Origin of the sequence: Vibrio sp. D54, from assembly GCF_021728075.1 — a bacterium.
Taxonomy (GTDB): domain Bacteria; phylum Pseudomonadota; class Gammaproteobacteria; order Enterobacterales; family Vibrionaceae; genus Vibrio; species Vibrio alginolyticus.
The window spans coordinates 1-115,343 of record NZ_JAKKCS010000011.1; the positions used below are offsets into that span (position 1 = coordinate 1).

General features: G+C 43.8%; 95 protein-coding genes and 1 pseudogene (1 of these 96 running past the window's edge). 53 read left to right on the forward strand and 43 right to left on the reverse strand.

The window, feature by feature from the left end; genetic code table 11:
• The 10 genes from L3V37_RS14925 to L3V37_RS14970 all read left to right on the forward strand — a co-directional run.
• Positions 1-7,507, forward strand: a 7,507-nt coding sequence (locus L3V37_RS14925) for an Ig-like domain-containing protein (RefSeq protein ID WP_237306521.1), incomplete at its 5' end; no start/stop codon positions are given.
• A complete protein-coding gene (locus L3V37_RS14930; RefSeq protein ID WP_130544899.1) occupies positions 7,504-9,675 on the forward strand; it encodes a type I secretion system permease/ATPase in 2,172 nt (723 codons plus the stop codon). The genes L3V37_RS14925 and L3V37_RS14930, both read left to right, overlap by 4 nt.
• On the forward strand, positions 9,672-10,985 hold the full coding sequence (locus L3V37_RS14935) for an HlyD family type I secretion periplasmic adaptor subunit (protein WP_047102180.1): 1,314 nt from the start codon (positions 9,672-9,674) through the stop codon (positions 10,983-10,985). Before L3V37_RS14930 ends, L3V37_RS14935 begins: the two co-directional genes overlap by 4 nt.
• 15 nt (positions 10,986-11,000) lie before the next feature.
• Complete coding sequence (locus tag L3V37_RS14940) at positions 11,001-12,314, forward strand: TolC family outer membrane protein (protein ID WP_064368370.1); 1,314 nt, start codon at positions 11,001-11,003, stop codon at positions 12,312-12,314.
• Positions 12,307-12,927 (forward strand): OmpA family protein, encoded by a 621-nt coding sequence (locus L3V37_RS14945; protein ID WP_137281949.1) that lies wholly within the window; start codon positions 12,307-12,309, stop codon positions 12,925-12,927. The genes L3V37_RS14940 and L3V37_RS14945 overlap by 8 nt, the downstream gene beginning before the upstream one ends.
• On the forward strand, positions 12,917-13,759 hold the full coding sequence (locus L3V37_RS14950) for a phosphate ABC transporter substrate-binding protein (protein ID WP_237306522.1): 843 nt from the start codon (positions 12,917-12,919) through the stop codon (positions 13,757-13,759). Before L3V37_RS14945 ends, L3V37_RS14950 begins: the two co-directional genes overlap by 11 nt.
• A gap of 178 nt (positions 13,760-13,937) precedes the next feature.
• On the forward strand, positions 13,938-14,711 hold the full coding sequence (locus L3V37_RS14955; RefSeq protein WP_130544903.1) for a DeoR/GlpR family DNA-binding transcription regulator: 774 nt from the start codon (positions 13,938-13,940) through the stop codon (positions 14,709-14,711).
• An 11-nt stretch (positions 14,712-14,722) separates the two neighbouring features.
• Positions 14,723-15,763, forward strand: coding sequence for an oxidoreductase (locus L3V37_RS14960; RefSeq protein ID WP_130544904.1), 1,041 nt, complete (start codon positions 14,723-14,725; stop codon positions 15,761-15,763).
• Entirely contained in the window at positions 15,760-16,230 is a 471-nt protein-coding gene (locus tag L3V37_RS14965; RefSeq protein ID WP_053306491.1) for a heme-degrading domain-containing protein, read from the forward strand. The genes L3V37_RS14960 and L3V37_RS14965 overlap by 4 nt, the downstream gene beginning before the upstream one ends.
• 185 nt (positions 16,231-16,415) lie before the next feature.
• Entirely contained in the window at positions 16,416-17,993 is a 1,578-nt protein-coding gene (locus tag L3V37_RS14970) for a sensor domain-containing diguanylate cyclase (RefSeq protein WP_130544905.1), read from the forward strand.
• Positions 17,994-18,044: 51 nt separating this feature from the next.
• Here the strand turns inward: L3V37_RS14970 and L3V37_RS14975 are convergent, their stop codons facing one another.
• Complete coding sequence (locus L3V37_RS14975) at positions 18,045-18,602, reverse strand: DUF3750 domain-containing protein (protein ID WP_042522865.1); 558 nt, start codon at positions 18,600-18,602, stop codon at positions 18,045-18,047.
• Positions 18,603-19,082: 480 nt separating this feature from the next.
• Here L3V37_RS14975 and L3V37_RS14980 point away from each other — a divergent pair, with 480 nt between their 5' ends.
• The 5 genes from L3V37_RS14980 (at position 19,083) to L3V37_RS15000 (ending at position 23,413) form a co-directional block, all read left to right on the forward strand.
• Positions 19,083-19,445 carry a hypothetical protein gene (locus tag L3V37_RS14980; RefSeq protein ID WP_005377748.1) on the forward strand — a complete coding sequence of 121 codons (363 nt, stop codon included), beginning with the start codon at positions 19,083-19,085 and terminating at the stop codon, positions 19,443-19,445.
• A 35-nt stretch (positions 19,446-19,480) separates the two neighbouring features.
• Positions 19,481-19,945 carry a GNAT family N-acetyltransferase gene (locus tag L3V37_RS14985; RefSeq protein ID WP_017820619.1) on the forward strand — a complete coding sequence of 155 codons (465 nt, stop codon included), beginning with the start codon at positions 19,481-19,483 and terminating at the stop codon, positions 19,943-19,945.
• Positions 19,946-20,193: 248 nt separating this feature from the next.
• Positions 20,194-21,612: a DASS family sodium-coupled anion symporter gene (locus L3V37_RS14990; protein ID WP_017634015.1), complete on the forward strand. Its 1,419-nt coding sequence runs from the start codon at positions 20,194-20,196 to the stop codon at positions 21,610-21,612.
• Between the two features lie 3 nt (positions 21,613-21,615).
• Positions 21,616-22,953 (forward strand): ATP-binding protein, encoded by a 1,338-nt coding sequence (locus L3V37_RS14995; protein WP_005389108.1) that lies wholly within the window; start codon positions 21,616-21,618, stop codon positions 22,951-22,953.
• Positions 22,940-23,413: a response regulator gene (locus L3V37_RS15000; protein ID WP_005377744.1), complete on the forward strand. Its 474-nt coding sequence runs from the start codon at positions 22,940-22,942 to the stop codon at positions 23,411-23,413. Before L3V37_RS14995 ends, L3V37_RS15000 begins: the two co-directional genes overlap by 14 nt.
• Positions 23,414-23,520: 107 nt before the next feature.
• Here the strand turns inward: L3V37_RS15000 and L3V37_RS15005 are convergent, their stop codons facing one another.
• Positions 23,521-25,224 carry a bifunctional diguanylate cyclase/phosphodiesterase gene (locus tag L3V37_RS15005; RefSeq protein ID WP_005377743.1) on the reverse strand — a complete coding sequence of 568 codons (1,704 nt, stop codon included), beginning with the start codon at positions 25,222-25,224 and terminating at the stop codon, positions 23,521-23,523.
• A gap of 487 nt (positions 25,225-25,711) precedes the next feature.
• On the opposite strand from L3V37_RS15005, the gene L3V37_RS15010 reads away from it, so the two are divergent.
• The 4 genes from L3V37_RS15010 (at position 25,712) to L3V37_RS15025 (ending at position 30,416) form a co-directional block, all read left to right on the forward strand.
• Positions 25,712-26,929 carry an HD-GYP domain-containing protein gene (locus tag L3V37_RS15010; protein WP_130544907.1) on the forward strand — a complete coding sequence of 406 codons (1,218 nt, stop codon included), beginning with the start codon at positions 25,712-25,714 and terminating at the stop codon, positions 26,927-26,929.
• Between the two features lie 202 nt (positions 26,930-27,131).
• Positions 27,132-27,755, forward strand: a complete 624-nt coding sequence (locus tag L3V37_RS15015; protein ID WP_130544908.1) for a LysE family translocator — start codon at positions 27,132-27,134, stop codon at positions 27,753-27,755.
• 212 nt (positions 27,756-27,967) lie between these two features.
• Positions 27,968-29,512: a YjjI family glycine radical enzyme gene (locus tag L3V37_RS15020; protein ID WP_130544909.1), complete on the forward strand. Its 1,545-nt coding sequence runs from the start codon at positions 27,968-27,970 to the stop codon at positions 29,510-29,512.
• 22 nt (positions 29,513-29,534) lie between these two features.
• Positions 29,535-30,416, forward strand: coding sequence for a YjjW family glycine radical enzyme activase (locus L3V37_RS15025; protein WP_130544910.1), 882 nt, complete (start codon positions 29,535-29,537; stop codon positions 30,414-30,416).
• Positions 30,417-30,435: 19 nt separating this feature from the next.
• On the opposite strand, the gene L3V37_RS15030 is transcribed toward L3V37_RS15025, so the two are convergent.
• Entirely contained in the window at positions 30,436-31,374 is a 939-nt protein-coding gene (locus tag L3V37_RS15030) for a LysR family transcriptional regulator (protein WP_005377737.1), read from the reverse strand.
• A gap of 411 nt (positions 31,375-31,785) precedes the next feature.
• Here L3V37_RS15030 and L3V37_RS15035 point away from each other — a divergent pair, with 411 nt between their 5' ends.
• Positions 31,786-32,556: a TerC family protein gene (locus L3V37_RS15035; RefSeq protein WP_104979134.1), complete on the forward strand. Its 771-nt coding sequence runs from the start codon at positions 31,786-31,788 to the stop codon at positions 32,554-32,556.
• A gap of 160 nt (positions 32,557-32,716) precedes the next feature.
• Positions 32,717-33,319 carry a 2OG-Fe(II) oxygenase gene (locus tag L3V37_RS15040; RefSeq protein ID WP_005377733.1) on the forward strand — a complete coding sequence of 201 codons (603 nt, stop codon included), beginning with the start codon at positions 32,717-32,719 and terminating at the stop codon, positions 33,317-33,319.
• Between the two features lie 54 nt (positions 33,320-33,373).
• Here L3V37_RS15040 and L3V37_RS15045 read toward each other — a convergent pair whose 3' ends face one another.
• Positions 33,374-34,639 carry an HD domain-containing phosphohydrolase gene (locus L3V37_RS15045; RefSeq protein WP_237306523.1) on the reverse strand — a complete coding sequence of 422 codons (1,266 nt, stop codon included), beginning with the start codon at positions 34,637-34,639 and terminating at the stop codon, positions 33,374-33,376.
• Positions 34,640-35,268: 629 nt separating this feature from the next.
• Here L3V37_RS15045 and L3V37_RS15050 point away from each other — a divergent pair.
• The 8 genes from L3V37_RS15050 (at position 35,269) to L3V37_RS15085 (ending at position 45,915) form a co-directional block, all read left to right on the forward strand.
• Positions 35,269-36,462: an iron-containing alcohol dehydrogenase gene (locus L3V37_RS15050; RefSeq protein ID WP_237306524.1), complete on the forward strand. Its 1,194-nt coding sequence runs from the start codon at positions 35,269-35,271 to the stop codon at positions 36,460-36,462.
• 161 nt (positions 36,463-36,623) lie between these two features.
• Positions 36,624-37,829 (forward strand): aromatic amino acid transport family protein, encoded by a 1,206-nt coding sequence (locus L3V37_RS15055; protein ID WP_237306525.1) that lies wholly within the window; start codon positions 36,624-36,626, stop codon positions 37,827-37,829.
• Between the two features lie 274 nt (positions 37,830-38,103).
• Entirely contained in the window at positions 38,104-39,228 is a 1,125-nt protein-coding gene (locus tag L3V37_RS15060; RefSeq protein ID WP_237306526.1) for an HD-GYP domain-containing protein, read from the forward strand.
• A gap of 87 nt (positions 39,229-39,315) precedes the next feature.
• Positions 39,316-39,534 (forward strand): hypothetical protein, encoded by a 219-nt coding sequence (locus L3V37_RS15065; protein ID WP_005377723.1) that lies wholly within the window; start codon positions 39,316-39,318, stop codon positions 39,532-39,534.
• Positions 39,535-39,858: 324 nt separating this feature from the next.
• Complete coding sequence (locus L3V37_RS15070) at positions 39,859-40,623, forward strand: ABC transporter ATP-binding protein (protein WP_237306527.1); 765 nt, start codon at positions 39,859-39,861, stop codon at positions 40,621-40,623.
• 11 nt (positions 40,624-40,634) lie between these two features.
• Positions 40,635-41,519, forward strand: a complete 885-nt coding sequence (locus tag L3V37_RS15075) for an ABC transporter substrate-binding protein (protein ID WP_237306528.1) — start codon at positions 40,635-40,637, stop codon at positions 41,517-41,519.
• Entirely contained in the window at positions 41,516-43,492 is a 1,977-nt protein-coding gene (gene fhuB, locus L3V37_RS15080) for a Fe(3+)-hydroxamate ABC transporter permease FhuB (RefSeq protein WP_237306529.1), read from the forward strand. The genes L3V37_RS15075 and fhuB overlap by 4 nt, the downstream gene beginning before the upstream one ends.
• A 200-nt stretch (positions 43,493-43,692) precedes the next feature.
• Positions 43,693-45,915 carry a TonB-dependent siderophore receptor gene (locus L3V37_RS15085; protein ID WP_237306530.1) on the forward strand — a complete coding sequence of 741 codons (2,223 nt, stop codon included), beginning with the start codon at positions 43,693-43,695 and terminating at the stop codon, positions 45,913-45,915.
• Between the two features lie 42 nt (positions 45,916-45,957).
• On the opposite strand, the gene L3V37_RS15090 is transcribed toward L3V37_RS15085, so the two are convergent.
• From L3V37_RS15090 to L3V37_RS15115, 6 genes are all read right to left on the reverse strand, one after another.
• Positions 45,958-46,506: a hypothetical protein gene (locus tag L3V37_RS15090; protein WP_005377712.1), complete on the reverse strand. Its 549-nt coding sequence runs from the start codon at positions 46,504-46,506 to the stop codon at positions 45,958-45,960.
• A 251-nt stretch (positions 46,507-46,757) separates the two neighbouring features.
• Positions 46,758-48,533, reverse strand: a complete 1,776-nt coding sequence (locus L3V37_RS15095) for an ABC transporter transmembrane domain-containing protein (protein ID WP_237306531.1) — start codon at positions 48,531-48,533, stop codon at positions 46,758-46,760.
• Positions 48,534-48,536: 3 nt separating this feature from the next.
• Entirely contained in the window at positions 48,537-50,276 is a 1,740-nt protein-coding gene (locus L3V37_RS15100; RefSeq protein WP_065274505.1) for an ABC transporter transmembrane domain-containing protein, read from the reverse strand.
• A 271-nt stretch (positions 50,277-50,547) separates the two neighbouring features.
• Complete coding sequence (locus tag L3V37_RS15105) at positions 50,548-51,039, reverse strand: type II secretion system protein (protein WP_237306532.1); 492 nt, start codon at positions 51,037-51,039, stop codon at positions 50,548-50,550.
• A gap of 203 nt (positions 51,040-51,242) precedes the next feature.
• Entirely contained in the window at positions 51,243-52,586 is a 1,344-nt protein-coding gene (locus L3V37_RS15110) for a sodium/glutamate symporter (RefSeq protein ID WP_237306533.1), read from the reverse strand.
• Positions 52,587-53,013: 427 nt separating this feature from the next.
• Positions 53,014-53,892, reverse strand: a complete 879-nt coding sequence (locus tag L3V37_RS15115; protein ID WP_237306534.1) for a LysR family transcriptional regulator — start codon at positions 53,890-53,892, stop codon at positions 53,014-53,016.
• 103 nt (positions 53,893-53,995) lie between these two features.
• Here L3V37_RS15115 and L3V37_RS15120 point away from each other — a divergent pair, with 103 nt between their 5' ends.
• Positions 53,996-54,283 (forward strand): putative quinol monooxygenase, encoded by a 288-nt coding sequence (locus tag L3V37_RS15120; RefSeq protein ID WP_115385959.1) that lies wholly within the window; start codon positions 53,996-53,998, stop codon positions 54,281-54,283.
• A gap of 11 nt (positions 54,284-54,294) precedes the next feature.
• Positions 54,295-55,272, forward strand: a complete 978-nt coding sequence (locus L3V37_RS15125) for a Gfo/Idh/MocA family protein (RefSeq protein ID WP_237306535.1) — start codon at positions 54,295-54,297, stop codon at positions 55,270-55,272.
• A gap of 84 nt (positions 55,273-55,356) precedes the next feature.
• Here L3V37_RS15125 and L3V37_RS15130 read toward each other — a convergent pair whose 3' ends face one another.
• Positions 55,357-56,043: a DNA-3-methyladenine glycosylase I gene (locus tag L3V37_RS15130; protein WP_237306536.1), complete on the reverse strand. Its 687-nt coding sequence runs from the start codon at positions 56,041-56,043 to the stop codon at positions 55,357-55,359.
• An 86-nt stretch (positions 56,044-56,129) separates the two neighbouring features.
• Between L3V37_RS15130 and L3V37_RS15135 the strand changes: the two genes are divergently transcribed.
• Entirely contained in the window at positions 56,130-56,324 is a 195-nt protein-coding gene (locus tag L3V37_RS15135) for a hypothetical protein (RefSeq protein WP_005377692.1), read from the forward strand.
• A gap of 85 nt (positions 56,325-56,409) precedes the next feature.
• Here the strand turns inward: L3V37_RS15135 and L3V37_RS15140 are convergent, their stop codons facing one another.
• The 3 genes from L3V37_RS15140 to L3V37_RS15150 are packed head-to-tail and all read right to left on the reverse strand — an operon-like array spanning position 56,410 to position 61,869.
• Positions 56,410-59,220: an Hsp70 family protein gene (locus tag L3V37_RS15140; protein WP_237306537.1), complete on the reverse strand. Its 2,811-nt coding sequence runs from the start codon at positions 59,218-59,220 to the stop codon at positions 56,410-56,412.
• 55 nt (positions 59,221-59,275) lie between these two features.
• Positions 59,276-61,237, reverse strand: coding sequence for an Hsp70 family protein (locus L3V37_RS15145; RefSeq protein WP_237306538.1), 1,962 nt, complete (start codon positions 61,235-61,237; stop codon positions 59,276-59,278).
• Positions 61,237-61,869, reverse strand: a complete 633-nt coding sequence (locus L3V37_RS15150; protein WP_005389474.1) for a DUF2760 domain-containing protein — start codon at positions 61,867-61,869, stop codon at positions 61,237-61,239. The genes L3V37_RS15145 and L3V37_RS15150 overlap by 1 nt, the downstream gene beginning before the upstream one ends.
• Positions 61,870-62,160: 291 nt before the next feature.
• Between L3V37_RS15150 and L3V37_RS15155 the strand changes: the two genes are divergently transcribed.
• Both L3V37_RS15155 and L3V37_RS15160 read left to right on the forward strand, forming a co-directional pair.
• Positions 62,161-63,702 (forward strand): sensor domain-containing diguanylate cyclase, encoded by a 1,542-nt coding sequence (locus tag L3V37_RS15155; protein WP_005377686.1) that lies wholly within the window; start codon positions 62,161-62,163, stop codon positions 63,700-63,702.
• 83 nt (positions 63,703-63,785) lie between these two features.
• On the forward strand, positions 63,786-64,316 hold the full coding sequence (locus L3V37_RS15160) for a 3'-5' exonuclease (protein WP_005377684.1): 531 nt from the start codon (positions 63,786-63,788) through the stop codon (positions 64,314-64,316).
• Positions 64,317-64,558: 242 nt separating this feature from the next.
• On the opposite strand, the gene L3V37_RS15165 is transcribed toward L3V37_RS15160, so the two are convergent.
• The 3 genes from L3V37_RS15165 to L3V37_RS15175 all read right to left on the reverse strand — a co-directional run bounded on the left by L3V37_RS15165 (position 64,559) and on the right by L3V37_RS15175 (position 67,489).
• Positions 64,559-64,999, reverse strand: coding sequence for a TerB family tellurite resistance protein (locus L3V37_RS15165; protein ID WP_017820644.1), 441 nt, complete (start codon positions 64,997-64,999; stop codon positions 64,559-64,561).
• Between the two features lie 189 nt (positions 65,000-65,188).
• Positions 65,189-67,129: an alkaline phosphatase D family protein gene (locus tag L3V37_RS15170; RefSeq protein WP_237306539.1), complete on the reverse strand. Its 1,941-nt coding sequence runs from the start codon at positions 67,127-67,129 to the stop codon at positions 65,189-65,191.
• A gap of 9 nt (positions 67,130-67,138) precedes the next feature.
• A complete protein-coding gene (locus tag L3V37_RS15175; RefSeq protein WP_017634942.1) occupies positions 67,139-67,489 on the reverse strand; it encodes a hypothetical protein in 351 nt (116 codons plus the stop codon).
• A gap of 235 nt (positions 67,490-67,724) precedes the next feature.
• Between L3V37_RS15175 and L3V37_RS15180 the strand changes: the two genes are divergently transcribed.
• Together L3V37_RS15180 and L3V37_RS15185 are read left to right on the forward strand one after the other, a co-directional pair.
• Positions 67,725-69,029, forward strand: coding sequence for a MipA/OmpV family protein (locus L3V37_RS15180; RefSeq protein ID WP_237306540.1), 1,305 nt, complete (start codon positions 67,725-67,727; stop codon positions 69,027-69,029).
• A gap of 65 nt (positions 69,030-69,094) precedes the next feature.
• Entirely contained in the window at positions 69,095-69,481 is a 387-nt protein-coding gene (locus L3V37_RS15185; RefSeq protein WP_080960090.1) for a hypothetical protein, read from the forward strand.
• A 94-nt stretch (positions 69,482-69,575) separates the two neighbouring features.
• Here the strand turns inward: L3V37_RS15185 and L3V37_RS15190 are convergent, their stop codons facing one another.
• Positions 69,576-70,160, reverse strand: coding sequence for an FMN-dependent NADH-azoreductase (locus L3V37_RS15190; protein WP_005486828.1), 585 nt, complete (start codon positions 70,158-70,160; stop codon positions 69,576-69,578).
• A 185-nt stretch (positions 70,161-70,345) separates the two neighbouring features.
• On the opposite strand from L3V37_RS15190, the gene hrpA reads away from it, so the two are divergent.
• The 5 genes from hrpA to L3V37_RS15215 all read left to right on the forward strand — a co-directional run bounded on the left by hrpA (position 70,346) and on the right by L3V37_RS15215 (position 78,168).
• Entirely contained in the window at positions 70,346-74,332 is a 3,987-nt protein-coding gene (hrpA, locus tag L3V37_RS15195) for an ATP-dependent RNA helicase HrpA (RefSeq protein ID WP_237306541.1), read from the forward strand.
• Between the two features lie 182 nt (positions 74,333-74,514).
• Positions 74,515-74,994, forward strand: a complete 480-nt coding sequence (locus tag L3V37_RS15200) for an outer membrane beta-barrel protein (protein ID WP_130544968.1) — start codon at positions 74,515-74,517, stop codon at positions 74,992-74,994.
• A gap of 199 nt (positions 74,995-75,193) precedes the next feature.
• Positions 75,194-75,709 (forward strand): outer membrane beta-barrel protein, encoded by a 516-nt coding sequence (locus L3V37_RS15205; protein ID WP_065274512.1) that lies wholly within the window; start codon positions 75,194-75,196, stop codon positions 75,707-75,709.
• 362 nt (positions 75,710-76,071) lie between these two features.
• On the forward strand, positions 76,072-77,652 hold the full coding sequence (locus tag L3V37_RS15210) for a BCCT family transporter (protein ID WP_237306542.1): 1,581 nt from the start codon (positions 76,072-76,074) through the stop codon (positions 77,650-77,652).
• Positions 77,653-77,778: 126 nt separating this feature from the next.
• Positions 77,779-78,168: an AAA family ATPase gene (locus tag L3V37_RS15215; protein WP_237306543.1), complete on the forward strand. Its 390-nt coding sequence runs from the start codon at positions 77,779-77,781 to the stop codon at positions 78,166-78,168.
• 19 nt (positions 78,169-78,187) lie between these two features.
• Here the strand turns inward: L3V37_RS15215 and L3V37_RS15220 are convergent, their stop codons facing one another.
• The 16 genes from L3V37_RS15220 to L3V37_RS15295 all read right to left on the reverse strand — a co-directional run bounded on the left by L3V37_RS15220 (position 78,188) and on the right by L3V37_RS15295 (position 96,597).
• Positions 78,188-78,826, reverse strand: coding sequence for a sugar transferase (locus tag L3V37_RS15220; RefSeq protein ID WP_005377654.1), 639 nt, complete (start codon positions 78,824-78,826; stop codon positions 78,188-78,190).
• A gap of 10 nt (positions 78,827-78,836) precedes the next feature.
• Positions 78,837-80,027 (reverse strand): glycosyltransferase family 2 protein, encoded by a 1,191-nt coding sequence (locus L3V37_RS15225; protein WP_237306544.1) that lies wholly within the window; start codon positions 80,025-80,027, stop codon positions 78,837-78,839.
• Entirely contained in the window at positions 80,020-81,138 is a 1,119-nt protein-coding gene (locus L3V37_RS15230) for a glycosyltransferase (RefSeq protein ID WP_165401617.1), read from the reverse strand. The genes L3V37_RS15225 and L3V37_RS15230 overlap by 8 nt, the downstream gene beginning before the upstream one ends.
• Positions 81,139-81,359: 221 nt before the next feature.
• Positions 81,360-82,793: a chain-length determining protein gene (locus L3V37_RS15235; protein ID WP_130544927.1), complete on the reverse strand. Its 1,434-nt coding sequence runs from the start codon at positions 82,791-82,793 to the stop codon at positions 81,360-81,362.
• Positions 82,790-83,914, reverse strand: coding sequence for a glycosyltransferase (locus L3V37_RS15240; protein WP_237306545.1), 1,125 nt, complete (start codon positions 83,912-83,914; stop codon positions 82,790-82,792). Before L3V37_RS15240 ends, L3V37_RS15235 begins: the two co-directional genes overlap by 4 nt.
• Positions 83,915-84,029: 115 nt before the next feature.
• Complete coding sequence (locus L3V37_RS15245) at positions 84,030-85,394, reverse strand: O-antigen ligase (protein ID WP_165401618.1); 1,365 nt, start codon at positions 85,392-85,394, stop codon at positions 84,030-84,032.
• Entirely contained in the window at positions 85,391-86,821 is a 1,431-nt protein-coding gene (locus L3V37_RS15250; RefSeq protein ID WP_237306546.1) for a lipopolysaccharide biosynthesis protein, read from the reverse strand. Before L3V37_RS15250 ends, L3V37_RS15245 begins: the two co-directional genes overlap by 4 nt.
• A complete protein-coding gene (locus tag L3V37_RS15255; RefSeq protein WP_206954077.1) occupies positions 86,814-87,986 on the reverse strand; it encodes a glycosyltransferase in 1,173 nt (390 codons plus the stop codon). Before L3V37_RS15255 ends, L3V37_RS15250 begins: the two co-directional genes overlap by 8 nt.
• A gap of 11 nt (positions 87,987-87,997) precedes the next feature.
• Positions 87,998-89,182 carry a glycosyltransferase gene (locus tag L3V37_RS15260; RefSeq protein WP_086046751.1) on the reverse strand — a complete coding sequence of 395 codons (1,185 nt, stop codon included), beginning with the start codon at positions 89,180-89,182 and terminating at the stop codon, positions 87,998-88,000.
• A gap of 144 nt (positions 89,183-89,326) precedes the next feature.
• Complete coding sequence (locus L3V37_RS15265) at positions 89,327-90,397, reverse strand: glycosyltransferase family 4 protein (protein WP_237306547.1); 1,071 nt, start codon at positions 90,395-90,397, stop codon at positions 89,327-89,329.
• Complete coding sequence (locus tag L3V37_RS15270; protein ID WP_237306548.1) at positions 90,372-91,898, reverse strand: sigma-54 dependent transcriptional regulator; 1,527 nt, start codon at positions 91,896-91,898, stop codon at positions 90,372-90,374. Before L3V37_RS15270 ends, L3V37_RS15265 begins: the two co-directional genes overlap by 26 nt.
• 308 nt (positions 91,899-92,206) lie before the next feature.
• Positions 92,207-92,587, reverse strand: a complete 381-nt coding sequence (locus tag L3V37_RS15275; protein WP_005377636.1) for an Hpt domain-containing protein — start codon at positions 92,585-92,587, stop codon at positions 92,207-92,209.
• Positions 92,588-92,598: 11 nt separating this feature from the next.
• Positions 92,599-93,285 carry an AAA family ATPase gene (locus L3V37_RS15280; protein ID WP_005377635.1) on the reverse strand — a complete coding sequence of 229 codons (687 nt, stop codon included), beginning with the start codon at positions 93,283-93,285 and terminating at the stop codon, positions 92,599-92,601.
• The gene (locus tag L3V37_RS15285) at positions 93,285-95,387 is read right to left on the reverse strand and encodes an SLBB domain-containing protein (RefSeq protein ID WP_017820662.1); all 2,103 of its coding nucleotides are present in this window, start codon (positions 95,385-95,387) and stop codon (positions 93,285-93,287) included. The genes L3V37_RS15280 and L3V37_RS15285 overlap by 1 nt, the downstream gene beginning before the upstream one ends.
• A complete protein-coding gene (locus L3V37_RS15290) occupies positions 95,384-96,250 on the reverse strand; it encodes an OmpA family protein (RefSeq protein WP_005377631.1) in 867 nt (288 codons plus the stop codon). Before L3V37_RS15290 ends, L3V37_RS15285 begins: the two co-directional genes overlap by 4 nt.
• Before the next feature lie 26 nt (positions 96,251-96,276).
• Positions 96,277-96,597: an STAS domain-containing protein gene (locus L3V37_RS15295; RefSeq protein WP_017634929.1), complete on the reverse strand. Its 321-nt coding sequence runs from the start codon at positions 96,595-96,597 to the stop codon at positions 96,277-96,279.
• A 420-nt stretch (positions 96,598-97,017) separates the two neighbouring features.
• Between L3V37_RS15295 and L3V37_RS15300 the strand changes: the two genes are divergently transcribed.
• Positions 97,018-97,863, forward strand: a complete 846-nt coding sequence (locus L3V37_RS15300) for a DNA ligase (RefSeq protein WP_017634928.1) — start codon at positions 97,018-97,020, stop codon at positions 97,861-97,863.
• Between the two features lie 15 nt (positions 97,864-97,878).
• On the opposite strand, the gene L3V37_RS15305 is transcribed toward L3V37_RS15300, so the two are convergent.
• Positions 97,879-98,877, reverse strand: coding sequence for a DUF3080 domain-containing protein (locus tag L3V37_RS15305; protein WP_237306549.1), 999 nt, complete (start codon positions 98,875-98,877; stop codon positions 97,879-97,881).
• Positions 98,878-99,011: 134 nt separating this feature from the next.
• Complete coding sequence (locus L3V37_RS15310; protein ID WP_005377626.1) at positions 99,012-100,382, reverse strand: MATE family efflux transporter; 1,371 nt, start codon at positions 100,380-100,382, stop codon at positions 99,012-99,014.
• Between the two features lie 392 nt (positions 100,383-100,774).
• Here L3V37_RS15310 and L3V37_RS15315 point away from each other — a divergent pair, with 392 nt between their 5' ends.
• On the forward strand, positions 100,775-101,386 hold the full coding sequence (locus L3V37_RS15315) for a riboflavin synthase (protein WP_005377625.1): 612 nt from the start codon (positions 100,775-100,777) through the stop codon (positions 101,384-101,386).
• Between the two features lie 75 nt (positions 101,387-101,461).
• On the opposite strand, the gene L3V37_RS15320 is transcribed toward L3V37_RS15315, so the two are convergent.
• Positions 101,462-101,656, reverse strand: coding sequence for a CPXCG motif-containing cysteine-rich protein (locus L3V37_RS15320; protein ID WP_017634925.1), 195 nt, complete (start codon positions 101,654-101,656; stop codon positions 101,462-101,464).
• 253 nt (positions 101,657-101,909) lie between these two features.
• Positions 101,910-102,776 carry a fructosamine kinase family protein gene (locus L3V37_RS15325; RefSeq protein WP_005377623.1) on the reverse strand — a complete coding sequence of 289 codons (867 nt, stop codon included), beginning with the start codon at positions 102,774-102,776 and terminating at the stop codon, positions 101,910-101,912.
• 224 nt (positions 102,777-103,000) lie between these two features.
• Here L3V37_RS15325 and L3V37_RS15330 point away from each other — a divergent pair, with 224 nt between their 5' ends.
• The 3 genes from L3V37_RS15330 to L3V37_RS15340 all read left to right on the forward strand — a co-directional run bounded on the left by L3V37_RS15330 (position 103,001) and on the right by L3V37_RS15340 (position 105,472).
• On the forward strand, positions 103,001-103,975 hold the full coding sequence (locus tag L3V37_RS15330) for a response regulator (RefSeq protein ID WP_021033872.1): 975 nt from the start codon (positions 103,001-103,003) through the stop codon (positions 103,973-103,975).
• Entirely contained in the window at positions 103,975-104,937 is a 963-nt protein-coding gene (locus L3V37_RS15335) for a GGDEF domain-containing protein (protein ID WP_025766666.1), read from the forward strand. The genes L3V37_RS15330 and L3V37_RS15335 overlap by 1 nt, the downstream gene beginning before the upstream one ends.
• Positions 104,938-105,127: 190 nt before the next feature.
• A complete protein-coding gene (locus tag L3V37_RS15340) occupies positions 105,128-105,472 on the forward strand; it encodes a DUF3802 family protein (RefSeq protein WP_005377620.1) in 345 nt (114 codons plus the stop codon).
• A 44-nt stretch (positions 105,473-105,516) separates the two neighbouring features.
• Here the strand turns inward: L3V37_RS15340 and L3V37_RS15345 are convergent, their stop codons facing one another.
• Complete coding sequence (locus L3V37_RS15345) at positions 105,517-106,011, reverse strand: NlpC/P60 family protein (RefSeq protein ID WP_198556802.1); 495 nt, start codon at positions 106,009-106,011, stop codon at positions 105,517-105,519.
• Between the two features lie 134 nt (positions 106,012-106,145).
• On the opposite strand from L3V37_RS15345, the gene L3V37_RS15350 reads away from it, so the two are divergent.
• From L3V37_RS15350 to L3V37_RS15370, 5 genes and pseudogenes are all read left to right on the forward strand, one after another.
• The gene (locus L3V37_RS15350) at positions 106,146-108,164 is read left to right on the forward strand and encodes a methyl-accepting chemotaxis protein (RefSeq protein ID WP_237306550.1); all 2,019 of its coding nucleotides are present in this window, start codon (positions 106,146-106,148) and stop codon (positions 108,162-108,164) included.
• Between the two features lie 207 nt (positions 108,165-108,371).
• Entirely contained in the window at positions 108,372-108,791 is a 420-nt protein-coding gene (locus L3V37_RS15355) for an NUDIX domain-containing protein (RefSeq protein ID WP_237306551.1), read from the forward strand.
• Positions 108,781-109,193 (forward strand): annotated as a pseudogene (locus L3V37_RS15360) (NUDIX domain-containing protein). The gene L3V37_RS15355 and the pseudogene L3V37_RS15360 overlap by 11 nt, the downstream one beginning before the upstream one ends.
• 211 nt (positions 109,194-109,404) lie before the next feature.
• Positions 109,405-109,785: a hypothetical protein gene (locus L3V37_RS15365; protein ID WP_005377611.1), complete on the forward strand. Its 381-nt coding sequence runs from the start codon at positions 109,405-109,407 to the stop codon at positions 109,783-109,785.
• A 48-nt stretch (positions 109,786-109,833) separates the two neighbouring features.
• A complete protein-coding gene (locus L3V37_RS15370) occupies positions 109,834-110,052 on the forward strand; it encodes a hypothetical protein (RefSeq protein ID WP_005389537.1) in 219 nt (72 codons plus the stop codon).
• Positions 110,053-110,156: 104 nt separating this feature from the next.
• Here L3V37_RS15370 and L3V37_RS15375 read toward each other — a convergent pair whose 3' ends face one another.
• A complete protein-coding gene (locus L3V37_RS15375; RefSeq protein ID WP_237306552.1) occupies positions 110,157-110,972 on the reverse strand; it encodes a sterol desaturase family protein in 816 nt (271 codons plus the stop codon).
• Positions 110,973-111,112: 140 nt separating this feature from the next.
• Here L3V37_RS15375 and L3V37_RS15380 point away from each other — a divergent pair, with 140 nt between their 5' ends.
• Positions 111,113-111,862 (forward strand): tRNA-uridine aminocarboxypropyltransferase, encoded by a 750-nt coding sequence (locus tag L3V37_RS15380; RefSeq protein ID WP_005389532.1) that lies wholly within the window; start codon positions 111,113-111,115, stop codon positions 111,860-111,862.
• Between the two features lie 175 nt (positions 111,863-112,037).
• Complete coding sequence (gene nagK, locus L3V37_RS15385) at positions 112,038-112,946, forward strand: N-acetylglucosamine kinase (RefSeq protein WP_005377586.1); 909 nt, start codon at positions 112,038-112,040, stop codon at positions 112,944-112,946.
• Between the two features lie 201 nt (positions 112,947-113,147).
• Here the strand turns inward: nagK and L3V37_RS15390 are convergent, their stop codons facing one another.
• From L3V37_RS15390 to mobA, 3 genes are all read right to left on the reverse strand, one after another.
• Entirely contained in the window at positions 113,148-113,414 is a 267-nt protein-coding gene (locus L3V37_RS15390) for a DUF2960 domain-containing protein (protein WP_005377584.1), read from the reverse strand.
• Between the two features lie 74 nt (positions 113,415-113,488).
• Complete coding sequence (locus tag L3V37_RS15395; protein ID WP_237306553.1) at positions 113,489-115,267, reverse strand: bifunctional molybdopterin-guanine dinucleotide biosynthesis adaptor protein MobB/molybdopterin molybdotransferase MoeA; 1,779 nt, start codon at positions 115,265-115,267, stop codon at positions 113,489-113,491.
• Positions 115,264-115,343, reverse strand: the final stretch of a protein-coding gene (gene mobA, locus L3V37_RS15400; RefSeq protein WP_005377572.1) for a molybdenum cofactor guanylyltransferase MobA. The gene runs 508 nt beyond the window's last position; only the last 80 of its 588 coding nucleotides appear in the window; its start codon lies beyond the right edge, outside the window; the stop codon is at positions 115,264-115,266. The genes L3V37_RS15395 and mobA overlap by 4 nt, the downstream gene beginning before the upstream one ends.

Here is a 115,343-nt window from a genome sequence, read left to right on the forward strand (position 1 = left end):
GTTGAGCTTACAAGGAACATCGACTGACGACCGATTAGTTTTCTCAGCAGAAGTCAATGATGATGGTACGGTTCAAATTACTTTTTATGAAGCGATTGATCATGGTGTAGGTCAAGATGAGCTGGTGACTAACGTATTGGTTGAAAGCATTCAAAGTGATGCTGACGGCACACAAGAGACGGTTGTGGCACCGTTAACGATTACTATTTATGACTCTGATCCGGTGATTAGAGATGACACATACTCAGTCGTAGAAGATCAAACAATTACGGGCAATCTACTTGAAAATGACATTGATCTTGATGGAACACTTTATGTGAAATTTGTAGAGGCTGGCGGGGAGCAGAAGTCAATTCTAGAGGGGGGATCCGTAAGTTTTAGTTTAGAAAAAGGCGAATTAACCGTATTTTCTGATGGCTCTTGGCAGTTTGATGCAGATCGAAACCTAGATCATTCGGTCGAGCAAAGTGTGTCTTTCAGCTATTTAGCGGCAGATGACTCCCAAGACTATGGCTTGGCTAACGCGACCATTGACATTACTGATGGACAAGCAGGTTACGTAGGCAATGCGACTATAGACGTAACAGAAGTCCCTTTGGATGGCCCGATATTGAACTTTGAAGGAACTGTCAATATTGTCGCGGGATCTGACAATCCGGATCCGAGTAGTTTGTATTTCGGTGGGTCATCTATTACTAAGTTAGAAGCATTAGGGCTTACAAGCTCAGTCTCTGATAATGAGCTTAGCTACACGTTAAGTTCCAGTGGAAAGCAAATTACAGCATTTGCCAATGGTGTCACTGTATTTACGTTAACATTGAGTGGCATTGAGTCGGGTAACGATGTACTAGCTTCAATTTCGCTTACTCTTGAGCACCCTATCGATCAATTCAATAGCAGTGATACGGTCACTTTCCCGTTGACCATTGGTGGCGTAGATTTAGATGCCACACCGCTTGTAGAGAATGAAATTGACTATGTTCTAAAGGATGGCGCAGACCCAACTTTAAATAATTTGAATGGGGTAGAAGTAAAAGAATCTGATCTCGCAAATGGAAGTGTGTTGAGCTCAGGGAATTTTCAAGTTGAGGTTGGCAGTGATTACCTCGAATCTTTGTCGTTCATCGTCTCTGAACAACCCTTGTTGACGAGTGGTGAACAAGTTGTGCTTTATCAAGTCTCTGCGGATGGCAAAACACTTGATGGTTATATTCTTGACGAAGATGGGCAAACTCAGATTCCCATCTTTCAAGCTACCCTCAATGCTTCATTACCTATTGATGCAAATAGCGACATTACCTACTCCTTTGAGCTTTTTCAGGCTCTCGACCAACAAGAAAATATTGATCCAAACGTGCCTCTCGTTGTTACTGCAATGGACTCAGACCAAGATAACACGTCGGTCGTTTTAGACATTAATGTGATAGATAACGACAATGGACAAGCGCTAATCAATAGTGGCAATGTCGAGTTGACCGAAACACCTGTCGATACAAACATTGCTCCTGATGGGGTTTCAGCCATAGCGAATACGGATGTGATAGTTACGTCATCATTCGATCCGATTGTGTATCTGGGTGTTGACATAAATGATGGAGATACTGTCAAAACTACACTTGGTGATGCTGTTACTTATAACGGAGAGGCTGTCACTTGGTACGATAACAATGATGGAAGCTTTGACGCAATTTCTGACACTGGAGACGTTATATTTAGGGTCACGTTACCTAGTGACTTCTCTTTGCCATCAAATGATACGTCTACCGTTAATGTAACTGTAGAGCTTTATCACTCGCTTGACCATGTTTTAGGTGATGGGACGCAATTGTCGATCTCTATGCCCATCGTGGCGAGAGATTCTGATGGAAGCGAGATCTCTACGGAGTCCAACATACTGGTCTATGATGGCTTGTTTCCGGAACTAGTAATTACAGAGGGAATCACAGTCAATGAAAGCGGGTTGAATGATGATTCGCTTGATTCTGGCATCGAGGGCTCGTCACCATCCATTACGTTATTACAAGGTTCAGACTCTATCGCCAGTGTGAGCGTGAATATCGATATGTTCAATGCGCTCGGCTATAAAACAAGTAGTGGTAGCCTGGTTTCGCTTGATTCACCGGACTCGAATGGTTGGTTATATGCAAGAGATGAAAGCGAGCAAGACGTCTTCAGAATTAGATTTAATACCGATGGGACTGTCGAGTTTGATCTATACCGCGCACTTGAACACGATGAACCTGACGGTGTTCCAGCAGACGAGAACACATTAGAACTCAGTTTTTCAATTTATGCCGTTGATAAGGATGGCGACCAGTCTGAAGCTGAGACATATACCGTTGGTGTAGTAGATGATATCCCTGAAGACACAAGCTCACCAATAGAAATTGAACTTACCGAGGGGGATGAGTTTTCGGGAAACTGGTTTAGCAATAATGCCGACTTAATCAGTTCAGATGGCACGTTGATTTCAAGTTTGACCTATGCAGGTGAAACATACGATACGGCGAGTTCGGTATTTAGCAATGATGCTTGGACCATCGATTTAATCAATAGTAGTGATGGTAACTTAAAATATGGAACGCTGACTATTGCTCAAGATGGGACATTTACGCTAACTACCGAGCTTATTGTTAATACGCCTGTAGGTGGTTTGCTTGATGATCTAACGATAACTGTGACGGATGCAGACGGTGACCAAGCAAGCAGTGAAGCTCAATTAATTCTTGATGATGCTAGGGGCTTTATTCGAACCGTTAATGTAGATACGTTAGAAGATAATGGCGCGAATAACAGTGGAGACCCCACGCCAGTCGCGTTACCGATTAGAGTTTCTCCTGGGGATACGGAGAATAATGAGCGTGTTGAAGCGATAAGGATCTCTGTTGAATCTCTACAAGGAGGGGCTCTGTTTTTAGACGGAGCGCGCCTTGAAGATGATGATAATGACGGATTTATTAGTCTTTCTGGTACAGAGCTAATGGGGGTGGGTATATTCACTGTTCCAAATGGTGATCTCACTTATCAACCAGCACTAAACCTGTCGGGCAACACTATCAAAGTTTCGTTAGCAGTGTCTGCATTAATCGTATCTGATGTCGAACCAGATGGTTTTGTATTACAAGGCAATAACACGTTAAATGTTAACGTTTTACCGGTTGCAGATTTGCCAGAGTGGTCTAATGATTCGGACTTTTCTTATCAAAGTGTTGAAGATTCCGCTGAATCACTTTCACTCAATATTGTTGCTGAAAAGTTTGACCAAGACGGTTCTGAAACGCTCCACTACCAAATTTCGAATATTCCAGATGGACTTATATTAACACTTAACGGAAGTGCTATTGAGGAAGGGAAAGCGTATAGCCAATCCGAGTTAGATCAAATTGAAATCACATCTAACGAAAACTTGGCCGGAAGATTTACTTTTGATGTAACGGCAGTAACGACTGAGTCGGGTAGTGTGTTTGCCGATGAGCAAGATAAAACAGCGGAGATCACTGAGCAAGTTGTTGTCGATATATCTCCAGATGCCGATGTGCCTACGCTGACCGTTAAAAACATTCAGGGGCTTGAAGACAAAGCGATTGACTTAAAAGAGTACATCCTAGGGCGGCTCACTGACACAGATGGCTCGGAGTCTCTGTCTTATCGCATAGAAGTTCAAGATGGTTGGACATTGCCTGTCGGAGCTGGGATTACGCTTATCGGTATTAATACCTACCTAGTGACCTCCAATGCTCTAGCCAATTCGGAGGCGTTACTTCAACCAAAATCGGATATCAGCTCATTTACTGAATCTCTATCCCTTCAAGTAACCGCCATTTCAACAGAGTCGACTATTGATGGCTTAGCACCTATTAATGAAACCGCTGAGAGCCAATCTGCAACCATTGATATTAAGCTAAAAGGCGTGGTCGATGAACCAATTGTCCTAGATGGTGGACAGGGGAATTGGCAATATGATCAAGCGACTAAAGTAATTAGTAATCTCTCTACGTTAGACGAAGATAACCTGATACAACTGGATTTTATCATCCAGACATCAGACGACGATCTATCAGAAGAAATTAATATCTTGCTTCAGAACATCCCTGTGGGAACACAACTGACAGATGTAAATGGTGACCCTATTGTTCTTCCAATTGCTTACGTGGACCCAATAACGGGGCCAGTTTATCAGGTCTCGAACGCTGTTCTTGAAAACACTTATCTCAAAACAGAGCAAGATTTTAGTGGAACACTGAGCATGGATGTTATCGTCGTTTCAACAGAGCCGGATGGTGATTCTGCTGAAACCCCTCTTAAAGTGGAAATGGAAATCTCACCTATTGTTGATCAAACTGACGGCCAAGAATTACAAAGCAATGGTATTGAGGACAATTTCATCACACTAAATCTTGAGCCTGTCGTTAATCAAGATATAGATTCTAGTGAGTCCTTGACAGGATACACCATTGTATCCATTCCAGATGGCTTAACACTTTACTTTGATGGTAATGCAGTAGAGGAAAGTAACTTACCGTTAGAACTCAATGAACTACTCGATGGTAGCTCGGCAACATTATCTGAGTTGTTAAACAGTGGACGAATCACTGTAAAAGCTAATGAAGACCTAAGTGGGACGTTTAGCCTGGAAGTTCAGTACGAAGTGACAGACACGTCTCCTACGCTGGAGACTGATGTAAAGGCAATCAATGGCTCTTTGAGCGTCGTGGTTTCTGGAAAAGTGGATATTGGTAATGAAGATATTGACAAAACACGTTTAGAAGGCGCGACTGAAGTATTCACAAGTACGGATGGGTCTGCTGTTGACGTGAGTGGAGGCATTACATTTACAGAAGCGGATATTGATGGTTCAGAGTATCTCGATTACATCGTTTTACAGATACCGCAGGGTCAAGACCTCATTGTTACTCATCCGAATGGTGCTTCTGAAGATGCCGATGGGAACTGGCTGATTCCAATGGAAGGAATCACAAGTGATAGCGTGTTGGAAACCGCTCAAGATTTGCTTGCTGGCGCATCGATTTATAGCCCATCTAACACAGAGATACTTGATGTGAATGTGTTAGCGTATGTTCGAGATGGAACGGATGCCCAATACATCACAGGCCAGTTCCAAATTCAAATTACTGGCCATGAAGGAGATGGAGACCAGTGTGCTGATCCTGGTGAACCAGGAAGCGTTCAAAGTGGGGATATTGTAGGTAAAGAAGGTGAAGATGTCTCAATTGGGGCGTTTTTAAACCCTGATGTGGCGAGTAGTGATGGTAACTTAGTTTCCTTCTTTGTCGCCGCAGACTCTTTACCTGAAGGAGTCGAGCTTACTGGCGAAGGGGTGATACCTGCTTATGATAATGCAGGCAATCTATTGGGTTATTCAATTTCTAGCGCTGGATTGTCTTCCTTGACGCTTACTGGCGTGGATGAGGACTTTGCTGGATGCATTACTTTCAATTTAGAAGTGACAGAAACGGCCCCATGCGATGGTGACTCGAAAACAACCTCTCAGACCATTACGGTACAAATCTCTCCTGCTGTCGATGATATCGCGATAGCACCAAGCCAAGTTACGGTTCAAGAAGATACTATAACCAACCTGAATCTTGCTCTTGTATTGGGCGATAGTGAAGGGCCAATGCAGTCCATTACTGGAGAAGGTGACGCAGCGACTGGCCTTGAAAGTGTCAATTGGGTTTCTTTATCTGTGTCTGACGAGAATGCGCGGTTTACTGCCGTGGACCCGAGCCTACTCATTGACAACGGTGATGGAACATGGGTAGTGACAGATGTTACGCGTCTAAACGAAATTCAGTTAATCCCACCTGAAAACTACAGTGGAGAGCTTGTTATTTCCGTTGACGCAAACATTACTGATGAAGTCACGGGAAGTTGTTTAAGTAATGACAGTGCGAAAGATACTCAAACTAAATCAACAGAAGTTACCGTTACCGTTGCCCCAGTGGTTGATAAAGCGGTTCTGGAAACAGAAGACGTAGTTGGTGATGAAGATAATTATATTTATTTAGGAAACTTATCTGCATCATTAATCGATCAAGATGGTTCTGAGTCGATGTCTTTGGTCATGACAGGAGTGCCAGACGGAGCCGTGTTGGTTTGGGACAATAATGGGACGTTCGAATTACTCCCTGATAACGGTTCAACGGATGGTGAGAGCAAGGAGTGGCAGCTAACTCAAGCGCAACTTGATAAGGTTTACTTTCTACCGCCACTAGATTTTAGTGGGGATATTTCACTAACACTGCAAGCTATTACCCAAGAGTCTGGATCAAACGACTATAACTATACCACTTCTCAGTTCAACGTCGGCGTAAAACCGATTGGCGACGATGTATCGTTGAATACAACCTCTAACACGTTCACTGGAGATGAAGGTGATTCCATTTCGATTGACTTTTTAGCGAGCGGTTTTGAAACAAATAGCAACGAATATATAGAAGTGTCGATGTTGATCAAAGCAAGCTCTGAACCCTCTGCATTGGAAGGCTTAGGTAGGATTCGTATTGGAACTCAATTCTCATCCTTTACCTTCGATGACGCGGGCAATGTCGTGGCGACGGTATTAGTGCGAGCAAATGAAGTGTCAGGTTTGGAGTTCGTTCCGAAGGATGCATTTGGAACGATGGATGTTGCTCTCAATGTTAGAACGTTTGATCAAGCGATAGTGTCAGGGACACTCGAAACCGATTTTGGAGATGTGCAAACCACCGATCTAACCATTGTTGTTACCCCTGAAGCTGATGAGCCAACACTAACGGCCGATTATCAGTCTATTGTGTCTGAAGCGTCTGGGAGTATTCCTTTAGGGTTGAGCATGAATTTAGTCAACCCTGCACCCGAAGAGTTTGGAAGTGTGGAGATTCGCGGATTACCAACAGATCTAGAGTTGAGTCATGGTGAAAGATTGAACGGCATTTATACTGTTGATCAAGAGGATGTCGCTGATCTTTCCATCGTTGGCGGGTTTAGCGGTGCAAGTGATTTTACGTTGTCGATAAAACCGATTGCAACACTGGGTGCTACTGTCGCAGAAGGTGCTGCTCAGGTAGTCAATGTTGCCTTAGTGGAAGAGGGTGACCAAACATTACTTGCGACAGATGCTAATGATTTGCTTATTGGAGGAAGTGGCAGCGATGTATTCCAGTTTGATAGTTCAGGGCTCGGTAACGAGTTAAAGCCCTCGTACGATGTGATCAACGATTTCCAAATATCCGCTATTGGTGATGATAATGACACAATTGACATTGCCTCTATAATCACCGCTAGCTCGATAACAGAAGTCGATAATAAGCTCGATTTAACAGAGAATGATGATGGCGTAACGCTTCACATAAAACCAGAAGAGGCGGGGACAAAACAACAGATTCTTATGCAGGGCGTCACTCTTGATCAGCTTTACAAAGGTGACTCGACTGGCGTAGCCGAAGAAAATGTCTTACAGAAGATGATTGATGACAACAACTTGCTAGTAGGTGGTATGTCATGAAGCATCACTCATCCTCATCAAGTGAGCAGACTAACGATCCTTGGGTGCAATCGTTAACTTGGTTGATGCGCTATTTTGAGGTTAGACACCATACAAAAAAGGTGCTTTCTGGATTACCTCTTGTTGAGGGTAGATTGGATAGTGACTTATTCATCAGAGCCGCTGAGCGAGCCGATCTTGAACTCACATTAGTCGATTTAAAATCCACCGCAATGTTGAGCTTTCCATTGGTGGTAATCAATAGGAAGACGTTACAACCCGCTATTATATCTGAGCGACATAACAGCGATTATCAAGTCACGTTATTTAGTGAAGATCAAGGTGAAACGCAATACGTCACGAGCGAGGAGCTGCATAATCAATTCCAGCCTCAAGCATGGCAAGTTTCTATGCGTCCAGAGCTGGACAAACGGATAAGTTCTATTCAAGCGGATTATAATGAACATTGGCTTTTCGCCGTAGTGAAAGAAATGTCTCCGTGGTATCGAGATCTTTTGATTGCCTCTTTCCTTATCAATACGCTAGCGCTAGTTATTCCGCTTTTCACTATGAACGTTTACGATCGTGTAGTGCCTAATCAAGCTTTCAGTACATTATGGGTTTTGGTCGCTGGTGTCTCCGTCATCATTATTTTTGATTGGCTATTGCGTAAAGCAAGGGGAGTTGTCACTGATACCGCGGGTAAGTACATCGATAACAAGCTTTCTTCGATACTTTTTTCTAAAGTTATGGGGATGAAACTTGAACACCGTCCTGCATCAGTCGGTGCATTCGCTCGACAACTACAAGATTTTGATAGTGTTCGCGATTTTTTTACTTCTGCATCTCTTGTGACCTTAGTTGATCTCCCATTTACGTTGTTATTTTTAGTCTTAATAGGTTGGCTAGGTGGGGCAATGATGTTCATACCTATTGCCGTCATGTTTACCCTGCTGATCCTTGGCTTTGCGGTAAAAGCAAAAATAGAACAATCACATACGGAAAGTGCTGCACTATCCATGAAGCGACAAGCTCACTTGTTTGATTCATTGTCCTCTTTAAAAGAGATTAAGCAAAATAACGCTACGGGAGAAGCACAAAAGCGTTGGGAGCAAACGGTATCCATGCTTTCTGATTGGCAAAATCAATCGCGAAACTATTCGAATATCGTTGCTTACTCCATTCAATCTAGCCAGCAGATAATTACCGTAATGTTACTTGTAACAGGCGTGTACAGAATTTCTGAGGGATTGCTCAGCATGGGGGGGCTCATTGCTATTGTCATGCTTAGCGGTCGTGCTGCGGGGGCGATTAACCAGTTAGCTATGCTGTTACTTCGCTATCAACAGACAAAAACAGCGGTTGAAGGCTTAAATTCTATCATGTCTTTACCTCAGGAGGCGCAACGCAGCCAGGTCATTACGTCTGCCGAATTTACAGGGAATATACGTTTAGAAAACGTGAGCTTCCAATACCCAGATGTTGATATGCCATGTTTGAGAGATATTAATCTTACTATCAAGCAAGGCGAACGCGTTGGCGTTATTGGTAGTGCAGGAGCAGGAAAGTCTACACTCCTTTCCATTATGACCAATCAACTCAGTGCCTCACAGGGCAGCGTTTATTTCGATGACATTGACAGTCAGCTTTGGCCTGCCGAATTGATAAGAGAGAAAACGGGTTGGGTTGGCCAAGATTCGCATCTTATATACGGCAGTATTATGGAAAACATAGTATTAGGACATCATGTTATTGATCAAGAACGATTACGCCGTGCGATAGAATTATCGGGTTTGAACCAGTACATGAGTCGCCTTCCTCATGGTCTAGAAACGCAAGTCGGAGAAGGAGGCCGTTATTTGTCGGGGGGGCAAAGGCAAGCTGTAGCGATTTCAAGAGCTTTTTATCGAAACCCAGCAGCATTAATTTTAGACGAGCCAACCAGTTCCTTAGACCAGCCTGCTGAGAATGCATTGTTTAATGCTCTCAAATCGTTGCCGCACTCGACGACGATGATTATTAGCTCTCATAAACATTCCTTATTATCGCTTTGTGATCGAATTGTTGTGCTTGATAAAGGCACAATTTTGAGGGAAGGAGCGCCCCAAGAAATTTTTGCTAAACAACAGTCTAACGCGAAGACGAACAGAGTACGCGCAGTATCAATTGTACGCGAAGGAGGTCAATGATGAGCACAGTTCGTTGGAGTAATGCTCATTTAGCAAACCGTTCGAGAACGTTGATTTGGTTGTCTGCCGCGTTAGTGCTGAGTGTGATTATTTGGGCCTCGTGGGCGAGGTTAGACGAAGTGGTTGTCGGCGAAGGAAAAGTTGTTCCTACTTTGTCTGTTCAGACGATTCAGAGCTTAGAGGGAGGCATTCTAAAGGAGTTACTTGTCATGCCTGGTGAAAGCGTCACTAAGGGGCAAACCATCGCCATTCTGGATGATACAAGGTTTAAGTCGACCTATTCGGAGACCTCTGAACAAGTTGAATCTTTGCTCGCCAGAAAGCAGAGGCTTCAAATTGAATTAGAAACGGTAAAAGTGAATAGCCTCCAACTGGATTGGAAACAACAAGTGAGTATCGAGCCTCAGACATTTGATATTTCGATGACCGGCCACTCTGCCTATCTGAATGCCAAAGCAAACTATCTTGAGCGGTTGAGCCAACTGGAGTCTGAGCTGGAGGAGGCTAAATTGCGAATTGAGCAACAATCGCAAGCTTATCTAGATACCTTGAATACCATTCAAACACTAAAAAGCAGTCTGGTTATTGTCTCGAAAGAGCGAGATATGTTGAGAGAGGTGGTTTCTAGTGGCGCGGTGGCTGAAGTGGAATTATTAAAACTGAATAGAGACGTTATAAAGCTCAAAGGAGACATCGCGAGTTCACAAGCTGCTGCCCAAAAGCAAAGGGCTGTGTATTCTGAATCCATCGCAGATTATCGTGGTACTGCGCTTGCTTTTAGGGCAGAGGCACAAGGGCAGCTCAATGAAGTTGTGACGCAACTAGCGCAGCTCAATGAAAGTCGTCAGGCGATTGCGGATCAGTTGAATCGAACGCAGTTACTTTCTCCGGTCGATGGAACCATCAAAGATGTTTTTGTCAGAACCATCGGAGGTGTGGTTAAGCCGGGTGAGCCTATTTTAGAAATAGTCCCTCGTAATAGCACGTTAATCGTTGAAGCGAGAATTTCTCCTCAGAATATCGCCTTTATAAGGCCTGGCCTGCCGGCAACGGTAAAGTTGTCTGCCTATGACTTTGTCATTTACGGAGGCCTAGAAGGAGAAGTTACCTACGTAAGCGCCGATGCACTTCAAAATGAAGAGGGCAATGCCTACTACCGTGCCAACGTTACTTTCAAGGTTGATGATAAGTTTACGATCATCCCGGGAATGCAGGTTGTGGTAGACATTCTTACAGGAGAAAAAACAGTACTGAATTATTGGTTAAAACCTATATTACGTGCGAAAGAGAATTCGCTCAGAGAAAGATAGACATAAGGATATAAGATGCGGCTTAAATCAACGTTATTGGTCTTGTTTGCAGTATCATCGTCGCCAAACGCTTTGACTTTAGAGGAGTCAGTTACGTTATCTCTCGATAGCTCCCCCAGTTTGCTTGCTCGCTATTCTCGCTATGAGTCGATGGTACGAGACCGAAATGCCATAAATGGTTCATTTCTTCCTCAGGTTAATTTGTATGCAGCAGCAGGGTACGAAGGTACTCGATATAACAACGGAAACTACATCGACAGTGAAGATAGAACATTAGAAAGAACGGAGATGGGCGTAAGAATCTCCCAACTGTTATTTGATGGATTTAAAACAAGTGCTGATGTTGATCGCCTATCTTACGAGGCTGAAGCTGAACGCTTAGGCTTATTGGCATCTGCGGAAAATGTCGCATTAGATACTGTCAGAGCGTATGTGGACGTTTTACATGCCCGAGAGTTGATGAAACTGACAGAAAGAAACTTAAGTGAACACCAAGAGATCTACCGTTTCATTCTAGATAAAAAAGAAAAAGGTTTAACCAGCAACTCCGATTTAGCACAGGTTTCTTCGCGTGTCGCGACAACACAGTCCTCATTGATTGCCGCCCAAAACAATCTTTCCGATGCTAGAACAAGATTTGTACGTTTAGTTGGTCGAGCGCCGCAAAACTTAGTTGAGCCTGTTTACCCGCAGGAATTGCTTCCGAATAAGCTTGACGAAGCACTTAAACAAGCGGTTAGGTTGCACCCATCCATACAGTCGGCGATGAAAGATTTAGAGGCGGCTCGACATGAAGTAAAAAGAGAAAAGGGGGATTACTACCCAGAGCTCAAGCTTGAGCTGTCAGCCAACAAAACAGACAACGTGGATAATATTGAAGGCATTAACGAAGATGCAAAGGTTATGCTGACGGTCAACTACGATCTTTTTAACGGCTTTTCTACAGACTCCCGAGTGGAGTCATCCGCCTGGAGAGTAGAGGAGGCGAGGGCTATTCGAGCAAATGCAGAACTAGATGCGAATGAAGGTGTAAGGCTGGCATGGGACGCACATACATTGCTTCAACAGCAAATGGAGTTTTTAAAAGTCAACGTTGATGCGGCGAAAGTAACTGAATTAGGGTACATCCAGCAGTTCAATGTAGGGCGACGCAGTTTGTTAGATGTATTAGATGCCAAAGTTGAAACGTTTGTTGCGAGACGGAACTATACCCGAACAAAGTACGATCATTTGGTTGCCACTTACCGTTTATTCAACTCGATGGGGATTCTGACTTATGCGTTGCGAGTTGAGTATCCAGAGAACTGGAAGGAGAACAATAATGGATAAATTCGCAGTTACGAGTCTTCTAGTTTTCATGTTAGCAGGCTGTGCTGAATCACCGAATACGACGTTGACCACTTACCAGTACTACGACCTTAAAGACAATGATAGTGATGGTGTGATAAACCAACGAGATAACTGCGCAGATACGCCAAAAGGTGTCGTTGTTGACAGTGAAGGCTGTGCGAATTGGGTCAACGACTCGCAGACACACCTGATCAGTTTTTTCTTTGCGATGGATGAGCATCAGGTAACGCCATCTCATGATATGCCGCTAAGCGAGTTGAAAGCACTGCTTCAGAGTAACCCAAATGCGCAAGTCATACTGATAGGAGACACAAGCCCTGAAGCGTCACTCGAATACAACAAAGCGTTGGCAAAGAAAAGGACGGCAGCTATACGAGAATTGCTAGTGAGAAACGGCATTCAAGATAATCGAATTGAAGAGCAAGAGTTTTATCAGAATACGGCATTGACGGTACAACTAAAAAAACGGGAAAGGCGCACAATTGCTGTTGTAAACACGAAAGCTGAAAGTACTGAACAAGCGTGGACTATATTTAGTTCGGACAGCGAGTTGACACCTAATTCGAAGTTGGAGTTGAATTATGAAAATTAAAGTCTTGCCTTTCTTTGCTCTAGCTTCATGTTTGATTTCACCGCTGGCATTTGCTGACTCTGAGGCTCGAACATCGATTTTTGTCGAACCAGAAATATTAGAAACGATAGAAACATTGATAGATGAGCCAAGTGTAAATGTAGCGCTTGCATCTCAGTCTGGTGGTTTTAACGACATGCTAAATGACGGAGCCTCTATTGCGATCACATCTAAGAAATGGTCAGATGAAAACATCTCCCGATTTCAACGAGAAAGAGACCACAGGCCTACACGTTTGTTTTTAATGGCAAACGCTATTGTCGTAATCAATAGTCAAAAGAGTACGGTAGATAGTGTTTCCGTTAGTGAATTGAAACGCTGTGATGCAAATACGTATGCTTTCGGGGAGATGCGTTTAAGTAACCCAGATGTGAGCTCTAATGGTTGTCAATCATCGATTCAAATGCTTGATGAAGACCGATTGAAACGGGCTTTAAGCGACGACTTTTCAGCCAAAGCTTATATGCGATACTCCGATTTTAAATACTCAGAACAGTGGTCGAGCTACAAGGCTCTCTCTGTTCATCATAACGATGACTCATGCTCTTTGAGCACAGATTGCATCTATTCTCTTCGCTATCCATTTTCCGTGGTCTATTACGTTTATATAAATAAACAATTCGACACTAATCAGAAGATCAAAAAATCAAAGCTATTTGAACTCCTTACAACCGACCACAATACACAACAGGTACGAAATGCTGGGTTTATTCCACTACCAAAAGCGCTTATTAAAAGAAATAGAGTGAAGTTAGGGCTAGATGAGCCAGTTGTTTTAAACGGGTATAAATAAACTTCATACGCCTAACTATGTGGGTTTGAGTGAACGTACCGTCCTAGGAAGTTTTGCCTTGCTGCTCATTTATCTTTGGTTAACCTTTGGTCAATTGAGTTGGTTGTAAGTGGTTTTGTTGGTAATTTTTCTATTATTGTGGCAAGTTCACTTAAAATCACTTAAGTGAATTTAAGTTATGACACAAGAAGAAAGACTCGTAGCACTCAGAGCGAAGCTGGAGCAGCAAAACAAAGTAACGTTGTCTGAAGTTTGTGAGTACTTTGGTATCTCGCGAGATTCAGCTCGCCGAGACTTAGTTAAGTTGAGTCAGCAACCTGGGTTACAAAGAATACGAGGTGGTGTCATGCTTGCGCCGATCTCTTCCCATACCGAGGCATACGCGAGTCGACCCGTGAGTGACGTTAAACATCGACTGGCTCAAGCTGCCGCAGCGTTGTTGGATGAGCGCGACCATCTTGTTATTGATACCAGCACCATTTTATCTCTGCTCCCACTCTATGCAGGAAAAGCGCGTTGTGGAGAAAACAAGCTCAACGTCGTTACTAACAGCATTGATGTGCTGACCGCTGCTGAGACAAACGACACAATGGACGTTCATTTCTTAGGCGGACACTTTGACCCGTATGCCAGAGCAGTTTTAGGGGCGCAAGCAGAGCAGCAAATGCAGCAGTATCACGTGAACAAAGCGTTCATTGGCGTGTGTGCATTGTCATCCCGAGGGCTGACAACAAATAGTTTGTTAGAAGCAACAATGAAACAAGCGATGATTGCTCAAGCTCAGCAGGTCATCGTCGTTTGTGAATCCCGAAAAATTGGTAGCGACAATTTCCACCACGTATGTGATTTGTCAAAGATCGACATCATTATTACCGATCATCCTCCTCAATCAGATTTTCAACAACTCCTCGATCACAATGATATTGAATGTATTGTTGTGTCACCGAAATAAGGAATCTTAGAATGGCTTACGATCCCGTAAAAACCGCTGTGATTGGTTACGGATATTCAGCAAAAACGTTTCATTTACCCTTCATTAAAGCGCTACCAAATTTAACGCTGAGCGCGATAAGCTCTCGTCAACAGGACGCGGTTCAAAATGATTGGCCAGATGCTAAGTGGTTTTCTGATGCGAATACTTTACTCGATGATAGTGATGCAGAGCTCGTAATCATTACTGCGCCAAATGACGTACATTACGAACTTGCAAAGCGTGCGTTGAACAATGGGAAACACGTCATCGTCGAGAAACCGTTTGTTACTCGTATAGAAGACGGTAATGAACTTATCGCCTTGGCGGAAGAGAAAGGTCTGGTGCTGAGCGTTTTTCACAATAGACGTTGGGATGGAGATTTTCTCACGGTTAAATCTCTTATCGAACAAGGTAAGTTAGGTGATATAAAGCTATTCGAGTCACACTTTGACCGTTACCGCCCTGAAGTTCGTCAACGCTGGCGAGAGCTAGCCCAAGATGGTGGTGGTATTCTATTCGACCTTGCTCCTCATCTTCTCGATCAAGCATTGGTGTTGTTTGGCTTGCCAGATGCGATAGACGCACAATGTCGAATGATGCGCCCGGGTGCGACAACGATTGATTATTACAACTTGATACTTCATTACCCTGAGCATATTGTGCATTTACATTCAAACTTGTATAGCCCAGAGCCGAATCTCCGCTACAAAGTATTGGGTACGGAAGCTAAATATGAAAAGTTCGGATTAGATCCTCAAGAGGGCTACTTAAAAGAAGGCCGTTTGCCGGAAAACGATGCTTGGTCGGAAGAAGATGAGGCGTTATACGGCGTCCGTTACGACGAAGACGGTGCGCAAACTATCAAAACGGAGAGAGGCGCGTACCAAGCTTACTTTGTTGGTGTGGCAGACGCCATTCGTTTGGGCACTGATAACCCGGTTCCTGCCGCTCAAGCAGTACAGAATATCGCTCTGATTGAGATGGCATTGGAAAGCAGTAAAACGGGTAAAACGATTCAGGTGAAACCATGAGTTTGACGCTTGAACTCGTGGCCCTGCAAGAGCATGAACTTCAGTTGGCGGAATTTAATCACCATATTGCGTGGTCTATCGGCCTCGCTCTAAAAGAAGAGGCTGAAGCTCGCGGCGCGGCTGTTGCTATTGAGGTTTACGGCTTTGGACAAACGCTATTTCAATACGCGATGGCAGGAACCTGCGCTGATCATGTAGATTGGGTCCGTAGGAAGCGAAACTCAGTATTAAGGTATGGCCACAGCTCTTACTATCTTTCTCTGTACAACAAGCAAAAGCAACGTGATTTCGAAAATCAGCCTCATCTCGATGCTCGTGAGTACTGCGCTCATGGTGGCGCGTTCCCAATTCGGCTTTCTGGGTCTGGTTTGGTTGGGGTTGTGACGGTATCGGGTTTACCGCAGTTAGATGATCATCAGCTAGTTGTGGATATATTAAAAACGATGACAGAGACAAAACCCTCTTAAACGCCAAATATGAAAGTAGCACGGTTTCTTTATCGTGCTACTGAATTCTCTTTTTAGCTCATAAAGTGTTCTTTAATGTGAGCAAATATTAACATTGATCCCAACTTACTACCTGAAAATCAAATCAATTTCATATAACCTATACGCTCATTCATATAGAAAGCCTTCAAAGTTGGCCATTGGCAATGTCTTTTAGAAGAAAAGAAAAACTCAATCTTAGAAATCTTATTGTCACCCTATGTGTGTTCAGTGTGCTTGTCACTTTGATCAACGCATTCTACTCGATTTATCGTGTTCAAAGGGATCTCATCATCAATAACACGTTAGAATCAAACCGTGTTTACGCCCAAAAAATGTCTGAAATGACAGACTCTTTCATAGAAAGCTCAATGTCGCAGCTAAAATACAGTGCGAACGTGCTAAAAGACAAGATGCATGACGCTCAGTTTCTTGATAAAGAGGCTGAGAGATTAAGAACGCAAACCAAATCATTTAACTCTGTGGTTGTCGTTAATGCAAAAGGGGTTATTATTTCTGTATCCCCTGAAACACTTCAGGTGAAAGGTGTAAGGTTAGTGGGTGAAAGAAAACGCCAGTCTTTAAACGCTCAAGCACCGGTTGTTACTGAACCATTTATATCGCCAGCTGGAAATTACTTGTTAACCATCTCATACCCTATATTTTCTCAATCTAATGAATATTTAGGTTATATCGGCGGCACTATTTATCTAGAAAAAGAAAATATTCTTGCAGAGTTACTCAGCCAGCACGCATACAAAGATGGTTCTTTCCTTTACGTTGTCGATGAGAGTAACACTCTGATTTATCACCCAGATCAGTCGAGAGTTGGTGAAGTAATCGACGATAATGAGGCAATCAAAGCGGTGACGATGGGGCAGAGCGGTAACAAAGAAATTGTTAACTCTCGCGGCGTCGAAATGCTTGCTGGTTATGCACCAGTAAAGTCATCAGGATGGGGAATTGTTGCTCAGCGCCCGAAATCGATGACGTTATCTGTGCTAGATGAACAGATGTGGAATGTTTTCCTTAAGTCGATTCCAATTGGTTTATTAACTTTGTTGCTAATTTGGTTCTTGTCCCTTCTTATTTCTAGACCACTTTGGCAGTTAGCGGGTGCTGTGCGAGGTGTCGAAGAACATTCATCCTCTATCGATGATCTCAAACTGGTTAAGTCTTGGTATTTTGAGGTCTCACATTTGAAGCTTAGCTTTCTTAAAGCATTTGGTATCGTGTCAAAAACCATTGATAAGCTGCAACTGGATACATTAACAGATTCGATGACTGGATTATTGAATCGACGTGGATTAGATAAAGTTCTTGGTTTGTTTAAGCAGGAAAATACCGCGTTCTCTGTTTTGGCGCTAGATATTGACCACTTTAAGAGCGTAAACGATAACTATGGCCATGACGTGGGTGACAATTTACTTAGAGAGTTTGCGCAGTTAATGAAAGACCAAGCTCGCTCTAATGATCACCTGTGTCGTTCTGGCGGTGAAGAGTTTATGATGTTTTTGGAAAAAACAGACGTAAACCACGCTATGGATGTTGCAGAGCGTATTAGACACAACGTGGAACAACATGACTTCCAGGTGGTTGGTAAGGTCACGGTTTCGTTGGGCGTTTCTCACTGGAAAGGCAATGACACACCAATTGAAGCAGTAATGAAAGACGCCGATAATGCACTTTATAAAGCGAAACATAATGGAAGAAATAGAACGGAGTTGGGTGACGACGCACAATAGATATTGCGCTTTATGCTGAACATAAAACGAGCCAGTGACTAACCTTTGCTGTTAATCGCTGGCGTAACCGCTACCAATTGCGCGAAACGGCAAGTTCAGCTCTAATTCTGGAATTTGTTTACCCACCCAAGCCGGAAATGTATTGCTATTTGGCCCTGGAAACAGCGTATATTCTTCAGCCCAAGGGTATTGGTTAATAACACTTTGTATTTTAGGGATAAGCTGGCGGGCCTTTTCACCTTGTATGGAGAGAATCTTTTCTGGTTTTGCACCATACCAATATCGATCTGGCGTCCCAGTTTGGTACTGATATAGAGCGGGTTGTCCGCGATTCACTCTCCAGCCGACTACTTCATAGACTGTATATTCGTTCGCATTTTCAGGCTTTATTGCAAACCATGTATGAACGGCAAACCAGCCTCGCCAACCAAACGCGTCTGCGGCGTAAAACTCAATCACAGCATGCTTGACATTGGAAGGATCGGGTGCGATACCCGCAGGTTCTCTGCTTGCGGTACGCCAATCTCCTTGAGTGCATCCACCCAGCATAACCGCGATTGACATGAACCCAATTTTTACAAGGTGAGTAAAGTTGAGAGGGTCTTTCATTTATTGCTCCTAGACCAACCGATGTTGGACGCTCTACTGATTTTAGCTATAAAAACGTGGCAAGCCTGATTGTTGAAATCTTCTCCTTATTAAAAGAGAGAGGGAAGGTTAGTGCCATAATTCCAGTTCATACGTAATAATAAGGTAAGCCGATTTGTAACATGTGGCATAGACGATGCCGTATTTCTCGAACGATTCGTCTAGTTGCGTATGAAAAAGTAAGAGGTTGTATGTATTCCTTACACGGCCACATGAATTAAAAACATTAAAAAAAACAGAGGTTTACAGTGGGTTTTGACTGGTTGAGTGAGTTTGGGACCCTCACATTGTCTCACATTTGCTTGTTTTGGGCGGAATTTTCATCGCTCATCTTTTTGCGCGTTTAGAGCCAGCGTTCAGCTATGGCACAATAGGCGCTCACAGAACAAGTGCTGTTTGGTCATGCAAATAGCAGAAAAATAACTAGAAATAGAATAATTAATGTTTAAATCAAAAAGTATACTCGCATTAAGCATGTTCGCATTTGGCTGTTTTGCCAATCAAGATAGCGAACCAACGTCCGTTGTGCTGAGCTATGGCGACTCCTCCATCAGTACTGATATTCAAGCCAATCGAAAATTTCATGTTGTCCGAGACAATGAAAGTGAGCACGTAGAATTTTCCGGCGGAATCACAAAGGAGTATTCCGATTATATTGTGAATATTCATATCATAAGAAAAAGCAATATACGCAGATCAAGCCGTGAGCTGAATACTACCGTATTGATGAACAGTGATCAGATTGGGAAGCCTTTAGTGATTGGCATTGAAAATGATGAGTTCACTAGTATCACTTTGCGTTAATGCTTAGTATTTATTGAATAGGAATGAGGAAATTGATGCTCTCAATACGCTGTTATCGCACCGAGGATGCCCCAACACTGTGGGCACTCTTTTACCATACTGTGCGAATCATTAATCGTCGCGATTATACGGAATCACAAGTTTCCGCTTGGGCACCATCAGATTTTGACCTCGATGTGTGGCAACGAAAAATGGACGATATTCAACCATACGTCGCGGAGATAGAAGGGCAGGTCGTTGGCTATTGTGATTTGCAAGGTGACGGCTTGATTGATCATTTCTTTTGCCATCATGAATACCAAGGACAAGGTGTTGGTCGTGATTTGATGTCTTTTCTTTTTTCACAGGCGAAAGTACAGGGGATAAAACGACTGTATTCTGAAGTGAGTATTACCGCCCGACCTTTTTACGAGAAAATGGGTTTCACAGTTAAGTCTCGACAACGTGTTGAGGTTAGGGGAGAAACCTTAACTAACTTTATGATGGAAAAGTATATTTAACTTAAATAGTGAGCATTTAGTGAGCTTGAACACAGATATAAAATGTTTTCCAATGTGAAAACGAGTTCATTGATCTCGCACCAACGTTTTGTTTGAAAACAGTGTACATAATCTTCTCTGGAACGCCATTACCGCATTTCGTCTCTGAAGGCTTAAAAACAGTCTGAAAGTTTTGGTTTTGCGGCGGGTAATAGCGTTCCAAACGCCAAATGTGTCTGGCTAACCATCTCAGGAAGAGAAGTAGTACTATGCGCCCTTATCTCAAATACGTTGTTCCAACATTGATACCATTGCTTGTTTGGTTGATGCCTCTCTCTGCGTTCCCATTTGATGGCATTACTATCGTCCAGCAAAGAGTGATTGCAATCTTCTTGCTTGCCGCACTTTGCTGGGTATTCGAGCCAATTCCAATCTACGCCACTTCGGTTGTGATCATTGTCCTAGAGCTATTGCTTGTATCAAATAAAGGTATTGTGCTCTTTCGTTTGCAAGAAGGGCAGCCACATTTTGGTGAGCTATTACAATACAACGAGATAATGGCGACCTTCGCTAGTCCGATTATCATGCTCTTCCTCGGCGGTTTCTTTTTGGCTATGGCGGCGACAAAGTACAGGTTAGATGTCAACTTAGCCCGAGTGTTACTCAAACCATTTGGACAAAAACCAAAGTTCGTTATGCTGGGGTTGATGCTGATCACCGCTGTTTTTTCCATGTTTATGTCAAACACCGCAACAACAGCGATGATGTTGTCCATTTTAACCCCTGTGATAGCGGTTTTCGGGCCTAAAGACCCAGGTCGAATTGCATTCGCCTTGTGTATTCCTGTTGCAGCCAACATTGGTGGCATTGGTACTCCAATCGGCACGCCACCGAATGCCATCGCCCTAAAATATTTGGTTGGTGACAACTTAATTACGTTTGGTGAATGGATGGTATTTGGTGTGCCATTCGTTATTGTGATGATGGCGTTAGCCTGGTTTCTGATTGGCTTTTTGTATAAAGCCGAACAAACCACCATCGATCTGAACATTAAAAGCAAGTTTTTGAAAACACCCAAAGCAATAATGGTTTACGTCACCTTTGCCGGCACGATTATTCTTTGGTTGATGGGTTCTGCACATGGAATGAATTCTTACACAGTAGCATTAATTCCGGTCGCAGTGTTCTCATTGACGGGCATCATTAACAAAGAAGACTTGAAGAAAATCTCTTGGGATGTGCTTTGGTTGGTGTCAGGCGGTATTGCTCTGGGCCTTGCTCTAGATAAAACCGGGCTTGCGAAGCTGGTGGTACACAGCATTCCGTTTGATCAGTTCTCGCCATATGTTGTCTTGTTTGGTGCGGCTTTCTTGTGCTTGTTAATGGCAAACTTTATGTCGCATACAGCCACCGCAAACTTGCTGATGCCGATAATGGCTGCGCTGGGTACTTCTATGGCTTCGCTAACGCCTCTCGGCGGTGAAGTTACTCTGATCTTGGTCGTGACATTTGCCGCTTCACTCGGTATGTCGTTACCAATCAGTACGCCACCAAACGCGTTAGCTCATGCAACAGGGCATGTCGAGAGCGGCCAAATGGCTCGTATCGGTGCCGTGCTAGGCGTGATTGGCGTATTACTCAGTTTTGTGATGGTGTGGATTTTACATACTGTTGGGCATATTGGATAACCCATGTACGAAACGAAGTTAGACGCGTTAGTACAACGCTACTTTAATCACCTTGAACGCCGATTAACGGTTCTATCCGGGTCGGTGCTTATTGAGCAAGCTGGCTACAACGATCGCTTGTACTATGTGCTGTCGGGAGAACTGGCGGGCTATTACGCGGAAGATGACAAGAAACCGATTCAGGTATTTTCTGCGTCTCAAGGAGCGTTTATTGGCGTACATAGTTTCTTTTCTGGTACGTGGACTGCCTCTTCGACAGTGATTGCTCAAACCGATGTTGAATTGGCTTGGATACAACGTGATACACCCGCCGTGGAAGAGGCGACATACGGACCATTGACGACACAATTTATGCCTGTGATGGTTAACGAATTATCTCGTCGTCAACGGCGCGCAATGCAAGAGGCATTAGCTAAAGAAAAAGCGCTACAAAAGCTTCATACCGCAGAGCAAATGACAACGTTGGGGCAGCTTGCAGCGGGTATTGCTCATGAGTTGAACAATGCGATAGGCGTTGTAAGCAGTAAATCAGAACGGCTAGAGACAGTTATCATGGAACTGCTTGAAGAAGTTCATCCGGAAGCGAGTCAATTTTTTGATTTTGGTTTAATGCAAGGGCAGAAAGTCTCTTCTAGCGAAGCGAGAAAGCGGGGGCGCCACTTCGAAAAATACTACGGTTTAACCAAGGAGGTTGCTCGTGATCTTGCGCGAGCCGTTCCAAATAACTTCCTTTCAGAACATTGGCTAAAAAGACCAGAAGAAGCGATACGTTTCTGGCAAATGGGACGAGATCTCCATGACTTACGCATCGCCTCTAAACATACCGTTGGCATTGTACGATCCGTAAAACAATTGGGGCGCACGGATATCGACTTGGATGAAGCGATTAACATCAATGATTCAATCAATCGCGCCTTGGCTCTATTGCAAAGTGACTTAAGACGAGTGAGTGTTCGTTTTAGCCCTGCGGATTTACCTGCTTTTATTGGTTCTCAAACCGAACTCGTCCAAGTTTGGGTAAATATATTAAAGAATGCGTGCGATGCACTTGGTGAAACGGAGAAACCCGGTATCGAAATACATACTCGGGAGAGTAAGGGTAAAATTTTGGTCACGATTGCTAACAACGGACCAGAAATTGATGAAGCGACACGTAGAAAAATTTTCCGGCCAAACTTCACCACTAAAAAGGGGGGCTTGTCATTTGGTTTAGGGTTAGGTCTGTCGATTGTAAAGCGCATTATCGCCGGATATAACGGCTCTATTGTGGTAAAGAGCGACAGTGAAAAAACGATTTTTAGAATCAAGTTACCAGTAGAGGGTGAACATGGAGAAGCTTAATGTAATTTGCGTTGATGACCAACGAGAGGTACTAAGCGCGGTTCTACAAGATTTAGAGCCGTTAAATCAATGGTTGAATGTCGAAGACTGCGAATCAGCAGGTGAGGCTCTAGAACTGATGGATGAATTTGATGCAGAAGGCGAGATGATCGCATTGATTATTTCCGATCATGTGATGCCAGGTAAAACGGGAGTAGAACTGCTGACCGATGTATCAAAAGACGGTCGTTTTGGCTTTACGAGGAAAGTGCTTCTTACCGGGCAAGCGACGCACACCGATACGATTAATGCGATCAACTCCGCAGGCATTGACCGCTACTTTGAAAAACCATGGCAAGCAAGCCAATTAATAGAGTGCGTTAGAAACTTGGTGACCCAATATATCTTTGATGTGGGCTTAGATTACACTCAGTATCACGAGCATTTAGATCAGAGTGTGGTGTTTGAACGTCTACGTTAATCGGGGGACATTAAGCTTGTTTTCGTCACGGCCAGTTAGTGTCTGAAATCTATAGTGAATAGTTCAGCATGTTTAACGTGGCCGTGCGGAATATTGCTATAGTATGCTTAACTCAACGAATAGCGGCTTGCACTGGCAACAGAAAGTGGCTTAGAGAACCAATAACCTTGCAGATAATCGACGCCCATTTCGGTAAAAAATTCACACATTTTGGCGTCTTCAATTCCCTCAATCACTACTTCAATATTATTTTCCTGGCACATAGTGATAAGAAACTTCAGATATTCTTGTGAAGAGCGGTTGGTTAGTGTTTTCCACGCCATCGACCTATCAATTTTGATTTGTGTCATCGGGAGGTCGAAGAAGCTATTTAATGAACTGTAACCCGATCCAAAGTCATCCAGAGAGAGTGCAAATCCTAGTTCCCTGAGGGTATTCAGAGGGGCAATGGCTGTCTGATTATTATCCAAAATAAACGTTTCTGTTAGTTCCAAAACAATAGACTCAGGATCGACACCAACCTCATCCGCCATGGCTTTAATTCGCGCAGGGAATTCACTGTTCATTAACTGAAGTACTGAAACATTCACGTTGACACGAACTTGGTTTTGGTAACGCTCACGGTAGTTTTTGATAAATTCACACGCTTTGGCAAAGACTTGATATCCGAGTTCGACAATCAAACCTTTGTTCTCTGCCACGGGGATGAATTCGTCTGGATAAATTTCGCCAAACTCTTTGCTACGCCAGCGAACCAGAGATTCGAAGCTCACCACTTTTGAGCTTTTGGCGTCAATAATTGGCTGAAACTTAACGCTTAATGTCTGTTTTTCTAGTGCACTTTTTAGACCTTGCTCAATAAAGAAATAACGGTCTACGGCATGCTGAGTTTTCTCACTGTAAACCGCAACACGGTCTTTATTCTGCTCGCTTGCGTACTGACAAGTTCGTGCTGCTTTACGTAATATTTCCTCTGCTGAGTGACTTGGATCTATGCAAGGATACAAACCAATACTAATGTTACTTCCTAAGTATTGGCCCTCTTCAATCACTGCCTCGTGGTAGGTTTCCTTTAAACTTTCGGCATAACTTTGCAGCGTTTCTACCGAGCATTCATCGTGAATCAAAATCGCAAAGTCATCATCATGTACGCGATATACAGAACTATTTGGAGAAGGTAGGTGACTGAGAGTTTGTAGCAATTTTTCCACTAACCCATCGACCAACTCGCTGCCATATTGATTTAAGTAAGATTTAATCTCTTCTATCTGAATGTAACAGATAGATGCACAAGAATCGGTGGCTCGCACACTATCTTCAATATCCAGCAAGAGATGGGCGCGATTAGCCATACCTGACGCATTGTCATGAAATGCGACTTGATGAATATAGCTTTCCATCAGCTTGCGTTCAGAAATATCACGGTGGCTACCAACCATATAATGACCATGTTCTGTTTCTTTGGTCATGGCTACGCCTTCAATCCAGACGTACTGTCCATTGGGTTTACGCACGCGGTAGGTCGTTGTGACCCTCGTGTTGTTGGTAATGATGTGAGCATCGACCCGAGTGGAGAGTCTTTCTCGATCGAGAGGGTGAACAAGGTCTAACCATTGCTCTAAGCTGATTCGACCAGCGTTGATACCAAGCTGCTCATAAAAGCCCTTGTTATAAAATACCATGGTGCCAAACTCATCCATGTAAAAGAGGCCTTCGTTAAATACATCGAAGATATGAATGAATCGTTCTTCGACGATTTTTAGGAACTCTCGGTCACTATCTGAGACTTGTTGGTCAAATATGGTGGTCAAGATATTTCCTCCTCGAGCCTTTTAGCATCAGAGATGAGTGTTGGGTTTGATAACATAGAGTTGATCTGCTGGCGTACATTACAATCACAAAAGTGTCAGTTCAAATTGTTTGGCTATCATTTTATGCGCTACTAGGTTAATAACATACTAAGATTAGGCGGCTAATCATCGACATTTATAAAAAATAGTCAACAGTAAAAATCATTTATAAAATACAGTTATTGATGCCGTCCGCAATCTATAAATATTTATGAATAATTATCCTAAAGTTATTTTCAGTTGTGTCGGTATCAATGCGTTGTTTTCTAACGTCATTTGTATATATGTTATCTTGGATAAAACCATAATAACAAAAAGGACTTAATGAGCGCGACCGATTATTAATTGACAGGATGCTCATTAATTGTAATCAATTCAAATTTATTATCACGCCAAGTAATCAAATCTCTTATAATGCGGACGTTAATATCGAGTAAGCCTTCTTTATATGCAGTACGATCCGAAAAATTCAATCAAAATTGCGCTCGCTGATATCGGCGTTGGTATGTTTGTTACCGCGATAGAGCACAACAAGCGCGTCAATTTAGCCAATGCAGGGCGGATATCTAGCCCTGAAGGCATTAAGAAGCTTGCTACAAGTGGCGTAAAGTATGTTTGGGTAGATCAAACATTATCTTCGCAGCAGTGTGTCTTCAAGCCTGTAGATGAATCAACTGATGCCACTAAAGAGACGAGAGAGCAGAAACACTCAGATTTTAAGAGGGGTCAACGAGCTTATCGTTCGAGAGACATCCAACACAAGCGAGCCAAAAAGCTGATCGCCGAAGCAAAAGATTTGGCGCAAAAACTATTGAATCAAACTTTTGAAGGAAAAATCATAGAAGTTGATGAAGTAGAAGCTTGGGCTGACGATGTCATTGAAAGTGTTTTTATTGACTCAGATGCGTTGCAGTGTGTCTCTGCACTCCGAAAAAAAGACTCTTATTTATTGGAACACTCCGTCAATGTCGCTTGTCTTTTAGTGTCATTCGGTAAGTACTTGGGCTTGGATAAGCCAACGCTAAAACAGCTTGCTGTAGGTGGCATTATTCATGATGTAGGTAAAATTAAAGTCGATGATAAGATCTTGCACAAGCCTGCGAAGCTAACGCCTGAAGAATTTGAACATATGAAGCTACATCAAGTGTTCGCAGGTGAGATTATCCTTCACGTAAAAGGGCTTAGTGACGTAAGCCGTGATGTTTGTTTGATGCACCACGAGAAGTTAGATGGCAATGGTTATCCTAGAGGCTTGAAGGGGGAGGAGATTCCAATTCACGGCCGTATGAGCTGTATTGTAGATATCTACGATGCGCTAACGGCTGATCGCTGTTACAAAAAAGGCATGAGTTCTGCCGAAGCGTTTAAAATCTTGTTGAGTCTAACGCCATTTCATTTAGACGCAGACTTAGTTTACAAATTCATTAATTGCATTGGGATGTACCCCGTAGGCTCTATTGTCGAGTTGAACGATGGGCGTGTTGGTATTGTTTGGTCTTCAAATGAATCTCAAGCATTAAAGCCAGAAGTGAAATGTTTCTACTCCCGCAAGTATAAACGATACATTGATGTCACGATGGTGGACTTAAAAACGAGTGCGTACAAAATTGAAAGAGCGATCGCGCCTTCATCGTTAGAGATCGATCCTAAGCCTTTTTATGATTAAGAGAAATAGATAAGCTTATACAACAGGCTTTACATCCTTGCATGTAGATCGTATTTTATTTGCATAACTATCTATTAATTTTTTCTAAGTTATTTAGATGCAAGATGGTTATTAAGACCTCGGCTTCATGGATAGAAACCGGGCGATAAAATAGTTCTATACACAATGGGCTATAAACCTCATTTTGCTGGAAGGGATGCCAATGCAAATAGATACATGGATTTTTTACACTCTTGCCATTCTCGTGCTCACAGCTTCACCAGGACCAAGCTCACTGTTGTGTTTAAGTAAAGGAGTGAGTAGTGGGTTTCGTATTGCTTTCATGACTGCGCTTGGCAGTTTGTCTGCGATTACGATCATCCTTACGCTCTCATTTACCGGGCTGGGAGTTGTCATTGCTTCATCTGAGTTAGTTTTTAATATTATCAAATGGTGTGGCGCCGCTTATTTAATCTGGTTAGGTATTCAAGCGTTGCGCTCATCTCAGACAGATTTTAATAAAACGGCAACGACTCAAAGTTCCGCGACAGCGCTCAGCGCGTTCACTAGTGGTTTCATTGTTGGCGCTAGTAACCCCAAAGCGATAGTCTTTTTCACCGCTTTGTTTCCTCAATTCATTGAACCTTCCGCACCGCTACTGGCTCAATACGCGATTTTCGCGTCTACATTTGTGGTTTTTGAGCTTAGCTGGCTAACATTTTATGCATTGTTAGGGGTAAAAGCCTCCGATTGGTTGTTTGTCGCTGGAAGGGCGAAGTTGTTCAATCGTTTGACTGGTGGAGTATTTATTGGTGCAGGCGTGATGTTGTCGACGGCAAACCGATAAATAAGACAGATTTCGGTACGCAGTTAGGTTTTCCCATATAGTAAGTTGGAATGCGCTAATTTAGCTTTGTCTTATTTCCAGAATGGAAATAGACGTTTTGTTTATTTTCATTAGTGGCAACAGCCAAGCAGGAGTAAAATCACGTTACTCTTTAGGGGTAGAGCTCGTATTTTGTCTTGTGGGCTTGTGGTTACTTTGTAGGAATATCTTAGATGACAAGCCTTTCTAAACTACAACAACGTTTTCTAGATATCGCGACCGACGTCCGTCTTTCTCCAAAACAGAAGTCGAGTTTTTTAGCTTTAGAGGCGGAAGCGTGCATTCCTTACATGACCGTATCTCCATCACTGAGACAAGCAATGGGTGAAGGCATCATCTGCGATATGTTTGAAGGTCATGCACCGTTTAAACCTCGCTATGTGTTGCCTGATTACGCTAAATTCCTAGCGCAAGGCTCAGACTATTTAGAGTTGTCTCCGGCTGATGATTTCGATGATGCGTTGAACATGCTGACCATCATTTACCATCATGTTCCTTCGGTAACGAACATTCCGGTTTACTTAGGCCAGTTAGATGATGTCTTGTTGCCTTACATAGGCGACCTAACAGAGAGCCAGATTTACAAAAAGTTAAAACATTTTTGGGTCATGCTGGATCGCACATTGCCAGATGCGTTTATGCATGTGAATGTCGGACCGACAGACAACATTATTTGTCGCACTGTTTTAAAAGTAGATGCGGAGCTCAAGCAGATCGCACCGAATCTCACCTTTATGTACGACGAGACAGTTACGCCTGATGACTTACTTCGTCAAGCGACACAGAACATTTGTGAATGCAGTAAACCGCATATTGCCAATTACCCAATGCACGCGAAAGCCTACAACGGCTCACGCTTTGGTATTGTAAGTTGCTACAACTCGCTTCCATTAGCAGGTGGCTCGAACACATTGGTGCGAATGAATTTAAAAGAAGTTGCAAAACGAGCATCAGACTGTAACGACTTCTTAAACAGTGCGTTGCCTTCTTACCATCGATTAATGGTCGAGCTCATAAACGCAAGAAGCACGCACTTGCATGAAAAATCGAACTTCTTTCAAGGCTTTTTGACGCAAGAAGGGTTGATAAAAGAGTCCTATTTCGCGCCAATGTATGGCGTTTACGGCATGGCCGAAGCGGTAAACCTTCTATTTGAAAAAGAAGGGCAAATAGGGCGATACGGAAAAAATGATCGAGCAAATACTTTTGCTCATGATGTTTCAGCAACACTGGCTAAACTGGTGGACTCAACCCCGGTGAAATATGGTTTAGATGGCAAAGCGCTCTTACATGCACAAGGCGGCATTAGCTTAGATCATGATGTTACGCCAGGTGTACGTCTGCCTTATGGTGCAGAGCCAGACCCTGTCACTTATGTACAAGCAACGGCGAAGCATCATCAGTATTATCGTGCGGGTATCAGCGATATTTTGACGATTGATGAAACGGTGAAATCTAACCCAGAAGCGATGTTCAATTTATGTAAAGGGGCACTAAATGCTGGTTATCGTGAGTTTACCGCGAATGTCACTTCAAATGACTTAATTCGCGTGACAGGCTACATGATCAAACTTTCAGATGTCGCGAAATATGATAAAGAAGGTTCGAGAACCAACACGACGTTTCTAGGTGCAGAAGCAGCAAAAAATACCAAAATTTTAGAACGCTCGCCACGTGTGGTGAGTCATGAAGTAACACCGACTTACACGCAGGCATAAGTTCGGTTTAGGAAAGAACAAGATGTCTAGACGAAGTGGAAGCCTTTTGGCAAAAGTCACTCGTATCCTTCCTTTCTCTTGTGTTGATGGGCCAGGAAATCGTCTAGTCATCTTTCTACAGGGTTGTAACTATCAGTGTTTGAACTGCCACAATCCTCACACGATAAACCATTGTAATCATTGTGGTGAGTGTGTGAGTGAATGTTCAGCAGGCGCATTGAAGTTCGACGAAAACAACAACGTTGTTTGGCTTAAAGAGGAGTGCACCCACTGCGATCATTGTATAGAGATATGTCAGAACCAATCTAATCCAAAAATTACTGACTACTCTGTAGTAACAATGCTCGATTTGATACGCAAACATCGCTTTTTCATCAGTGGTGTTACTGTATCCGGTGGGGAATCTACCTTACAACTTCCTTTCATTATTGAGCTGTTTAAAGGGATAAAACAAGATCCTGAATTACGGCACCTCTCTTGTTTAATCGACAGTAACGGTTCTTTAGCGGTTGCTGGTTGGCAGCGTATTCTACCTTTTCTGGATGGCGCAATGATCGATTTGAAAGCGTGGCAGACGGAGACGCATCAGTGGCTAACTGGGCGTGATAATCATCGTGTATTTAAAACCCTTCAGTACCTTGTTGAGCACGAAAAATTGTACGAGGTCCGCTTACTGCATATCCCCCAAAAAAGTGATTTAGATATAGAAATCGTAGCAATTGGGCGTTACTTGAGTACTCTTCCTGAATCGGTGCTTATCCGTTTAAATGCCTTTCAGCATCACGGAGTAGTGGGGGAGGCGTTAACTTGGGATATGTGCTCTCATCATGATATCGAACGCTTAAAATCAGAGCTTCGATGCTACGTGAGTAACCCTATCACAGTGCCGACAGTACTCACGTAGTACCGTTGTTTATCTATACTTACGCATCACAGGCATCTAACATGGCGCAGGCGTCGAGTAATTGTTGCTGTAACCATTTTAAAGCGGGATCGTTTAAGCTCGCTTTGTTCCAAACGAGGCTGTAGGCTACCTGTCCGTAATCGAATGGAAGAGCTTGTTCAACCAAACCTTTTGCTTGCATTGCCGCTCTTGCCCAAAGCTTGGAGCATGTGAACAAGTAATCCGAGTGCTGACACATCACCGCAGCTGAACCAAAGTCGGCTACACGCATGGCCAAGTTTCGCTTTGAATGCCTTTGGGTGAGATTTTGCTCAAAATAAGGTTGTGACAGATCTTTATCATGAATACCGATGTGTCTTGCACAAAGGTAACTTTCAACAGATAGGGGTTGCTCAGCGAGTGGGTTCGATGCTCTCATTAAGCAAACCATTTCGTCTTTCAAAATGGTTTTCCAGACCAAGTCTTTATTTTGTGTGGGTGGTTGGCTGAGATCGTGAGGAAGCAACAAAAAATCCACTTGACCTCTTGCTAATGCATCGAAGCTCATTTCCTCTTTCGCATGGACATTCAAGTGCGCGTGATTGCTCAGTTGTTGGGACAGATGCTGTAGAACTGGCGCAAAGAGCTCAAACGAACTTTCACGCATTGCTAATGAAAAACTACCTTGATAGTAAGCCGGATTAAAAGAGCCTTGATGTAATAACCCATTCATACTGGAGAGTATGCCATGGATTGATGGGCCTATATGCAGCGCAAATGCTGTCGGCACTAAGCGAGTGCCATCACGATAAAAAAGGTCATCCTTTAGCGTTTCGCGCAACTGTCCGAGCGTTTTACTGACGCTCGATGGTGTTACACACAAGCGTTCTGCCGCAAGTGTGACGCTGTGAGTGGTTAACAACATATGTAAAACAGTTAGATGTTTAAGGCTTATACGCGAAAGAGCAATGTAGTCCATAAATAGCATGGTTTCTTATGATTTTTGGCAGTATATCAGCATGAAACAAATTTTTACTATTGTTTATCTCGGAAACACGCCTGTTTCTCTTTGAGCTCAATGCATTTAATGGGTTGCATAAGGGTTGATGGTGCTTATAAGTCTAGAAATTTATCTTAGTTTTGTTGGACTTTAATGCTTTCATTTATTCAATTCTAAAGCTTCTATGTAATTTTAATCAATTTGGAGGAGTTGATTGATTTGTACACGAATTAAACTTGTTCCTTGTTAATTAAAATAGATATTGTTTTGTTGATTGTTTGGTGATTTACTCATGATCCCTCAGTAACAAAGGTATAAATAATTAATGGACGACCCCTTTAGTCGACAAAACCCTTCACCATATGTCTTCTTATTATTGGAGACATGCTCATGCTAGAACTTTTTATGCAACCAGAAGCTTGGGCTATTTTCGCCACTTTGTTTGCGCTTGAAGTTGTCTTAGGCGTTGATAACGTCGTTTTTATCTCTGTCTTATGTGAAAGACTGCCGCTGCACCAACGTAAGCTGGCAAGAAACCTTGGTATTGGTCTTGCTGTTATTGCTCGTATTGGTTTAGTGTTTTCAATCTCTTGGATCATGCAACTAACTCAACCGCTATTTTCTTTGGCGAACCATGCGCTTACCGGAAGAGACGTCATCATGATTGCGGGTGGTGCATTCCTCTTGGCTAAAAGCCTGAAAGAGTTGTGGAGTTGGTTAAATCACAACGAGTCGGCTCACTCAACTCACGCCCGTACTGGTTTAACGGTAGTTCTGTTGCAGATTGTTGCCGTGGATGCTGTATTCTCGATGGACTCGGTGATAACCGCCGTTGGTTTGACAAGTGATGTCCCACTTATGGTCGCAGCGATTGTTTCGTCTGCTATCGTGATGGTCATGACAGCCGAAAAAATCAATAACCTGGTGTCGTGTTACCCTGGTTTTAAGACACTTGCTTTGTTATTCCTCGTTTTGTTAGGTGGTTTATTGATGGCAGAAGGCTTCGAAATTCATATCAACAAAGGTTATGTGTACTTTGCGATGGCATTCGGCTTAATTCTGGAACTTTGTCATATCCAGTTAAAAAACAAACAACGCCCGACTATTAAACGTCTTAGTCCGTTGCGAGTTCATCCAACCAGATTAGAAGCTCGTCAATAATAAAAGATATTGCCGCTCATATGAGCGGCATTTTTATATTCGTCATCACCTATTTTTACTCTCTTTTTATTTTGTTGTCGTTTCGACAAAAAATCGCATTTGTTGTGGGGTTGAAGATTTTTTATATAGACCGCCCAACTAATATGAGTGAACGACAATAATGGATAAAATGATCGATGCGTTAGCAACCCATGGCTACTACATCTGGGATGATTTTCTTTCTGAACAAGAAGTGGCTCAATTACGAGACTGCATTCCAAGTAACTGGAAAAAAGCGCGTATTGGTCGTAATGACGATGTGACACGTATTGAGTCAATTCGAAGTGACAAAATTCAATGGTTATCGCCCAATATGGGGCACGCGGTTACTTCTTACTTAGATAAGATGGAAGAAATACGCCAAGAAGTGAACCGTCACTTGTTTCTGGGGCTTTTTGAGTATGAAGCTCACTTTGCCAAGTACGAGGAAGGGGATTTCTACCAAAAGCATCTAGATTGTTTTAAGGGCAATGAAAACCGTCGATTGACAACCGTTTTTTACATGAACGAATCTTGGACGGAAAAGGATGCAGGTGAATTGGTGGTTTACGATCTAAACGATAATAAGATAGCAACCATCCCTCCTCAATCAGGACGCTTACTTTTATTCTTATCTGAGCAATTCCCGCATGAGGTTTTACCGACCAACGCAGAGCGGTTCAGCATTGCAGGTTGGTTCAGAATCAATGGTGTGCGAGACAATGTACTTGATATTGCAAAATGATTGGTTTGCAACCAGCATAAAATCAGCAAAGGGCGTAGATACGCCCTTTATCGATTAAACATTAGTTGATAGCTCGTAACACTCGGTCATGTTTCGCTCTAGTACTTCATAGACGTCAGGACAAAGTTCTTGTTTAGCGACTTGCTCACCCATAATCGCGGCGATTTGTGCTTGAGCCATTCGTCCGCGGTAGGGACGGTCCTGAGACAGAGCTTGAAAAACATCGGCAACCGCGACAATACGCGATGGTACATCGAGTTCGTCTCTTGTTTTATGATAAGGATAGCCAGAACCGTCCAAACGCTCGTGATGATTAGAGGCCCACTCCGCTATTTTAGCGTTGGGAAACACTTTGTGTAATGCGAGCTGAGTATCAATTGTATGGCGTTTAATACGCGTATACTCTTGTTTATTAAGAGAGCCTTCTTTATGAAGAATCTCATCTGGTGTTTTTAACTTTCCGATATCATGCACCAACCCAGCAATAAATAACATCTCTTGGTCGTGCTCACAGAACCCAAGCTTGATGGCTAGATACCGAGATAACTCCGCCACTTTTTGCGAATGTTGATAAGTAAATGGGCTTTTTGCGTCAACAATTCGAGCGATAAACATTCCCAAACTATTCATATCTTGGATGGTGAGCTGTTTTTGAAGCCAATCAATGCTTTTAAAGTTTAATCCGATGGTTTCTATATTTTCAGACTCCATCGCGAACCAAAATGCGTCGGTCATAACGAGCTTAACCATTGCCTTAGCCATGTCTGGATTAAACAAAGTTCCAGCGTTTGCCATGATGCATTCTGCAATTAGTTCTTCATGAAGAGTGACAATGTCGCAGTGGCAGTTCATGACGTATTTGGAACGCATAAAATCGAGACGATCGGCTAAATAGAGTAGGGCAGCGACCTCTTTTTCAAAAGGCGGTAAATCAAGATATTTTAGTTCACTCCAATGTGTATGGTGGTAAAGAACAGGTGTAGCAAACTGACGCAACAAACGACACTGCTTGAGGCTTCGGTATCCTCTTAAGCAATGTGTTTTTACATCTTGTGGCACCAACTCCTCAAGTAACATTTTATGTTCTTGTGTTTCGGAGACCCCACAATCGTGGATCATCCCTGCGAAGTAGCAAAACTCCGCTTTTTCTGGTTCCCAGTTCATGACCCGAGCACATTGGTAAGCGATGTAAGCGACACGGTGGCTATGGTGCGTATCATCAACACCTACATAGTCGAGTGCTCGAGCAACCCAGATAAGTGCTTGTTTCAGATCGACTTCAAAGCCCATGTCCGTATGGGAATGGCAAGAATGATTCATGGTTTATACCGACATTGCTAATTAGCCCACGCTAAACCCAAATCAGAAGGTGATAGGAAAAATTGGGTACGACAGCGAATAGACCCCAAAAAGGTGGGCGTTTAGACATAGTTTTGATTATGGGCGGGATAATAATCCTAGTTGCATAATAATATCACCTGAAGCTCATGGTTAAGAGTCAGATATTTGAACTAAGTATAAGTTTTGAAAGATTATTGTTGCTCTTGTTGACTTATTTGAAAACGACAATAAATCATGATGTAACGCATTCTTATTTTTATTTTTGTAGATCGTGTTCGGGCTCAACCAGAGACACACGGTATTGATGTCTGATTAACAGAATTCATATTGTTGCTTTTGAAGGCAAAAAATAAGAAGACTTCTTCGAGGCTTGCTCTGTAACTAACAGAGTAATAGGGAAAGCAGCTTGCTAACTACATGACAATAGAGCGTCGTTGAAAACATTTTCTCTGTAGCTCATGTCGTTGAGGAAAGATAATAAAATGGTACGGTTTCCCAGCAATGCTAGCCCTTTTAGTGAGATAAGTTTATTGAAAATGTGTGATTGCAAAGTAAGCATAGGTAGTAAAAGTAGCTAGAATGATAGCTCTAAATGAAAAGGATTTCGTATGTTGAAGCATCGTTTATATCGGACTTACACCGCAGGGTTAAAAATAGCAGCCCATATCCTTCCTATGCCGAGACCAACCTTGTTTTCCGGCCCTGGTTCGATGAATGAGCTATTAGAATCGATGACCGAGCTGGGATTTAAACGCGTTTTGTTAGTTACCGACGAAGGGTTAGTCCAAGTTGGTATTGTAGATAAGGTGCTTGAGGCTGCAGCAAAACTCGATTTACAGTTAGATGTTTTCTCGCAAGTTAAGCCCGATCCTACCTATGATCAGGTAGAGAGCGGTCTAGAGGCTTATCATCGTTTTCATTGTGAGGGCATATTAGCTTTGGGTGGCGGCTCTGCAATGGATTGTGCAAAAGTCATCGCTGCGAAAGTTACCAATAAACGGCCAATAAAAAAATTAGCTGGACTATTGAAGGTATGGCGAATGCCAGCGCCGCTTTTTGCTATTCCAACAACGGCTGGAACCGGAAGTGAAGTTACTATCGCTGCGGTCGTGTCAGATCCCTCCTCACACATTAAAACCCCTTTAATGGATCCAAAGCTGGTGCCACTAATGACAGCTTTAGATGCGAATTTAATGATTGGTTTACCTCCTAAGATCACGGCTGATACTGGCGTTGATGCATTAACCCACGCTATTGAGGCCTATGTATCGAAAAACGCTACTCAAGAAACGATGGCTTATTCGGTTGCCGCTATTAAACTCATTTTTAAATATCTTCCTAGGGCTGTGATGCAAGGGGATGATGTCGAAGCTCGTCATAAAATGGCTATGGCATCCTATTACGCGGGTTTAGCATTTACCAAAGCGAGTTTGGGTTATGTTCATGCCTTTGCTCACACATTCGGTGCGAGATATGGAATACCTCATGGTATGGCAAACGGATTAGCCTTGTTGCCTGTGCTGCGCTTTTCATTATCAGAGATTGAGCCTCAACTAAGAAAGCTCGATGAGTTGACGGCCGAGGGGCAGTTAGGTTACGCAAGTGCTCAGCATTTTTTGGCGAATCTGGAGTCCTTGTTTTCAACTATTGATATTGAGCAAACCAGTGCGCTCATTCAACGTGAAGATGCTGATGCGCTTGTTGATTTAATTCTGAAAGAGGCGCACTGGAATTACCCTGTTCCCAAGTTCATGAACAGGGAAGAATGCACACAGTTATTGTTAAATATTAGCAAGGTGTAAATTATAGTTTACATGTGTGGTTTTTTATCCTTACACTTTGCTTGATCTTCTGCTAAAGATCCTACAATATCGACGGTAATACAAATATGGTGTTGGTTTCGGTGCGCCGTTGCCCGATCTAATACTGATAATTTCTAATAAAGTGTAAAGATTAATATACAATGAGTCGTTCTAAAGTATTCGGTAGTACGCTAATTATTGCGGGCACTACAATCGGTGCTGGTATGCTAGCGCTTCCACTTGCCTCTGCCGGCATTGGTTTTTCAACTTCAATTATCATCATGCTAGGCTTATGGGCTCTGATGGCTTTCACTGCCTTGCTTATGCTTGAGCTTCATCAACATGCGGAGAGTAGTGCTACACTTCATACTTTGGCGAAACAGATCCTAGGTCAAAAAGGCAAGTGGGTGGCAAGTTTTGCGATGTTGTTCCTTTTCTACTCGTTGTGTGCAGCGTATATCGCTGGCGGTGGTGCTCAGTTCGGAGACCGCCTTGCACAATGGTTTGACCTCGATATTTCAGGGCCTACATCAACGATAATCTTTACCTTGATTGTGACTTTAGTTGTGACAGTGGGTACCGGTACGGTCGATAAAGTAAACCGAGTACTGTTCGCGATGAAGCTCATTGCGATGGTTGCGGTGCTTTCTTTTCTTGCTCCAAACGTTACGGAATCTTACTTGTTAAGTATGCCAATCGAACAAGGCCTTGTTGTAGCGGCGATTCCGGTTATCTTTACTTCGTTTGGTTTCCACGGAAGTATTCCTGCAATTGTGAACTACTTAGACGGTGACACCTCTTCTTTACGCAAAGCCGTTATTATTGGTTCGACGATTCCACTCGTTATTTATATCTTTTGGCAAATCGTGACGTTGGGTGTGGTTAGCCAAAGTACTCTTATTGAAAACGGTGGGTTGAGCGCGCTTATTGGTCAACTATCGCAGACGGTGCACCAATCAAACTTAGGCAACATTGTCGGTGTATTTGCTGATTTGGCACTGTTAACGTCATTTCTTGGTGTGAGTTTAGGTCTATTCGAGTTTTTGGGTGATACCATCAAAGGAACTAACGATAAGCCTAATCGTTTGATTGCGGCACTAGTGACGTTTACCCCACCGCTAGGCTTCGCACTTTTCTATCCTCAGGGCTTTATTATGGCTTTGGGCTATGCAGCGATTGCCTTAGCGATTTTAGCCATCTTTTTGCCTTTGGTTATGGTGATCAAGGTTCGTAAATCGGATGATTTTACTGGGGAGTACCGCGTCGCTGGTGGTCAAGGTGCGCTAGTGATAACGGGCATCGCTGGCACTGGCATCGTATTAGCTCAGGTGTTAATTACGCTGGGTGTGCTTCCTGCTCTAGGCTAGTTGTTTAGAACGTTCTTTGAATAACCTCTAGTTACTGAACCCATCATAATCAATCAGTATTTTTAGGCCAACGAGTTTCGCTCGTTGGCTTTTTTAATCTGGATCAAATTACCGTAAGATATCCGGTGAAAAAATTGGTAGAAATGTGCTTTTATTTCGTACACTTAAGTTGTGGTATATCGATAATTTAAGTGGAGAAAACCGCTCAAAATACCATTGAATTTGCAACACAATGAGCTTTTCTTGTTTCTCTGCTTTGGTGTGGAGGTGAAGCATGGCGCACCGGAGTTTTTACCCGTTTGCAAAACCGCTTAACGAGCAACTGCAAACGCTAAAAGGCAGGATGCAGGCGCACTTGCCATGTATTGATAGGGTGTCATTTGCAAAATATCACCCAGACCAAGATGTGCTCAAATCATTTGCAGAAAGTGAGTTCGACACTTGGTGTTTAGCCCATCACGAATCAGCATTCCGTAAACTCCACCACCTCAATATTGCCTCTAAAAACGCGGTTCCTCGTATCGTCGAAGACCTTCATGATATTAATCACTGTCCTCGGGTTCAAATTTTACTCAAACACGGATATCAGTCGTCGGCTGCTATTCCTTGTTATGACAATAAAGCTTTTACTGGTTTTGTATTTTTGAACTCCACTCAACGTGATGCGTTTAGTTTAGAAGCGCTGAATGGTCTTAAACCTTATTTCGAAATGATTCGATTTGCGGTTGAATCAGAAACTCAAGTAGTCAACGCAATAGAAACGCTAGCGAACCGAATGCAATGTATGATGCCAGGCTACTCACCGGAGTATTACGCGCATACCAAACGCATGAAGTACTACAGTCAAATCATCGCAACGCAGTTAGCGGATCGTTATCACCTGAATGACGAAATGGTCGAAGATATTGGTATTTTTGCTCAGTTCCATGCGCTCGGTGATAGTCAGCTGCCAGTTGAAATTGCTAGCCGCCGAACAAATTACTCTCAAGAACAAGAGGCGATATTGATTCAACATATTGAGCGTTGTATCGATTCAGCGGATGACATAGTTGCCCGTATCGGAAATCCGGTTCACCCGAGTGTGACTTTGTTTTTGCAGATGGTTACTTATCAGTACGAAAACTTAAATGGTACTGGTTATCCGTATCGTTTAACCAGTGACGATATACCAATCGCCGCGCAAATTACGGCTGTCGCGAATGCCTTTGATTTTATGACAACGCACCATCCGTATAGACAAGCGTGGTCCATCCCATACGCATTGTTAGAGCTTGAAAAATGGGTATATCAGGGATGGTTATCTCGAGAATGTGTTAATGCTCTGCGAGAGCATCAAGGTTATATAAAGCAAATCATCCACAAATATCCCGAGCACTATACAGGCTTGGGGCTGATGTGAAGATCAGTAAAGGAGTTGAAATGTTGACGAGGAGGAATATTTAAACAATACTGTTTTTATATACAGTAATAAGTTTGGAGGTGAAGTATGTTGTGGGAAACCCTTGAAAGAGTAAACCGCTTACGCCAACAAGCACTTGCAAATCCTGAGTTTGTTGAGTCAGCAAAAGAGCACGAACAAGCACTTCAGGAGCAAGAATACCATTATCAAACTAAGAAAAAGCGTTCAGCCAAAGACAAACAAGGTAAAAAGTCGCTGGCCGATATCTATAAAGAAGTAGAGTTTGGCGCTGACGCTCGTCATTAATGTATTCACTGCGGCATTTTTCATTTCTTCATACGCTGCAGTATTCGTTCAAATTTATGCGAGAGCAGTGGGAGACCGCTGCTCTCGTTGACCTGCCTATAATTTACTAATGAAGTTCAGCCGAGCAAATTATCACTAACACTTAGCAATTCTCTCAATGATCTTGTTGATGTAATGATAATGACAACGGTTTGCATTTGTATCTTTGTTGTTATATAAAACCTCCCTTATTAATCGTTCTGTTGAATAAGAACGGCAAACGTGATCAACGAATGAGAGCTTTGAATAACTGTTATTCGTAAATGGCTATTAGGTGAAGTAGGGATGTTGGAAGCTAAAGCACTCCAGTTTGAGATTGAAGGCAAGTCATTGCTAAAAGCGTTTGATGTGACATTTGAACCCGGAAAAACATACGCTCTTGTTGGACACAATGGTTCAGGAAAATCCACATTGTTAAAGTTGCTGGCACAGCAACAGCAATACACAGCTGGTGACGTGGTTCTGCATGGAACGAGCATTAACGATCTCTCAGCGAAAAAATTCGCCCAACACATTGCCTACTTGCCTCAGCATCTTCCGGTGACCGACAGTATTTTAGGTCGAGATTTAGTCGGTTTTGGTCGTTATCCATGGCATGGTTTACTTGGACGTTTGAGTAAGAAAGATCACGACATTGTTGAAGAAGCAATGGCGATGACAGGCACACTAAAATACGCAGATCGCTTAGTGGACACGTTATCTGGAGGAGAGCGTCAACGTGTGTGGCTAGCTATGCTGTTAGCCCAAAAAACCGAGTATTTGCTTCTTGATGAGCCTTTGTCTGCGCTAGATATCAGCCATCAAGTAGATATGTTGAAGCTTATCTCTAAACTCAGTCAAGAACTGGGCTTGGGCGTTATTATTGTATTACACGACATCAACTTGGCTGCACGATTTTGCGACTACATCGTTGCATTACATCAAGGTGATTTGATTGCACAAGGCAATGTTGAACAGGTGTTTACTGAACCTAAGTTGAGGGACATATATGGGATAGAGATGAAGATCTCTGACCACCCTGCGGGTTATCCGGTGGCGATGCCAAGCTAAAGGTTGGAATAATGAGCAGTACAAACACTCGACTTAAACATTTCTCTTTCGCTCTCTCACTTAGTGCGCTTTTGGTCGGTTCCTTTCAAGCAGTAGCTGAGGCGTCACCTCGGGTGATGTCGGTTGATTGGACACAAACTGAAACGATGTTGGCTTTAGGGGTCGTACCTGTAGGCGTTGCTCAAGGGCAAGATTACGATGCTTGGGTAAAATCGCCACCGTTACCACCTCAAACGAAGGATGTAGGGTTAAGAACTCAACCCAATATAGAGCGTATTTACGAGCTCAGACCTGACCGTATTTTTATTGCCCCGTACTTCTCCTCAATGAAGCATCGCTTAGTCGATATTGCCCCCGTTACCACGATTGACTTATATGAAAGCGGGATCACAGATTGGTCGGTACTTACCAGTTTCACTCGGAGGTTTGGTGAAGAGCTAGGAAGAGAAGCGGAAGCTGAGGCACTTATACAAAAATATGAAGAACGTTTCTCTTTATTAAAACAGCGCATAAACAAAGACCAGCCGCCGCTTTTAATGATTCAGTTTATGGATACAAAGCACGTTCGTGTTTTTGGTCAAAATAGTCTTTACTCTCAGGCTATCGAAAAGATTGGGTTGAGTAATGCATGGAATGAAAAGACGAATAGCTGGGGCTTCAGCCTAGTTGGCATCGACAAGTTAGCTGGTATAAAAGCTCAAATTGTTATCGTAGAGCCATTACCTTATGGTGGAGCAGAGCAGCTCTCTCAAGACCCATTTTGGCAATATGTTGTTCAACAATCTGGTGAAAAGGTCATGCAAGTCGCGCCCGTTTGGAGTTTTGGTTCTATGCCTTCAGCACTCCGTTTCGCAGAGTTAGTTACGGTGAGTAAGGTCGAGGAGTTAACACAATGAAAACGATGCCTTTAAGCTTTGTGGTGTTACTTTCGGCATTTACCTTTTCTATTGGTGCTTTCCAATTGTACCAAGTAAGCTCATTTTCGTTGGCGCTAAGCAGTTTATGGGAGCCTAACTTTCAATCTATCGATTCTGTTTTACTTCACTTTAGCTGGTGGCCTCGCGTCTTCACCACGATTATATCTGGTGCTGGATTAGCGGTTGCTGGGGTATTGATGCAGCAAGTGCTGCGTAACCCTCTCGCTTCACCCACGACACTTGGTGTGGCGAGTGGTTCAAGTTTTTCTTTGATGTTAGCTACGCTATTCGCACCTTGGATGTTGGATATCGCGCCTAATTTGGTTGCTCTCATCGGCGGTGTGATATCGATGGGGTTGGTGATGCTGTTGTCATGGCGACGAGCGTTATCTCCAACGGTTGTCGTCGTTTCTGGGTTAGTGATAAACCTGTACTTTGCATCATTAAGTACGGTTATTCTGATGATGAATACCGAAAAGCTGAATGGGTTAATGATATGGGGAGCCGGTTCGCTTGTTCAGAGTGGATGGGGAGATTTCTCGTATCTTGCACCTCGAATCGCACTTGCTACGGTTATCGCATTTGTGATTGCAAAGCCGTTAAGTCTGTTGGAACTCTCCGAGCAAGGTGCCAAGAGTTTAGGTGTCTCGTTAGCTAAGTTGCGTTTTGTCTGTCTTGGGCTTGCGGTGTTAATCACTTCTTGGGTGGTTTCTGCCGTAGGAATCATCGGTTTCATCGGGTTAGCGGCGCCAGCGATTACTCGATTGATAGGTATCAATAAAATCCAGCATAAGCTTTGGGTATCAATGCTGATTGGTGCCATGTTATTGACTTTAACCGATTTGGTTATTCAGCAACTGCCAGGGCTAATGGCGAGTTTTATACCAACGGGAGCAGCAACCGCTGCACTGGGCGCTCCGTTACTGTTATGGCTGTTACCTCGTTTATCACAAAAGACGCAGAGCCATACTCAAACAGTGTTAACTCGACACCGTCAACATGTTTACAAGCTAAACCCTAAAGCGATCTCATTGGCGTTGATCGGCACGTTAATTTCTGTTGTTCTTTTTGCCACGGTTGCTGTGCAAAATGAAGGGTGGACAAACTTATTTGCTAGCCAAAATTGGATTTTTTTGGAATGGCGCGCACCTAGATTATTTGCAGCAGCAATTGCGGGGGCAATGTTAGCGATTGCTGGAACCATGATTCAACGCCTAAGTGGAAATCCAATGGCAAGTCCTGAAGTGATCGGTATCAGTTCAGGGACAGCGATGGGATTGATCATCGCGATGTTTACTGGGTTTGGTTCGTCAATTTTCACTCTTTCTCTAGGCGGGCTCGTAGGCGCATTAGCGACGGTATTAGTCATTGTGCTGCTAAACCGTAAGTCAGGCTTTCAGCCGGAGCGTATTTTGTTGACTGGTATTGCAATAACCGCACTGATGAATGCAATACAGAGCTTTATTCTAGCCACTGGTGACCCAAGAAGTTATCAAGCATTGGCTTGGTTGTCTGGGTCTACCTACTATGTCTCGGTTGAAACGTTACTCCCATTGTCTTTATCTGCGCTTGTCTTTATAGGGTTGAGTTTTCTCTGCGTAAGATGGCTAGATATTCTTCCTGTCGGTGCCGCTTCCTCTAAAGCACTTGGAATTCGAGTTGATCGTTCACGCGCAATACTGCTTCTTTTAGTTGCTTGTCTCACGGTCAGTGCGACATTGGTTGTTGGCCCGATTAGCTTTGTTGGGTTGTTGGCTCCGCATTTAGCTCGCTTATTTGGTTTTAACAAAGCGTCACAACACATGTTATGCGCCGCGATACTGGGGGCAGGGGTGATGTTGTTGGCTGATTGGTTGGGACGACAGGTCCTTTACCCGCAAGAAATACCAACAGGACTTATGGCGTCTCTCATTGGCGGTTTGTATTTAATGTGGGGTTTACGCCGTTTATAGAGATGAGTTAAGCCTCAACCAAGAAAGTACTTATACAAATAAGCACTCGTAGTGGCATTCGTAACCTATGCGAGTGCTTTATGCAAAACCTCTGGTTTGTCTTTTACGGAAACAACTGGCGATGCCGTAACTCGCTTTTCTTTCAGCGGTCGCTGAAGTCATGAAGGGTTGGTTTGGCTGCCGACAAAAAGGAGAAGAATATGACTCGGCAGTTTATGCTGACACCAACTTCGATGGCGGTTGTATTAGCTTTATCAACGCCAAATGTCTTGGCTCAGGAAGATGAAAATATAGTTGTGATTGGACAGCAGCAAGACAGTGCAGTTGGTCCTGATTTTCGTTATCTTGGAGCGAAGAGTCGGGCAGCGACGAAAACTGATATTGCCATCAATGAGACTCCAAGAGCGGTGTCTGTTGTTACGCGAGAGCAAATGGATGATCGTGCCTCTATTAGCATTTCTGACGCGCTACAGTACACACCAAGCATTCAAACTAACTATTTTGGCGAAGATAACAAGCAAGATTGGTTTATTATTCGTGGTTTTAAACAGGCGAACAGCGGGTTGTATCAAGATGGTACTCGTTTATATTCTTCTGGCTTCTATAGTTGGCAAATAGATCCGTTTGCGTTAGAGAGGGTTGAAGTTTTACGTGGTGCAGCGTCTGTTCTTTATGGGCAAAACCCTCCAGGTGGGGTTATCAATGTTGTCAGTAAGAGACCTCAATTTGATGGGGGGTCAGGACTTGTATCTTTGGAGTACGGTTCTGAAGACCGTAAACAACTTTCTCTTGACGTAAACTCTGAGGTGAGTGAGCAGCTAGCTTTTCGCTTTCAAGGGTTAGCGAGAAAAAATGGGACGAGAATTAGTGGTGTAGAAGCAGAGCGCATTCTTCTCTCTCCATCGATGACGTACAAATTTAATGAGACGTCTGAAATTACCTTTCTAACGAGCTATCAAAAAGACGACTCAGATCCTTATCTGCAATTTTTGCCAGTTGAAGGAACGTTAACGCCAAACAAAAATGGAAAGATCAGTGATAGTTTAGCGATAGGCAATCCTAACTGGGAGACGTTTGAGCGTGAGCAGGTGTCTTTAGGCTATGAGTTTTCTCATGCATTTAATGATACCACTTCATTTGTTCAAGCAGCTCGTTACAGCGAAATGGATGTTAAGCTAAGACAAATGTATTCGTACGTTTACTCGGCTGACGTGCCTGCGTTGGGGCAGGCTTTGGACCCATCAAATGAACGCAAAACCATACTTCGGGGCGCTTCAACAGAAGATGGGTCATCTGATGCTTTTAATATCGATAATCGTTTGATGCACCAAGTAAATTGGGGAAGTGTTGAGCATAACTTGATGTTGGGCATAGATTTTCAAATGATCAGTATCGATGGTAAAGATTTTGCCAATGACCCTATCGTTGCTAATGGTAATGCATTATTAAACACACCAATGGGAGCTTTGCCCGATCCTAGGTTTAATGTATTTAATCCTACTTATTCGGATAACATAATGTTACTCGATCCGAATACGCTACAACCATTGAGCGAAACCGATAAGCAAAGAACGAAAATCGATAATCAGCAACTCGGCGTCTACTTTCAAGATCATATGCTGATCAACGATAAATGGGCGATGTTATTGGGGGCACGTTACGACGATACAAGTAATGAAGTACATAATGTTACCACGGGTGCTCGCACGAAAGTCGATAATGGAGAGTGGACGTTTAGCGTGGGAACGGCTTATATTTCTGATTCTGGTTTCACGCCATACTTTAGTTACTCTCAGTACTTTGATCCAATTATTCAAGAAGACAGCAATGGTAAGCCAGCGAAGCCTGAAAGCGGTGATCAATTTGAAATCGGTATGAAATACCAACCGGATTCATTTGATGGTTATTTCAATATTGCAACGTATCGGGCAACAAAAGAAAACTTGGCTCGTATCTACTTGAGTGAATTAACGCAAATAGGAAAAATAGAAAATAACGGCGTTGAGTTTGAAGCTGTAGCTAATGTGACACCATCCTTAACATTGATCGGGAACATTGCGTACGTTGATGCAGAGATAAAAGAAGACATCAATAAGGCATGGGTTGGCAAAACACCTTCCCAAGTGGCGAATACCGTATCATCAGCTTGGGCACAATATCGTTTCTTTGATGGACCTCTTGATGGCTTTGCTGTTGGCTTAGGCGCGCGCTATACAGGTGAGTCATACGGAGACAACGAAGAGAGACTAAAAGTACCAAGTTATTTCTTAATGGATGCGACGGTCAGTTATCGAATCGGCGATTACAAGCTACAAGTCGCAGCTAAAAACATCGCGGATAAAAAGTACATAGCGACATGTGATGGCTTTTGTTGGTATGGCGACCGACAAAATGTTATTGCAAGTTTAACTTACGACTGGTGAGTTAACGTATAAATAAACACCCCTAACTTTAGGGGTGTTTATTTAGAAATCGGCTTTACGGACAAAGTGCGGGTTTTTGTACTTTTTCTGCGGACCAAACGATGATACGACAAGTTTGTTCCATAATGTTTTGTCAAACTCACCCTTTGGAATCGAAGGGTAGAGGGTTTCCTCTTCTTCTCTTGCAAAGTTCATATATTGTTTCTTTTTAATTTGATTGTACTTTTTGGCGATCTGGTTATGTTTTCTTACCCACTCCAGCTTGTAATTGTGGAGCACTTTTTCACCATCTTCGAGACTCATTCGAGATAGGAACAGTCGCTTGTATGAGACCTTTCTGTCCAGCATTGTGCGCATAACGGTTTGGATATATTTACCGTGATGCGTAATGGTAATGTCGTTTTCATCAATAGGAGTGACACACCAGCCTTTAGGTAAAAAGTCTGGCTTCTTAAATTGCTTATTACGCTCCATTAGCGCCTGATGTAAAACTAAATCAGAGGTGCCGCGGAACGTCTTTTGCCATTTACCGATACGAATTTGAATCGAACCAGGCAAGCGATAGATGTTAGTAAACTTATCTTTGTCCATGGACTTGTGTCATGAGATTAATGTGCATAATTAGAAAGCGGAATTCAGTCCAATGCCACAGGCAGTAGACTTAAGTACCGTACGATTTTACAACGACCTTGCGCGATATAGCGAGGGGTTATGTCAATAATAGGTAAGAAATAGAAAATTAGTTCACATTATGTAGAAATTGGAAGCTAACAAGGCTAAATTTTGAAGTTACACCAATTATGCCCATGCCAACTAAATAAAAAGAAGGCACGGGCATAAAATCACACCGCTTCTTCGAGTTGCTTGGTGTCTTCTTCAATCTGTTGTAGATGTCGGTTTGCTTGCTGTAACTGATACATTTGAGTATAACGACCATTTTGCGTTAAGAGTGCTTTGTGTGTGCCTTTCTCGACTAACTCCCCATGATGAAGAACAATGATTTGGTCTGCATCTAGGATAGTTGAAAGCCGATGAGCAATAACAACGAGCGTCATGTCTTGTCTGAGTACCGCCAAGCTCTTTTGGATTAAAGCCTCTGTTCCTGAGTCAATATTTGCGGTTGCTTCATCTAATATCAATATCTTAGGTTTTACCACAAGCACACGTGCTAACGCCAAAAGCTGTTTCTGACCCGCAGATAAATTAGTTTCGCCTTGACCTAACTGCGTGTCTAGCCCGTTAGGGTAACGATGAATTTGTTCTGCCAAACCTACCTTGTCTAACGCATCCCATATTTGATTGTCATCAACCGCCCGACTGAGAGAGATGTTTTCTCTGACTGAAGCAGGGAGAATATGTGGATCTTGTTGAACCATTGCCACATCTTTGCGAAGTACGTCTTTCCCTAATGTCTGAAGTGGACGACCATCTATGAGCAGTTCACCACATTGCGTTGGATAAAAGCCCATTAACAGTGACGCTAAGGTGCTTTTACCGCTTCCTGTATGCCCGACAAGCGCGATAAAGTCTTGGTGGTTGGCCTTCAACGAAATGTCTTTTAGGACGTCCTGTTTACCATCGTAGCTAAATGTGAGGTCTTTAAGTTCGATAGCACCTGACCTTAATGGTTGATGATCGCCCCCGTAAGTTTGTTCTTTCGCATCAATCAATTCAAAAACACGTTCGCTTGATACTAACGCTTGCTGAAGTAGAGCAAGTTGCTGAGTCATCTCAATTAGTGGTTCAGTAACTCGCGCAAGATAACTGATAAATGCATACAGTACCCCCACACCAATCAACTCAATACCATTAAAACCAAAGATCGCAACCAAGCAAAGCAACGCAAGACCAGCGAGCAAGTCCATTAATGGTCTTAGCAGATAGCCGTTTAGCCGAATCACTCGTTTAGATGCCACCAGATGCTCTGCGGTTAGCTCGTTGAACTGTTTATTAAAACGCTCTTCTTGTTGCATTAATTGAATGACACTCATCCCTTGAATGGATTCACTTAGATTCGCATTTATATCGGTCAATAGGTCACGCATCTTTCGGTAGCTTTCTGTACTTAGTTGCTTAAACAAGTACATAAAGCCGATGACGATCGGCAGCAATGCAAGCACAACGAGTGTGAGCTTCCAACTCATGAAAAACATAACGCCAAGCATTACGACAATCATGACCACGTTTTTCACCACGGTCGCGATCAAAAGCTCATAAAATTGCTGTAAAGATTCCGTATCGTTGGTGATTCGCGACACCAATTTTCCAGCAGGAGTGTAATCAAACGCAGATAACGGCTGCTTAATCACGCCAGAAAATACTTGCTTACGAATCGCTTTGATCGTGTTAGCCGCGACAATGCTAAATTGCAATGACTGAAAATACTGGAATGTTGCCGATACGATCTGAAGAGCGATATAACCTACTGCTAGCGAAATCAGAACATTTTGTGAATAGTCACCTTTAGCGATGTGCTCATCAATGAAATATTGAATCAACCAAGGGCCGCCGGCGCTAGCTAACGCTGCAATAAACAGCAAGGCGAGTCCTTTAATCATTGGCTTTGGTTGAGATAATGGGTAAGACATTAACCGTTTAAACGTGCTGGTCTGGTTCATTCATTATTCCTCCATCGCCTGTTCTAGTTTTTGGTACTCGAACATTTCGGCGTACCATCCCTGATGCGCTAATAAAGCGCTATGTTGCCCACGTTCAGTAATGTGGCCGTGATTCAAGACAATGATCTCGTCTGCTGCTTCCAATGCGGTGAGGCGGTGCGCAATAACGATTAGGGCTTGATCACGGTAGTGTGTTTCCAAATTCTTAAGGATTTGATGTTCGGTCCGTCCATCAACAGCGGAAAGTGCATCGTCCAAAACCAACACTTGGGCATTCAGCAGCATAGCGCGTGCTATCGCAATACGTTGTTTTTGCCCGCCGGAGAGTGTAATGCCTTTTTCGCCGACTTCTGTTTGGTAGCCTTCAGGAAACTTCTCAATATCGTCATGTATGCAGGCTAACTTTGCTGCTCTATAGACTTCTTCTTTCTCTGCATTAGGGTTGCCTAAGGCAATATTGTCGAAGATAGATTTGGAGAATAGAAACGGACTTTGGTTAACGACAGCAAAACGGTTGCGCCACTGTGGAAGTAGGGCATCCTTGATCTCGACATCACCGAATTTAATTGAGCCGTTTTCTAAATCATGTTGACGCAAAAGTAGTGTTAACAGGGTCGATTTTCCGCTTCCTACAGGCCCTGCAACTCCCAACATTTTTCCGGGTTCAAGTTCGATGTTTACTTCCGTCAAAGCGGGCGGTAAATCACTAGACCAGTGGAAATCGTCGATATCAATTTTTAACGGAAGTGGTTTATTTTCTATTGGCTTATTACCACTGATAATTTCTGGCTTTTCATCAAAGATCTCTTGTAGTCGGTTCCATGCGGCAGAGCCTCTTTCTAAAATGTTAAATAGGAATGCGAATGCCAGCATCGGCCATATCATCAACCCTAAATACATCGTAAATGCGGTCAGATCACCAAGCGTGATCTCACCTTTATCAACAAGGTAAGCACCAGCAGCGACACTAAGAAGGAAAGAAAGACCGATGGTTAACTGAATTGCCGGGTCAAATCTAGCATCGACTCTTGCGACAGCGATGTTCTTTTCGCCAGTATCATCCACAACCTCTTCAAAACGTTGCTGCTCTTGGTTTTCTAATCCGAAAGCACGTAGCATTCGCACGCCATTAAGTGACTCTTGTGTCATGTCTGACATGGTAGAAAAGGCTTCCTGAGCGACACGAAAGCGTTGATGTAGGATACGCACAATAAAGAAGATGATGATGGCAAGAAATGGCATTGGAAGAAGCGCCATTACGGTGAGCTTCCAGCTTACTTGCGTTACCATAATGATTAAAACCGCAATACCAGTGATCAAAGAGTCTGCGGCGGTTAAAACCCCTTCGCCGGCTGTCATAACGATATTACGCACATCATTAGTGCCACGAGCCATCAGATCCCCCGTCTTGTAACGTTCAAAAAAACGAGGTGGCTGTGTCGATAAATGCCTATATAGACGGTTACGTAGAATGGTCCCGAGCTCCCAGCTTGCGCCGAAAAGCCAAATTCGCCATAAGATGCGACACCCATAAATAGTAAAGATCAGTACAGTTAACCCTGAGAGCCATAGAATCAGCGTATTTGTATCTAAAGTGTTGTCTACGACGCCATCAACTATGATGCCAACTGCTTTGGGCGGAACAAGCTGTAGTGCTGATATCACAGCGAAAAGCAGAATGGATCCGACATAGTGCCTCCACTTTTGTTGGAAATACCAACGTAGCTGCCAGAATATTCTCATTACGCCTCCCGCTTTAAATTATTGAATTTGTTATAGAACTATTATTGAGCGAAATGATGAGTTTACAAGCACAAGTTATAGGCGGGTTTAAAAACGATAGATTGTTTCAATTATAGCCATGTGTCGGCGCAAATTACTGGTTTTATCTCTATGAGCTAACTGTGCGACGACATTATGTGAAATAGTTGTTAATGGTGGTTTTGGAGCCATTACCTTGCAATAACGATGAAGACACCAAAAGTAAAAGTGTTACTGCCACTCTATATGGGAATTAGCAATCGTCAGTTTGTATTTTGTATTTCACTTGGCCACCAGGAGTTTCTGGGTAGTAAACTTCGACATAACACATATGTTCTGGACCAACAGGCTTGTTTGCAAAACCAATAAGGAAGTAGGGCTCGTCTGGGCTATCTACCCCATACCAAGTGTTAATAGTGAGTTGCGGATCAAAGCCTGCTAGCTCTTTTGCTGGAAGAACATTTTTGATAAATCCAAAGTAACCAATTAGGTCGTTATGGCCGTCATTATCTAGATCAATGTTATATTGTATGCCGCCATCTACTGTCTCTTGAGATTGAATCACTGCTTTGGTGTAGACAAAGTTGTTGGCGGTCATGAGTGCTTCTCTGGCTCCATATAGAACCGCCACTCTGGCATCTTTTTGTAAGCCAAGAAATTTAGGAAATGCAACGACGCTTACAATACCAAGAATGATGATGCACACAATGAGTTCAATAAGAGTAAATCCTTGAGAGCGACGCACAGCCTTTCTCCATGTTTTAGAAACGAATAGGCGGCTATTCTGATATAGAAACTTTCAGGTCAAGTATTAAAAAAGAATGATAATAAGAGATCGGGATTGCAAATCTAAAATATAAAACAAGTTGCTTATTTTCGGGATGAGGAGTGATTTTGATAAAACCAAGGAATGAACTCGAGAGGATAAAATCCTCCCGAGTAAAGCGACTAAGATTCGTGTGTCAGAGCACTGCTGTTACGTTTAAAAATGAATCGCCAAATAAATAAGACAATTGCGATGTAACCTAATCCTACACCAAGCGCTTGCCAGTGCATGCCGTTATACATTGCGATTGGCATCAAAGAGATGATGAAGATGTCAGTGATTGAGCCAGGGACATAAGCGATGGCGTAATCATCAAGCACCTTGCTACGCATTTTTGGATCAACAATACGAAGCAACGCAATACCCATGGCAACCGTACCGGTTAACCAACCCCAAGAGAAAATGCCTTTCTCGAACCAATCATCTCCCATGATACGTGGGGCAACCCAGAAGATTAGCCATAGTGTGAAGGCGATACCGCCGATTGCAAGCACTACCATCGGCATTAAATATTGGGCTAAGACGGTAATCTTGATGGCTGAGATACCAAAGATAATCAAATAATCGGTACTGATGCCCGCAGCGTGTTTGAATGCACCGTCACAAAGATAGCGTGAAGCTTTCGTTTGTTTCGCGATGATTCGCACAAGCATGCCGCCAAGGAAGCCGGTTACGAACGTAGGAATTTGTACCTTATCGTGGAAAGAAGATAAGTAGTTAGCCGCTACATACGAGAAAGCCGTTACCACTACAACCAACGCCGCGTGAATCGCGAAAGAATCGACTGACAGGGAAGACATGGTGTCTTTCATTACCGGTTCTTGATCAACAGGCTTAACAAGGCCTTTGCGTTCGTGTTCGTCCATGCTGTCGAAGGTCGTAAAGCTACGAATCCAACCCATCTTCAATGCGAATTGCAGCATGAGCATGCCGACAGAAATTGAAATGAAAATACCCACGGTTGCGAACGTTAAGCCAAGTGTGAAGCCATCTTCCCAGCCAAGTCCCGTGAAGATTTCACCAACAACAGATGCAGAGCCATGTCCGCCCATAAAGCCCGCAGACATTGTCACACCAAAGCCAGGATTAATCTCTGGCCAGAAGAAGGTTGTGAGAACTAGACCAAACATTGCTGCAAACAACCACTGAGAAACAGAAGCGATTTGGTTAAACGCCCACAATGAGCCAGCACGCTGTGCGACGGTTTTAGGTGATGGAACATCCGTTGCCAGACCTAACGCAGAAAAAAGTGCAGCAGTTAATAGGCTTGCGTTAGCGGTAAACGTATCGGTCCAAGGCAGTACGTCTAACAGGGCTGGTCCAAAAATTAGACCGAATAATCCTGCGAGAACCGCCGATGGAATGTACATACGCTGTAATAATGGCGCGTGAACGCGAATGACTTTTGCCAAAATTAATAGTAAGCCAGCGATGGCTAAGTCAGTCAGCATTAGACCTTTAGGCATCTTATCCTCCAGTAAATGCAGTCAAGGGGTAGCGTCCTTGTGACCTACCTTGAATAAAAATCTCTCTCAAGCCAAAAAGCCACATACGTGACTAAAAGCGTTGAGAAATCAATGTCGTTTTCATAAGCAAAGGAATGTGCTTATGCAATTTGAAATGAGTGTAAATGTTGTGATTGCACACGAACAGGAAGAGAAATTAGATTAAATTTCTCGATATTTTTTTTGATAGTTCACTCAGGAAAGGCGGCAATCCTAGTCACTTTGTCAGAGCAATGCAATTGGTGTGAATCAATAAATTATGCCTAGTTAATGGGTGTCTCTGACTAACAACATGAAAAATAAAGACAATTAACAAGTAATAATATTTGTCATATCGACAATAAAAGTTAATTAAATGGTTAAATTGTCGCCGCTTTATGGGGTGACGTTATGGATTCACATGAGAAAGAATAAAATCGACCAAGGTACGGTTTTTAAGGGAAAGCTGTTTTGAACGGTAAAGCAGGTGGATCGGTTTTGGCTTGGGAGCATGTTGCTGCAGAATTTCTACCAAGGCACCAGATTGGATTTCCTGTTCAACTAAGATCTTTGGTTGCAGAAGAACACCAGAGCCTTTTAACGCGGCAAACTTAAGTACATCGCCATTATTAGACGTTAATCGGGTGTTGCTGTTTCCAAAGGTATTAGATGGCATGTTCACCACTTGTTGGCTTTCTCCTTGGTGATACTGAAACCCCAAACAATGATGATGTTCAAGGTCATCAAGCGATTGGATAGGGGCATGTTGCTCAAGGTAAGAGGGTGAGGCGCAATAAGTCATGTGGTATTCACCCAATTTTCTCGCGACTAACGACGAATCGACCAATTCACCGATTCGAATAATCACGTCAGCTTCACTTCGGTATGGGTCAATCAAACTGTTATCCAACATCAGCTCGACGTTCAGTTCGGGAAATTCTGCTAAGAAGTCAGCCACGATGGGCGCGATCACCTTTTTGCCATACGTGACAGGGCAATTAACTTTCACTGTTCCGGTTGGACGGTTAATCAGCGTCTGGATCAGGTTCTCTGCGTTGGTGATGTCTTCAATAATGCGGTGGCACTCTTGGTAGTAGAGTCTGCCAGCTTCGGTCAGGGACTGTTTACGCGTGGTGCGATGAATCAGCTGTGTACCTAAGCTGTGCTCAAGAAAGCTCACGTGCTTGCCAACCATAGTCGGTGAAAGATCAAAGTGGTGTGCAGCATTACGAAAGCTGCCGTGTTCGACCACGTAAGCGAAAACTTTCATGCTTGTTAATTTATCCATTGCACACCCAGAGTTGATAAAGAAATAACTAAAGCAGAGTTTATCAATCAAACGAGGTTAATTACAGTGGGCGTATGATTAAGAATGGAGAAAGAGATCCATCATGAATGATACGATTTTTGTTACCGCCGAACTGAAAATGAATGCCGATAAGCCAAGACAACAAGTAGTTGAAGCCATTGAACAATTTTGCCTTGATATGCAAAGCGAAGCGGGGTGCTTGCAAGCGAATGCGACCTACGATTCTAAAGATCCACAACGTGTGATTCTTTGGGAGCGATATGAAAACCGCGCCGCGATTGAAGCGCATTTTGCTATGCCGCATACACAAGCGTTTATTGCGGCTGAAATGGCAGAGTTAGTTCAAGCATTCGAAACCCAAGCTCAATAGGAGAGGCAAACATGAAATGGGGTATTTTAGGCACAAGCTTTATCTCAGGTGTCATGGCTGAGGCAATCCAAGGCGATGACAAGAGTGAACTGTACGCGGTTGCTGGGCGTTCGGAGCAGAACTTAAAGACATTCGCTGAGCAATATGGCATCGAGAATACGTTCAACGATTACGATGCGTTGATTGCCGATGAGCAAGTCGACATTATTTACATAGCATTGCCAAATCACCTTCATCATGACTTTATCGTTAAAGCGGCAGAGCAGGGAAAAGCGATCCTGTGTGAAAAGTCACTGTCGGTAGATATGGAAAAAACCGAGTTGGCACTAAAAGCAGTCGAAACGCACAAGGTATTCTTTGCTGAAGGTTTGATGTACTTGCATCACCCATTGATCAGCGAGTTGGTTTCGGTGATTAAATCAGGAGAGATTGGTGAACTTCGCTCGATTCATACTTCTTATATTGCGTCGATTGCACAGTTTGTGAATCCAGACAGTAAAGGTGCTTTGTATAATTTAGGTTGTTACCCAATGTCATTGGTGCATTTGGTGGTGAAAACCATGTTGGGTGAACAAGCCTTTGGAAACCGCGCTATGACGGCGATTGGTCGACAAGGTAACGATGGGAATATCTGTGAATCGAGTTTGATTATGCAATTCGGTGAGCAACAAACGGCGAGCGTGCACACTGCCGAAGATCATGGATTGAAACACCAATTCACCATTCTGGGTAGCAAAGGCTGTATTACGTTAGATTCAAACCCATGGCTACCAGCGCAAGACAACCAGTTTAGTGTGGAAATTTACGAGACGTCGAAGCGTGAAGTTTCTGTTCCGGCCGCTGGGGACGCTTTCTTCTATCAAGTGCGCAATATTCGCCAAGCGGTTGAAGCAGGGCGTACCTCGTTAGAAAACCCTTGTGCAACATGGGACGATTCTCATCGTATTATGCAGCTACTGACTGAGTGGGAATCACTGGCTTCAAAGTAAGTGTGTACTTGAACCAATGAACATAAAAACGGCGCACTAAATCCAATGATCAGTGCGCCGTTATTGTTTTGGGTTCAGTGTCTGTTAAATGCGATTATCGCCGGTGCTGAACGCAATGATTTGGCTGATTTCAGACAGGCTTCTGCCACTTTCTTGCTGCCATTGAACAAACGCTTTGTTGGTTGCATCGAGCGATTTTTTCGTATCTTTGCCACCTTCAATGATCTTGCAATTACGCAGGTAAGCTTCAACGTCGCTAGACAAGATGAAGGTATCAACGCCCATTTGACGCAGTGTGTAAGGGCCAGTATTTCCGCCTAGGCGATTGCCGCGTTTCTTCAAATACGCCCATAGGTCGGTGATTTTCTCTTGCGGCCAATCGGCAACCATTTTGCCAAACGAACCGTATTCGATTTTTGCTTCGTGGATCATACGAGCATTAGCAGGAATCGACATGACTTTAGTGAGATGGCGAATAATGCGTTTATCTGTTGCTTTGGTTTCCCATTGCTCGTCTGACAGCATCAACAGCGGCTCAATCTTAAATCCGAAGAACACCTCTTCGAAGTTCGGCCACTTGTTGCGAACCACGCTCCACGAAATCCCACTTTGGAATACCTTCATTGAAAAAGCGGCTAGCCAACGGTCGTCGGGAATCGCTGCCAGATCTTCTTTGCTTAGTGGATGAGATAAAAGCGCTTCAAGTTGATCTTCACCACCTTTACGCTCGGCAGCGCGCTGATAAATCGCGTCAAATTTTTCGATACTCATAAAAGAAGTTAGTCCTAGTTTATGTCGATATTTGCGAAACATACTACGCTTAAGTGGCTGAATCGTAAATTGATGGAGTGTCACAAATGAAGAAGGTCACATTAACGTTTGTCGGAGAAGGTTCGGATCGTATTGCGGAAAAATTCTATGCGTGGATGACGGACGGTGGGTTGGAAGACAGCATGATTGAGAATTTATCTGACCGTGAAATCTCAGTTGTCGGCATCAGTGATATGGATAATGAAACGCGTGATGTGGTAATCAATACGGAAATGAACTAACGAGTCGTCTTTCGTCAGCTATTAGAATCATATAAAACAAAGCCCTTCACGAGAAGGGCTTTGTTGCGTTTATGAGCATGGGAGCTTAGTTATTTACCAGCGTCAGACCGCTTGGGAGTGCATCACCGAAGATACGTTTCGATTCGCTGTCAGATAGCTCTTTGACTTCTTCAACCAGTGATACCCAAGATTCAGGCACCTTGCTTTGCTTCAACTTAGCCAGTACCTGCTCACGGTAGTCGTCTGAGATATCGAATAGTCGGTCGCCCGTCTTACGACAAATCATTACGGCTGCGAAAGCGATCATTGGCTCTTTCTGCCAGTTCTGCTCTAACAGCTTAGGCAACCACTGTTCCGCTTGTTCACGAGGAACGACGTTATGCTGACTGCCATATAAAGGCGTACGTGATGCCAAGCGACCCATTGCCCACCAGTGTGCTTGTTCGAACTGGTTATGGTTGATGGCTTTGCTCAAGAACCACGTAGCCAATAGAACTTTGTCTTCGACTTCTAGATGCTCTAGAGAGGCAGACAAGCGCACCATTGATTCGTAACCCATGTCTTGCGCTGCTTTGGCGGATTGTGGGTTTTTCATCGCGCCAGGGTGTAGGTATTTCGCGATGTCCGCCAAGATAGTTTCTTGCTGCTCTTGGCTTAAACCACCGGCAATGCGACGCCAGAATACCCACCAGTCAGTCCAACCTTGATGGTTCTTAAACTGAATGTTTTGCTGGTAGAGACCCCAAACTTGCTCAATGCGCCATGAGTCGGTTGGATCGCCAAAGCCCGGACGCAGTGCAAAACCTGCCAAACGAAGCCAGTTTTTCTCGTGTTGTTCAGAACGACGGCGACGCTTACGACCTTGTGCAAAGGTATCGAACAGTTGACGTAGGGTAGTGAAATCCCATTCATCACGTTTGCCCAGTTTCTTCTCAAGATCTTTGGCTAAGGTTTTGATCTCTTTACTTTCCGCGCTTTTCTTATTACCGCTGTAAAGGCGAGCGATCAGCTCCTTACATTCGTTCAGTTTAGGGTGAAGCTTAACTTGCTCGCTGTCATCGGTTTGCTTATTACGAACTTCGAATTCTAGCTCCCAACGTTTGCTATCGTCTTCTGCGCTGACACATTCCATCTTAAGTGTGCCGACTTCAGTCAACTGACACGCCAGTTGCACTTCTACACGCTCTTTCTGGTTGGCTTGTAGCTCGGCGCCTTCACCTTCAAGGGTGGTGATATAAGGCGGAAGAGGAGCAAACAAGTCCGGATCAACGTCAACCATCACACCGTTTTGAATAGCGGTGTTATTGGTTAAGGTGTCGTGGGTAGAAGTCAGCAGGTTAAAGCGAACGGGTTCACCTAGGGTAAGCGAGAAGCGACGACCACTTAAGCGGATCTCGTGTCCTTCTTCTGTACCTTTTGCAAGTAAACAAAGCGCTTTGCCCATCTTGTTCTTTTCTTGAAGATGCAAGAAGTAAGAACGCGCTGCACCACCACCAATTTTTAGCTGTGCACCACGACGTGCTTTACCAAACGCAACAGCACCTAGTGCAACAGACCAATCTGGATGTGGGTTGTCTAATACCGTAACAGGAGCGCCGCGCCAATCGGACAGTAGGGTAGTGACACGCTCAGTCACAAGTTCACTATTGAACACACCACCGTTAAGTAGCAAACCTACCGGAATTGCATTTTGTTTGTCGTCTTCAATGCCGAGAGCGGCACGAGCAACTTGTTGGTGCTGAGTTAAGAACTCGGCAACGTGTTTGCTCACCGCTGGGTCAGCAACGTATGGAAGACCAAACTCGACGACGGCGCTGCGGCGCTTGTCTGGTACTTCACTGAAATCAGAAAGCGGGAAGAAGCCATCTAAAGCGATTTGGTGCACTTCTTGTTTGCTCAACCCAATACTTTTTGTTCCGCCAAGAAGTTTCGAGCCGCTGCCTAGCATGGTGATTTTTACTTCTTCAGGTGCACTTGCTGAAAGCAGGTTTTCTTTCGCCTTGCGAGTTTGCTGAATCAGCTTAGTTAGGCTTGCTGCAGTGAGCTTCTTACTTTGGTTGAAGCGGCTCTCTGCAAGGTGTGCTAATGCTAAGTCGAGGTTATCACCACCAAGCATCAAGTGCTCGCCAACACCAATACGATCAAGGGCTAGTTCATCTTGAGAAGAGAAACTGGCTTCAATCAAGCTTAAGTCGGTGGTACCACCGCCGACATCGCACACTAGGATCAGTGGCAACTCTTTGAGCTCATCAGCTGCGGTTTGCTGGTGGCGTGCGTACCAGTCGTAACATACGGCTTGTGGTTCTTCGAGCAGGACGATTTTTTTCAAACCTGCCAACTCAGCGGCTTCAAGCGTGAGTTTACGAGCGGTTTCATCGAACGACGCTGGAACGGTCACAACCACATCTTGGTCTTCTAGCTTGTTGCTAGGATGACGGTAGTTCCATGCTTGACGAATGTGGTTGAGGTAGCTTGCGCTAGCAATGACGGGGGATACTTTATCTACGTCTTGCGCACCAGCCCAAGGAAGAATGTCTGAACTACGATCCACTGCTTGGTGCGATAGCCAGCTTTTAGCACTGGATACCTGACGTCCTTCCACCTTAGCGCCTAATTCACGAGCCCATTCACCCACGATCACATTACTAATGTCGCCAGAGACAGGTTCGTTTTCCCAAGGGAGTGTTAGGTCAGAAGGGGAGATTTGACCAACCGCAGGGTGATAGCGGAAAGAGGGCAGCAATGGTTTACGAACCACTTCACCCGGACCAATCAGTTGGTCGATGTCAAATAGGGATACTTCGGATTGTTCAAGGTTGTCGGTAATTTCACAATACGCCACCACAGTGTTTGTGGTGCCAAGGTCAATACCAACAAGAAAACGAGGAGATGCCATACAAACCTTCGTGTATTTAAAAACGGCACCCGATTGGATGCCGTTTGATTTCTATTTATTCTTCTTCGTTTGAGTTTTTCGCGTCTTCGCGCACATCGAACTCAACATGCCATTTTTGACCGTTATCAGCGGCAATGGCTTCTAAGTAAAGCGTACCAAGTTCTGTGGCGCGAGAGGCTAGAGTTACCGGAACCACTTCACCTTCACGACGACCTTCAGATACTGGCAGCGTTACTTGGATTTCTGGAAGCTCTTCAAGCTCTTCTGGTGCCCAGTAGTCTAGGTGAGTACCTGCTAGGTCATCACGACGAACGGTGGAGCCGAAGAATTGGAAGTTAACCGGTTGACCGATGATCAAACCAAACTCTTGGCTTGGTACGTCAACGCTTGAGCCTTCTTCCATACCAAATGGTGCTACACACAATGCTTCCATTGGAGGCGCCATGCCCGGAATCGCTGGCATCGCACTTTCTATACCCACGTAGTACGCCGAAGCAATACCACCACGGATACGAACACCTTGACCACGACGTACAGAGCCGTAGTAAGCCGCACCACTAGCAACCGCAAGGTCTAGATCCACACCTGTTAGGCGTTTTGCCATTTCAGCATCTGCTTCAATTAGCCATTCGTTGATCGTGTCTTCTAGACGAGTCGCTAGAAGTTTCGATTTCAGAACACCACCGTTGAATAGGATTGCGGTTGGCTTGATGAAGTCAGCTGATTGGGTTGCATCCGCACCTGGCATACCAGGCATGTTAGCGAATGGATTGAAATCTTGAGCTGCTGCTTCTGCGCCATTTCCTGAAGCAGAAAGGGCATTAGCTTGCTTAGACAAGAATGCAGCAATGTGACGAGTAATGCCTGCATCTTGTGCGTAAGGCAGACCCATTTGCGTTAGTGCACCACGGTTACGTTGAACAGGGTGATCAGTAATCGCAACTTGAGGGAAGAAGCCGTCAACCAGTGTTTGTTGTACTTCTTCTTGAGTCAGTTCTGTTTTCAGCGTTGCGCCAAGCAGTTTAGAACCACGGCTTGGTACTACGATTGGCACTGACTGAAGTTCGCTGTCGTTCAATAGCGCTTCTTTTGCGTCGCGACATGCGTGTGTCATTGCCTGAACTTGCCATGGCTGTAGCTCTTTGCCTTCTTGCGCTAGCTTCATCTTCAAGCGGTACGCAAGTGCAAGGTCCATGTTGTCACCGCCAAGTAGGATGTGTTCACCTACCGCGATGCGGTTCAGAGTTAGGTTGCCGTCGTCTTCAGTTACTTCAACCAAAGAAAGGTCGGTTGTACCACCACCGATATCGACCACAAGCACGATGTCGCCAACTTCAACTTCGTCGCGCCATTTGTCGTTGCTGTTATCGATCCAGTTGTAAAGCGCAGCTTGTGGCTCTTCTAGAAGCGTTAGGTGCACAAAGCCAACGTTACGTGCTGCTTCTGCAGTTAGATCGCGAGCAGCAGGATCAAAAGAAGCAGGAACTGTAATAGTTACGTCTTGATCGGCAAGGTTGTGATTTGGGTTCGTGTGATTCCAAGCATCTTTTAGGTGCTCTAGGTAAAGCTCTGTCGCACGAAGAGGGGATACTTTTTCCACTTCTTCTGGGCTACCTGCTGGCAGGAAAGCATCACGACGGTTTACACCAGCGTGGCAAAGCCAAGATTTCGCACTTGCAACAAGGCGAATCGGTGTTTTTGAACCTAGGTTACGTGCAATTGCACCAACTAGAGCTTTTGGCTCGCTCGACCACGGAAGAACGCGTGATTGCGGGTTCATTTCGTGCTCGTGCGGCTGGTAAAGGAAAGAGCCTAATTGGCTGCGAGTCTCTACCGTGCCCGGCGCAGTAAGTTGCGGGATAGGCATCACTTCAACGCGAGCGTCTTCGTTGTGTGTATCAACAAAAGACATGACACAGTGTGTTGTACCTAAGTCGATACCAACACTGAATTTAGGCGTCTGTTGAGTTTCAACAGACGCTTCTTGAGAATGGTTTTCTTGGTTCATGTGTTCCATTACAGCTCAACCTCAGCTGGAGCGATCACAGATGCATCGTAGTTCTCAGCCAGTTTAGGCAACGTCATTGATGTTGCTTTCCAACCTTTGTGAACTAGCGTGCCGTTGAATGGCGCGCTGCCTGTTACGTTGCCAGTTAGGCGGATTTCTTGTGGGTTGAAGCCTTCTTCAACTGTAATGCGAGTTTCTTCGTCTTCGTTACGAACGTGCGCTAGCGTCACGTAGTCGTTCAGTACTTTCTGACCGCCAGTGTGGATTACGCGAGCGGCTGCGCCTACTTCTTCATCAGAGAATGACGTTAGGTCTTCTTTTAGGAAGTCAATCAGACGAGCTTCTTGTTGCATGATAGAAAGCAGCTGCATTGCAGAGTCCGTTGACGCTGTTGCAAGTTTTGATTCAACTTCCACCACTTTTTCGACGACTTTCTCTACTTCCACTACTTTTTCTACTTCAACGATCTTCTCAACTGGTTTCTCAACCTCGACGATTTTCTCGACTGGTTTTTCTACCACTTTCTCGACCACTTTTGATTTACGCGACACTGCAACTAGAAGAAGCAAAACGCTCGATGCGGTTAGGCCAGCGTGAAGCATATCGAACGTTTGAGGAATTAGGTTCAAATCAATGTTCATGACGTTTTTTCTCTTTCTATTGATTTATTGGTGCTCAGTATTGGCTCATATTTGTTCACTAAAACGATCGTCTTTGCGATCTTGCACCAAGTTTAGACATTAAAATGATGACGGATGTTAGCATATTCAAGGCTTAAGGCTGTAATAATTCGTGACTATACCGTACGAACAGCGTGAAAAATCGACGATCAGACTCCCCAATATAGGTTGTTGCTTGATGTTTGTGCATTGCTAACGCAGTATTTCAATAGATCCCGAAGTTTAACTTACGGAAGTATCAAAAATTACGATATGACACAAAGCACCGCTCATAAGAGCTTTATAAAACGACATTCAGACTCTATTTTAGCTTTTTTGGCGACTTTATGTGTCACTGCTGGTGTAGTTGGTGCTGCTTATACAATGCAGCAACGGTATACACAGACGACGTTTGATACTTTAGCCGACCGACAAGCAGAATCACTTAAAGCAAACGTCGAGAATGATCTAAAGTTCATTGGTGCGGGCGCAAACTTTTTCCATTCGATTGAGCGAAGCTATTGGCCATCGTTTCCCATGTATGCGGAACAAGTGATTAATAGCTCACGAAGTCTTATTGGACTTCAATGGATGCAAAAGGTCGAATTCGAAGATCTTGATGAACATATTTTAAAGACCCGTCAAAAATTTCCAAACTTCCAACCGTTTACCGTTCCTAAAGATGGTCCCAAAACCTACGGGTACATTTTTGAACACAATGAGCCAATTTTTATCGCGTCGGATATCTACCCAAGAACACCGGAAAACCTTTCTCTATTGGGTTTCTATTTTTCGCGTAAACGCTTCGATTTAATCTTGGATGATATTTCCGAAAATGGGCGAGCGAATGTCTCGGATAAAGTTCGCTTACTGCAAGATGGTTATGACAAGTCCATACCTAAGACTGGGTTGCTGGTGTTCCATCCAGTGTTCGACTTCGAGAACAAATATTTATTGGGAGTAGTGACCGGTGTTATCCGAAGTACGGTTTACTTTGAGGATTTGATTACGAAAACCGCGACGGAGCTCGATATGTCGGTGCGCGTAGAAGATTTGGGATTCGACGCAGCAGATGACCCTGTTCTCTTTCAAAGTGCTAGCTGGGATAACATTCGAGGAACCGTTATAAGCCGAACCATTCAACTGCCTAACCGTGAATGGCGTATTGACTTTAAGCTTTCTGACGCAGTCTCAGCTTGGGAGCGTTCTATTTTAGCGGGCACGACGCTAGCCGGATTGGTAATCGCCTTTTTGATCAGTTGGATTGTGAATTTACAGTCTCGAGAAAAAGAGCGCTTAGCGGTCATGTTGGAGCTCAAAACCGTTGAATTAAAAAGAATGGCAGAGCGAGACCCTCTAACTCAACTACTTAATCGCCGAGCATTCAACGATCATTTGCTCAATCAGATAAACAAAGGTGTTAACTTCGCCTTGGTTGGTTTTGATATCGACCACTTCAAAGTGATTAATGACAAACACGGCCATTTAGGTGGAGATGAAGCGTTACAACATGTCACTAAGCTGGTCAGTGCTAATTTAAAACCGGGAGATAAGTTTTACCGAGCTGGTGGTGACGAGTTTTGTATTATTTCTAAAGTCATTGATAGAGCAGTGCTAGAAGCTTACCTAGAAAAGTTACGGAGTGTTGTGGCAAGTACGGCTTTTGATTATGGTGATGCGTCAATCATCTGTACGTTGAGTATCGGTGCGGTTATCCATAAAGAAGAAGATCCTGAGAGCTTGTATCACAAAATGGATAGTCAACTCTATTTGAGTAAAAAAAACGGCCGTAATAATGTGTCGATCGGCGATTAAATGGGCGCACAAATTCGAGTTTTACGCCGTGTTACGATAGAATCGCACGCTTTAAATTTTTATGTTAGGAACCAAGGCAAACTATGAACCATAACCGTATTGTATGCTTCGATTTAGAAATGTGTTGCTGGAACGAAAATGGCGTCGGCAGCACGGGTGAAATTATCGAAGTGGGGTTAGCTGAAATAGATTTGTCTAAAGGTGAGATAGTCAAGCGTGCTCAATACTACGTGAAACCAGAACACGATGAAGTGTCTCTGTTCTGCGCTGAGTTAACGGGCATCACACCACGTAAGATTGAAAAGCAAGGACGCCCACTAGAAGAAGTGCTTAAATCTATGGTTAAGAACTTCGGTGGTCGCAACAAAATCTTTGCATCTTGGGGGCGAGATGACCTCATTCTGCTAGAAGAGTGTAAGCAAAAAGGTATTGAAGCACCGTTCACAGAGTTCATCAACTTAGCGACACTCTACCGTATTCAAAATCGTCTTAAAGATAAACGTATAGGCCATCGAGCCGCTCAAGAAGCAAAAGGAATAGACTGGGAAGGGCGTCAACACTCTGGCTATGTAGATGCATACAACTTAGCTAAGCTTGCTTTGACCATGTTTTAGTTATTCGAACCTAGCTAGCTTGTAATTAAATTATCATCCAACCATTGTTGTTTTGTCATGCAGTCTGTTTAGTGTGGAAAGAGCTAAACACATACCTTGACCAGTACTTTAAATAACAATGTCGTTGGCTTATTGAAAAACGCGCAGAGTGCGCGTTTTTTTATGGCTACAGAAGCGATATCTGTTGTCATTATAGGGGTAGGCTGGAGCTAGCCAGAGACCTATATACTCATCTCGTTACTTTACTGAGACTGTAACTTTGCTCGAATGAACTCGCTGTGATCAACATAGAGTAGCTCTGCTGTTTTACGGATCACCGCGTCTTCTAGCGGGTCAATTTCGCCGTCTGCGTAAGCGACTTCCCACATGCTTTTGATTAAGTTGTAACGAGTTTCTTGAGTCAGTTCTCTTAGTTGAGAGGTAAAGTCGTACAGCGAAGCGGAATCTTTTATTTTCTGTTGCGCTTGCTCTAACAAAGTATTTGATTCTTCTTCATTTAATGAAAGCAGTTTCATCAATAAAGAGCGCTTTGTTTCTTGTTCTCTATCATCGACACTATGGTCTGCGCCAGAAACTTCACAAAGCAAACACGCGATAGCCATGTTAGGGGAAAGTGTGTTGGTTTGGCTTAAATCAGAGCCATCAATGAGTTGTTTAAATAATGATGTGAGAGAATTAAACATAATGAACACCGAGCTATTGTTTATTTGGTTAACATGGTAATAAATACGGAAGATCTCAAGGTGCGATACCAAATTTAGCTCGCCGTTGACATTTAAGAACGGCCACTTTCTCCTCAAAAAACCTAAACTCCTGAGTTAGTTCAAGGTGACTTGCCTCTTACAAAGGGCAAGTCATTTTGGGATTGATACTCAGCTTTCAGCACGTGTCGGTGGAAAATGAACTTCGTCACCATCACTCGTCAGAATACTAATTTGACTTGGTTTGCCTTCATCATCAAGGCGTAGCTCACCAATGGCACTATGGTTAACCAAGCGATAAAAGTTGTGCGTACTTGGTGCGCGTTTGTAAATCTTGAGTCGTTTACGTTTTGTGAACCAGTTTAAAGGTGAGCGAGGGCTGTATAGCAGTCTATCTAGGCCATCACAAATATTGAGCAGTTGTGTAGGGAACTGATTTTTAATTCCACTACAGGTGATTTGATAGATATTCGGACTGTTTTTTCGATAGCGGAGCTTAATATCGTATGCAAAAGAGTAGTGCACGTCGCCAGAGAGAATAACAAAGTTAGTTGGTGTCTTTGTGTGTGTGAAAATACTAATAAGAGTATTCGCACTTCCGGGGTGAGCCATCCAGTTTTCAGCATCAACCATCAATGGTTTACCAAGCATGGTCACCACACGTTGTAGTGCTTCGATAAATTTCACACCAAACATTGGCGCAGCAGAAACAATAACAACTTTGTCTTGATGCACGAGCTCCTGATGGAACTCAATCATCGCTTCCCAGTCCATTAAGCCAGAAGGTTTGTTCATTTTAGACTCAGAACGCCAGCGTCTGGTTCGTGTATCTAGCACGACAACTTTTGGTGTCGTAGGAATGGTGTAGTGCCAATTCTCAAAGCGATACAAATATTGAATAAATGCATCTTGGGTTTGCGAGGTTCGCTCATCGATAAAGCGTTGAGCGAGGCTCATAAATTCATCATTGAATTTTTCTGGCGCATTTCCCCAACCTTGGCAAAGCCAGTAAGCAATCAAGCTATTACCGATAATGCGTTTTGCAAACGTGTTGCTGTATGCGGCTTGTTCCCAGCCTATGGTGAGATTCCAATCGTCGGTGACATCGTGATCATCAAAAATCATATAGGTTGGAATGTGAGCGAGTAAGCGTTGAACCTTTTCCAGACCTGCGACGAATTTATCAATTTGTTTTTTTTCTTCGCGCCATTGCTGCTGCCATTTGGGTTCAAGAACTTCTCCGCCGACAGTAAATTCGTTTTCTAATAAACGATCCGTTCGAACAAGCTTCCACAAGGTCGGAGACCAAACCAATAAGTACATTGCAAAGCACTCAGCAAAGCTTATTAGGTGATTCTCACACTCTTTGGCGCTGAATATTGGTGTCCCTCGGTGTGGAAAAAACTTACTTAGTGAACTGTCATCACTCACATAATGAGGCAACAATTTATCTCGACCATAATAGCAAGCAGGGTGTTGGTAGAGCTCATTGGTATTTTTTATCGGAGCTTGATCGAATTCTTCGCCTGGCAAACCCAATAAAGCTATGACTTGCTCAATGGCATCGAGAGTGGGGCCTGCAACATGGTCTGCATAGATTTGATCACCACTCATGATGAGCATATCCGGTCTTTCTTCAATGGATTGAGACGCGATTTTATGATCCGCAGCGACCAATGTATCATCACTGAAGTGATGGGGATTACGGCAAGATCCATGTAAGAGATAATCCGCTTTTTCACTAACGAGGAACTCAATACCCAAGTTTGGCGTATTATCTTGCTCATAAGTCAGGTGAGGGAGCAGTTCCGTCACTAAGCCATATTGCGTTTTTATTTGATAGCGTAACGCTTGATGGGTTGGAAACTCGCCTTCTAATTTAAGTAAGCAACACCACGCATTGAGGCCGATTTGAAGCTGTTCTTTTTGTTCACTTAAAGGGGTTTGATAAAGGATGGAGGCGTTTTCATCCGTAATTTGCACCATACCCTCCAAGCGTTGGGTGGTGACTAGCCAAATATTGATTTCAGTTGCGGTCACTTTACGTAGGATCGGACCTGCAACGACAAGAGGAAGTGAAGAAATTTCAGTCGTGTTCATCAATGCTGGCAAAACGGCTCCTTATGTGTCAGCTTCTTCTTCTAATATTTCGATAACTTGCGAGCTACTAAGTTCATGTCCCATAAGGAACAAACCAAGCATCGCATCGGCTTTTGACGCGTTATTACTGTCTTCATCCAAAATTTGCTGAAGCCGAGTTCTAATTAGGTCGATTTCGTGTTCGACGAAGCCACGCCCTTCTTCGTCACCTTGACCATCTTCTGGTGCATTATCAAAGTGCAAAAACAACATGTCACCATCGAGTTGAGTCCCTATCAACCTCTCTGGCAGCCATGCTTCTCCCATCACAATGTCTGGGTCTGTGTCTGCGGGTAAATGATTCAAGGTAGAGATGAGTTCTGATGCTTTCACTTTTTACTTCATTATGTTTGATTTAGAACTAAGCTAGAGTTTACGCGCTTGTTGTGATGGTAAAATATTCGCAAACAAGCTCACCTAGTCGTGCAATATTAATATGATCTTGGGACTCAAACTGTCACGAGGATGACAACATTTGCCATTGTAACGGCTATCATCAGCTGAACATAAGCTTTTAATGGCAAATCATTGATGTTTGCCTGCTTCTCAACCAACATTTTTCGAACTCATGAAGAGATTAATTCTAACAACACTCGCTTTACCTTTAGCTGCGGTAGTTTCTTCTGTGCATGGTGCAGAAGAACAAACGTGGGGGATTGCTGCGATGTATCGCACAGCATCGATTCCGTTTTATACCGCCGATAATGACTCTACGGTGAGTACATTTGTACCAATGATGTTCTTTGAAAACGAACATGTGTATATCAATGGCATTGAAGGTGGCGCTTTTTTGTATAACGAGAGTGATTCTGACTGGCGTGCGAGCGCACTCATGCGATTGAGATTTGTCGATATTCCCATGTCACTACAAAATGCTAATGAAGGGGACAGAGTCGATTTCGGTGGGCAAGTGCGTTATAGCATTAACGACAATTGGCGCGCAGAAGTAGAGTTGATGACGGACGACGAACTCCAGTTTCACTCTAATTACCGCCTTGCTGCCAATTATGTATTTGGTGATTGGGAATTAGAGCCATCGATTACGATTCGATACAAAGACGCTGATTTCAATAGTGAATATTATTCCTTTAAGGATATTACTGGCGAGAGAATTGGAGCTGGACTTGACACCAATCTTGGTATTAAAGCGCGTTACCATGTAACTTCAAATTTGTATTTACTGGGCGAGACGAGTGTTACTCGCTTAGATGATAACGCCTACAACAGTCAGCTTGTAGAAGATCGATATCAGGGAGAAGTGTTTGTCGGTTTTGGCTTTTTCAACGATAAAAGCAAAGTTCCGAAACCGACACTGAGCAATAAAGCATATCTACGTATTGCGCATGGTTGGGCGACGCCTTCGAACATCGGTGAAATATTTAGCCTTGAGAGAGAAAAAGACCCATACGACAATCAACTTACTTCATTGTTTTATGGGCATCCATTAACGGATGAGCTGTTTGGTTTTCCTCTTGATATTTATTTAACGCCAGGGTTGGTTCATCACTGGTCGTCCAGTGTTCAGTCTGCGAGCACAGAATACGTCATGGCGATTAAGGCTTATTATACGGTTAATTGGCCTACGACTTGGCGATTTGGTGTAGCGGAAGGTGTGTCATACATTGATAGCATTACCTATATTGAAGGCACAGAAATGGAAGACAAGGGTTATACACCAAGCAAGTTGCTCAACTACCTAGATTTCTCGTTTGATGTCAATGTAGGCGATCTCTTCAACCAAAAGAGCTGGAACAATATGTGGGTGGGCTATTCATTGCATCACCGCTCGGCGATTTTTGAAAGCGCTTCCCAGTTTGGGCGAATTAAAGGTGGGAGCAACTACAATACTATTTATTTCCAGTTCGAGTTTTAGCGCATCGCGAGATGCATATAGGTCGGATTTGCAACTGACTTATTTATCACCCATTATGAGTAAAGATGAATAATACTATGCTGCTTTCAACGAGAAATTTCGTATATCGTGCCAGAGTTAAGGCTGTTTGTGATGCATCTGATGAATCGGATGGCATAAGCACCATGAGTATCGACTCCTCATTCAATCTTCAAATTGAAGCGATAAATTGTACCAACGCGGAATTTGCCAAACGCTTTTTTGCCATTCACGGAGAAGGGCACTTGGAGGGCGATGAATGGTTGGTATTGTACGTCAACTCTCTTGACGTTAAGGCGGGAGACAATATAGAAATCCGTAGCGATGTCGCGTTTAATGCGATGATCGAGAATATGATAAGCGAAGCTGAGCGGTCTTTAGAAAAAGTCTACCTCGATGCAATACGCAACTTGGAGAAAGTGAATCGTTTTTGACGATGTAAGAGACCCTATAAATACGATAAAGGCATCAGGATCCAAAAAGGGATTGGCGCGAACCAATCCCTTTTGTATTCTGGTTTATTCTAACTTACGCCATTGTTGCAAGCTGGCTTTGCGCTTCTGAAATGCCTTTCGATGCCGCATCCTCACCCATGTTTAGCGCCTCTGCGTAAACAAATTCCACATCAGTGATTCCTACAAAACCCAGTACAGTGCGTAGGTATGGCGTCACGTTGTCGGTTGGTGAATCTTTATGGATACCACCGCGCGTCGTTACTACGATCGCTTTCTTACCTTCAATCAAACCTTGAACGCCGTTTTCTGTGTATTTGAATGTCACGCCTGCACGAGCAATCAAATCAATCCAGTTTTTAAGCTGAGTCGGAATGGTGAAGTTGTACATTGGTGCAGCGATAACCAAAGTGTCTGCGGCCTTTACTTCTTCAATCAAGGTATCAGACAAGTCGACCACCGCTTGCTGTTCTTGTGAAAGATCTTCCGTTGCGCGAAGTGCAGTGGCAACGGCGAAGTCCAAAACTGGCAGTGGGTTCGCAGCCAAATCACGAACAGTAAGCTTGTCTTGGTCTACATTTTTGATGAAGTTTTCAACCAATTTGTTTGATTGAGAGTAATCGCCAAGGATGCTTGATTTTAGAGCTAGTACACGAGACATAATGGTTATTCCTTAAATAAGTGCTTTCGACTATGGGAGCCATTATAAGCAACGTAAGTGAGTTCAAAAGCCTAGCGATTCGCTGAACATGTTCGAAAAAATTGAATGAGCTTTCGGTTATCTTGTTACAGATCTTGTGTGATACAATCCGCGCAGTTTTTGTAATGAAAAGAATAGGAAACGCTTTGACTTCGTCACAGCCCCCAAAAAAGAATCTAGCTGAAGAGCAAGCGACACCGTCAAATGGTGCGCAAAAAGCGACAGCGAAACAAGCTCAAACACCTCAGGCTCAAGTGAATAGTGTGGCATCTCTGCGTAAAGCGCTGAATCAGTGCATGATGCGCGACCGTTTCCGCTTGAGTAAACGTATTTCTGGTGCAAGCAAAATTAAGAAGGACGCAGCGCGCAATGCTGTGTTCGACGAAATCGCATTAGACATCGCAAAATCCATGATGGTTGCAGAGCAGCGCAGCAACTACAAACCAACGATTGAATACCCAGAAATCCTGCCTGTAAGCCAAAAACGCGATGATATTGCGAAAGCGATCGAAGAAAACCAAGTGGTTATCGTCGCGGGTGAAACCGGTTCTGGTAAAACCACTCAGCTACCAAAAATCTGTGCTGAGCTTGGTCGCGGTAAATTTGGCCTGATTGGTCATACTCAGCCTCGTCGTCTTGCAGCGCGTTCGGTTGCTAACCGTATTGCCGAAGAGATGGAAACCAAGCTTGGTGAGTTTGTTGGTTACAAGGTTCGATTCAACGATCAGATCTCTGAAAATACCCAAATCAAATTGATGACGGACGGTATCTTGTTGGCTGAAATTCAGCATGACCGTTTCTTGAATCAATACGACACCATCATTATCGATGAAGCGCACGAGCGCAGCCTCAACATCGATTTCATCTTGGGTTACTTGAAAGAGTTGCTGCCACGTCGTCCTGATTTGAAAGTGATCATCACGTCGGCAACCATCGACCCAGAACGCTTCTCAAAACACTTCAACAATGCACCAATCATTGAAGTATCGGGTCGTACTTACCCAGTAGAAACACGTTACCGCCCACTAAGCGGTGATGACGACAATGATCGTGACCAGCTTGAAGGCATCTTCGAAGCGGTAGATGAACTGTGCGATGAAGGTTTAGGTGACATCCTGATTTTCATGAACGGTGAACGTGAAATCCGTGATACCGCAGATGCATTGTCCAAACGTAATCTGAAGAGTACGGAAATTGTGCCGCTTTACGCGCGTTTGTCGGCAGGTGAGCAGAATAAGATTTTCCAACCTCATACTGGTCGCCGAATTGTACTGGCAACCAACGTGGCAGAAACCTCGCTAACTGTTCCGGGCATTAAGTACGTTATCGACCCGGGTACGGCGCGTATCAGTCGATACAGTTACCGTACTAAGGTTCAGCGTCTTCCAATCGAGCCAGTTTCTCAGGCGAGTGCGAACCAGCGTAAAGGTCGTTGTGGTCGTGTGGAAGAGGGTATCTGTATTCGTTTGTACTCAGAGGAAGATTTTGAGTCACGCCCAGAGTTTACTGATCCTGAAATCCTACGTACCAATCTAGCGTCGGTTATCTTGCAAATGACGGCACTTGGTTTGGGTGATATTCAAGCGTTTCCGTTTGTGGAAGCACCGGATAAACGTAACATCCAAGACGGCGTACGTTTGCTGGAAGAGCTTGGTGCGATTAACTCTGAGGTAAAAGACCCGAAAAAACGCCTGACTTCCATTGGTCGCCAATTAGCGCGTTTGCCAATCGATCCGCGCTTGGCGCGTATGGTATTAGAAGCGCCAAAATATGGTGCGCTTAAAGAAGTGATGATCATCGCAGCTGCCTTGTCGATTCAAGATCCACGCGAACGTCCTTCAGACAAACAACAATCGTCAGACGATAAACATCGTCGCTTCTTCCATGAAGAGTCGGACTTCCTGACATTTGTGAATTTGTGGGAATACATCCAAAAGCAGCAAAAAGCCTTGTCTAGCAATCAGTTCCGCAAACAGTGTAAGCAAGACTATTTGAACTACTTGCGCGTTCGCGAGTGGCAAGATGTGTACTTCCAAATTCATCAGTCGATGCGTGAGATGGAGTTCAAGCTTAACGATGAGCCCGCTTCTTACCATGGCGTACACAGTGCCATTTTGGTTGGTTTGCTGTCGCACATCGGCATGAAAGACCAAGAAAAGAATGAATATCAAGGCGCGCGTAATGCTCGTTTCCATATCTTCCCTGCATCAGGTCTATTCAAGAAACAGCCTAAGTGGATCATGTCTGCCGAGCTGGTGGAAACCTCAAAACTTTGGGGTCGTATCATCGCAAAGATTCAGCCAGAATGGATTGAACCGTTAGCTAAACACCTTATTAAACGCAGTTACAGTGAACCACATTGGTCGAAGAAACGCGCTGCGGTGATGGCGCACGAAAAAGTGATGCTTTACGGCGTACCAATCGTGCCGAAACGCTTGGTCAACTACGGCAGTATCGATTCGACCGTAAGTCGCGAAATCTTCATTCGTAGTGCATTGGTTGAGGGTGAATGGGAAACCAAACACGCGTTCTTTAAGCAAAACCGTAAGCTTCTGCAAGAAGTGGAAGAGCTTGAACACAAATCTCGTCGTCGTGACATCTTGGTGGATGATGATGAGCTGTTTGATTTCTATGACCAACGCGTTGGCACCGAAGTGGTGTCTGGTAAGCATTTCGATACGTGGTGGAAAAAAGCATCTAAAGAAAACCCGGAACTGCTGAACTTTGAAAAAGAGATGCTGTTCAAGGGTGATGCTAGCCATGTGACCGATTTGGATTACCCGAACTTCTGGCATCAAAATGGTTTGAAGCTCAAATTGAGTTACCAATTTGAACCAGGCGATGATAGTGACGGTGTCACAGTGCATTTGCCGTTGCCGATTTTAAACCAAGTTGAACCTGCGGGCTTTGATTGGCAGATCCCAGGTTTACGCCATGAGCTTGTGGTTAGCTTGATTAAATCGTTGCCAAAGACAATTCGTAAGAACTTTGTACCTGCGCCGAACTATGCCGATGCATTCTTAGCACGCGTCACGCCAATGGAAGCGCCGCTGCTAGATTCATTAGAGAAAGAGTTGCGACGCATGACGGGCGTAGAGGTACTGCGTGAAGACTGGAACTTGGAACAAGTACCTGAGCACTTGAAAGTCACGTTCCGCGCGGTTGATCATCGAAATCGTAAACTGAAGGAAAACAAAGACCTTCATGAACTGAAAGAAAGTTTGAAAGACAAAGTTCAAGAAACGCTTTCCAAAGTTGCGGATGACGATATCGAACAGCAAGGTCTGCATACGTGGAGTTTTGGCGAATTGCCGAAAGTGTATCAACAAAAACGTGGCGGCTACGATGTAAAAGCGTATCCGGCGCTTGTTGATACCAAAGACAGCGTTGAAATCAAACTCTACGAAACCGAATTTGAGCAGATCACCGCAATGCGTGCTGGCCAGCGCCGCCTAATTTTATTGAACGTACCGTCTCCAATTAAATATTTGCACGCTAACTTACCGAACAAATCGAAGTTGGGGTTGTATTTTAACCCTTACGGCAAAGTGCTTGATCTGATAGATGACTGCATTGCCTGCGGTGTCGATAAGCTTATTGAAGAGCAGGGTGGTTTAGTTTGGGAGCCAGAGAAGTTCGAAGCGTTGAAAGAACACGTTCGTGCTGAATTGGGTGACACCGTTGTAGAGATCGCTCAACAGGTTGAGACTATTCTGACCACGGCGTTTAGCATCAATAAGAAGCTAAAAGGCAAGATCGACTTCACAATGGCGTTTGCTCTGTCCGATATCAAAGCACAAATTGAAGGCTTGATCTTCAAAGGCTTTGCAACGGAATGTGGCTGGAAACGCTTGCCGGATATTCTTCGCTACATGCGCGCGATAGAGCGTCGTATGGAGAAGTTGCCAATCGATCCAAACAAAGATCGTTTACATATGCTGAAGATTGAATCTGTGACTCAAGACTATAAAGAGTTGCTGAACAAGATCCCGAAAGGTGTGGCCATTCCTGAAAATGTAAAAGAAGTGCGTTGGATGATTGAAGAGCTTCGCGTGAGTTACTTTGCTCAACAATTAGGCACTCCTTATCCTGTTTCTGATAAACGAGTCAAAAACGCGATTGATGCTTGCTAATCAACCAGTAAAATAGTGTCAGATTTGTAATTATCGCTTAAGAAGTTGCTGGTACACTAATTGCTGGTAACGCAATAAGCATTATTTTTTAGTTCTGGGAGGCAATAGTTCGCCTCCCTTTGTTTGTAATACCCACGACTGAGTTATGCAGACGTGGGAATAATAAAGAGTAAAGGTAGATGATGAAAAAAACTCTATTAGCAGTGGCGCTACTTGGCGCATCTTCTGCGGTGATGGCAGATTCTTGGATTTACGGTGGCGTATCTGTAGGTCAATCCGATTTTGCAAGCGATGACCAAACGGCTTACTCCGTCCATGTTGGTACAGGTATTCTACCTATCATCGGAATGGAAGCGGGTGTAACGCAACATGGAGAGTTTAACGTTGCAGGGCATGATACAGAAGTTCGCTCTTATTACGCAGCCATTAAGCCAAGTATCAACTTCGGCCCTTTGCAAGTATACGCAAAAGGTGGTTTCCATCAGTGGGACAAAAAAGTGCAAAACGGAAGTGACGATGATGACTTAGACATGATGTGGGGCGTAGGAGCTGACTATGAGGTCTTTGGTCCTTTGTCTCTTGGTGCTAACTATATGAATTATGTGGTTGGTAGTGATGACATCGGCAGTTTTAATTTAACTGCCACACTGCACTTCCTATAAGCGTCAAGCTTTCTAATACCATATGAAACACACCGGCTTTATGTCGGTGTTTTTTTGTCTGGAAGTCACAAAACAAAAGTTGAACATAAATTATTCACTTTTAGAGTCTTAAAATGCCTATGCTTTCCAATATATAGTGGCGATTAAATGCGCATGTTTGCGTAATGTTTCGCTTAGAAATCGATCAGGAAGGGATAGTATGAAAAAAACACTCTCGTTATTCGCTCTAACGTTGTGCTCAACGTCAGCAATGGCTGACTCTTGGATTTACGCTGGTGGCCAAATTGGTCAGTCCGATATCGACAGCGAAAATGATACAACCTATGGTATTCATGTCGGTACTGGTATTTTGCCATTCATTGGCATTGAGGCTGGCTACTTTAACCACGGCAAAGTGGATTTATCTTTGAGTGGCAGCAGGGGTAGTGCTGATTTTGATTCATTCTATCTAGCGGCGAAACCTAGTATCGACTTCGGCCCGTTACACGTTTACGCGAAAGGCGGCATCAATGCATTCAACGTTGATTATGACGGCGGACTGAGAAACTTAGACAAAGATGATGGCGTCTCTTACATGTATGGTATTGGTGCCGAATACTTCTTGCTTGACAATGTCTCTGTGGGCGCGAGTTATCAAGCGTTTGGCGTGGATATTGAAGGCGATAGCGATACCGTTAGCAGCGTAACAGGGAACATCACCTTCCATTTCTTATAACGCTCGCTGGATGAAAGGTTTGCTGATTTGGTTTCGTCGTTCATTTTGAAACCAAATCAGCGCAGGTCTTCTCTATTTGCGCGGTGACAGCCTATGAACTCAAGTACTCCTTATGCCCCTTCTAGTTTTCAAACTACGATAGAGTCAATCATTAGACCTCTTAATTTTTATATTAATATTATTTCTCTCGCATATGCTTCGAATTGAGCTTAAAGTGCAATAAATCACGACTTTTTGCAAAAATATGTGATTACTGCTAGAATTCGTCCCGCTTTAAAACTTTAGAGTTCAAATTAATGGAGGGCGGTATTGGAGTTCTTCTCACCTGAGGGGCGTTTCAAATTCACGTTAAATTTGTATTTATGGATAATGCATTTAAAAAATATAGTATTGATACAACCGATTATCAGGTTGGACAGGATAACGTTCAAAAGTGGGGATTCGATATACATAACCCGGTTTTTGGCATTAGTGCGGGGCTCGTTGTTTTCTGTCTGATTTCACTTCTTCTTGTTGAGCCAACCACTGCTCGTGACGTATTAAACGGTCTAAAAAACGGAATTATTGAACAGTTTGATGCGTTCTTTATGTGGTCGACAAACTTCTTCTTATTGTTCGCCGTTGCTCTTCTTTTTTCTCCGCTAGGTAAAATCCGCTTAGGTGGCAAAGAAGCAACGCCGGATCACTCAACCGTTTCTTGGTTGTCGATGCTTTTCGCCGCGGGTATGGGTATTGGTCTTCTGTTCTGGAGTGTGGCTGAGCCGACCGCGTATTTCACTGATTGGTGGGGAGTGCCACTTAACGTAGTACCATACACCGAAGAAGCAAAATCCCTCGCGATGGGTGCCACTATGTTCCACTGGGGTGTGCATGGTTGGAGTATTTACGCACTCGTTGCACTAGCATTAGCGTTTTTTGCCTTTAACAAAGGTTTACCACTTTCATTGCGCGCGGCGTTCTATCCAATTTTTGGTGACCGTGCATGGGGCTGGTTGGGTCACGTTATTGATATCCTTGCCGTTTTGTCGACGCTATTTGGTCTTGCAACGTCGCTAGGTCTGGGTGCTCAGCAGGCGACCAGTGGTATTAATCATGTCTTTGGTCTAGAAGGCGGCATTGGTACACAAATGATTGTGATCACCTTCGTTACCTTTATCGCGGTGCTATCAGTGATTCGTGGTATTGATGGTGGTGTTAAGCTACTGAGTAACGTCAATATGGTGGTTGCGTTTGCGCTGCTTATTTTCATTACCTTCATCACGTTTGATACGGCGTGGAGCTCGCTACGCGACACAACAATGGCTTACATTGAAAATATTATTCCATTGAGTAACCCTCACGGTCGTGAAGATGAAACTTGGATGCACGGCTGGACGGTATTCTACTGGGCTTGGTGGGTATCTTGGTCACCGTTTGTTGGTATGTTTATCGCGCGTGTGTCTAAAGGTCGTACGGTTCGAGAATTCTTATTCGCAGTCATCGTTATTCCTACAGTTGTTACTTTGATTTGGATGTCTGTGTTTGGTGGTATCGCGCTTGACCAAGTGGTGAATAAAGTTGGTGAGCTAGGTGCAAATGGCCTAACTGATATTTCATTGACTCTGTTCCATGTTTACGATGCGCTTCCGTATAGCTCAGTGATTTCAATGCTTTCTATCGTGCTGATTCTGGTATTCTTTATTACATCGTCAGACTCTGGCTCGCTGGTTATCGATAGTATTACCGCCGGTGGTAAGATTGATGCACCAGTACCGCAACGCATTTTCTGGGCGTGTATTGAAGGTGCAATTGCAGCCGTAATGCTTTGGGTTGGTGGTAAAGAAGCCCTGCAAGCATTGCAATCAGGCGTTGTTGCAACAGGATTACCGTTTACTTTTGTTCTGCTGTTGATGTGTGTCAGTTTGGTGAAAGGGTTAAGAACTGAACTGCCAGCTTACAAATAAATACAACACGATCCATGATTGAGTTTAAATGCCGAGCCTAATGTGCTCGGCATTTTTTATTTCTACTTTTCTTTTCCAATAATTTCGTTACAGTTTAGGCTTATTCCCACCTCATTAAACTGTATTATGTCACTGGCTAAACTCATTCTTATTCGTGGACTTCCGGGTTCAGGTAAAACAACCTTAGCAAAACAATTGGCAATAGATCTTGGTGCTAAGCATTTTGAAGCTGACATGTATTTTGAAAATGATGAAGGTGATTATCACTTTGAACCGGTTCAATTACCTCAAGCGCATGAGTGGTGTTTTCAGCAAACTAGAAAGTGGTTGAACAAAGGGAAAGTCGTGATTGTGAGCAATACGTTTGTTCGACATTGGGAGATGAAGCGTTACATGGACTACTGCATGAAGAAGCGCATCGAGGTGGAAATTAAAGTGTGCCACGGAGCGTATCAAAGCATTCATGACGTGCCACCAGCGACGATAGAAAAGATGCGCCGCCAGTGGCAAGAGTGACCGTTACCAGAACCGGAAGTTATTGACCTCGTCCGTCAATCATCACAACGAATGTTTTGCTCATGATTGAAAGGTCCATTGAAATCCAAGAGTAAAACGAACCTAAGCTTAGTGCGTAACTGTGGTCAAACCCAACTTTGCGTCTTACATCTTCAATGCATGCATCATAGCCTTGGTTAACCTGAGCTAAGCCTGTGATACCTGGTAACACGCCATATGTGCGCTCTACAAAATAGGGGATTTCATCTTCCAATTTCTGGTAGAAAGCTGGGCGTTCTGGGCGCGGCCCAATCATCGACATTTCACCTCTCAACACATTAAACAGTTGAGGTAGTTCATCTAAACGCGTTTTGCGTAAAAAGCGTCCTACTGGCGTGATGCGGGGATCATTTTCAGTAGCCCATACTGCGCCAGAGCGTTGCTCTGCATCAATATACATGGTGCGAAACTTCATGATTTGAAAAAGATCCATTTTTTCTGGTGTACAGCGCCCAACACGCAGTTGACGATAGATCACTGGGCCTTTCGATGTGGTTTTGATCGCTAGCGCGATAAATGGGAAAAGTGGTGCAGTGACGACCAAAATAAGCATTGCAACCAGTACATCAAACGTTCTTTTCGCGTGGCATACATTTGAATCGTAGCGTGAGTTTTTCATGATGCTTTCCTTATTGGTTGACGCGTTTCCAACGTCCATTTTCCATTCCGAGTAAATATTTCATACCGCCGATAAAGTTGGCGAGATGACCAATGACGATGTAACTAATCAGCTTAAAAGGTTTAATTGTGTTAAGTGCTGGCATCAAGTAAGTGATAAGCGCGATGCTATAAATACCAACTTGTGCGAACAGCATTACTTGAAACAGCGGATTGTGTGCCAGTAGTAGTGAGCAAATAAAGCAAACAATCATCAAATAGGGTGTTGCTAAGCGCAGGACCTTTCCCGATAGAAATGCAAAGGCAGTGCCACGATAGCGAGGTAGTAGTAATTTCTTTAATTGCATGAGCTGCTGCATGTTACCTGCTGAAATTCTTAGGCGTCGTTTGAAATCTGCGTCGTCTGAGCTCTGCTCGAGTTCAAGAGCCAGCATGTTTGGCTCGTAAATAGCGCTATAGCCTCGCAAAACGATTCTCATAGGGAGAATAAAATCGTCATTAATGGTGCTAACTTCCAGTGGTTCAAATAAGTGAGTTCTGAAAGTGTAAAACGCACCGTGGGAACCAATCGTTGAACCTAACAAGGATTCTTGGTGCTTTACTCGAGACTGGTATTGCCAATACGCCGCTTCACCTTGGTTATCAGTGCTCATTATTTGATATGTTGCGTTAACCACTCCAACGTTCTCATTTTGATAATGCTGACTAGCTAGCAACAGAGAATCGCAAGAAATCAATGCCGACGTGTCACTCAGTGCGGTAATGTCAGAGCTAACATGACGCATTTCTTCGTTGAGTAGGGCAACTTTACCGCGATTGATTTTGTGATCATTAATAATGATCAGAGTATCAGAGCAGATTGCTTCTTGAATTGTCGCTTGAGCAATCTCGGCTGTGTTATCTGTGCAGCCATCACATGCGATCACTACTCTTAACTTATCCCTTGGGTAATCTAGGCTCGCAAGGTTACGGATCTTCTCTGCTATCCATTGTTCTTCATTGTAGGCGGGCACGATGACAGTAATAGAGGGTAGCTGGCTGTCTGTTTTGGAGGCTTTGTAAGCTCGCTCTACAAATGGTGCTTTGGTTTCGTCTTGCTGTTTTAAAGGAAGCCACTTAAGGAGCAGTGGATACCCAACGTGATGATAGACAATCAAAAACGCGGATAAACCAAACCCTATAATCCAAAGTAAATCATTCATAGCTAGCCTCCTTGGCCAAACGTGAGTAGCGACTCACCATGTCTCTGATATCAAAGTGTTTGAGAATAAAAGTTCGAGGAGAATGGTGTGATGATTCCAGTTGCTGTGATAACGCTTCTGCCAACGAAAACACGCGATTTGCTTCAACCAGTGTGCTGTTGTTCGGACAGAGCGTCTCTTTCACGCCGCCAACATCCGTTGCGACACAAGGAACGTCACATGCTTGAGCTTCTAGTGTTGAGAGGGGGAAACCCTCTTGAAGCGACGGTAAACAAAATAAATCGAGGCTTTGGTAAAAGCTGGGCATATCGTCCACCAAGCCTAAAAAGGTTACTCGATCTTCAAGTTTTAACGTTCTAACTTGTGCTTCCAATTGAGTTCGCTGAGAACCATCACCTGCGATTGCTAGGTGTGTGTTTGGCGTAAGATGAGAGAAGGCTTCGATAAGCACTTTATGGCCTTTAACTGCTTCTAGACGCCCGGCAACGCCAATCACGATTTTGTCGGTTGGAAGTTCAAACAAGTGTCTTGTTGCCGTTTGGTCACCGCTTTTAAACTTCTGACAGTCAATCCCGTTATGGATAGTACAAACTTTGCGATACTTTAACTTAGTCTGTATTTGATGGGCGACAAAGTTAGCATCGGCAACCACTTGCGGGCGAATCATCGTTAGCAAAAGGGACTGTAGTCGAGCTGATTTTTTGTTATTGAGGTGCCATGCGTCGTGCTCGGTATGAATCACTACAGGTACGTGCGCTAAACGTGCAGCAATACCACCGTACAGAAGTGGGCCGATATGGTGAGTGTGGACCACATCAGGCTTAAGTCCTTTGAGCATGGAAGTCAGCGTACTGATGGTTTTTCCGCTGAATCCAGGTTTCTTATTAAGAAAGTGCAGTTGGCCTTGGTAGGGCAATAGTTTTTGCCAACCTTGTAGTGCATGTTCTTTGCTTCCTTCTAAGCTCACGACAAAAACGGAATGGTTGGGCTGCGCAAAACGAAGCATTTCTAGTACGAGCGTTTCTAAACCGCCAGGAGCTAAGTGTTGCACGACGTGTAATATCACTTTTTTGCTGTGCTCAGTGTTATTGTGCTTTTGTCTGAATTCCATTTTCAAACCCTCGTTGAGTTCTTTGTTTATTTAGGAATTGCAGACTGCGTGCCAAAAAATTAATCATTTAAAAACAATAAGTTAATATTGATGTTTGTGAGGCTTTATGTTTATTCTCAATTTGAGATTCATATTAGTGGACATGCTATGAGGCTGTATAAGGCAGTAGTAAAAGAAAAGCACTCGCCGACTGAGTGCTTGTAAATGAGTTCTTATGGCGGTTAGTTTCCGTACACTACGTTAGGTAAAGTGGTGATGACAGGAACACCAAGGTGTTTTTCTAATGCTCTTTTAGAGCGGATAGAGTTATCGGCTAACTCAAGTATCGTCGCTAATCCAATGCCTAAACCAGCGCCACCAATAAATCCTAAAATGACAAATACAAAACTAGGTAAGTTAGTTGGAATCGTTGGCGTGAACGGTTCATCAATGATTTTTACGCGCTTATTCTCTTCAAACTCTCCCAAAGAACCCGTTAGTTGGGCCATCTCATAGCGTTCGACGAGTTCATCATACATTTCTCTCTTCACTGTGACGTCACGAGCTAAGCGGTTGATTTCTGTTGCTGTGCTCCCAAATTGGTGCGCATTTCGCTCTAATTCTTGGATCATGTCTCGCAAGCTGTTGGTTTCTTCCGTAAGTGCTTCAAAACGTCCGCGCATCATTTGTAATTGATGTAGTTGGGAGACAAGTAGAGGCTGTGCTTCGCCAAGACTGTTTACTGTGGTATTGCTCGCGATATCCCATAGTTGAGCACTGTTTAGTTCTGGTTGTTTAGAGTTCAAGAGTACCGAGCGTTCCTGCTCCAGCCGGTTTAATTCTCGCAACTTACCTTGCACCAAACTATGCGCCTCTGTGTATTTAGCGCGAAGCAGGGTAAGTTCACTACGAATGTCGATGATTTGCTCTTCCAGTTTACCGATAACCGGGTTCGTTTTGGATAGTTGTTGATCCAAACTGCCTAGACTTCGTGAAACACCAGCAAGCTCCGCCTCCTTTTCGGCTAGCGTTTGTTTGAGGCTAGCAAGGCGAGTAAGGCTTTGAGCTTGCATTTCGGGTGTCGCGTCTGAGTAAGTATTTTTATACTCTGCAAAAGCTTGTTCTGCCTTGTCTAGTTCTTCCCTGCGTTTGTTGATATGGATAGTCAAAAAATGACTCGAATCTTTAATCGAAGAACGCTCAGGAGCCAAAAGCTGTTCGACAAAATGCTCTCTGACAGAGAGCAGCATCGACTCCATTCCTTCTGATTTACCACTTTGCAATTGAATTTGAATGAAGTCTTTACCGAGTGGCTGAACAGACAGGCGCGACGCAAGATCTTTTATGATGAACTCTTGCTCTTTTGCACTCATCTCGTCATTGATCAGCGATTGTTCTTTTGCGACAGAATACAAAACGTGTCGGCTTTTTAGCAGAGTACTGAGTGCGCTCAATCGGTCTTTAAGCATTGTTGAGACGGCAAGGTCTTGAAGGAACGGGTTCATTTTCGCTGTCTCTTGAATAAGCATGCTGGTATGAGCAACATAAGTCGTCGGAACCAGTTTACTTACGATGAAACCCAGCACAGGCAATACAAGCATAGGAATAACGATCATGTAGCGACGTCTCCAAGCTCCATGTAACAGTACGCTGAGGTTTTCTCTTAAATCGTTCATAGCGCCCTCACTAATTTATCAACTTGGTTGGCTCTTGCTTCCCAGCTTTGCTGTTGAACAAATGACTTTGAATCTGTCGGTGGCGGTAGGAGGTGATCGAGACTGGCACGCACGTCTTCGACATCTTGAACCACATGAAGCATATGTTTGTAGGGCATTAATGCAGGAAACGGTGTGCTGATAACAGGGGTTCCTGTTGCCAAGTACTCAAGAAGTTTAAGCGGATTACATGCCTTGATTTGAGCGTTATCAACAAAGGGCAACCAACTGGCATCCCAGTGTTGGGAGTAACGTGGCAGAGTGTGATGCGCTCTCGGGCCCAGGTAGTATACGTTGCATCTTTGTGGAAGTGGATTATCACTGAACTCGTTAGGGCCGATGAACACGAGATCCCAGTCAAGCGCTTGGTCTGCGACTTGGGCAATTAAGTCGTAGTCTAACCATTCAGACAAACTGCCATAAAAGCCCAGCACTTTGCGACCATTATTAGGAAAATCTTCAGCCTTAGGTGCTGGCTCAGAAAACAGACTAAAGTCGACACCGTGAGGCAAAGTGACGGTTTTACCAGATGGAAATTTGGTGGAGAGTGTTTCGCTTGCCGTAAAGATAACGCTGGCCGCATTAACAAGAGTACGTTCGTGCTTGGCCACCGTGTCGTGGTCAACACCAGCTAAAGCGCTAAAGTCATCGCCACAATAGTAAATCAGTCCACGTGGGTTCATTTCTGCACAAAGATCGGCAGCAGTCGGGAGCGACGTCCAAAATACAGGCTTATCAAAACCAAGAGCTTGTAATTGTTTATTGAGTTGGTGTTTCATCATCTTAGCGGCCACTTTTCTTGCTAATGCAGAACTAGGGGCAGGAATGGTGAGCAAGTTGATGATGTGAATGTTTGGGCTTGTTTCAGAGTCTAATGTCGGCTTGTATGAGCCTACGTTATGAAATACACGAGTGAGTTTGTTTAACGCACGCTTTATGTCTTTAGAATCCAGCTTAGGTTGACGAAGGCCAATGGAGTTAACCCAAAGGATGCGGTAGCTAGTTGCTAGTCGTTTGACAATGTGTTGAGTGGAGGAGGGTAACCCACCAAAATCTTCTCCAAATACTACGATGTCTGTCATGTGGCTCTCCTTGAGTCTTCGTTATTTGATTACTAATCAAGAGAGTAATCACAATACGTGCCAAGGATTTATTTCTTATAAAACAGCTAATTGGACTTTCTGTTGGTATTTGAAATTAGGGTTTCTCATTTTGACAATCACTTTGAACGATTCGGCTAACGACAACCGTTAACGCCGCTAGAATGTAAATTGGCCAAGTGAAACCTTGAGTCAGAAACGTACCTGATACGATGGTACCGATAAGCCCACTTAACACGGCGTTTGCTCCTACAGAGAGGGTGTAATCTGATTTTGGTGTCAGCAATGAGATGGAATGCAAAGAGGTGCGGATCAATGACACAATTAAAGTAATGAACACCGCGAGCCCGACAAAACCCGTTTCTGCTAACACGCCAAACCAAGTACTATGGACGGCGTGGTTGATACCATCCCAGTGTGGGCTATAGAAATAGTAATTAAAGTAGAAGTTATCTAGACCTACGCCAGTCAACGGGTGATGCAGCGCCATTTTAAATGCCGCTTCCCACGCATAAAGTCGCCCCATCGCAGAGGCATCTATACCATCCTCAGCGGCTCCCCCCGATTCTCGTCCTGAAATACCAGCGAATGCGTAGAGTACGATCGCTGCGATAGCGCCTAATACCAAGACTAATGTTTTGCTTTTGATGTGTTTAAAAGCAAAGTAGGCAAATACAGACAGTGAACCTAGTAACCCCCCGCGGCTCTGCGTCTCGATGATCGCAAAGAACAAAACCAAACAGGTGATAAGGGCAAAGAGTCTGAGATGCTTGGGGGAATGTTTCTCCATCAATTGACTAACGGTAAAGGCAAGGGGAAACATCAGCACTAGTGCCAAATCGTTAGGATCGCCAAGTACGGAACCTATGGATCGTCCTATCGACACGCGCGTCCCTTCAACCAAATCAATGCCATTCGCAGCGTTTTGTAATGCCACTAAGCCAATCAATAATCCGGCGAAAATAATTGCTTTTGACATCTGAGCGAGCTGTGAAGGTTTAGTAATAAGCCAGGTGATGGCCAACGTCATAATGATGATTTTCCAATAGGTATTTTTGAACACCGTTATTGCGATATCACGACTGGAAGCGAATATGATTCCGATGATAACCAGACCCCAAAATATACACAGCCACTTTAATGAAGGGTGCCAAAAAGCTGTAATCTGGCGGCTTATAAGAAGGTGAAAAGTGAGTGCGGCGAGTGCCCCCAGTGATAACAGTAATGGGATCTTGAAGTTATAGATAACAGGAAAGGCTTCGTGAATACGAAAGAATGAAAAAATAACGAACAGTGTGACAAGCCAAAACGTTTGATTGAGAACAAACAGTAACGCGAGTGGTGCGAAACACAACGCAACAATCAAAATGGGATGAGGCATAACAACCCAAAGCAGGCCGATACCGACAGTGATCGTCAGTGCTGCGATGGACTGTTTTGTTCTCACCTTGGTTTCATTCATAACGAGTATCTCTTCACCTGTCCACGCCGTTTCACTATGTATCGAGTGAGAGCATTGAGCGTCTCTTTACTCATGTAGCGAGTGGCTATCCATGCCAGCAAACTGCATGTCAAAATGCAAATTGCGATGGCGATTCCTATTGATTGTGAAGAGTGAAGCAGGAACAGTGCCACACCGGATATAATCTGTAATAAAACCATCAGACTGAGGTGAAAAGGCAACGTCATACATTGTTGGCCTACTACATAAGTCAGGCCCAGCTTACACAGTTGTGCGTAATAAAGCGCAATGAACACACCATAAATACCCAGAGAAGATAAGCCAAACAGCAAAGCAATCGCAACGCACGCAGAGACGACATTTATACCCAGTAGCCAGCGAGTACGACGCTTGTACAAAATGGAAATATTAATGAGTTCGCTCCATTCTTTTAACATGGCGATAGGTAGCAAGAATAAGCTGAATAGTACCGCCTCATGATAGGTTTCTGGCAGTAAGTAGGTGATCATCACCATTGCTAATGTGCCGACCACTACACTCAAACCTGTAATGTAAATCATACCTAAGTGTGTGATGCGCACTGCTTCAGTGTTCTTGCGCCCTTCTAAGTAGTTAAATCGACGTGGCATCCACCACATGCCAAACGGCTGCACTAAAATACACATGCCCACTGCAAATTTTACCGCTATCGCGTAAATCCCTAACGTCGCAAGAGAAGTGTTGGCACCAATGAACCAGCGTTCAGCGCCATTGAGACAAAATGCTACTAAACCGGCCATCATCATTGGTAGGCAGTAGTTTAGGTATTGTTTTGCCAATGTCAGCTTAGGAAGGGTGACATTGTAACGGTTAACGATGTGCAGCCAAACAAATTGAGTAATAGCAGCCAACAAGCCCCCCCACAAAACAGAAATAACATGGGGATGAACAGACAGCGCCGCGACGATAAAAATGACCTGAAAAATGGTGGTAGTGACCATGACGTTAAGCAGTGTTCTTGCTTTGTCGTCTTGTGTTCTTAACCAGGCAGTGCCGATTGCAATACTGCCTTCTAGAACGATGGCAAACATAACAATAGCAAATTCGACTCGCGTAAAAGGCGCGGGAATGGGGGCGATTAAAATGATAGTGAGCAAGCTAAGACCGACGACGCCAGCGATGAGTAAAGCAAGTGAGTACAGCTGGTTTAGTAGGCTTGTGCGCGTATTTTGATCCTTTTCAACGCCGACGAATCGATAAAGCGCTTCATGCAAAGCGAAACTGACAAACAAGGTCGTAACAACACCAAAGGTTGTTAGAAGCTCAAGCTTGCCCATTTGTTCTGGTGAGAGAAAGTGGGGCAATACAGGCAGCATGATTAGGCTGATGCTTTTATTGATCACTAAGGCGATAGCAAATAGCGTCATGTTGGTCATTGCTTTAGACATGATCATATCCTTTGATGTCTTGCGGTGTCTTGAGTGTGCAATCATTGTTGGTAGCAATTTCGCTAGCGAGGTGCTGGGCGATTGGTAAATAACAACGTTCGGCTGTGTATAGTTGAGAAACATTGAGTGCTTCGATACCCATCGTTACTTTCATCCACGGCGATTCATTCAAAAGGCGAATTGCGTTGTGTAACGAAGCCACATTGTTAGGCGTGTATTTAATACAATTTCGGCCGTGAGTTAACACGCGGTCCCAATAACTATCATCATGTGGAATGACGACACACATACCTGCAGCGAGCGCTTCCAAAATAGATAACCCAAAAGGTTCGTTGAGACTGGTGGAAACAAACACACCACACTGTGAACGCAATTCATCTAAGTTGTTTGGGCACTCATGCCATTCAACACCTTGTGTGTTGAAGTCCGGTGTTGAATATTCCACACCTGCCACGTTAGGTTTGATGTAACACACGGTGGATTTGATCTTTTTCGACTCATCAAGTGTTAAAGCATCAAGCAAAAGATCGATGTTCTTCCATTTTAGTAAGCTAGCTGCCCAGAAAACGCGGCTTGAAATCGGATTCGCTTGTTTTGGCCAGCGATCTTTCGATAATCCATTAACAAACGTAGATGTATTCAAACCACACCAATAACGTTCGGTGGCTGGCTTCTCTGTTTTGAGGTAGGCCTGTAATGCTTCTACCATTGATTCGCGGGTGTTTGCCAAGTAGTAAATTGCCGATGCTTTTACTAAGCAGTAGCCAGCAGATCTCGATCGTCCAATAGGACCATGAACCATCTGTACCACAGGCTTTTTGCTAATTAATCGTAGTAAGTACAAAGGCATATCATTACTTGGGCAAGATAGGCCCAAAAAGCTATCTATTTTTGGCAGCTTCATGCACGCGTAGAGAAGTTGGAGAAAGTAGTAAGCGTTCATCAACCAGTAGGTCAGGCCATGAGTCGAGTTAAATGGTGATGGTTTTATTTTTATAACTTGCACACGCGGTGTATCACTAAGCAGTGACGCCCAATGCTCTGGATTTGTAGTGAGTAGATAACCAATCACGTTCAGCTTATCGCACTGCTTAAGGAGCTCTGCATTCGCGATTTTGGATCCACCTTGCATTGGGATGGCGTCGAACATCAATACACGTTTCATGACCGGGCTCCTCAATTGATGCTCAACCAGCGTGAAAGAGGCTTCATGCAGTGAGTCATTGGCATTGGTGTAATGGCGTTATTATTAAGTTCACCTTCGTAAATACGTTCAATAGCGTTGATAGATGCAGTCGTCGTTAAGTGCTGGCTAGCATGTAGGTAAGCGTTTTCCGCCAGCTTGTTTCTTAATGCCGCGTCTTGCATGACTTGTTGAATCGCGTTTAACAGGCTCGCCATTCCACTGTTCTGGTACAGCAATGCAGAGTGATTATGCTCGAACAACTCAGGAATGCCTCCCGTTTTAGGAGCCACGATGGGCAGTTGAGCTAAAGCCGCTTCCCCGAGCACGAGACCAAAGGCCTCTTCATAGGCGCCGCTAATAAAAGCGTCTGCATTACCACACATCCACGCTCCAGCATTGTGTTGCTCTCCGACAAAGTGCACTCGTTCTTGGATACCAAGATCTGCGGCAAGCTGTTGCAATGCTTCTCTTTCTTCGCCGTCACCAACAATAACAAGGTGAGGGTTGTGGTGGTGGTAGTTGTGCATGCGCATTGCCCGAATAAGGCGGTCAAACCCTTTGCGCTTAATCAGCGAACCCACCGACAGAAAGGTAAAGGCCTGTGATGGGATTCCGAGGCGATCTTTAATGTCTATGGGTGTATCCACGCCTTGAAGTGAAACGCCGTTGTGTACGACATGAAGTTGGTTTTGTGGGTAGCCGTCCTGAAGAATTTCGCGTCCAACATCTTTGCTAACGCAAATCAATTTTGGAGAGAGGTGAAGTCCGAGAGAGAAGCGATCGCGCAATGTATAATGGCAATGAAGTTGCGTGACAAGTGGTATATGATTCATGCGAGCAGCCAAACACATCCATTGACAAGGGCCGCCGCTATTGACGTGTACCAAGTCGATGTTGTGCTTTTCGATCAAATCTGAGCCTTGTTTTATAAGGCTATTCCACCCGCTAATATCCCAGCGTGGAGCGCTCCAACCACCCACCAAATTGAAGGCTGAATGTTCCGCTTCAATTCCGAGCGATTGGCACTTATCGATTAATGGTTGGCAGTTGGACCATACGAATGGCTCAAACTTATCGCGGTCGATTCCTGAAATGAGATCCAGAAGCACCACTTCACTGCCGCGAATCCAATTATCACCATAATGAACATATAGAATGCGTTTTGGCGTAGTCATAAGTCACCTCTGTCTCATCATTAATCTGCGTTAACTGCTGAGCTGCAATAGAGATGCCAAAATATGCCATTAGTTTATGTGATTGAATCTTATATGATATTTATGTTTGGAACTCATCATTCTCATATTGAGAACCAATATGGATTAGTGATCCGTTTCAATTTGATATTTTTGTAGCAATACGGGAATCACACTTTGCGCTGAGAAATCATCAATGATGGTTTGTCGAGCATTCTGGCGAATGAGTGATTGTTGCGCTTCACCAATCGACATCCAGTCATGAAGACATTTAGCAAGAGAGGGAATGTCTTCGACGATAAAACCATTTTTACCCGTTTGGATAATATCTGGAAGACGACCTACACGTAAGCTCATCACGGCAATGCCTCTCGACATGGCTTCAAGCGCCGCCATTGGAAGACCCTCATAACGAGAAGAGATAATAAGTACGCTGATATTTTCCCAAACACCTTCCATATCGGTTTGATGGCCGAAGAAAGTCACATTTGGAGGGGCAGCTTGATTAAGCGACTCTTTTTCCGGGCCATCACCGTACACACTAAACTGTAATGTTGGACAGAGCCTCGCTACCTCAATAAATTGATCGGCGCCTTTTTCCTGACTCAATCGGCCGACAAAAGCGATCTCCTGATAGTTGAGTTGACTGTCGGGAATCGAAACAAAGTTATTCAGCAGTTCTGAAGAACAAAAAACTTTGCGCTGAATACTTGGACTGACAGCAAAGCAATGGTCAGATAGGCTGCCTGAGCTTCTATCAAGCCAATCGTATAGCCATAGCTTTCCTGAGGACGATTCACCAGCATGATAAGTTGAAATCAAACGAGGAAACGTACGGGTGAGCAGTTTGGCGCAGCGCGACAAAATCGACGCTTTATAACCATGGGAGTGAACCACTGAGGGTTGGTGATTGGCGACGGCGCTTGTTAGGTGTTTAATTTTTAAAGCTTTATTGGGCTCGCCAGACAAATAGTTTAAGTAACTCACAGGGATCGCGGCTTCTTTTGCCTTCTGTACAATTTGAGCGGCTGGCGAATACTCAGTGGTTAGCACAACTCGAGCTTTGTTTCCAAAGGCGATTAATCCCCGAGCTAGCTCGATAACGTGACTTTCAATACCGCCGAATAGACGGCTATCAAGCAAGATCCAAATTTCACCAATGGCAGGTTTATCAAGATTGTTCGAGATTAATTTCATCCGCTTCCCACGCTTGTTTTTTTCGGTAAACCGTAGATGGGCTTAACTCCAGCATGACAGCGGCGTTGAGGACGTTGCCATCACAGTACGCAATTGCGTTTTGAATTGCTTCACGCTCTACTTGCCACATAGGGCGAATGGTTCCATCAGAGTTAAAGTACGGTGAGGTAGCAGCAGAGGACGGTGTACCAGGCTGCTCCGCTGCGGTAATCGACGGTTCGACCGCAGAAGGTGAAGGTTCCTCAGTATAAACAGGTGGTGGTGTGATTGGTGCAATGTTTGTTGACTCTTGAGCAACATGCGCAGGCGTCGTTGTTTTCGTCACTTTAGACTTTTTAGTAAGTTGAGCGGGTAGGTGGCTCACCGTGACTTTTTCGTCGTTATTAAGCACCACAATGTTACGTATGATGTTTTGTAGTTGCCTTACATTACCCGGCCATTCGTAATGCTTGATGATATGTTGAGCTTCACTGTCGATTGTTGAGAATTTCTTTTTGTCCTGTGTGGCGTAAGTGGTCAAGAAGTGCTTGGCAAGCGTGACGATGTCACTTCCTCGTTCACGTAATGGGGGCATATCGATAGGTATAACGTGCACACGGTAGTATAAGTCTTCACGAAAACGACCTTCTTCTACTTCTGTTAATGGATCTCGGTTAGTGGCACAAATGATTCTCACATCCACTTTCATTTCTCGAGTGCCACCAAGAGGGGTGTAAGTGCCCGTTTGTAGAAAGCGGAGCAACTTCTTTTGCATCTCAAGTTCCATTTCACAAAGCTCATCAAGAAAAAGCGTACCACCATGTGCCAGCGTCGCCGCACCTTTTCGATCTGTTGTCGCTCCAGTAAAGGCTCCTTTAACGTGACCAAAAATCTCACTTTCCATCAAATCTCGTGGAATAGCCCCACAGTTAATTGCAATAAAAGGCTTGTCTTTACGGTCACTCTGGCGGTGGACGGCTTCAGCACAAACTTCTTTACCTGTGCCGCTTTCTCCCACAATAAACACACTGGCAGAAGTTGGCGCAACAGCATCAATGGTCTTGTATACCGCCTGCATCGGGAGGCTTGAACCGATGAATCCGTGATAGTTGTGGCGATCAAACTTGGACTGAATATTTTCCACCAAATCTTCCAATTTGGCGCGTTTAAGGTGCAATGCAACTGACGTTTTTAGGCGATCAGCGTTTATGGGCTTTTCTAAGAAATCTTCCGCACCTTTTTGAATTAGATTAACGGCTAAGTCGACGCTGCCGTGCGCCGTAGCAATAATAACGGACGTAGGAATGTCATTCTGGTTGATCCAATCCAGCACGTCTTCGCCAGACATGTCGGGCAGTTTCAAATCGAGAATGATGAGTTGAGGTTTGCTTCTTTCAATAAATTGAATCGCTTCGCGACCTGTCTCGACATGAAAAATGTCATAAGGTTCGTCTTTCACATACTGCTTATAAAGTATGGCTAGTGAAGTAGAGTCCTCTACCAGTAACACCCTTGGTCTCATAGTCCCATCCCAACGTAGTTTGTTTCATTTTTTATGATTTTTGTCAGCACTACTATTTGGCATTATGAGTGGTTTATAGCTCTCTAGTGCTGAAAATTCTCAATTTGAGAAAAGCGTTATTTAAGTATTAGCACAAGGTAGGAAATTTGCGAAAAATCCATACTTTTTAATTGATTAAGTTATGCCCAAATAATTTCAAGGTGTGTGGCTTGGCGAGGGTGATTGAATTTGGAGCCTAAGTTTCTGAGATGATGTCGGCATCGCGCTTTATCAAACGCGATGCTTCGCTAGGGAGTAAGACACTGATACTACTCAAACCCTTGAGCTTTTCGCTTTTCTAACGCATCAAACGATTCATTGGCGAGTTGAGGAAGTGTTTCACAAAGCTCCAATGCTTTTGGTATTTTTCCTTCGACACAGTACTTCTCAATCATTCTTGCTTGTCTTGAAAGCGTTCGATTGCCTAGAGCGAGAGCAGAACTGCCCAGTGTGTGAACCTCGAACTCTAATGTTTGAAGGTCTTTTGTGCTTAATGCTTGCTCTATTTTCTCCATGCGATCGCGTGACTCTTCGACATAGTGATCAATCAAGGTAGGGATGATTTCGGCGCACGTATCTTTGATCATTTGCTGAAGAATATGCTCATCCACTAATTCTTGCTCGATAGTCAATGTGTTATTTATCGTCATAATAGCGCTCCCTATAACATAAACAGTTCGCTTTTTTTAATTTGCTGAGACAGTTTTTCTTTCCACTTTTTTGGTAAGAAACGCAGCTTGGAAACTTGGCGGATTAACTCATCTTTCAGGCTTGGAGTGTGCTTCATGTTCAGTACAGAACCAATCAAGTTCGCATCGCTAGCATCGAGTAGCTTTTTGGCTTGCTCGAGCTGGGTTGCAGTCGTAGAGCCATAATGCGCTACTAACAAAGTAGCATCACATACGCCAGCAATCACTTGAGGCGCAATATTGCTTCGGTTGACACTGAGAAGTGGTGATGTATCTATCACGACGCGCTCGTACTGCGTTAACCATTGTGCAATGTTTTGTTTCAGCGTTGTTGGGTCTCGGTACGCTAACTGAGTACTGGCGAGAGATGGAGCAGGGAGGCCGACTAAAGTTTGGTGTGTATTCTCTCGTGTGATCAAATGGCCAACCTTCTCGTCATCATCAAATTCGTGAACAGTGTGATAAGCGGGTTTGAATAAGTTAAGGTCTACATACAAAGTATTGTGGCCTGCTAAAACCAAGCGCTCTGCAAGAGATGAAGCCACGGAAGTGACACCATCTTCAGATTTACAACCCACAACACAAATCGTTTTGTGGCCTTTCTGTTCACTCTGAAGATAAATTTGCTCAATCTCAGCGTGAGTTGCAGGAATAGTCATTACAACGCTCCTATTAACACGATGGTTGTGGTGATTTGTAAAATATCTCTTAGTCCGGCCCTCGCTTTTTCAACAAAGCTTTCGTCTTTATGGGGAATGTAAATTGTGTCGCCTGCGCGAATGACTGGCAGCTCATAAATGTTGGCTGTTTTACTAAAGTTCACCAAATCAAATGTTCGGGCTTGGCCTTGGCAGCAAGACATATTGACCACACTGATCTTTTCAAGGTAGGCATTATCAGTTGGTCCTCCTGCTTCCGCTAAGAGATCAAGCACAGTCATGTTGTCATTGAATACGTACCGCCCTGGGTCTCTTACTTCACCTAATACGCGTACCGTGGACTCTTTTGAACGATCTAACCAGTTTTTGTTTTTTTCTGGAATGTAAATGGTATCACCGGGACGAACGTGGGGCAGAATTGACTCATCGCCTGTTTCAAAGTACATCGATAAATTCAATTTACTCACTTTGGCATAACCTAGGCCTCGGTGTGTGACACGGATGTTGTGAATATCTGCATCCATTGTCGGTCCATCGGCGGCAGACAAAATATCCAGAAAATGCATATCTTCGGTGAAACGATAGCGCCCAGGTGCATTGATTTGCCCGAAAACGTATATCGATGCGTCAGAGCTTTGGCTTACCCATTGCGACTTATTATCGGATGGGTCGTCAGGCAATGCATGTACCCTTACGACTGTACCAGCGGAAACTTGAGGTAGGCTTGATGTTGGTGAGCCATCCAGAATGTATTGGTCTAAGTCAAATTGTGTCATTTGACCGTTATTGGCGACTTCAATTTTGGTGGTATCAGCTCGTCGAGTTGGGCCTCCAACGTGTGCAAGCAGGTCAATCAAATCCATTTCGTCTGACCACTCGATGCGTCCAGGGCGAACAACTTCTCCCATCACTGCGACCGCTCGACTAGGTGCTACTTTTAACCAAGACTTCTCATTGAAATCGGTTTTCTCCGGTACGAAAATCGCGTCTCCCGGTCCAACATTTGGTGGTCTGGCTGAAGATAGTCCTTCTGTATGCGCGGTAAGATCGAATTTGATTACTTTGCCATCGGCTTTTATAACGCGAATTTGGCGAGATTCTGCGTAGCGAGTGGGCCCGCCAGCGTTGGCGAGGATATCCATGAAGCTAGCGCCTTGCTTGCCTTCGTATGCCCCAGGATGGGCGACTTCACCCATCACGTAAACCACATTTGCACCTGCTTTGATTTCTTCTTCCTGTTTTGGGACAAAGATGGTGGCACCTGGCAGGATCTCCGGCAATAGGCTTTGGTCTCCAGTATCAAGGTACTTTTTCAGGTTAAACATGGTTGGGTTATTGTTTGTTATCACGCGAATTTGCTCAACACTGGCATATCGTGTCACGCCGCCAGCTCGCATTACGACATCAACTAGCGTGGTGTTTGGCTTGTATGAGAACGAGCCAGGTGCGTTGACTTCACCAAAGACTTTGATTGCACGAGCGGAATCTGCGCTGTCACCTGAATTCGCGAGTTTTGCTGCATCAAACTCTTGCTCAATATTCCCTACGAGTGGGGAAGCGGGGACAAATAAGACATCCAGTGATTCTAGTTTTGGCAGTTGGCTATTGTCACCCGTATCAAGGAAGCGTTTGTAGTCAAATTCAATGTTTTTATTTCCACGTTTCACGATCATTTTATCAAGCTGAGCCCCAGCGCGCAGGCCGCCAGCTTCGTACACAAACATTTGAATGTTGGACCCAGAAGGTAAGGTATATTCACCGGGTTTGACCACGTAGCCTTGAACGGACACTAACAACTGTTGCTGTTTAATAAAAACTCGAGCGTTGTTAACGTCACGATACACGGTCTTTAGCCTGTCGATAATCACGTCTTGGAGTTGTTGTTCATTGTAGCCGGCCACTAATACAGGGCCGACTTCTGGTAAATTAATTCGTCCACGACGATCAACCTGAAACCCTTGGTTTAACGACGCCTCTCCAGGTAAGTTAATCTGTATTAAATCACCGACCTTAACAGTATTGCTCTCATCCGCTATGGAAGAAGGTACCCACGCGACCAGACACAACAACATTAAGAGGATAAATGGTTTCATCGTGTTCATAGCGCGCCTCCTGCCGTTGGGTTGCGGTTTATTGAGGTATCGCTATCTGAATTAGGGCTAATAACCTCGATGCTTACTCGACGATTAGTTAAACGCACGGCGGATGTTTCACCTTCATAGAGTGGCAGGTTATCTCCGACAGATTTGGTAGTGACTCTCTCTGAAGTGATACCAAATACGGTTAGGTAACGCTTTACTTGTTCCGCACGCGCTTGAGCAAGTTTCTGGTTGTAATCGGGTGTTCCAGTTGCATCCGCATGCCCCGTTACTACAAGAGATAGGTTAGGGTGGTCACGTAAAATGTAGGCTGCTTCTGCCAAATGTCCCATGTACTTCGGGTTGATTTCAGCTGAATCGACAGCAAACTGGTTGTCGATATTAAGAAGTGCATAGATATCCGAGACTATGTTTAGGTCGCTACGCAGCGCTTCAATATCATCGGGCGGTGTGCAAGTGGTTTGGCTCAGTACGTAGTCGAGTTGTTGTTCGAGCTGGTTTAAGCGTCGACGCTGAATCACAAGGTCGTTGGCAGCGTCGAGTAAAAGCCCACCTTCTAACTCGCGCGCAATTCTATTTTGTTTTTCAAGGGCCTGAACAACTGCCGCAGGAAAACACCAGCGCGCGCCCTCTTGGATTAGTGCGTCTAGATGTAACTTGGTCAATTGCCAATCAAACCTTAACCCATGTTCTGGACCTAAAGGCTCGTCAGGCATCACGGGGGAAAACTGATAATTCTCGATCGAGATATCTTGATAGCTTTCCGCCAAGCCACCTTTCCCGTGTTCTGGGTAGTCAAACGACGAACAACCAAACATGCCGACAACAAGACCGCTTACTGCATATCGTCGTATAAGATTTACCATGCCAACCTCCGTTTAAACCGGTATTTTTAGTGTCCTTTTGAGTTAACGGGAATGGCATGGTTGATACGAAGCAAGCTCATGATTTCTAAAGGTTGGCCTGATACGTTTTCAATACTCATGCTTCTTTCACGTTCAACTAGACGCTTATATAAGTAAACAATGGCACCAATCCCTGAAGAATCAAGAAATTGGACGTGCTGTAGGTTAATTTCGACTTCTTTGTGATGATTGTTGTGAATTACTTCATCAATGTGATGTTGTGCTTGTCGACAGCCACTTGCGTCTAAGTCACCAAAAAACTCAATGGCTAACTTGTCTTGATTGATTTCTAGTTTGCGTAATTCCATGACTCTGTCTCCGTTTGTTTTTCTAATTGGATATAGAGCAGGTAACGTGCCAATTTGAAATTAATTAAAAATCAAATAGTTAAATATTGTTAATGATATTGTTCAATTTGAGAAAGGACTGATTCTCAAATTGAGAATCAAAAACGCACACAGAAATGGTTTGCTTATAAGAGGTGTTGAGCCGAAAGAAGTCGTTAGAGCGGGGGGCATCATAATTAGATTCCACCTCGATTGACGAACCATCCGCCTTACGTGAATAACGTGTAACGACTAAATGCAAAACCTGTCATAAAGTTTATGATTATCTTTGCAAATTATTACTAATGTTGATTGTTATGAGTCGAAGAATAACTAGTAATAAATAGGTCATCGAGAGGACTTACGTTTCAATAAAGGCGATTTTTTGTACAAGGTCTTCTTATGCCATTAAAAATGACATTAATTGCGTTGGCTGTTATGGCAGCGTCTTCACAGCCTCAAGCGGATACTTCTCTCGCACCACCAGTTTCTCTTGCACAAAGCTATCAGGATGGCATTGATGTGTCTGAATATTGGTATAGCGAAAAACTTGATGGTGTTCGCGCTTATTGGACTGGGCAACATCTCGTGACGAGAAATGGTAATCGAATCTACGCCCCAGATTGGTTTACAGGACCTTTACCTGATTATCCGTTGGACGGTGAACTTTGGGCTGGGAGAGGTAATTTCCATCTTGTTCAGCAAACGGTGTTAGATAAAACTCCTGTAGAGTCTGCTTGGCGACATATCGACTTTATGATCTTTGATATGCCATATTCCGCTGGTGATTATCGGAAGCGTTATTACAACATCAAAGACTTAGTGCTTGAAGTCGACCAGCCTCATATCAAATATGTCGAGCACCGAGCGATTCAAAATGAAGCTCATCTGTTTACACAGTTGGATAAAATTTCAATATCCGACGGTGAAGGGGTGATGTTGCGGAAGGTATCAAGCCGCTATCAGGCTGGACGCGGTAGTGATTTGCTTAAACTAAAACGATACGCAGATGATGAAGCGTTAGTTGTGGGTTATAAGCCAGGAACAGGGCGCTTATTAGGTATGATGGGAGCAATGTTAGTTCGCTTACCAAATGGCATTGAGTTTTACATCGGTAGCGGATTTACCGATGAAGTGCGTCGCCAGCCTCCGAAAATTGGTTCAACCATTACATTTAGATATAACGGTTTTACACATACTGGTAAACCGCGTTTTGCTCGATTCTTGCGTGAAAGGTTGAAGGAATAGAACGCTCTGCACTTACTAGTTGCCAACGGTTACGCCACATCGTTTGAAGAGACCCTGCCAAAACTGAACGTGGTTTAGGGTTTCTTGCCTAAATGTCCTATGTGCCTCAATGATGCCATACTGGTGACCATGGAGTTGCATACGGTTCTCCACCAAAGTGGCACCATCATTAAGTTGTTGATAGGTACTGTCTAAATAAGCCAAATAAGGTTGCACTTCTTCAACGTAAATGGATTGAAAGACATTTCTTAAGTAGCGGAACTGGGTGGTGTCTCTGTTCGGCCCGCACAATACATTGCTCTGGTTCTGCTCAAGTAGCTGAGTTGTCGCTTTTAACCAAAGGGATGTGTTTACCATTGAATAGTAAAGTCGTCCGAGTAAACGAGATTTCTCTAACTCTTCTTGATATTGCGTGACTTCCACATCGGGTAGACGTGAGACCGCGCGGTGGGGTAAATCATACATTTCGCTGAAAATACGATAGACATCGTTAATGCGTGCAATATCATTCGTCGTATTTTGAGATAGCCAATCAGAGGCAGTTAGTTGCTTTTGCATGGCATCACTTACGAGTAGTAAGTTGTCGAGATGAATGTCTAAATGTTGCCACTTGGTTGAGTAAAGCTCTGTCAATGTCGCGCGTTCTTCATCGCTAAGTGGAAACTCGGATAAACATCGATTCATGACTCTTAAAAGGGCAGTTTGATAATCAAAATCATGAAAGGCATCCTGCACCTTTCCAAGTTGTGAGTTTTTCTCGGCAAGTAAATTAAAGAGTCCGCATTGTCGTAATTGATAGCTCTCTAGCAGGCCAATAGATAGCCTTGGCAATGGCTCGAACAAAACGCGTTTCGCAGGAATCGTTACCGTAGACTGTAATTCTATTGGAATAGCAGGAACTTCCAATACATTGGCTACACGTTGATGATACTTATCAAACATGGCGTTCTCTGGATTGAACCAGTTATCACAACCATTAAGAATCAAGATTAAGAACAATAAAATAGACCGCACAAATATCCTTTTTTATAACTTCGTATCCGTTGTCTAGAGAGCAAAATCAACCGCTTCGTAATCTTGTTATAAGTATACTCAACCGTGTGATTATTCGATCAAAAAAGCCAGCGGATGCTGGCTTTTTTTACTTTTTATTGAACTGAAAAGTTCAATTGCACTTCTGGCTCTTGGCGATGCATCCAACGCATTCTGACGCCTAACATAAAGGCCGCAGAAGATAGGCCGATGATAAAACCAAGCCAGAAGCCTTGTGCTCCCATTGGCTCAACAATCCAGTCTGTACGGCCAAGGACGTAACCAATTGGCAAGCCAAGAATCCAATAAGCAATAAAAGTACGGTTGAAGATGGCTCGCATGTCTTTATAGCCGCGTAATGCACCAGCTGCGATCACTTGAACCGCATCCGTACATTGATAAACAGCGGCAAACACGAGCAGGTGCATCGCTAGAGTGATTACCTCTGGGTTGCTAGTATAAAGCTCGGCGATCCACTCGCGAGACAAGACGGTTAGAATCGCTGTGAGAACGGACAAAGCTAGACCAACCATAATGCCGACTCGTGACGCTACGCGCGCGCCATCTACGTTTTCTTCACCAAGTCGATGGCCGACACGAATGCTTACTGCTGCACCAATACTCATTGGTAGCATAAATACCAACGAGGAGAAGTTAATCGCGACTTGATGCGCTGCCACAATGATAGGACCCAGTGGTGAAACGAGCAGTGCAACAACAGCAAACAGTGTCACTTCAAAAAACAGCGCTGCTGCAACAGGAAAGCCGAGCTTGAATAGACGAACTTGCGCTTTCCATTGTGGGCGATGCCATTCTCCAAATAGGTTGATGCTTTTCAATCGCTCTGATGTCATCACATACAGCAATAGCATGGCAAACATGACCCAGTAAACAATCGTGGTTGCTACACCACAGCCAACACCGCCTAATTCAGGTGCACCAAACTTGCCGTACACGAAAATCCAGTTTAGAGGAATGTTGAGCAGCAAACCGATAAAGCCAATAACCATTGCCGGTTTCGTCAATGACATACCATCCGTAAAGCTTCTAAGCGTTTGGAAAAGTAAAAAAGCGGGTACTGCTAATATAACGGCATGAATGTATCCCACCGTTTTTTCAGCCATCAGTGCTTCAACATCCATCAGCCCGAGAATAAACTGGGTTTGAAGCAGGACTGCAATTATCGGCACACTGATCAGCAATGCCAAAACGACGCCTTGCTGAATTTCAAACGGGATTTTCACTCGACGACCAGAGCCATTTAACTGTGCGACAACAGGAACCAATGCCATTAATAAACCCACCCCAAACAAAATGGATGGTAGCCAAATACTTGAAGCGACAGAAACCGCAGCCATGTCGGTGGCGCTAACGCCGCCAGCCATTACGGTATCAACAAACCCCATACCAGTTTGAGCGACAGATGCGATCAATACCGGGGTCGCCAATTTGATAAGACTTGATGCTTCTTCTTTATAGCGATGCACGAAAAATACTCCAGAGCGGAACAATAAGTTGAAAGAATGAGAGTACTCGAGGGCAAAAGATGTGGTGAACGGATCTGATGGTTGATTTTAGTCACGATAAGGTGAAAAAATGCCTCGGAGAAACTCCGCGCAAATGATAAACAATTGTATGTTTATATTCCATAGCTAGGTAGTGAATAGTCGATAACACTGACTGGAAGCTCTCTACGCTAAGGATACGCTTTTACTGAGAACAGCAGCGAATCATGGTAATGTTGAAACATGCATGAGAACAAACCAGTGTTCATTGAGCCATGGCTTTATCGTCTGCGGTCTTTATTTCCAGCCCGTAGCGCAGTGTTTAGGGCTTAGTCTTCGACTACAGTTGGTATTAAATCAATAGGTAAAAAGAAATGTTTACAGGAATAGTTCAGGGTACGGCGAAGGTCGTTAAAATTGATAAAAAAGAACGCTTTCAAACGCACGTTGTCGAGTTAAGCGATGAACTTTGTAAAGGGTTAGAAATTGGTGCATCCGTTGCACACAACGGATGTTGTCTAACTGTGACTAAGATCGAAGGCAACCTTATCAGTTTTGATTTAATGCAAGCGACATTGGCTCTTACTAATTTAGGTCGGCTGGTGGAAGGGGATAGCGTAAACATTGAGCGCGCGGCTAAGTTTGGTGACGAAATAGGCGGGCATAGCATGTCTGGTCATATTAGTTTGACGGCAGATATTGTCGATATCATCGATACGCCCAATAACCGCACGATTTGGTTCCAACTGCCGCAAGAATCAATGAAATATGTATTAGCGAAAGGTTACATTGGTTTAGATGGCTGCTCGCTAACTATTGGTGAAGTTGAAGCGTGTCGTTTTTCGGTACACCTAATTCCAGAAACCTTGCAGCGAACGCTTTTCGGAGTGAGACAAGTAGGGGAGCGTGTTAATATTGAGTTTGATCCTCAGACTCAAGCAATTGTTGATACTGTTGAGCGCGTTCTTGCAGCAAAACAGCTTTAGAATGAGAAAAAGGAGCCTAGTGCTCCTTTTTCATTTAAGCGTTTTTATATTTCTGATGTTCACATGCTCGAGCTGTTATTCGTAATTGTCATCGATAAATAGTTCGACCTTATCTTGTAACTCATCCACTCGCATATTTAGGTGGATAGCGTGGCAACAAGCTGGGCAATCATCATAAAACTCTTGGTCACCATTACTTGCATCCAATGTAATGCCGATAGAGTGTCCGCAATGCGGGCACTTTACATACCTTTCGGTATAATTTTTCATACAACAACTCCTAATCTCGCAGGGCTTTTAAACACACTATTCATCAAGGAAGCACAGCCCTTTACTTACTTTGCCTACAAGGAAAATAGGCACAATCCAAAGTTAAGTCTCCTTTGATATTAGGTCGAGTTGTTGCTAATTGAGTCGAAATAAGTACAAAACTTGACCCCAAACTCAACCTTGAGCTTAGGGTGATTTTCTGTAGTGATGTGCCTCGAGATTTTACATCTTGAAATATGCAGTGGCTTCCAAATTAATAAGAAATGATTTTATTAATAACCAGTTGAGCCTGTTCCAAGTAATGGCCGCCAAACAAATTACAATGGTTGAGAACATGGTAAAGGTTATAGATATCTTTACGTTCCTCATAGCTTGAAGAAAGTGGCATAACCGATTCGTAGCCTTGATAAAATTCTGGTTGAAATCCACCAAAAAGCTCTGTCATCGCAATATCACACTCCCTGTCCCCCCAATAGCACGCAGGATCGTAACAGATAGGACCGAATGCAGTGAGTGCCGCATTTCCATTCCATAAATCGCCATGCAACAAAGAAGGTTCCGGAGCATGGTTTGCTAGCCGCTGTTTTACGACATCGATAAAGTCATCGATATCAACCAAGGTGACGCCTTTTTCTTTAAGGAGCTGTAATTGCCAACCTATGCGTTGCTCAGCAAAGAATACACACCATTTCTTGTGCCATTTGTTGGGCTGTAGAGTCGAACCGAGATAGTTGTCGGTATCAAAACCAAACTCTTTTTGCTCGCCCCACTGGTGTAGGTGAGCTAATTGCTGCCCAAATTTAAAGCTGTTGGGACCATCTTCTAATGGTTTCGTTGGAAGGTAGTTAAGAATTAGGAATGAGGCATTTTTGGTTTTACCAACCAATACCACCTCAGGTACAAATAGGGTGGATGTTTCACGCAAAAGATGCAGGCTTTCAGCTTCTACCTCAAATTTAGACAAAAACTCGCGATCGTTAATTTTCACAAAATAACGTTGCTCGCCATCATTGATCATGTAGCTTTCACTGATATCCCCACCAGACAGCCTTACTTTTTCCGTGATCTGGTAATCGAACAATAAAGTATCAGAAAGCTGTTGCGATATTGCTTGCCACATACAAAACCTCGCGAATCTATTTGACCACCAATAGTTTAGGATAAATAGCAGGGAGTTGGCGCTATGTTGAGCATACTTAGTAAAGAAACCTTCCTCTTAGTGTAGTCAATTTGTATAAATGTGAATCAAATCGCTTATAAGCCTCTGATTTGTTGGCTTAGCATATGGAGATGAACGTTTACAACAGGTATTATTATTTTTTTGACGTTAGTTCCATTGGTGGCATGAAAATACTGATATGTGATGACTCAGCTGTTGCAAGAAAGCTTATTGCGCGTTCTATCGTACAAGATACATCATTGCATCTTATTGAAGCGCAAGATGGTTATGAGGCGCTTAATATTCTTGCTGAGCAAAATATCGATATTTTGTTTCTCGATTTAACGATGCCCATAATGGATGGTTTTGAGGTCCTCGAATCATTACCTGTTAGTCAGTACCCGACCAAAATCGTCATTATTTCTGGAGATGTTCAACAAGAGGCAAAACAGCGCTGTCTCGATCTTGGTGCTCAAGCTTTTATCGCTAAGCCTCTGACAGAAGAGCAGGTGCTACCACTATACGAACAATTAGGACTGCATTATGCGTTCAAACCTAGTCATTCGGTTGATTCTAAAAACCAGGGTTGCGAAGAGCTTTCCTTACTAGCCAAATTCCGTGAAATTGCGAACATTGCCCTTGGTAAAGGGGCTGCGATTATGGCTGACCATTTACATGAGTTCATCCAACTTCCTGTTCCTCATGTTGGACCTTTGTCCTACGGCGAGCTTCATATGACACTGGTTGATGTGGTTGGGCGTGACAGTTCCGTTGCGGTAGCGCAGAGGTTTGTCGGTGGTGGTATTCACGGAGAGGCACTGGTGTGTTTACGTGGTAGGGATATCAATCAGATTGGGGAAAAATTAGGTTACCTCCTTGAGTTTACGCCTCATAATGAAATCATCTTGAATATCTCTAACCTACTGGTTTCGTCATTTCTCACATCGTTGGGCGATCAACTCGACAAGCAGTTCTCACTTCGTCAGCCAGGCATTGTGGATACCTTAACACCTTATTGTGAAGAGCAAGGCGAGTTGGGTGAGCTCTTTACTATCGAATACACCTACATGGCAGAAGCGCTCGATTTCGAGTGCGAGGTACTGTTTTTAATTGATAAGCCATCCGTAGAAATAATCTATGAAATCATGGAGCTAATCTAATGTCCGATATCACGCTGGACATAGCAGACTTTCATTGGGTCACACAAATTCTCGATACGATGGATTCAGGGCTTATTGTTTTGGATCAAGAGTATAAAGTGTGTGTGTGGAACAGTTTTATGCAGTCATACAGTGGCGTTCTATCACAAGAAATTCTTGGTGAATGTTTATTTGAGCATTTTGAAGAGCTGCCAAGAACTTGGCTAGAAACCAAGATAAAAGCTGCCGCCGATCTGGAAACTCGTTCTTTTTCTAGCTGGGAAAACCGACCGTACCTTTTTAAGTTCAACAATTTTTCTCCGGTTTCAAACAGCAGTGATTTTATGTATCAAGATATCGTGATCACGCCGTTAATTGGGCTTTCAGGAGAGGTCAGCCACATAGCGATTCAAGTCAATGATGTTTCTGAAACTGCGAGAAATCGCATTCATTTGAAAGAAACAAATCAACATTTGTCGGAAATCAGTCGCAAAGATGGTTTAACAGGTTTATTTAATCGCGCTTATTGGGAGCAATCATTGAAAGATGAGTTTGCTCACTTAAAAGTTATCGACGGACCATGCTCATTAGTAATATTCGATATCGACCACTTTAAGAAGGTGAATGATACTTATGGTCACCCGACAGGGGACGAAGTCATTCGTCGAACCTCTGCCTTGTTGAGAAAAACAGCAAGGAGCAGTGACATCTGCGGTCGTTTTGGTGGTGAAGAGTTTACGGTACTACTTCCTCACACAAACCAGGAGCAAGCTTGCTATTTCGCAGAGCGTTTGCGCAAAAGAATTGAGCAAGAGATCGTGAAAGTGGAAGATTTTTTGATTAATTACACGATAAGTATTGGTGTTTGCGAGTATAAGCCTTATTTTGAAACTCACACTCAATGGTTAAAGAGTGCCGATGCTGCGCTGTATCGTGCAAAAGAAAATGGTCGTAACCAAACCTGTTTGCATGAAAATGACTGAAATATAAAAAGGTTTGAAGAAACCCTGTATCCGAATTCAGTGAAGCAAAGCTCAATTGTTTGAAAATCATCCAGTTGGTTCGTGAATGTTTGTTAATATGAAATAAGTTAATGAAATTTTCTCGGCATGTCTTACTATTGAAACTATTCTGCTTTCAGCTTCGAAGGCTTGCAATAAACGGAGAAAAACAGTGGTTTTAGAAACCGATGGATATCTCGCTCTTATCGAGCACTTGTCTCTAAATCTAGATATTTTTACGACCGAAATTGGCGACACTGGATCCGAAAGCATCGAAGATGTTGTCACCGACATGGTGGCTTCAAACATCATGGCGATTTTTGAGCAAAATCCAGAACTTCACTCGAGCGTACGCTTCAAATTATTGAAAGAGGCTGATGCAGTTGTTGAAGATCTTGGTGAGATATTGGCTGGGGTATGGCATAAAAAAGCGACCAATGAACAGATCACGTTCCTTGATGAATACATCGCTCTGGTCAAAAATCTGTTCGATAATGCTGTTGCGACTTACGACTGATATTGTTTTAACTTACAGCAATGTCCGGTTAAGAGTAAGAAGAGTTACATTGTAACTCTTCTTATTTGCCAAAACTTAGATGCCCAGTATGGGTTGTCGATTCTTGAAATAATCACACCTCTAGACGTCGATGCATGCATGAACTGCTTGTTACCCAAGTAAATTCCGACATGATAAGTTGTACGTCTTGTTTTAAAAAACACTAGATCCCCTTGCTTGGCATCCGTCCAACTTAACTCCACACCTTGCTTTGATTGCTGCTTCGTTGTCCTTGGTAACGAGAGCTGATAAGCCTCAACAAACGCTTTTTGTACAAATGCTGAGCAATCAATTCCAGATTTCTGTGTCCCGCCTAAGCGATAAGGCGTGCCGTGCCACTCTGTGTAAAAGTCGAACAAGTCAGGGTTGTCCGACAATAGCTGATTTGTAGGTGTTGTCACCTGTGCTTGCTCACTAGGCTCAGGCCCAGAAGAGCAGGCGCTTAGTAGCACACTGATTATCAAAGGAAAATATACTCGACGCAAATCACCACCTGTCATCTCTATGACTCACAACTGAAATATTAGTGTCATAACCAATCCATAGTATGGGCTGCAAATCACGGTTTTGTCTCACAAATGTGACGAAATCACTGCAGAACCGATTCAACCTTAAGAAAGAATAAAAATTGATTATGGCAAAGCGAAAACGCTCACGCACATCACTTTCACTGATTCAGGCTGTCAGTGCAACATTTTTAACTATCATTGCTCTTGTTATAGCCCTTTCTGTCTCAAGTTTCAAAGGAATGGAACAGGTAGGGGAACAATTTGAAGACTTGTCGCAAAAAGCATTACCAATCGCGATGGCAAACGCAAAGTTAACCAGGAATGTATTGGAGATGGTTAAGCTACTCAACCATGGTATGCAGATTACTGAGCCGAAAGAGTTGCCTCTCATAAAAGAGCAAATCGACTCTCTTGCAACTCAAAGCACAACTTTGGTTGTGAAAGCGTCTGGTGTAGCTCAGCAACTCTCGGAGGAGTTAGACACCAAACTAGCGCGTTTACATAACATCACGCAGTCCATTTTGTTGAAGCAATCTTCGGTGATACAAATTCAAATGGATATTGATGCCGCTGTTGGTGGTTTTCGCTATGGGCTTAGCTCTATCGGCCCGGAAATGAATCGAATCAGTTCGTTCCTTAGTGCTGATAATCCTGAGTCGAGCGATGCCGCTAACCGTTTCATTGCTTCTACAAGCTCAATGGAAAGTACGTTCTTAGTCATGATGATGCACTCAGAATTAAACAAAGCCGAAAAAGAATACCGAGAAATGCGAAATCGCATAGCAGGTATTAAACTCGCCTATGAAGACTTCCAATCTTTCCATCCTGAAGTAAGTGAATATGCAAGCTTAACCGCACCATATGAGATGGTGAAACAAGGCTTTAGTGAAAAGGGCGTGCTGCGTTTGATCCTCGCCAAACTAGAACAAGGGGAATTGCAACGTTCAGAGTTTAAACAGGCTTCGATGCTTGCGGATGAAACCATGCGGTTACTTGATCAAATCTCCCAAACCGCTGGTCAGTTGATCGATGAAAAAGAGCGGGTGGTCAACGAGACCATTGAATCGGTGAGCGTTGTGCTCGTGTTTGCGGCGTGTGTGATTTCTTTTATTATTCTAGTTACTTGGTTTAGTCTCAAGTCATGGACAAACCGAGGGTTAAGGAATGTATTAACGCCTCTTTCAGCACTTACCGAACATGATTTTCGTGACAAGGCAGAAGAAGTCGGCCCCTATGAGCTGAAAGAAGTAGCACGAAAGTTGAATCAAGTAATCGATTCCACACATGACTCCATTCAAACGGTGACGCGCAATTGTGAAACGCTTTATCAGACGGCAGAAGTAAGTCACAGTGCAGCCGAACAAACAAGTGATGGGTTGGCAACACAAAATGAAGCGTTGTCGAGTATGATCACGACCATAACGCAGCTTGAAGCCTCTATTCGTGAAATAGCAATGGTGACAAATGCATCTTCACAGGACTCGCTCCTTGCAACCCAACACACTGAAAAAGGGGTTCAAGTCGTGGAACAAAACCGCGAACGTTTGGAGTCATTAGAAAGCTCTTTGGATGTAAATGAACAGTCAATGTTAGAGCTAGACCAGCGTGTTAAACAGATTCGTGAAATGGTGGATATGATCAGTGGGATCGCGGACAACACCAACTTGCTTGCTCTCAACGCGGCAATAGAGGCTGCCCGTGCTGGTGAGCAAGGGCGTGGATTTGCTGTTGTCGCTGATGAAGTTCGCAAACTTGCAAGTGATACCTCTCAACAAACTACGAACATCCGAGAAATGATGAGCGAGCTTATTACTGCCGCAGAGCGTTCGCGTCAAGCAGTTAATGATTCAAGAGAAGAAATGACCCACGCGCTACAGTCCAGCAATGAAGTGAAATCGACATTTTCTGATATCAACCTCGCGGTTAAGCACATTCAAGAACGTGTTGAGCAAATCTCAGTTGCTACAGAAGAACAAGAACGAGCGACGGCAGATGTATCTCAATCCATCACACATATTTCTGATCTTGGCGAACGCACAAAGCTGCAGCTTGAGTCTATGGTTGAGAGTTCTGAGCAAGTGGCGGAAATTGCTGGGCACCAGCAAGCAATGCTGCACAAGTATGAGCTTCATCAGACCAAGTAAATGAGATGTTTCTACCGACTAAAAGCAGAACCTCGGTTCTGCTTTTTTGTTACGGCTACCCATTCAATAGCTCCTATTTGCATTGCAAGAGTGAGGTACATCTCATCTCGTTCATTTCTAAAGGGTTTAGTTATCACAACGTGATGTTAATGCTTTGTTCGAGGGACTCGTTGACTAGAATGTCGCCAGAATTCAAAGGAACGAATCATGCAGTTATCACAAAGAGCCAGCCTCATACTAGTTAATCATCACCAAGAGCTTTTGCTTATCCACCGCGTTCGAAACGACAGACAGTATTGGGTTTTCCCTGGCGGCAGTGTTGAAGCAGGTGAGAAACCTGTTGAAGCTGCTAAAAGAGAAGCGCTGGAAGAAACCTCAATAGAACTTGGCTCGGTTAAGAAAGTTTTGGAACTCGAAAATCAAGGTCGCTTAGAAACCTATTTTCTTTCTTATGTAGGGAACTTAAAAGTGAAACTAGGGAGTGGGCCAGAGCAAATCAGAAAATCAGATGTTAATCAGTACCATTTGAAGTGGGTGCGTGTAGAGCAACTTCACTCGATTTCTTTATATCCAGAGAAAGCTAAAGCCTTTTTCTTGAAGCATAAGGAGTGGTTTTGTGATCGATAAAGTTTGCCCGTCGTTCTACGTAATCAAAATCAAGAGATCCTACTTTTTAAACATCCGTTGGCGGGTGTTCAGCTCGTCAAGGGCACTGTTGAAGTGTTTGATGAAAGTTACATCATAGCAGCCAAGCGGGAGCTCGCTGAGGAGTCTGGTATCACACATGTTCGTTCCGCACGATATTTATGCTCATGGGATAGTGGCTTTCAAAATCAAGTATGGCATTTTGTTTTGTGTGAGTGTGCTGACCTCGCTAATTCATGGCTGTTTCATACGCAAGACGATGGTGGACATGATTTCGCGTTCTTCTGGCACGATGTCGAGAGCGGCCTTCCCGCGAATGCACATACTGTGTTTCAGCGCGGGCTGGAAAAGGTACGAGAGTTGATAAACCAAGGCGTGATTTAAAGGAGGATTCTGTCATTGCATTGGCGGATTTGGGCGAAACGCCACAGCAAACACTATGCTTCTACTAGAAGCAAATAAAGAAGGTAGAGCAGCCGTTACTGTTCTCATCGTGTTGATAATGGCACTGTCGATCTCAAAAATGGCGATGAGATTACAAATGTTTAAGTGACTTCTATATGCTTTGCTCATTCATTCAGATAAGGAAACGGTAATGGATAAATTCGTCGTGTTTCTCTTATGCCTTTTTATGACAGTTGGCGGAGTGGTTCATCTTTATGACAACATTGTTGGTGGCTTTTTACCTTACGATTTTGCGCCACGCTGGTTGAATATGTATTGGAGCGCTTTGGGACTATTGGACTTATTAGCAGCGTATCTATTGGTCAAGCATCGCCGCTCTGGCCTAGTCGTTATGTTATTGATTCTTATAACCAATGTTATCTTTAGTTCGCACGCTCACTATACATTAGAAATATTGGATAACAACGTCGCCCTACAAATGAAGACACTGTTTTTAGGGTTCTCATTTGGGGTATCTATCTGGTTATGGAATGCGCGAAAACATAGTCAATCGCGCCAAATATTTCGTTAATTATTATTTTCACAACACTCGATTAAGGATTGTAAACAGGGACTCGTTATGAACGATTTTAAAGACTTGGCCAGTTTTGCTGGTTTCAGCGTACTGACAGGTTTGAGCTTTGCCACCACTTTCTTCAGCCTTGCTTTTCTATACAGCTCAATAGAAGCACAGCAAGTAATGAACACCAATGCTTTGGCATGTGCAGTGCTTGGTGTTGTTGGTTTATTTGTTGGTATTACTCAGCTAAACAAAAAGCGTCAGCTAGCAGAAAACTAATCTGTTCTTACACATCATGAGGATGAAGTAGTGTTTAACAGGGGTTTAGGCTTGGTCTATTCGTTTTGTTGACATACTTCATCCAACAATATTTTTTTCAACCATTACTTCTTCTCTTTATTGTAGCGAAAGGGCTGCGTTAAAAGCTTATCTAATCTTTGCTCTTCTTCGTCTCTAATTTCTGGCACACCAATAACAACATCATCATGACCCAACTTAGGCTGAGCTCGGTATGTCCCAAAAAAGCGGTCCCAAACTGAAAGGAAAAAACCAAAGTTTGAGTGGGTCTCTTTTACTATCACTGAATGGTGTACGCGATGCATGTCTGGTGTAACGATGACGTTTCGCAGTTTTTGGTCTATGGATAAAGCCAGTTTTGCATTACTGTGATTAAACATCGCGCTCGCATTAAGCACAATTTCAAATACCACAATTCCGATAGGTGAAACACCTAAGATAAACACGGCTGCAATTTTTACTCCCACTGAAATGATTATTTCGAAGGGATGAAAGCGTGCGCCTGTAGTGACGTCTATGTCGAGATCGGCGTGATGCATTCGGTGAATCTTCCACAGCGGCTTTACATGATGAAAGACAACATGCTGAGCGTAAATGACGAAATCAAGCAAAATGACGGTTAGAAAAATATTTAACCAAGCGGGGAGGGACAGAATATTGAGCAGCCCCCATTGTTGCTCCTGAGCTATGACCGCAGCTTGAAAGGCGGCGATAGGCATGATTAAAGCAATAACTAGGCTGTTAAAAGCGACCAATGACAAGTTATTGACCCAGCGAAACCTGCGCGAAGCGGTCAGTGTTTTTCTAGGCAATTTGTTTTCCCAAATGGCACAAAGCAATAATACGCCAAGGAAAAAGCCTAATCTGAGCCATGAGGGTTCTTGAAATGTCGTTTCTGTCACTGTCATTCCCTTATTTATTTCTTTATCTATGACCGAGATAAGAGTGAAATTATTTCAACACACTGCTGATGGGCTTATCTTGAGGCGAAGCCATAATATCAGTAGAATCGCGCTCTACTTTTTACTTGGCATTACTTACCATGAGAATTCACGCTTTCCACCGTTTATATCAGTACCGACAATCTATCTCAACCAAGCCTTTCAACGCGCGTGGATGTAAAGTGGTTCGTTGCCAATATTGCCAGGTTTCTGAGCAACACTGTTTGTGCGACCTTCAGCCAAACATCAAGGCCAATATTGCATGTATGTTGATTGTTTCTGAAAACGAAGTGTTTAAGCCAAGTAATACCGGTCGTCTAATCGCTGATACGATTCAAGAGACTTACGTGTATCAATGGAACCGAACAGAACCGTCTGAAGAGATGCTAGCGCTACTACAGGATGACAGTTACCAACCGGTGATTGTATTTCCTGCAGACTATGTGGATGATCCCTCTCGTTTAATTGAAGATCTAGAGCCAGGGCGATTGGTAAAAGAAGATGTCGAGAACAAAAAATGGTTGCTGATCTTTATTGATGGTAGCTGGCGTGAGGCACGAAAGATATTCCGTCGTTCTGATTTTCTTAAATCTTTGCCTGTGCTTTCCATTGAGCCGGAATCTCTGTCTGAATACATCATGCGCCGCTCCGAGAATGATCAGCATCTTTCAACCGCCGAAGTCGCGACATTAGTTTTAAAACAAGCTGGTGAGCCTAAAGCTGCGGAATGCCTTCAATTGTGGTTTGAAGCCTTCAGAGAAACTTACATGCTGAGCAAGACTCGAGTCAAAAGCGACCCTAACCAGCCACACTTGAAACGTTTCAAAGAGTGGATGAAAACCGAGAGCTGACTCTAAGGAATGAGCTTTTGTTGATGGTATGTTGTTCAACTGGCTTCGGTGAGGGGATAAATCTGCATTCGGTCACGGTTTGCAGGCGTACAGATATGGATAATGCCATCAGTTTATACTTTTGACTCTAGCCATTTTTGAGAGTCGTTTGAAGCATTTTTTAGGAGAGAAATACATGTATTACGGCTTTGATGTCGGTGGCACTAAAATTGAATTTGGTGCATTTAACGAGAAGCTTGAGCGTGTAGCGACGGAACGTGTACCTACACCAACAGACAACTACGAGCTGCTGGTTGATACCATTGCGGAATTGGTGAATAAATACGATACAGAGTTTGGCTGCGAAGGTACGATTGGTCTTGGCCTACCAGGTATGGAAGACGCCGATGATGCAACGGTACTAACAGTTAACGTTCCTGCGGCAAAAGGCAAACCACTTCGTGCTGATCTAGAAGCTAAAATCGGTCGCAGCGTAAAAATTGAAAACGATGCAAACTGTTTCGCGCTTTCTGAAGCCTGGGACGAAGATCTTCAAGATGAACCATCTGTACTAGGTTTGATCCTTGGTACTGGTTTTGGTGGCGGCTTTATCTACGAAGGCAAAGTATTCTCTGGCCGTAACCACGTAGCGGGTGAGGTGGGTCACACACGTCTTCCTATCGACGCATGGTTCCACCTAGGCGAAAACGCACCATTACTGGGTTGTGGCTGTGGCAACAAAGGCTGTTTAGATAGTTACCTATCTGGTCGTGGTTTCGAGCTTCTTTACGCGCATTACTACGGCGAAGAGAAGAAAGCGATCGACATTATTAAAGCGCACGCAGAGGGTGAGGAGAAAGCAGTAGAGCACGTCGAGCGCTTTATGGAGCTGCTAGCGATCTGCTTTGCAAACCTGTTTACTGCAACAGACCCACACACCGTTGTACTTGGTGGCGGCTTATCTAACTTCGAATTGATTTACGAAGAGATGCCAAAACGCATCCCTAAACACTTATTGTCTGTAGCTAAGTGTCCTAAGATCATCAAAGCAAAACACGGTGATTCAGGTGGTGTACGCGGCGCTGCGTTCTTAAACATCAAGTAGTGACTGAAACCTTACTCGATACAAAGTAAGAAGAAATTTAAAGCCCCGTTTAGACCATCAAGGTAAAACGGGGCTTTTACTTGTATACCAAGTAACTCATATACCTAAGTAATTTCGGTATGCTCGGGTATGGATCATGAACAAAAGTAGCATGCATAAAAAACTCACGACGAATCGTGAGTTTTCTGTTTGCAGCTAAGCTTATTTGTTCTTTTTGCCTACGCCCAGGTTTTCTTTTTGAGCTAGGGTGATTTTGCTAAAGCCTAATTTTCTGAAGTAGTTGTCGCGGTAGTTTCGCACCGCTTTAGTGTCAGACACTGCTTCGATTTGTTGCTCCATCTTTAGGAACTCAGTGATATCGATACCTTCGGCTTCTGCAACTGCTTCTTGAATGTTGCGGTGTTGCTGGTATGAGAACGTCAGTTCTTTGTCTTGGTCTTTGTAAGTGTAAAGAATGGTGCGAGCCATAGCTGTCTCTCTGAAAAGGTTTCTGTATTAAACAAAAAGGCCAGACTCGCTGACCTTTGAATTTCTAGTTTGAGCTAGATTCTGCCTTGAAGTGGGATAATTGTCACGCTTTCTCCCGCTTTTACTGTATCAATAGCTGGGGAGATTTCGATCAAACAGTTTGCCTCACTCATTGAGCGCAAAATACCAGAGCCTTGCTTGCCTGTTGTACGAACGGTTAAACGGCCAGTTGCATCCAGTTCATAGATTCCTCGACTAAACTCGGTACGACCTTGTCGAGTGCGAAGATTTTCAGTCGCGATGGCATTCACTTTCAGAGGCTTCCAGCCTTGTTCGCCTTGCATCTTACGCAGTGCAGGCTCAACAAAGTTGATGAATGAAACCATCACTGCCACAGGGTTGCCCGGCAGACCAAAGAACGGCTTGTTGTTGATTTGACCAAACGCTAATGGACGTCCCGGACGCATGTTGATTCGCCAAAAATCGATTTGACCAAGTTTATCCAAGGCAAGTTTGATGTAATCCGCATCACCAACGGATACGCCACCAGAAGTCATAACCACGTCTGCTTGCACCGATGCGTTTTCCAACGCTTCAATCATTAACTGTTCGTTGTCTTCCAGAATACCGAAGTCCAAGATCTCGCAGCCGAGTTTTTTAAGCATGCCCATGATGGTAAAGCGGTTGGAATCGTAGATAGAATTCGCTTTTTGCTCTGTTCCCGGCGCTTGTACTTCGTCACCGGTGGAGAACACGGCAACTTTCAATTTTCGGAATACATTCGCTTCACCAAAGCCAAGCGAAGCGATCATGCCCATTTCTGGAGAGGCGAGGCGAGTGCCTGCGGTAAAGACGTCACTGCCGATAGCGAGATCTTCACCTGCTTGACGAACGTTTTGGCCTGCTTTGATATTCGCACCGTTAAAAGTGACCTTGTCACCTTCTTGAATGGCTTGCTCACGCATGACCACTGTATCGCCGTTACGTGGTGTTGGTGCGCCAGTCATGATCTTAACTGCTTGACCAACTTCCAGAGGCTGATCGTAAGCATGGCCCGCCATCACTTCAGCAACCACTTGGTAGCTATCGCGCTCAACATCATCACTGCGGATGGCATAACCGTCCATCGCGGAGTTGGTGTATTGCGGCACATTTACTGGTGAAACGATATGTTCCGCAAGAACGCGGCCATAGGCGTTTTCAATCTTGCATGCTTCTATTTCCGAAACCGTGTTCACCAAAGAAAGGATTTTCTCTTGGCCTTGAACCACAGAAAGGAAAGCAGGAGAAAGTGTGTCGCAACATGCGGCTTCTTTCTCTTTGTTTTTTGGCGCTTTCGCTTCTTGAACGTATTGAAGAACAAATTGAGCGATGGCATCCAAATCATTGATGTTCATTTGAGGGAGCTCAGAATCTAACTCCGCACTGTCGGAAGCGATAGCAATGATGTTTTCATCGTTTGGATAAAGCCAAGGTTTACCCACTTCTTCACGATGCAATTCAATTTTAGGAAACGCGATGTTTTTGCAGCCTTCGACCAAAACCACATCAAGCATGTCTTCATCAAAACGTGTTAATAGGTATTCAAACTCCACTTCGGCTTCTGGCGTTTCTGTCATTAACGCAAAACGGTTGCGAGAAGCAATCAGCATTTGAGATGCGCCAGCTTTGCGTAAACGGTAGCTGTCTTTACCCTGCTTATCGACATCGAAGTTGTGGTGCGCATGCTTTAGCATGCCAATGCGCAGGCCCGCTTCAGTTAGCTTTGGCAATAGGGCTTCAAGTAGTGTGGTTTTGCCGGTGCCTGAATAAGCTGCAAAACCAAGAATAGGAATGTTTAGCGTGTGTTTCATGATTCTAATTGTCCAAATTGCGCCAGTTCTTCCGGAGTGTTCAAGTTGACGAAACAGTTTGGTGAGTCGCTAAAGT

What these genes read in the sequence shown, in the direction of transcription:
- L3V37_RS15335 (WP_025766666.1), top strand. Translation starts at nt 103,975, where the DNA reads ATGTCCGATATCACGCTGGACATAGCAGACTTTCATTGGGTCACACAA.
- L3V37_RS15125 (WP_237306535.1), top strand. Translation starts at nt 54,295, where the DNA reads ATGAAATGGGGTATTTTAGGCACAAGCTTTATCTCAGGTGTCATGGCT.
- L3V37_RS15180 (WP_237306540.1), top strand. Translation starts at nt 67,725, where the DNA reads ATGAAGAGATTAATTCTAACAACACTCGCTTTACCTTTAGCTGCGGTA.
- L3V37_RS15255 (WP_206954077.1), bottom strand. Translation starts at nt 87,986, where the DNA reads ATGAAACGTGTATTGATGTTCGACGCCATCCCAATGCAAGGTGGATCC.
- L3V37_RS15150 (WP_005389474.1), bottom strand. Translation starts at nt 61,869, where the DNA reads ATGAACATTGATTTGAACCTAATTCCTCAAACGTTCGATATGCTTCAC.
- L3V37_RS15265 (WP_237306547.1), bottom strand. Translation starts at nt 90,397, where the DNA reads ATGAAATTAATCTCGAACAATCTTGATAAACCTGCCATTGGTGAAATT.
- L3V37_RS15145 (WP_237306538.1), bottom strand. Translation starts at nt 61,237, where the DNA reads ATGGAACACATGAACCAAGAAAACCATTCTCAAGAAGCGTCTGTTGAA.
- L3V37_RS15380 (WP_005389532.1), top strand. Translation starts at nt 111,113, where the DNA reads ATGAGAATTCACGCTTTCCACCGTTTATATCAGTACCGACAATCTATC.
- L3V37_RS15330 (WP_021033872.1), top strand. Translation starts at nt 103,001, where the DNA reads ATGAAAATACTGATATGTGATGACTCAGCTGTTGCAAGAAAGCTTATT.
- L3V37_RS15345 (WP_198556802.1), bottom strand. Translation starts at nt 106,011, where the DNA reads ATGACAGGTGGTGATTTGCGTCGAGTATATTTTCCTTTGATAATCAGT.
- L3V37_RS15020 (WP_130544909.1), top strand. Translation starts at nt 27,968, where the DNA reads ATGACAAGCCTTTCTAAACTACAACAACGTTTTCTAGATATCGCGACC.
- L3V37_RS15230 (WP_165401617.1), bottom strand. Translation starts at nt 81,138, where the DNA reads ATGGAATTCAGACAAAAGCACAATAACACTGAGCACAGCAAAAAAGTG.
- L3V37_RS15095 (WP_237306531.1), bottom strand. Translation starts at nt 48,533, where the DNA reads ATGAACCAGACCAGCACGTTTAAACGGTTAATGTCTTACCCATTATCT.
- L3V37_RS15015 (WP_130544908.1), top strand. Translation starts at nt 27,132, where the DNA reads ATGCAAATAGATACATGGATTTTTTACACTCTTGCCATTCTCGTGCTC.
- L3V37_RS15355 (WP_237306551.1), top strand. Translation starts at nt 108,372, where the DNA reads ATGCAGTTATCACAAAGAGCCAGCCTCATACTAGTTAATCATCACCAA.
- L3V37_RS14990 (WP_017634015.1), top strand. Translation starts at nt 20,194, where the DNA reads ATGCGCCCTTATCTCAAATACGTTGTTCCAACATTGATACCATTGCTT.
- fhuB (WP_237306529.1), top strand. Translation starts at nt 41,516, where the DNA reads ATGAAAACGATGCCTTTAAGCTTTGTGGTGTTACTTTCGGCATTTACC.
- L3V37_RS15215 (WP_237306543.1), top strand. Translation starts at nt 77,779, where the DNA reads ATGTCACTGGCTAAACTCATTCTTATTCGTGGACTTCCGGGTTCAGGT.
- L3V37_RS15100 (WP_065274505.1), bottom strand. Translation starts at nt 50,276, where the DNA reads ATGAGAATATTCTGGCAGCTACGTTGGTATTTCCAACAAAAGTGGAGG.
- L3V37_RS14930 (WP_130544899.1), top strand. Translation starts at nt 7,504, where the DNA reads ATGAAGCATCACTCATCCTCATCAAGTGAGCAGACTAACGATCCTTGG.
- L3V37_RS14950 (WP_237306522.1), top strand. Translation starts at nt 12,917, where the DNA reads ATGAAAATTAAAGTCTTGCCTTTCTTTGCTCTAGCTTCATGTTTGATT.
- L3V37_RS15115 (WP_237306534.1), bottom strand. Translation starts at nt 53,892, where the DNA reads ATGGATAAATTAACAAGCATGAAAGTTTTCGCTTACGTGGTCGAACAC.
- L3V37_RS14955 (WP_130544903.1), top strand. Translation starts at nt 13,938, where the DNA reads ATGACACAAGAAGAAAGACTCGTAGCACTCAGAGCGAAGCTGGAGCAG.
- L3V37_RS15070 (WP_237306527.1), top strand. Translation starts at nt 39,859, where the DNA reads ATGTTGGAAGCTAAAGCACTCCAGTTTGAGATTGAAGGCAAGTCATTG.
- L3V37_RS14935 (WP_047102180.1), top strand. Translation starts at nt 9,672, where the DNA reads ATGATGAGCACAGTTCGTTGGAGTAATGCTCATTTAGCAAACCGTTCG.
- L3V37_RS15010 (WP_130544907.1), top strand. Translation starts at nt 25,712, where the DNA reads ATGCAGTACGATCCGAAAAATTCAATCAAAATTGCGCTCGCTGATATC.
- L3V37_RS15130 (WP_237306536.1), bottom strand. Translation starts at nt 56,043, where the DNA reads ATGAGTATCGAAAAATTTGACGCGATTTATCAGCGCGCTGCCGAGCGT.
- L3V37_RS15290 (WP_005377631.1), bottom strand. Translation starts at nt 96,250, where the DNA reads ATGGTAAATCTTATACGACGATATGCAGTAAGCGGTCTTGTTGTCGGC.
- L3V37_RS15090 (WP_005377712.1), bottom strand. Translation starts at nt 46,506, where the DNA reads ATGGACAAAGATAAGTTTACTAACATCTATCGCTTGCCTGGTTCGATT.
- L3V37_RS14945 (WP_137281949.1), top strand. Translation starts at nt 12,307, where the DNA reads ATGGATAAATTCGCAGTTACGAGTCTTCTAGTTTTCATGTTAGCAGGC.
- L3V37_RS14970 (WP_130544905.1), top strand. Translation starts at nt 16,416, where the DNA reads ATGTCTTTTAGAAGAAAAGAAAAACTCAATCTTAGAAATCTTATTGTC.
- L3V37_RS15065 (WP_005377723.1), top strand. Translation starts at nt 39,316, where the DNA reads ATGTTGTGGGAAACCCTTGAAAGAGTAAACCGCTTACGCCAACAAGCA.
- L3V37_RS15030 (WP_005377737.1), bottom strand. Translation starts at nt 31,374, where the DNA reads ATGGACTACATTGCTCTTTCGCGTATAAGCCTTAAACATCTAACTGTT.
- L3V37_RS15060 (WP_237306526.1), top strand. Translation starts at nt 38,104, where the DNA reads ATGGCGCACCGGAGTTTTTACCCGTTTGCAAAACCGCTTAACGAGCAA.
- L3V37_RS14995 (WP_005389108.1), top strand. Translation starts at nt 21,616, where the DNA reads ATGTACGAAACGAAGTTAGACGCGTTAGTACAACGCTACTTTAATCAC.
- L3V37_RS14965 (WP_053306491.1), top strand. Translation starts at nt 15,760, where the DNA reads ATGAGTTTGACGCTTGAACTCGTGGCCCTGCAAGAGCATGAACTTCAG.
- L3V37_RS15140 (WP_237306537.1), bottom strand. Translation starts at nt 59,220, where the DNA reads ATGGCATCTCCTCGTTTTCTTGTTGGTATTGACCTTGGCACCACAAAC.
- L3V37_RS15200 (WP_130544968.1), top strand. Translation starts at nt 74,515, where the DNA reads ATGAAAAAAACTCTATTAGCAGTGGCGCTACTTGGCGCATCTTCTGCG.
- L3V37_RS15320 (WP_017634925.1), bottom strand. Translation starts at nt 101,656, where the DNA reads ATGAAAAATTATACCGAAAGGTATGTAAAGTGCCCGCATTGCGGACAC.
- L3V37_RS15220 (WP_005377654.1), bottom strand. Translation starts at nt 78,826, where the DNA reads ATGAAAAACTCACGCTACGATTCAAATGTATGCCACGCGAAAAGAACG.
- L3V37_RS15325 (WP_005377623.1), bottom strand. Translation starts at nt 102,776, where the DNA reads ATGTGGCAAGCAATATCGCAACAGCTTTCTGATACTTTATTGTTCGAT.
- L3V37_RS15120 (WP_115385959.1), top strand. Translation starts at nt 53,996, where the DNA reads ATGAATGATACGATTTTTGTTACCGCCGAACTGAAAATGAATGCCGAT.
- L3V37_RS15285 (WP_017820662.1), bottom strand. Translation starts at nt 95,387, where the DNA reads ATGAACACGATGAAACCATTTATCCTCTTAATGTTGTTGTGTCTGGTC.
- L3V37_RS14985 (WP_017820619.1), top strand. Translation starts at nt 19,481, where the DNA reads ATGCTCTCAATACGCTGTTATCGCACCGAGGATGCCCCAACACTGTGG.
- L3V37_RS15160 (WP_005377684.1), top strand. Translation starts at nt 63,786, where the DNA reads ATGAACCATAACCGTATTGTATGCTTCGATTTAGAAATGTGTTGCTGG.
- L3V37_RS15280 (WP_005377635.1), bottom strand. Translation starts at nt 93,285, where the DNA reads ATGACTATTCCTGCAACTCACGCTGAGATTGAGCAAATTTATCTTCAG.
- L3V37_RS15235 (WP_130544927.1), bottom strand. Translation starts at nt 82,793, where the DNA reads ATGAACGATTTAAGAGAAAACCTCAGCGTACTGTTACATGGAGCTTGG.
- L3V37_RS15155 (WP_005377686.1), top strand. Translation starts at nt 62,161, where the DNA reads ATGACACAAAGCACCGCTCATAAGAGCTTTATAAAACGACATTCAGAC.
- L3V37_RS15085 (WP_237306530.1), top strand. Translation starts at nt 43,693, where the DNA reads ATGACTCGGCAGTTTATGCTGACACCAACTTCGATGGCGGTTGTATTA.
- L3V37_RS15270 (WP_237306548.1), bottom strand. Translation starts at nt 91,898, where the DNA reads ATGAGACCAAGGGTGTTACTGGTAGAGGACTCTACTTCACTAGCCATA.
- L3V37_RS15350 (WP_237306550.1), top strand. Translation starts at nt 106,146, where the DNA reads ATGGCAAAGCGAAAACGCTCACGCACATCACTTTCACTGATTCAGGCT.
- L3V37_RS15390 (WP_005377584.1), bottom strand. Translation starts at nt 113,414, where the DNA reads ATGGCTCGCACCATTCTTTACACTTACAAAGACCAAGACAAAGAACTG.
- L3V37_RS15250 (WP_237306546.1), bottom strand. Translation starts at nt 86,821, where the DNA reads ATGTCTAAAGCAATGACCAACATGACGCTATTTGCTATCGCCTTAGTG.
- L3V37_RS15210 (WP_237306542.1), top strand. Translation starts at nt 76,072, where the DNA reads ATGGATAATGCATTTAAAAAATATAGTATTGATACAACCGATTATCAG.
- L3V37_RS15110 (WP_237306533.1), bottom strand. Translation starts at nt 52,586, where the DNA reads ATGCCTAAAGGTCTAATGCTGACTGACTTAGCCATCGCTGGCTTACTA.
- L3V37_RS15395 (WP_237306553.1), bottom strand. Translation starts at nt 115,267, where the DNA reads ATGAAACACACGCTAAACATTCCTATTCTTGGTTTTGCAGCTTATTCA.
- nagK (WP_005377586.1), top strand. Translation starts at nt 112,038, where the DNA reads ATGTATTACGGCTTTGATGTCGGTGGCACTAAAATTGAATTTGGTGCA.
- L3V37_RS14960 (WP_130544904.1), top strand. Translation starts at nt 14,723, where the DNA reads ATGGCTTACGATCCCGTAAAAACCGCTGTGATTGGTTACGGATATTCA.
- L3V37_RS14980 (WP_005377748.1), top strand. Translation starts at nt 19,083, where the DNA reads ATGTTTAAATCAAAAAGTATACTCGCATTAAGCATGTTCGCATTTGGC.
- L3V37_RS14940 (WP_064368370.1), top strand. Translation starts at nt 11,001, where the DNA reads ATGCGGCTTAAATCAACGTTATTGGTCTTGTTTGCAGTATCATCGTCG.
- L3V37_RS15225 (WP_237306544.1), bottom strand. Translation starts at nt 80,027, where the DNA reads ATGAATGATTTACTTTGGATTATAGGGTTTGGTTTATCCGCGTTTTTG.
- L3V37_RS15315 (WP_005377625.1), top strand. Translation starts at nt 100,775, where the DNA reads ATGTTTACAGGAATAGTTCAGGGTACGGCGAAGGTCGTTAAAATTGAT.
- L3V37_RS15025 (WP_130544910.1), top strand. Translation starts at nt 29,535, where the DNA reads ATGTCTAGACGAAGTGGAAGCCTTTTGGCAAAAGTCACTCGTATCCTT.
- L3V37_RS15260 (WP_086046751.1), bottom strand. Translation starts at nt 89,182, where the DNA reads ATGACTACGCCAAAACGCATTCTATATGTTCATTATGGTGATAATTGG.
- L3V37_RS15000 (WP_005377744.1), top strand. Translation starts at nt 22,940, where the DNA reads ATGGAGAAGCTTAATGTAATTTGCGTTGATGACCAACGAGAGGTACTA.
- L3V37_RS15185 (WP_080960090.1), top strand. Translation starts at nt 69,095, where the DNA reads ATGAATAATACTATGCTGCTTTCAACGAGAAATTTCGTATATCGTGCC.
- L3V37_RS15205 (WP_065274512.1), top strand. Translation starts at nt 75,194, where the DNA reads ATGAAAAAAACACTCTCGTTATTCGCTCTAACGTTGTGCTCAACGTCA.
- L3V37_RS15040 (WP_005377733.1), top strand. Translation starts at nt 32,717, where the DNA reads ATGGATAAAATGATCGATGCGTTAGCAACCCATGGCTACTACATCTGG.
- L3V37_RS15050 (WP_237306524.1), top strand. Translation starts at nt 35,269, where the DNA reads ATGTTGAAGCATCGTTTATATCGGACTTACACCGCAGGGTTAAAAATA.
- L3V37_RS15045 (WP_237306523.1), bottom strand. Translation starts at nt 34,639, where the DNA reads ATGAATCATTCTTGCCATTCCCATACGGACATGGGCTTTGAAGTCGAT.
- L3V37_RS15370 (WP_005389537.1), top strand. Translation starts at nt 109,834, where the DNA reads ATGAACGATTTTAAAGACTTGGCCAGTTTTGCTGGTTTCAGCGTACTG.
- L3V37_RS15165 (WP_017820644.1), bottom strand. Translation starts at nt 64,999, where the DNA reads ATGTTTAATTCTCTCACATCATTATTTAAACAACTCATTGATGGCTCT.
- L3V37_RS15300 (WP_017634928.1), top strand. Translation starts at nt 97,018, where the DNA reads ATGCCATTAAAAATGACATTAATTGCGTTGGCTGTTATGGCAGCGTCT.
- L3V37_RS15245 (WP_165401618.1), bottom strand. Translation starts at nt 85,394, where the DNA reads ATGAATGAAACCAAGGTGAGAACAAAACAGTCCATCGCAGCACTGACG.
- L3V37_RS15135 (WP_005377692.1), top strand. Translation starts at nt 56,130, where the DNA reads ATGAAGAAGGTCACATTAACGTTTGTCGGAGAAGGTTCGGATCGTATT.
- L3V37_RS15075 (WP_237306528.1), top strand. Translation starts at nt 40,635, where the DNA reads ATGAGCAGTACAAACACTCGACTTAAACATTTCTCTTTCGCTCTCTCA.
- L3V37_RS15240 (WP_237306545.1), bottom strand. Translation starts at nt 83,914, where the DNA reads ATGACAGACATCGTAGTATTTGGAGAAGATTTTGGTGGGTTACCCTCC.
- L3V37_RS15275 (WP_005377636.1), bottom strand. Translation starts at nt 92,587, where the DNA reads ATGACGATAAATAACACATTGACTATCGAGCAAGAATTAGTGGATGAG.
- L3V37_RS15295 (WP_017634929.1), bottom strand. Translation starts at nt 96,597, where the DNA reads ATGGAATTACGCAAACTAGAAATCAATCAAGACAAGTTAGCCATTGAG.
- L3V37_RS14975 (WP_042522865.1), bottom strand. Translation starts at nt 18,602, where the DNA reads ATGAAAGACCCTCTCAACTTTACTCACCTTGTAAAAATTGGGTTCATG.
- L3V37_RS15055 (WP_237306525.1), top strand. Translation starts at nt 36,624, where the DNA reads ATGAGTCGTTCTAAAGTATTCGGTAGTACGCTAATTATTGCGGGCACT.
- L3V37_RS15190 (WP_005486828.1), bottom strand. Translation starts at nt 70,160, where the DNA reads ATGTCTCGTGTACTAGCTCTAAAATCAAGCATCCTTGGCGATTACTCT.
- L3V37_RS15365 (WP_005377611.1), top strand. Translation starts at nt 109,405, where the DNA reads ATGGATAAATTCGTCGTGTTTCTCTTATGCCTTTTTATGACAGTTGGC.
- L3V37_RS15035 (WP_104979134.1), top strand. Translation starts at nt 31,786, where the DNA reads ATGCTAGAACTTTTTATGCAACCAGAAGCTTGGGCTATTTTCGCCACT.